At 72.8% G+C, this 111,867-nt stretch carries 104 protein-coding genes, 1 other RNA gene, 2 pseudogenes and 4 riboswitches (2 of these 111 only partly in view); of the genes and pseudogenes, 57 read left to right on the forward strand and 50 right to left on the reverse strand.

Features of this window, described 5'->3' with window-relative positions; genetic code table 11:
- Positions 1-1,276, forward strand: partial view of an RCC1 domain-containing protein gene (locus KVF89_RS12070; protein WP_257425808.1) — the 3' portion only. Its footprint begins 560 nt before the window's first position; 1,276 of the gene's 1,836 nt are visible here — the last part of the coding sequence; the start codon falls outside the window, past its left edge; its stop codon occupies positions 1,274-1,276.
- A gap of 22 nt (positions 1,277-1,298) precedes the next feature.
- On the opposite strand, the gene KVF89_RS12075 is transcribed toward KVF89_RS12070, so the two are convergent.
- On the reverse strand, positions 1,299-1,694 hold the full coding sequence (locus KVF89_RS12075) for a hypothetical protein (RefSeq protein WP_257425809.1): 396 nt from the start codon (positions 1,692-1,694) through the stop codon (positions 1,299-1,301).
- A 45-nt stretch (positions 1,695-1,739) separates the two neighbouring features.
- Positions 1,740-2,453 (reverse strand): lysophospholipid acyltransferase family protein, encoded by a 714-nt coding sequence (locus KVF89_RS12080; RefSeq protein ID WP_257425810.1) that lies wholly within the window; start codon positions 2,451-2,453, stop codon positions 1,740-1,742.
- Between the two features lie 96 nt (positions 2,454-2,549).
- Between KVF89_RS12080 and KVF89_RS12085 the strand changes: the two genes are divergently transcribed.
- Positions 2,550-3,554, forward strand: a complete 1,005-nt coding sequence (locus KVF89_RS12085) for a 5'-3' exonuclease (protein WP_257425811.1) — start codon at positions 2,550-2,552, stop codon at positions 3,552-3,554.
- Positions 3,555-3,562: 8 nt separating this feature from the next.
- Here KVF89_RS12085 and KVF89_RS12090 read toward each other — a convergent pair whose 3' ends face one another.
- The gene (locus KVF89_RS12090) at positions 3,563-4,786 is read right to left on the reverse strand and encodes an arginine deiminase (RefSeq protein WP_257425812.1); all 1,224 of its coding nucleotides are present in this window, start codon (positions 4,784-4,786) and stop codon (positions 3,563-3,565) included.
- Positions 4,787-4,820: 34 nt separating this feature from the next.
- Between KVF89_RS12090 and KVF89_RS12095 the strand changes: the two genes are divergently transcribed.
- The gene (locus KVF89_RS12095) at positions 4,821-6,344 is read left to right on the forward strand and encodes an acyl-CoA carboxylase subunit beta (protein ID WP_257425813.1); all 1,524 of its coding nucleotides are present in this window, start codon (positions 4,821-4,823) and stop codon (positions 6,342-6,344) included.
- On the opposite strand, the gene KVF89_RS12100 is transcribed toward KVF89_RS12095, so the two are convergent.
- A complete protein-coding gene (locus KVF89_RS12100) occupies positions 6,341-7,930 on the reverse strand; it encodes a GAF domain-containing sensor histidine kinase (RefSeq protein ID WP_257425814.1) in 1,590 nt (529 codons plus the stop codon). The two genes, KVF89_RS12095 and KVF89_RS12100, sit on opposite strands and share 4 nt — an antisense overlap.
- 129 nt (positions 7,931-8,059) lie before the next feature.
- Between KVF89_RS12100 and KVF89_RS12105 the strand changes: the two genes are divergently transcribed.
- On the forward strand, positions 8,060-8,473 hold the full coding sequence (locus KVF89_RS12105) for a pyridoxamine 5'-phosphate oxidase family protein (protein ID WP_257425815.1): 414 nt from the start codon (positions 8,060-8,062) through the stop codon (positions 8,471-8,473).
- Here KVF89_RS12105 and KVF89_RS12110 read toward each other — a convergent pair.
- Positions 8,448-9,119, reverse strand: coding sequence for a response regulator (locus tag KVF89_RS12110; protein ID WP_257425816.1), 672 nt, complete (start codon positions 9,117-9,119; stop codon positions 8,448-8,450). The two genes, KVF89_RS12105 and KVF89_RS12110, sit on opposite strands and share 26 nt — an antisense overlap.
- Before the next feature lie 129 nt (positions 9,120-9,248).
- Between KVF89_RS12110 and KVF89_RS12115 the strand changes: the two genes are divergently transcribed.
- The 6 genes from KVF89_RS12115 to KVF89_RS12140 all read left to right on the forward strand — a co-directional run bounded on the left by KVF89_RS12115 (position 9,249) and on the right by KVF89_RS12140 (position 17,972).
- Complete coding sequence (locus KVF89_RS12115) at positions 9,249-10,235, forward strand: Acg family FMN-binding oxidoreductase (protein WP_257425817.1); 987 nt, start codon at positions 9,249-9,251, stop codon at positions 10,233-10,235.
- Between the two features lie 115 nt (positions 10,236-10,350).
- A complete protein-coding gene (locus KVF89_RS12120; protein ID WP_257425818.1) occupies positions 10,351-11,784 on the forward strand; it encodes a cytochrome ubiquinol oxidase subunit I in 1,434 nt (477 codons plus the stop codon).
- Positions 11,785-11,804: 20 nt separating this feature from the next.
- On the forward strand, positions 11,805-12,833 hold the full coding sequence (gene cydB / locus KVF89_RS12125) for a cytochrome d ubiquinol oxidase subunit II (RefSeq protein WP_257425819.1): 1,029 nt from the start codon (positions 11,805-11,807) through the stop codon (positions 12,831-12,833).
- Positions 12,830-16,198: a thiol reductant ABC exporter subunit CydD gene (gene cydD / locus KVF89_RS12130; RefSeq protein ID WP_257425820.1), complete on the forward strand. Its 3,369-nt coding sequence runs from the start codon at positions 12,830-12,832 to the stop codon at positions 16,196-16,198. The genes cydB and cydD overlap by 4 nt, the downstream gene beginning before the upstream one ends.
- Complete coding sequence (locus KVF89_RS12135) at positions 16,185-17,117, forward strand: universal stress protein (protein ID WP_257425821.1); 933 nt, start codon at positions 16,185-16,187, stop codon at positions 17,115-17,117. The genes cydD and KVF89_RS12135 overlap by 14 nt, the downstream gene beginning before the upstream one ends.
- Before the next feature lie 9 nt (positions 17,118-17,126).
- Positions 17,127-17,972, forward strand: coding sequence for a universal stress protein (locus KVF89_RS12140; RefSeq protein WP_257425822.1), 846 nt, complete (start codon positions 17,127-17,129; stop codon positions 17,970-17,972).
- A gap of 31 nt (positions 17,973-18,003) precedes the next feature.
- Here KVF89_RS12140 and KVF89_RS12145 read toward each other — a convergent pair whose 3' ends face one another.
- The 4 genes from KVF89_RS12145 to KVF89_RS12160 form a co-directional block, all read right to left on the reverse strand.
- Positions 18,004-18,750 carry an endo alpha-1,4 polygalactosaminidase gene (locus tag KVF89_RS12145; RefSeq protein ID WP_257425823.1) on the reverse strand — a complete coding sequence of 249 codons (747 nt, stop codon included), beginning with the start codon at positions 18,748-18,750 and terminating at the stop codon, positions 18,004-18,006.
- Positions 18,750-19,100, reverse strand: a complete 351-nt coding sequence (locus KVF89_RS12150; RefSeq protein ID WP_257425824.1) for a UBP-type zinc finger domain-containing protein — start codon at positions 19,098-19,100, stop codon at positions 18,750-18,752. The genes KVF89_RS12145 and KVF89_RS12150 overlap by 1 nt, the downstream gene beginning before the upstream one ends.
- A gap of 38 nt (positions 19,101-19,138) precedes the next feature.
- Positions 19,139-20,356 carry an endonuclease/exonuclease/phosphatase family protein gene (locus KVF89_RS12155; RefSeq protein WP_257425825.1) on the reverse strand — a complete coding sequence of 406 codons (1,218 nt, stop codon included), beginning with the start codon at positions 20,354-20,356 and terminating at the stop codon, positions 19,139-19,141.
- A gap of 123 nt (positions 20,357-20,479) precedes the next feature.
- On the reverse strand, positions 20,480-22,015 hold the full coding sequence (locus KVF89_RS12160; RefSeq protein ID WP_257425826.1) for an SDR family NAD(P)-dependent oxidoreductase: 1,536 nt from the start codon (positions 22,013-22,015) through the stop codon (positions 20,480-20,482).
- A gap of 72 nt (positions 22,016-22,087) precedes the next feature.
- Positions 22,088-22,184, forward strand: a riboswitch (glycine riboswitch).
- A riboswitch (glycine riboswitch) is annotated at positions 22,185-22,286 on the forward strand. It begins immediately after the preceding riboswitch.
- Positions 22,287-22,337: 51 nt separating this feature from the next.
- Between KVF89_RS12160 and gcvT the strand changes: the two genes are divergently transcribed.
- From gcvT to KVF89_RS12175, 3 genes are read left to right on the forward strand one after another with little or no spacing between them, the layout of a single operon-like run.
- Positions 22,338-23,459: a glycine cleavage system aminomethyltransferase GcvT gene (gcvT, locus tag KVF89_RS12165; RefSeq protein WP_257425827.1), complete on the forward strand. Its 1,122-nt coding sequence runs from the start codon at positions 22,338-22,340 to the stop codon at positions 23,457-23,459.
- Between the two features lie 25 nt (positions 23,460-23,484).
- The gene (gene gcvH / locus KVF89_RS12170) at positions 23,485-23,856 is read left to right on the forward strand and encodes a glycine cleavage system protein GcvH (protein WP_257425828.1); all 372 of its coding nucleotides are present in this window, start codon (positions 23,485-23,487) and stop codon (positions 23,854-23,856) included.
- 49 nt (positions 23,857-23,905) lie between these two features.
- Positions 23,906-25,288, forward strand: a complete 1,383-nt coding sequence (locus tag KVF89_RS12175; RefSeq protein ID WP_257425829.1) for an L-serine ammonia-lyase — start codon at positions 23,906-23,908, stop codon at positions 25,286-25,288.
- Positions 25,289-25,309: 21 nt separating this feature from the next.
- On the opposite strand, the gene KVF89_RS12180 is transcribed toward KVF89_RS12175, so the two are convergent.
- Entirely contained in the window at positions 25,310-26,536 is a 1,227-nt protein-coding gene (locus KVF89_RS12180; protein ID WP_257425830.1) for a sensor domain-containing protein, read from the reverse strand.
- 145 nt (positions 26,537-26,681) lie between these two features.
- Between KVF89_RS12180 and KVF89_RS12185 the strand changes: the two genes are divergently transcribed.
- Positions 26,682-28,118 carry a glycosyltransferase family 2 protein gene (locus KVF89_RS12185; RefSeq protein ID WP_257425831.1) on the forward strand — a complete coding sequence of 479 codons (1,437 nt, stop codon included), beginning with the start codon at positions 26,682-26,684 and terminating at the stop codon, positions 28,116-28,118.
- Positions 28,115-28,333 carry a hypothetical protein gene (locus tag KVF89_RS12190; RefSeq protein WP_257425832.1) on the forward strand — a complete coding sequence of 73 codons (219 nt, stop codon included), beginning with the start codon at positions 28,115-28,117 and terminating at the stop codon, positions 28,331-28,333. Before KVF89_RS12185 ends, KVF89_RS12190 begins: the two co-directional genes overlap by 4 nt.
- A 147-nt stretch (positions 28,334-28,480) precedes the next feature.
- Here the strand turns inward: KVF89_RS12190 and KVF89_RS12195 are convergent, their stop codons facing one another.
- The 3 genes from KVF89_RS12195 to KVF89_RS12205 are packed head-to-tail and all read right to left on the reverse strand — an operon-like array spanning position 28,481 to position 33,466.
- Positions 28,481-31,417 carry a bifunctional [glutamine synthetase] adenylyltransferase/[glutamine synthetase]-adenylyl-L-tyrosine phosphorylase gene (locus KVF89_RS12195; RefSeq protein WP_257425833.1) on the reverse strand — a complete coding sequence of 979 codons (2,937 nt, stop codon included), beginning with the start codon at positions 31,415-31,417 and terminating at the stop codon, positions 28,481-28,483.
- Position 31,418: 1 nt separating this feature from the next.
- On the reverse strand, positions 31,419-32,759 hold the full coding sequence (locus KVF89_RS12200; RefSeq protein WP_257425834.1) for a glutamine synthetase family protein: 1,341 nt from the start codon (positions 32,757-32,759) through the stop codon (positions 31,419-31,421).
- 23 nt (positions 32,760-32,782) lie between these two features.
- Positions 32,783-33,466: a helix-turn-helix transcriptional regulator gene (locus KVF89_RS12205; RefSeq protein ID WP_257425835.1), complete on the reverse strand. Its 684-nt coding sequence runs from the start codon at positions 33,464-33,466 to the stop codon at positions 32,783-32,785.
- 124 nt (positions 33,467-33,590) lie between these two features.
- Here KVF89_RS12205 and KVF89_RS12210 point away from each other — a divergent pair, with 124 nt between their 5' ends.
- Positions 33,591-34,055 carry a hypothetical protein gene (locus KVF89_RS12210; RefSeq protein ID WP_257425836.1) on the forward strand — a complete coding sequence of 155 codons (465 nt, stop codon included), beginning with the start codon at positions 33,591-33,593 and terminating at the stop codon, positions 34,053-34,055.
- A gap of 9 nt (positions 34,056-34,064) precedes the next feature.
- Here the strand turns inward: KVF89_RS12210 and KVF89_RS12215 are convergent, their stop codons facing one another.
- A complete protein-coding gene (locus KVF89_RS12215) occupies positions 34,065-36,077 on the reverse strand; it encodes an NAD(+) synthase (RefSeq protein WP_257425837.1) in 2,013 nt (670 codons plus the stop codon).
- A 72-nt stretch (positions 36,078-36,149) separates the two neighbouring features.
- On the opposite strand from KVF89_RS12215, the gene KVF89_RS12220 reads away from it, so the two are divergent.
- Together KVF89_RS12220 and panB are read left to right on the forward strand one after the other, a co-directional pair.
- Entirely contained in the window at positions 36,150-36,608 is a 459-nt protein-coding gene (locus KVF89_RS12220) for a VOC family protein (RefSeq protein WP_257425838.1), read from the forward strand.
- Positions 36,609-36,752: 144 nt separating this feature from the next.
- Positions 36,753-37,625, forward strand: coding sequence for a 3-methyl-2-oxobutanoate hydroxymethyltransferase (gene panB, locus KVF89_RS12225; RefSeq protein ID WP_257425839.1), 873 nt, complete (start codon positions 36,753-36,755; stop codon positions 37,623-37,625).
- Positions 37,626-37,859: 234 nt separating this feature from the next.
- Here panB and KVF89_RS12230 read toward each other — a convergent pair whose 3' ends face one another.
- Both KVF89_RS12230 and KVF89_RS12235 read right to left on the reverse strand, forming a co-directional pair.
- The gene (locus KVF89_RS12230; protein ID WP_257425840.1) at positions 37,860-39,887 is read right to left on the reverse strand and encodes a M3 family metallopeptidase; all 2,028 of its coding nucleotides are present in this window, start codon (positions 39,885-39,887) and stop codon (positions 37,860-37,862) included.
- Between the two features lie 9 nt (positions 39,888-39,896).
- The gene (locus KVF89_RS12235) at positions 39,897-41,144 is read right to left on the reverse strand and encodes a hypothetical protein (RefSeq protein ID WP_257425841.1); all 1,248 of its coding nucleotides are present in this window, start codon (positions 41,142-41,144) and stop codon (positions 39,897-39,899) included.
- A gap of 133 nt (positions 41,145-41,277) precedes the next feature.
- Between KVF89_RS12235 and KVF89_RS12240 the strand changes: the two genes are divergently transcribed.
- A complete protein-coding gene (locus KVF89_RS12240) occupies positions 41,278-41,958 on the forward strand; it encodes a thymidine kinase (protein ID WP_257425842.1) in 681 nt (226 codons plus the stop codon).
- A gap of 40 nt (positions 41,959-41,998) precedes the next feature.
- Here the strand turns inward: KVF89_RS12240 and KVF89_RS12245 are convergent, their stop codons facing one another.
- From KVF89_RS12245 to KVF89_RS12255, 3 genes are all read right to left on the reverse strand, one after another.
- Positions 41,999-43,132: an alkaline phosphatase family protein gene (locus KVF89_RS12245; protein WP_257425843.1), complete on the reverse strand. Its 1,134-nt coding sequence runs from the start codon at positions 43,130-43,132 to the stop codon at positions 41,999-42,001.
- A gap of 4 nt (positions 43,133-43,136) precedes the next feature.
- Positions 43,137-43,706, reverse strand: a complete 570-nt coding sequence (locus KVF89_RS12250) for a DUF5998 family protein (RefSeq protein WP_257425844.1) — start codon at positions 43,704-43,706, stop codon at positions 43,137-43,139.
- A gap of 62 nt (positions 43,707-43,768) precedes the next feature.
- Entirely contained in the window at positions 43,769-46,492 is a 2,724-nt protein-coding gene (locus tag KVF89_RS12255) for a bifunctional acetate--CoA ligase family protein/GNAT family N-acetyltransferase (protein WP_257425845.1), read from the reverse strand.
- Between the two features lie 71 nt (positions 46,493-46,563).
- On the opposite strand from KVF89_RS12255, the gene KVF89_RS12260 reads away from it, so the two are divergent.
- The 5 genes from KVF89_RS12260 to KVF89_RS12280 all read left to right on the forward strand — a co-directional run bounded on the left by KVF89_RS12260 (position 46,564) and on the right by KVF89_RS12280 (position 53,187).
- Entirely contained in the window at positions 46,564-49,041 is a 2,478-nt protein-coding gene (locus tag KVF89_RS12260) for a DNA gyrase/topoisomerase IV subunit A (RefSeq protein ID WP_257425846.1), read from the forward strand.
- Positions 49,042-49,045: 4 nt separating this feature from the next.
- A complete protein-coding gene (locus tag KVF89_RS12265) occupies positions 49,046-49,768 on the forward strand; it encodes an LppX_LprAFG lipoprotein (RefSeq protein ID WP_257425847.1) in 723 nt (240 codons plus the stop codon).
- Between the two features lie 10 nt (positions 49,769-49,778).
- On the forward strand, positions 49,779-51,506 hold the full coding sequence (locus KVF89_RS12270) for an MFS transporter (protein WP_257425848.1): 1,728 nt from the start codon (positions 49,779-49,781) through the stop codon (positions 51,504-51,506).
- A 10-nt stretch (positions 51,507-51,516) separates the two neighbouring features.
- Complete coding sequence (locus KVF89_RS12275; RefSeq protein WP_257425849.1) at positions 51,517-52,011, forward strand: beta-class carbonic anhydrase; 495 nt, start codon at positions 51,517-51,519, stop codon at positions 52,009-52,011.
- 135 nt (positions 52,012-52,146) lie between these two features.
- Entirely contained in the window at positions 52,147-53,187 is a 1,041-nt protein-coding gene (locus tag KVF89_RS12280; RefSeq protein ID WP_257425850.1) for a hypothetical protein, read from the forward strand.
- Between the two features lie 60 nt (positions 53,188-53,247).
- Here the strand turns inward: KVF89_RS12280 and KVF89_RS12285 are convergent, their stop codons facing one another.
- Both KVF89_RS12285 and KVF89_RS12290 read right to left on the reverse strand, forming a co-directional pair.
- Entirely contained in the window at positions 53,248-53,616 is a 369-nt protein-coding gene (locus KVF89_RS12285) for a hypothetical protein (RefSeq protein WP_257425851.1), read from the reverse strand.
- The gene (locus KVF89_RS12290) at positions 53,613-55,610 is read right to left on the reverse strand and encodes a DNA gyrase/topoisomerase IV subunit B (protein WP_257425852.1); all 1,998 of its coding nucleotides are present in this window, start codon (positions 55,608-55,610) and stop codon (positions 53,613-53,615) included. The genes KVF89_RS12285 and KVF89_RS12290 overlap by 4 nt, the downstream gene beginning before the upstream one ends.
- Before the next feature lie 415 nt (positions 55,611-56,025).
- On the opposite strand from KVF89_RS12290, the gene KVF89_RS12295 reads away from it, so the two are divergent.
- The 6 genes from KVF89_RS12295 (at position 56,026) to KVF89_RS12320 (ending at position 61,719) form a co-directional block, all read left to right on the forward strand.
- Positions 56,026-56,247, forward strand: coding sequence for a DUF7455 domain-containing protein (locus KVF89_RS12295; protein ID WP_257425853.1), 222 nt, complete (start codon positions 56,026-56,028; stop codon positions 56,245-56,247).
- A 129-nt stretch (positions 56,248-56,376) separates the two neighbouring features.
- Positions 56,377-57,399 (forward strand): ABC transporter substrate-binding protein, encoded by a 1,023-nt coding sequence (locus tag KVF89_RS12300; RefSeq protein ID WP_257425854.1) that lies wholly within the window; start codon positions 56,377-56,379, stop codon positions 57,397-57,399.
- A 7-nt stretch (positions 57,400-57,406) separates the two neighbouring features.
- Positions 57,407-58,453, forward strand: coding sequence for a FecCD family ABC transporter permease (locus KVF89_RS12305; protein WP_257425855.1), 1,047 nt, complete (start codon positions 57,407-57,409; stop codon positions 58,451-58,453).
- On the forward strand, positions 58,450-59,541 hold the full coding sequence (locus KVF89_RS12310; RefSeq protein ID WP_257425856.1) for a FecCD family ABC transporter permease: 1,092 nt from the start codon (positions 58,450-58,452) through the stop codon (positions 59,539-59,541). Before KVF89_RS12305 ends, KVF89_RS12310 begins: the two co-directional genes overlap by 4 nt.
- A complete protein-coding gene (locus tag KVF89_RS12315; RefSeq protein ID WP_257425857.1) occupies positions 59,538-60,341 on the forward strand; it encodes an ABC transporter ATP-binding protein in 804 nt (267 codons plus the stop codon). Before KVF89_RS12310 ends, KVF89_RS12315 begins: the two co-directional genes overlap by 4 nt.
- A 16-nt stretch (positions 60,342-60,357) precedes the next feature.
- Entirely contained in the window at positions 60,358-61,719 is a 1,362-nt protein-coding gene (locus KVF89_RS12320; RefSeq protein ID WP_257425858.1) for a CapA family protein, read from the forward strand.
- On the opposite strand, the gene KVF89_RS12325 is transcribed toward KVF89_RS12320, so the two are convergent.
- From KVF89_RS12325 to KVF89_RS12340, 4 genes are all read right to left on the reverse strand, one after another.
- Positions 61,709-62,476 carry a M28 family metallopeptidase gene (locus KVF89_RS12325; RefSeq protein ID WP_257425859.1) on the reverse strand — a complete coding sequence of 256 codons (768 nt, stop codon included), beginning with the start codon at positions 62,474-62,476 and terminating at the stop codon, positions 61,709-61,711. The genes KVF89_RS12320 and KVF89_RS12325 overlap by 11 nt on opposite strands.
- Positions 62,477-62,744: 268 nt before the next feature.
- Positions 62,745-64,232 carry an RNA polymerase sigma factor gene (locus KVF89_RS12330; protein ID WP_257425860.1) on the reverse strand — a complete coding sequence of 496 codons (1,488 nt, stop codon included), beginning with the start codon at positions 64,230-64,232 and terminating at the stop codon, positions 62,745-62,747.
- A 147-nt stretch (positions 64,233-64,379) separates the two neighbouring features.
- Positions 64,380-64,943 (reverse strand): HhH-GPD-type base excision DNA repair protein, encoded by a 564-nt coding sequence (locus KVF89_RS12335; protein ID WP_257425861.1) that lies wholly within the window; start codon positions 64,941-64,943, stop codon positions 64,380-64,382.
- A gap of 43 nt (positions 64,944-64,986) precedes the next feature.
- Entirely contained in the window at positions 64,987-65,619 is a 633-nt protein-coding gene (locus KVF89_RS12340; RefSeq protein WP_257425862.1) for a TetR/AcrR family transcriptional regulator, read from the reverse strand.
- 83 nt (positions 65,620-65,702) lie between these two features.
- Between KVF89_RS12340 and KVF89_RS12345 the strand changes: the two genes are divergently transcribed.
- Together KVF89_RS12345 and KVF89_RS12350 are read left to right on the forward strand one after the other, a co-directional pair.
- Positions 65,703-66,578, forward strand: coding sequence for an SDR family NAD(P)-dependent oxidoreductase (locus tag KVF89_RS12345; protein ID WP_257425863.1), 876 nt, complete (start codon positions 65,703-65,705; stop codon positions 66,576-66,578).
- A complete protein-coding gene (locus tag KVF89_RS12350; RefSeq protein ID WP_257425864.1) occupies positions 66,575-67,819 on the forward strand; it encodes an NADH:flavin oxidoreductase/NADH oxidase family protein in 1,245 nt (414 codons plus the stop codon). Before KVF89_RS12345 ends, KVF89_RS12350 begins: the two co-directional genes overlap by 4 nt.
- 10 nt (positions 67,820-67,829) lie before the next feature.
- On the opposite strand, the gene KVF89_RS12355 is transcribed toward KVF89_RS12350, so the two are convergent.
- Genes KVF89_RS12355 through KVF89_RS12365 form a run of 3 tightly spaced genes read right to left on the reverse strand, consistent with a single transcriptional unit; the run spans position 67,830 to position 68,772 of the window.
- Positions 67,830-68,108 (reverse strand): hypothetical protein, encoded by a 279-nt coding sequence (locus tag KVF89_RS12355; RefSeq protein WP_257425865.1) that lies wholly within the window; start codon positions 68,106-68,108, stop codon positions 67,830-67,832.
- Positions 68,109-68,145: 37 nt separating this feature from the next.
- Positions 68,146-68,340, reverse strand: a complete 195-nt coding sequence (locus tag KVF89_RS12360; RefSeq protein WP_257425866.1) for a hypothetical protein — start codon at positions 68,338-68,340, stop codon at positions 68,146-68,148.
- Between the two features lie 9 nt (positions 68,341-68,349).
- A complete protein-coding gene (locus KVF89_RS12365; protein ID WP_257425867.1) occupies positions 68,350-68,772 on the reverse strand; it encodes a tetratricopeptide repeat protein in 423 nt (140 codons plus the stop codon).
- Positions 68,773-68,824: 52 nt separating this feature from the next.
- Between KVF89_RS12365 and rnpB the strand changes: the two genes are divergently transcribed.
- Positions 68,825-69,203: RNase P RNA component class A (rnpB, locus tag KVF89_RS12370), an RNA gene on the forward strand.
- A gap of 108 nt (positions 69,204-69,311) precedes the next feature.
- Positions 69,312-69,725, forward strand: a complete 414-nt coding sequence (locus tag KVF89_RS12375; protein WP_257425868.1) for a hypothetical protein — start codon at positions 69,312-69,314, stop codon at positions 69,723-69,725.
- A gap of 100 nt (positions 69,726-69,825) precedes the next feature.
- On the opposite strand, the gene KVF89_RS12380 is transcribed toward KVF89_RS12375, so the two are convergent.
- Positions 69,826-70,104 (reverse strand): excalibur calcium-binding domain-containing protein, encoded by a 279-nt coding sequence (locus KVF89_RS12380; RefSeq protein ID WP_257425869.1) that lies wholly within the window; start codon positions 70,102-70,104, stop codon positions 69,826-69,828.
- A 66-nt stretch (positions 70,105-70,170) separates the two neighbouring features.
- Here KVF89_RS12380 and KVF89_RS12385 point away from each other — a divergent pair.
- Positions 70,171-70,327, forward strand: a pseudogene (locus KVF89_RS12385) (transposase); the annotation flags it as partial.
- Positions 70,328-70,375: 48 nt separating this feature from the next.
- Here the strand turns inward: KVF89_RS12385 and KVF89_RS12390 are convergent.
- The 6 genes from KVF89_RS12390 to KVF89_RS12415 all read right to left on the reverse strand — a co-directional run bounded on the left by KVF89_RS12390 (position 70,376) and on the right by KVF89_RS12415 (position 74,792).
- Entirely contained in the window at positions 70,376-71,110 is a 735-nt protein-coding gene (locus tag KVF89_RS12390; RefSeq protein ID WP_257425870.1) for a nucleotidyl transferase AbiEii/AbiGii toxin family protein, read from the reverse strand.
- 19 nt (positions 71,111-71,129) lie between these two features.
- Entirely contained in the window at positions 71,130-71,591 is a 462-nt protein-coding gene (locus tag KVF89_RS12395; protein ID WP_257425871.1) for a helix-turn-helix domain-containing protein, read from the reverse strand.
- 176 nt (positions 71,592-71,767) lie between these two features.
- On the reverse strand, positions 71,768-72,310 hold the full coding sequence (locus KVF89_RS12400) for a glycine cleavage system transcriptional repressor (protein ID WP_257425872.1): 543 nt from the start codon (positions 72,308-72,310) through the stop codon (positions 71,768-71,770).
- Between the two features lie 67 nt (positions 72,311-72,377).
- The gene (locus KVF89_RS12405; protein WP_257425873.1) at positions 72,378-72,887 is read right to left on the reverse strand and encodes a MaoC family dehydratase; all 510 of its coding nucleotides are present in this window, start codon (positions 72,885-72,887) and stop codon (positions 72,378-72,380) included.
- Complete coding sequence (locus KVF89_RS12410; protein WP_257425874.1) at positions 72,884-73,621, reverse strand: SDR family NAD(P)-dependent oxidoreductase; 738 nt, start codon at positions 73,619-73,621, stop codon at positions 72,884-72,886. Before KVF89_RS12410 ends, KVF89_RS12405 begins: the two co-directional genes overlap by 4 nt.
- Positions 73,622-73,646: 25 nt before the next feature.
- A complete protein-coding gene (locus KVF89_RS12415; protein ID WP_257425952.1) occupies positions 73,647-74,792 on the reverse strand; it encodes an acyl-CoA dehydrogenase family protein in 1,146 nt (381 codons plus the stop codon).
- Positions 74,793-74,979: 187 nt separating this feature from the next.
- On the opposite strand from KVF89_RS12415, the gene KVF89_RS12420 reads away from it, so the two are divergent.
- The 3 genes from KVF89_RS12420 to KVF89_RS12430 all read left to right on the forward strand — a co-directional run bounded on the left by KVF89_RS12420 (position 74,980) and on the right by KVF89_RS12430 (position 78,294).
- On the forward strand, positions 74,980-75,597 hold the full coding sequence (locus KVF89_RS12420; protein ID WP_257425875.1) for a TetR/AcrR family transcriptional regulator: 618 nt from the start codon (positions 74,980-74,982) through the stop codon (positions 75,595-75,597).
- Between the two features lie 130 nt (positions 75,598-75,727).
- Positions 75,728-76,657 (forward strand): hypothetical protein, encoded by a 930-nt coding sequence (locus tag KVF89_RS12425; RefSeq protein WP_257425876.1) that lies wholly within the window; start codon positions 75,728-75,730, stop codon positions 76,655-76,657.
- A gap of 68 nt (positions 76,658-76,725) precedes the next feature.
- A complete protein-coding gene (locus tag KVF89_RS12430) occupies positions 76,726-78,294 on the forward strand; it encodes a multicopper oxidase family protein (protein ID WP_257425877.1) in 1,569 nt (522 codons plus the stop codon).
- 75 nt (positions 78,295-78,369) lie between these two features.
- Here the strand turns inward: KVF89_RS12430 and cspE are convergent, their stop codons facing one another.
- Positions 78,370-78,573 carry a transcription antiterminator/RNA stability regulator CspE gene (gene cspE, locus KVF89_RS12435; protein WP_257425878.1) on the reverse strand — a complete coding sequence of 68 codons (204 nt, stop codon included), beginning with the start codon at positions 78,571-78,573 and terminating at the stop codon, positions 78,370-78,372.
- Positions 78,574-78,773: 200 nt separating this feature from the next.
- A riboswitch (guanidine-III (ykkC-III) riboswitch) is annotated at positions 78,774-78,836 on the forward strand.
- Between the two features lie 17 nt (positions 78,837-78,853).
- On the opposite strand from cspE, the gene KVF89_RS12440 reads away from it, so the two are divergent.
- Positions 78,854-79,168, forward strand: a complete 315-nt coding sequence (locus KVF89_RS12440; protein WP_257425879.1) for a DMT family transporter — start codon at positions 78,854-78,856, stop codon at positions 79,166-79,168.
- Here KVF89_RS12440 and KVF89_RS12445 read toward each other — a convergent pair.
- Positions 79,152-79,706 carry a 2'-5' RNA ligase family protein gene (locus tag KVF89_RS12445; RefSeq protein WP_257425880.1) on the reverse strand — a complete coding sequence of 185 codons (555 nt, stop codon included), beginning with the start codon at positions 79,704-79,706 and terminating at the stop codon, positions 79,152-79,154. The two genes, KVF89_RS12440 and KVF89_RS12445, sit on opposite strands and share 17 nt — an antisense overlap.
- 40 nt (positions 79,707-79,746) lie before the next feature.
- On the opposite strand from KVF89_RS12445, the gene cobT reads away from it, so the two are divergent.
- The 3 genes from cobT to KVF89_RS30030 are packed head-to-tail and all read left to right on the forward strand — an operon-like array spanning position 79,747 to position 82,452.
- Entirely contained in the window at positions 79,747-80,808 is a 1,062-nt protein-coding gene (gene cobT / locus KVF89_RS12450) for a nicotinate-nucleotide--dimethylbenzimidazole phosphoribosyltransferase (RefSeq protein WP_257425881.1), read from the forward strand.
- 8 nt (positions 80,809-80,816) lie between these two features.
- Positions 80,817-81,584, forward strand: coding sequence for an adenosylcobinamide-GDP ribazoletransferase (locus tag KVF89_RS12455; RefSeq protein ID WP_257425882.1), 768 nt, complete (start codon positions 80,817-80,819; stop codon positions 81,582-81,584).
- Positions 81,577-82,452 carry a DUF1707 domain-containing protein gene (locus tag KVF89_RS30030; protein WP_273475470.1) on the forward strand — a complete coding sequence of 292 codons (876 nt, stop codon included), beginning with the start codon at positions 81,577-81,579 and terminating at the stop codon, positions 82,450-82,452. The genes KVF89_RS12455 and KVF89_RS30030 overlap by 8 nt, the downstream gene beginning before the upstream one ends.
- 2 nt (positions 82,453-82,454) lie before the next feature.
- On the opposite strand, the gene cobU is transcribed toward KVF89_RS30030, so the two are convergent.
- Together cobU and KVF89_RS12475 are read right to left on the reverse strand one after the other, a co-directional pair.
- Positions 82,455-82,976: a bifunctional adenosylcobinamide kinase/adenosylcobinamide-phosphate guanylyltransferase gene (gene cobU, locus KVF89_RS12470; protein WP_257425884.1), complete on the reverse strand. Its 522-nt coding sequence runs from the start codon at positions 82,974-82,976 to the stop codon at positions 82,455-82,457.
- A gap of 7 nt (positions 82,977-82,983) precedes the next feature.
- Entirely contained in the window at positions 82,984-84,438 is a 1,455-nt protein-coding gene (locus tag KVF89_RS12475) for an RNB domain-containing ribonuclease (RefSeq protein ID WP_257425885.1), read from the reverse strand.
- Between the two features lie 24 nt (positions 84,439-84,462).
- Between KVF89_RS12475 and yaaA the strand changes: the two genes are divergently transcribed.
- Entirely contained in the window at positions 84,463-85,242 is a 780-nt protein-coding gene (gene yaaA, locus KVF89_RS12480) for a peroxide stress protein YaaA (protein WP_257425886.1), read from the forward strand.
- Positions 85,243-85,320: 78 nt separating this feature from the next.
- Here the strand turns inward: yaaA and KVF89_RS12485 are convergent, their stop codons facing one another.
- Genes KVF89_RS12485 through KVF89_RS12495 form a run of 3 tightly spaced genes read right to left on the reverse strand, consistent with a single transcriptional unit; the run spans position 85,321 to position 88,371 of the window.
- Positions 85,321-86,499, reverse strand: a complete 1,179-nt coding sequence (locus KVF89_RS12485; RefSeq protein WP_257425887.1) for a bifunctional RNase H/acid phosphatase — start codon at positions 86,497-86,499, stop codon at positions 85,321-85,323.
- Positions 86,496-87,239 (reverse strand): zinc ribbon domain-containing protein, encoded by a 744-nt coding sequence (locus KVF89_RS12490; protein WP_257425888.1) that lies wholly within the window; start codon positions 87,237-87,239, stop codon positions 86,496-86,498. Before KVF89_RS12490 ends, KVF89_RS12485 begins: the two co-directional genes overlap by 4 nt.
- 10 nt (positions 87,240-87,249) lie before the next feature.
- Positions 87,250-88,371 carry a Nif3-like dinuclear metal center hexameric protein gene (locus tag KVF89_RS12495; protein ID WP_257425889.1) on the reverse strand — a complete coding sequence of 374 codons (1,122 nt, stop codon included), beginning with the start codon at positions 88,369-88,371 and terminating at the stop codon, positions 87,250-87,252.
- Positions 88,372-88,406: 35 nt separating this feature from the next.
- A riboswitch (cobalamin riboswitch) is annotated at positions 88,407-88,611 on the forward strand.
- 57 nt (positions 88,612-88,668) lie between these two features.
- On the opposite strand from KVF89_RS12495, the gene KVF89_RS12500 reads away from it, so the two are divergent.
- From KVF89_RS12500 to cobBC, 9 genes and pseudogenes are all read left to right on the forward strand, one after another.
- Positions 88,669-89,523 (forward strand): ferredoxin-like domain-containing protein, encoded by an 855-nt coding sequence (locus KVF89_RS12500; RefSeq protein ID WP_257425890.1) that lies wholly within the window; start codon positions 88,669-88,671, stop codon positions 89,521-89,523.
- A gap of 32 nt (positions 89,524-89,555) precedes the next feature.
- A complete protein-coding gene (locus KVF89_RS12505) occupies positions 89,556-90,230 on the forward strand; it encodes a precorrin-8X methylmutase (RefSeq protein WP_257425953.1) in 675 nt (224 codons plus the stop codon).
- Positions 90,227-91,798, forward strand: coding sequence for a precorrin-3B C(17)-methyltransferase (gene cobJ / locus KVF89_RS12510; RefSeq protein WP_257425891.1), 1,572 nt, complete (start codon positions 90,227-90,229; stop codon positions 91,796-91,798). Before KVF89_RS12505 ends, cobJ begins: the two co-directional genes overlap by 4 nt.
- Before the next feature lie 8 nt (positions 91,799-91,806).
- Positions 91,807-93,024: a precorrin-6y C5,15-methyltransferase (decarboxylating) subunit CbiE gene (cbiE, locus tag KVF89_RS12515; protein WP_257425892.1), complete on the forward strand. Its 1,218-nt coding sequence runs from the start codon at positions 91,807-91,809 to the stop codon at positions 93,022-93,024.
- Positions 93,021-93,788 carry a cobalt-precorrin-4/precorrin-4 C(11)-methyltransferase gene (locus KVF89_RS12520; protein WP_257425893.1) on the forward strand — a complete coding sequence of 256 codons (768 nt, stop codon included), beginning with the start codon at positions 93,021-93,023 and terminating at the stop codon, positions 93,786-93,788. Before cbiE ends, KVF89_RS12520 begins: the two co-directional genes overlap by 4 nt.
- Positions 93,785-95,767 (forward strand): VWA domain-containing protein, encoded by a 1,983-nt coding sequence (locus KVF89_RS12525; RefSeq protein WP_257425894.1) that lies wholly within the window; start codon positions 93,785-93,787, stop codon positions 95,765-95,767. Before KVF89_RS12520 ends, KVF89_RS12525 begins: the two co-directional genes overlap by 4 nt.
- Complete coding sequence (gene bluB, locus KVF89_RS12530) at positions 95,764-96,405, forward strand: 5,6-dimethylbenzimidazole synthase (RefSeq protein ID WP_257425895.1); 642 nt, start codon at positions 95,764-95,766, stop codon at positions 96,403-96,405. The genes KVF89_RS12525 and bluB overlap by 4 nt, the downstream gene beginning before the upstream one ends.
- Positions 96,398-96,994 (forward strand): cob(I)yrinic acid a,c-diamide adenosyltransferase, encoded by a 597-nt coding sequence (gene cobO, locus KVF89_RS12535; RefSeq protein ID WP_257425896.1) that lies wholly within the window; start codon positions 96,398-96,400, stop codon positions 96,992-96,994. Before bluB ends, cobO begins: the two co-directional genes overlap by 8 nt.
- Before the next feature lie 2 nt (positions 96,995-96,996).
- Positions 96,997-99,370 (forward strand): annotated as a pseudogene (gene cobBC / locus KVF89_RS30690) (bifunctional hydrogenobyrinic acid a,c-diamide synthase/histidinol phosphate aminotransferase CobBC).
- Here the strand turns inward: cobBC and KVF89_RS12550 are convergent.
- Positions 99,367-100,047: a GOLPH3/VPS74 family protein gene (locus KVF89_RS12550; protein WP_257425899.1), complete on the reverse strand. Its 681-nt coding sequence runs from the start codon at positions 100,045-100,047 to the stop codon at positions 99,367-99,369. The pseudogene cobBC and the gene KVF89_RS12550 sit on opposite strands and share 4 nt — an antisense overlap.
- Before the next feature lie 315 nt (positions 100,048-100,362).
- Here KVF89_RS12550 and KVF89_RS12555 point away from each other — a divergent pair, with 315 nt between their 5' ends.
- Genes KVF89_RS12555 through KVF89_RS12565 form a run of 3 tightly spaced genes read left to right on the forward strand, consistent with a single transcriptional unit; the run spans position 100,363 to position 102,406 of the window.
- Positions 100,363-100,581: a CbtB domain-containing protein gene (locus tag KVF89_RS12555; protein ID WP_257425900.1), complete on the forward strand. Its 219-nt coding sequence runs from the start codon at positions 100,363-100,365 to the stop codon at positions 100,579-100,581.
- 14 nt (positions 100,582-100,595) lie between these two features.
- Positions 100,596-101,456 carry a CbtA family protein gene (locus tag KVF89_RS12560; protein WP_257425901.1) on the forward strand — a complete coding sequence of 287 codons (861 nt, stop codon included), beginning with the start codon at positions 100,596-100,598 and terminating at the stop codon, positions 101,454-101,456.
- Complete coding sequence (locus KVF89_RS12565; protein ID WP_257425902.1) at positions 101,453-102,406, forward strand: cobalamin biosynthesis protein; 954 nt, start codon at positions 101,453-101,455, stop codon at positions 102,404-102,406. The genes KVF89_RS12560 and KVF89_RS12565 overlap by 4 nt, the downstream gene beginning before the upstream one ends.
- Here the strand turns inward: KVF89_RS12565 and KVF89_RS12570 are convergent.
- On the reverse strand, positions 102,384-102,758 hold the full coding sequence (locus KVF89_RS12570; RefSeq protein ID WP_257425903.1) for a winged helix-turn-helix transcriptional regulator: 375 nt from the start codon (positions 102,756-102,758) through the stop codon (positions 102,384-102,386). The two genes, KVF89_RS12565 and KVF89_RS12570, sit on opposite strands and share 23 nt — an antisense overlap.
- Positions 102,759-102,871: 113 nt before the next feature.
- Between KVF89_RS12570 and KVF89_RS12575 the strand changes: the two genes are divergently transcribed.
- Together KVF89_RS12575 and KVF89_RS12580 are read left to right on the forward strand one after the other, a co-directional pair.
- Complete coding sequence (locus KVF89_RS12575; RefSeq protein WP_257425904.1) at positions 102,872-103,720, forward strand: NAD(P)H-binding protein; 849 nt, start codon at positions 102,872-102,874, stop codon at positions 103,718-103,720.
- Between the two features lie 46 nt (positions 103,721-103,766).
- Positions 103,767-104,201 carry a hypothetical protein gene (locus KVF89_RS12580; RefSeq protein WP_257425905.1) on the forward strand — a complete coding sequence of 145 codons (435 nt, stop codon included), beginning with the start codon at positions 103,767-103,769 and terminating at the stop codon, positions 104,199-104,201.
- A 17-nt stretch (positions 104,202-104,218) separates the two neighbouring features.
- Here KVF89_RS12580 and KVF89_RS12585 read toward each other — a convergent pair whose 3' ends face one another.
- From KVF89_RS12585 to cobN, 6 genes are all read right to left on the reverse strand, one after another.
- Positions 104,219-107,638 (reverse strand): pyruvate carboxylase, encoded by a 3,420-nt coding sequence (locus KVF89_RS12585; RefSeq protein ID WP_257425906.1) that lies wholly within the window; start codon positions 107,636-107,638, stop codon positions 104,219-104,221.
- Between the two features lie 102 nt (positions 107,639-107,740).
- Complete coding sequence (locus tag KVF89_RS12590; RefSeq protein WP_257425907.1) at positions 107,741-108,478, reverse strand: cobalt-precorrin-6A reductase; 738 nt, start codon at positions 108,476-108,478, stop codon at positions 107,741-107,743.
- Positions 108,475-109,884: a cobyric acid synthase gene (locus KVF89_RS12595; protein ID WP_257425908.1), complete on the reverse strand. Its 1,410-nt coding sequence runs from the start codon at positions 109,882-109,884 to the stop codon at positions 108,475-108,477. Before KVF89_RS12595 ends, KVF89_RS12590 begins: the two co-directional genes overlap by 4 nt.
- Complete coding sequence (locus KVF89_RS12600) at positions 109,881-110,243, reverse strand: hypothetical protein (protein ID WP_257425909.1); 363 nt, start codon at positions 110,241-110,243, stop codon at positions 109,881-109,883. Before KVF89_RS12600 ends, KVF89_RS12595 begins: the two co-directional genes overlap by 4 nt.
- Before the next feature lies 1 nt (position 110,244).
- Entirely contained in the window at positions 110,245-110,970 is a 726-nt protein-coding gene (locus KVF89_RS12605; protein WP_257425910.1) for an SAM-dependent methyltransferase, read from the reverse strand.
- Positions 110,967-111,867, reverse strand: the 3' end of a protein-coding gene (gene cobN / locus KVF89_RS12610; RefSeq protein WP_257425911.1) for a cobaltochelatase subunit CobN. 2,744 nt of this gene lie beyond the right edge of the window; only the last 901 of its 3,645 coding nucleotides appear in the window; the start codon falls outside the window, past its right edge; its stop codon occupies positions 110,967-110,969. Before cobN ends, KVF89_RS12605 begins: the two co-directional genes overlap by 4 nt.

Consider the following 111,867-nt stretch of genomic DNA (forward strand, 5'->3'; position numbering starts at 1 on the left):
GAGCTACGCGGTCGCGACGGACGGAACCGTGTGGGCGTGGGGACTCAACGGCGACGGCCAGCTCGGCGACGGGACGACGACCAGCCGCTCCACGCCCGTGCGGATCGGGAGCCTCACCGACGTCACAGCCCTGGCCGGCGGGCGGGACCACGGCCTGGCGCTGCGCGCCGACGGGACCGTGTGGGCGTGGGGCTGGAACTCCTACGGTCAGGTCGGCGACGGGACGCTCGCCGATCGCACGACACCGGTCCAGGTCACCACCGGCGCGACCGCCGTGGCCGCCGGTGCACACCACTCCTACGCGTTGCGCTCCGACGGCCGGGTCCTGGCCTGGGGGCGCAACTACCGCAACGAGCTCGGCGACGGGACCACCACGCAGCGGACCCGCCCGGTCACCGTCCTCGGCGTGGCCGGGGCGGTCGCGGTCGGATCCGGCCGCGACCACGGCCTGGCGGCCCTGGCCGACGGGACCGTCCGCGCCTGGGGGCACAACTCGTCGGGACAGCTCGGCGACGGCAGCACCACGAGCCGGGCGTCCGCCGTCACCGTGACCGGCGTCGCCGACGCGCGCCGGGTCAGCGGGGGCGCCGAGTTCTCGGTCGCGATCTCCGTGCCGGACGGACCGCCGCCACCCCCACCGCCCCCTCCGCCGCCTCCTCCCGACGGCACGACGGAGTTCCGTGCCGCGACCGGGATCAGCCGCAACGCGGCCGGCGCGACGGTCGTCGTGCCGACCGCCGTCCGGGCGGGCGACGTGCTGGTCCTGCTCGTCGCGACCAACCGACTGGCGAGCACCAGCACGCCGGCGGGGTGGACCCTGCTCGGCACGGCGACCGACGACGACCTCCGCTCCTGGGCGTTCACCCGCGCGGCGACCGCCGACTCCGCCGGATCGGCCGTGCCGGTCACCCTCGACGCGACCAGCAAGCTCGACGTGGCCCTGATGGCCTACGACGGCGCGGGCGTCACCGCCACGACCTCCCGGTCCGAGCCTGGCACCGGCGCGGGGCACACCGCACCGGCGGCGGCCGTGACGGTCCCAGGCTCGCGGGTGCTCCACCACTGGGTGACGAAGGTCAATACGGCGACCGCCTGGACCGTGCCCTCCGATCTGACCGCACGCCGGACCGGCACGAGCAGCGGCAGCGGCCAGACGTGCAGCCTGACCGCGGACGGGGGTCCGGCCGGCGCCGGCACCTGGCCCGCCCACGTCGCGACCGCCGGCGTCTCCTCCGGGAAGGCGATCGGCTGGACCATCGTCATCGCACCGGACTGACGCACCGTGCCCGAGGTCCCGGTCAGGGCGCGGGCTGCACCGGCATCCCCGCGAGCGGAGCCCCGGCCACGGTCACCACGCCGACCATCCGGGCCGACGAGCTGAGCAGGGTCGCGCCCTGGTCGGTGCGCAGCGCCGAGCGACCGAACCGCACCTCGAGGACGCCGATCCTCAGCCGGCCGCCCTCACGCACCAGCGCCACCTCCCCGCGGCGCGGGCGACGGTCGGTCGACACCAGCAGCTCGGTCCCGGCCGGCCAGCCGTGGGAGGCGAGCGCGTCGTTGCGGAGCCGGATCCGCACGTCCTCGCCGTCCGCGACGACGGCTTCCGGCCGGTCGCGCGGGGCGGGCGTCACCGGCGGAGGCAGGTCGAGCGGCAGGCACTCCTGGGCCGCGGCACCACCTCGGACCGAACGCATGTTCGAATCATATCCGAGGATGTGGCGCGCCTTCCTGGACGCGCCCTACTTGTCGATCCTCTTCCGGACCAGCCAGGCGAGACCGAGCGCCGCGGCGCCGGCGGCCAGCCGGCCGGGACGGTTCTGCCACCGGCCGTACTCCTCGGTGACCTGGGGCCAGGCCTCGCCGATCACGGCCGCCGCATCTTCGGGCGTCGCCGCGAGCCCCTCGACCGAGACCGGGGTGCCGAAGACGATCCGCACCTTGCGCGGCAGCGGCCAGCGGCGCTTCTCGGTGCCGGTGATGGTGGCCGGGACGATGGGCGCTCCGGCCTCGATCGCGAGGCGCGCCGCGCCCCGCTTCGGCGTACCGAGACCCTCGTCGCGAACCCTCGTGCCCTCCGGGAAGAGGGCGAGAGCATCGCCGCGACGCAGGATCGCGCGAGCGGTCTCGAGGGCATCGGTGTCCGCCGACCCGCGACGCACCGGGAATGCTCCGAGCCGGAGGAAGACAGGTGCCATCGGGCCCTCGAAGTGCTCGGCCTTGCCCATGAAGTGCACCGGCCGGCGAAGCACGATCGCGACGAAGAACGGGTCCCAGAAGCTCTTGTGGTTGGGCACGATCACGACCGGACCCGTCCGCGGGACGTTCTCCTTCCCGGACGTGGCGAACCCGCACGCGAGACGGAAGATGACCGCAGCCGTGCACTTCACCGCCAGATACAGCGGCCCGCTGACGCCCTTCTCGCGCGCAACTCGGTGGGCCTGCTCGCTCGTCATCGGCACGAGTCCATCCTGTCAGCATCGGCCAGGCGACCGGGCGCGCCATCACCCGCTCCACACGGCTGCCGCGCCGGACGTAGGCTGACGGCGATCATGGCGCCCTCCTCCGACCGTCCCCGCAGACTGCTGCTCGCCGTCGACGCCCCCTCCCTGCTGCACCGCCACCACCACGCGCGCGCCCACACCCGGCACCGCGACCGCGGCGGACGACCCGCCTGGGCGCTGCACGGCATGCTGCGCCAGATCATCGAGTCGATCGACTCCTTCGCACCGGACGCGGTGATCTTCGGGCTCGACGACCGGACGTCGTCGGTACGACGCGACGCCTACCCCGACTACAAGGCCGGCCGGGCCGAGAAGGATCCCGAGCTGGTCGACCAGCTCGACCGCGCCGGAGCACTGCTTGACGCGCTCGGGCTGGCGACGCTGACCCCGCCCGGCCTGGAGGCCGACGACGTCAACGCCTCCGCCGCGACCTGGGCCGAGGCGAACGACTGGAACTGCGTCATCATCACCTCCGACCGCGACTCCTTCGCCCACATCAGCGAGCACACCCGGGTCCTGCGGCTGATCGACGGCGGCATCCACGGCTCTCCCCTGCTCAGCCCCGCCCACCTCCGCTCGATGTACGGCGTCCCGGCGGAGCGCTACCTGGAGTTCGCCGCCGTGCGGGGCGACGCCAGCGACAACCTGCCGGGCGTGTCCGGGATCGGCGAGAAGACGGCGGCCTACCTGCTCTCCCACATCGGCTCGATGCGCGAGATCTGGGCCGACATCGAGCACGACGAGGGCCGCTCGGTGGTCGCGGCCCTGGACGCGTGGGCCGAGGAGACCGGCGCTCGCCGGACCGGCGCCACCGTCCTCAAGCGACTCTCCGCGCCCGGCGCCCGCGCGACCTACGAGTTCAACCTGCGGCTGATGTCGGGGCGCACCGACCTCGACCTCGGGCTGACCCCCGACGTGCCCGGCACACCGGGCCTGCTGCCGCTCGACATCGAGCGGGTCGAGCGCGTCGTGGGACACCTCAACATGGAGGCGACGACCGCCCTGGCCCTGCGGGTGCTGACCGGCGACCCCGCCTCGGTCCCGCGCGGCTGAGCCGCGGCTCAGATCCCGTCCCGCTGCACCGGGCAGGTCATGCACCGTGGCCCGCCGCGGCCCCGGCCGAGCTCGCTGCCCGCGATGGTGATCACCTCGACCCCGTGCGCGCGCAGGTGGTCGTTGGTCGCGGCGTTGCGCTCGTAGGCGACCACGACACCCGGCCGCACCGCGAGCACGTTGCACCCGTCGTCCCACTGCTCACGCTCCGCGGCAGGGGCGTCCTGGCTCGGCGTCAGCACCCGGATCCGCTCCAGGCCCAGCGCCGCCGCGATCGCCGCACGCATGCCGCCGGGCGGATGGGCGGTGACCGAGAGCTCCTTGTCGGTGTCGCCGGGCTCGATCGTGTACGCCGGCAGGTCGGCCAGCCCGGCGTACTGGGTCAGCGTCTCCTCGTCGATCATCGTCAGCACCGTGTCGAGGTGCATGAACGCCCGCTTGCGCGGCAGTGCGAGCGCCACGATCCGCCGGGCGCTGCCCGCCGCGAACAGCCGGTGGGCGAGCCGCTCGATGCCCTGCGGCGTCGTCCGCTCGCTCATCCCCACCAGCACCGCACCGCGCCCCAGGACCAGGATGTCGCCGCCCTCGATGGTCGCCGGCGCGTCCGTCGTCCCGTCGGACCACCACCGGAACCCGGTCCCGGCGAACGCCGGGTGCCACCGGTAGATCGCCTCGTAGTGGATCGTCTCGCGCATCCGGGCGCGCTTGCTCATCGCGTTGACGCTGACGCCGTCGTAGATCCACGCGGAGGTATCACGGGTGAAGAGCTGGTTCGGCAGCGGCGGCACCAGCAGGTCGTCGCCCTCCAGGGTCCGGACGACGACCGAGCGGGGCTCCTCGATCCGCTCCAGCAGCTCGGCCCGGCTCATCCCCCCGACCAGCCGGTCGGCGAGCTCCGCGGCGTCCAGGCCGGCGAACAGGTTGTGCAGGGCGGCGGCCGCGACCGGCCCGTAGACCCGCTCGTCGAAGGTCGCGTCGAGGACGTGCGCCCGGGCCTGCGGGATCTCCAGCGTCTCGGCGAGCAGTCGGTCGAGCAGGTGCACGACCACGCCCTCGGCACGCAGGGCCGCGGCGAAGGCGTCGTGCTCGTCGCGCGCCCGGCTGACCCAGGGCAGGTCGTCGAACAGGTAGTCGTCCTTGTTGGTCGGGGTGAGCCGCTCGATCTCGAGCCCCGGGCGGTGCAGGATCGCCTGGCGCAGGATGCCGACCTCGGATCCGACGTGGAGGGTCATCACCGCAAGGTACCCGCTGCGCCATGATGACCAGGTGACCGACGACGCCCCCGAGCCCACGCTCGCCAGCGGCCTGACCGAGCTGCTCGCGCGGCGCTTCCTCACCACCGACGAGGCCCGCGGCGAGAAGGTCGCGCGCTGGCACGCCCGCGGGCGCCGTACCGCCCGCGAGAACATCGCCGACCTCGTCGACGCCGGGTCGTTCGTGGAGTACGGACGGTTCGTGACGGCCGCCCAGGAGCAGCGCCGGCCGCTGGCCGAGCTGGTCGTCGAGGCACCCGCCGACGGCATCATCGGCGGCACCGCGACGATCGACGGACGTCCGTGCGCCGTGCTGTCCTACGACTACCTGGTCATGGCCGGCACCCAGGGCATGCGCGGACACCGCAAGTCCGATCGGCTCATCGAGCTGGTCGGACGGCTGGGGCTGCCGACCGTGTTCTTCACCGAGGGCGGGGGCGGCCGGCCGGGCGACGTGGACCTGCCGCTCGTGTCCGCGCTCGACGTCGGCTCGTTCGCGCTGTGGGGTGCGCTCGAGGGCGTCGTGCCGCGGATCGCCGTCGTGTCGGGCCGCTGCTTCGCCGGCAACGCCGTGCTCGCCGGCAGTGCCGACCTGCGGATCGCGACCCCGGACGCCAACCTCGGCATGGCCGGGCCCGCGATGATCGCCGGCGGCGGGTTGGGACAGTTCGCGCCCGAGGAGATCGGACCGGTCGAGGAGCAGGCGGCCAACGGCGTCCTCGACGTCGTGGTCGACGACGAGGAGGAGGCCGTCGCCGTCGTCCGCCGGGTGCTGGGCTACCTGGCCGGGCCGACCACCACCGCCGGACCGCCGGGCGCCGACCCCGCTGAACTGCGCGCGATGCTGCCCACCAACGAGCGTGAGGCCTTCGACGTCCGGCCGGTCGTGGAGGCCCTCGCCGACGTGGACAGCGTGACCTGGCTGCGGGAGGCCTGGGCACCCGAGCTGGTCACCGCGTTCCTGCGGATCGACGGCATCCCGCTCGGCGTGGTCGCCAACCAGTCCACGCACCTCGCCGGGGCGCTGACCGCCGATGCGTCCGCCAAGGCCGCCGACTTCCTCGGGCTCTGCGAGCGCTGGCGGCTCCCGGTGGTCTCACTGGTCGACACCCCCGGCTTCATGGTCGGCCCCGACGCCGAGCGGGCCGGGCTGGTCCGGCACGCGTCGCGGCTGGTCAACGCGGGCGCCCGGCTCACGGTGCCGCTGGTCGGCGTGGTGCTGCGCCGCGGCTACGGCCTGGGCGCGCAGGCGATGCTCGGCGGCAGCACCCACCGCCCTCTGCTCACCGTGGCCTGGCCGGACGCGCACCTGGGCGCGATGGGCCTGGAGGGGGCGGTCCGGCTCGCCCTGGCCCACGAGCTCGCCGACCTGCCCGACGCCGAGCGCGAGGCGACGGTCGCCCGGCACACCGCCGAGCTGCGTGCCCACGCCGGCGCGCTCAATGTCGCGCGGGTGTTCGAGATCGACGACGTGATCGACCCGGCCGAGACCCGGACGGTGATCGCCGCGACCCTGCGGGCCGCCGCCCCGCGCTAGGACCCGGACCGCGAGCGCGGCACCGTCCAGACCAGCGTGGTCCCTCCGTCGGGAGCGGACTCGACCACCAGCGCGCCGCCGCGCTGCTCGGCGCGCGCCCGCATGTTGGCGATCCCGCTCTCGGTCACCGCCCCCGCGATCCCGCGGCCGTTGTCGCTCACCGTCAGCACGATCCGGTCACCGGCCTCGACCATGACGTCGACCGCGCTGGCGCCCGCGTGGCGACTCGCGTTCGACAGGCCCTCCGCCAGCACCGCGAGCAGGTCGGGGACGACCTCGTCGGGGATGAGGGTGCGCACCGGCCCCTCGAAGCGCAGCGCCGGACGGAACTTCAGCGTCGCCGCCGCGCGGTCGACCAGCCGGGTCACCTCGGCCTGGACGTCTCCCGCGGTCTCGAGCGAGCTCAGCCCGAAGATCGCCCGGCGGATGTCCTTGATCGTGGCGTCGAGATCGTCCACCGCCTGCTCGATGCGCGCCGCGACCTCCGGCCGCTGCACCAGGCGGGTCGCCCCCTGCAGACCGAGCCCGACCGCGAAGAGCCGCTGGATGACCAGGTCGTGCAGGTCGCGTCCGATCCGGTCGCGGTCCTCGAGGACCGCGAGCCGGCGCTGATCCTCCCGCGCCTCGGCCAGCTGCAACGACAGGGCCGCCTGCTCGGCGTACGCCTCGACCAGCTTCGGGTCGAGGACGTGGTAGCGGTCCTCGTGCTCCGGCGACCAGGCCAGGGACAGGGTGCCGCTCGCGCCCGCGGACGGCGCGAAGGGGACCGCGAGGACCGGCCCGTCGCCGTGGTCCTCGACCCCGCTGTGGGCGATCACCGAGGCGACCTCGTCGTCGGGAGTGAGCGTGACCCAGGCGGCATCGGCGCCGGCGAGGTCCCGCACCTGTGTGGCCAGACCCGCGACCGGGTCGTCGGACGGGGCCGGGTCGGCCAGTGTCGGCGCAAGCGTCGCCGTGGCGCGGGCCCAGGCCTCGCGTGTCGTGGTCTCCTCGTAGAGCCGGGCGTTCTCGATCGCGACTCCCGCCGCGGCGGCCAGGGCCACGACGATCTCCTCGTCCTCGGCCGTGAAGTCCCCTCCCCCGGCCTTCTCGGTGAGGTAGAGGTTCCCGAAGACCCGGTCCCGGATCCGCACCGGTACGCCGAGGAACGAGCTCATCGGCGGGTGGTGCGCCGGGAAGCCGTACGACGCCGGGTGCTCGGCGATGTCGTGCAGGCGCAACGGCTCGGGACGGTCGATGATGAGGCCGAGCAGACCGTGCCCGGTCGGCAGGTCGCCGATCTCCGCCGCGAGGTCGGTGGGGATGCCGTGGTGGACGAAGGTCCGCAGCCGGCGCCGGCCACCGGCGCTCAGTACGCCGAGGGCGGCGTACCGGGCATCGACCAGCCGGCTGACGATCGCGACGATCCGCGACAGGACGCCGTCCAGGCTGAGGTCCGCGGAGATGGTGACGACCGCGTCGAGGAGGAGCTGAAGGCGTGCCTGCTGGTCGAGGGCGCCGTGCATCCGGTCGAGCACGGCCCGCACCAGGTCCTCGAACTCGACCTCGTCGAGATCCGCCGGCCGGTCGCCGTCCATGCCGTCCATGCTCCCGAACGCTACCGGCAGGAGGGCACAAGGACCCGACGTAGTCGGGACCCGCGCACCTGGGTCCGCACTCCTCAGCGCGCCAGCATGGAGGTGTCCCCAGAGGGAATCGACGAGGAGGTGGTCTCAGTGCAGGAGTCCGACATCCAGCCCGGCCGGCTGGTGGTGCTGTCCGAGGAGGAGTGCTGGGACCTCCTCCGCTCGCGACCGGTGGGCCGGCTCGCCTGGTCCGGTGCGGAGGGCGTGTCCGTCATCCCGGTCAACTTCGTCGTCGAGGACGACACCGTGCTGTTGCGCACCACCCCCTACTCCCTCCTGGCGCGCGACTGCGCCGACCGGGAGGTGGCCTTCGAGGTCGACGACATCGACGAGCAGCGGCACGGTGGGTGGAGCGTGCTCGTCCGCGGGCGCTGCGAGCGGGAGCGGGTGCGCTCGGACGGGCCGCGTCCCTGGGTCACCGGACCCCGCGTGCTCGGTCTCCGGGTCGCCGTGGTCTCCGTGACCGGGCGCCGGCTGCTCAGCTCGACGGCGGAGCGTGCTTGACCGCGTAGATCGCGGCCTGCGTCCGGCTCGACATGCCGAGCTTGGCGAGGAGCGAGGAGACGTAGTTCTTCACCGTCTTCTCGGCGAGATGGATCTCGCGCGCGATCTGCCGGTTGGTCAGGCCCTGGCCGATCAGGTCGAGGATCCGCAGCTCCTGCTCGGTCAGCGATGCGAGCTCCTGGTTGACCGGCGGGCCGGAGCGGATCCGATCGAGGACCTGCGCGGTCACGGACGGGTCGAGGGTCGACTGGCCGGCGGCCACCCGGCGCACGATGTCGAGCAGGTCGTTGCCGCGCACCTGCTTGAGGACGTAGCCGGCGGCACCGGCCATGATCGCGGAGAAGAGCGCGTCGTCGTCGTCGTACGACGTCAGGATGAGCGCCTTGATCGACGGGTCCTGGGAGCGCACGTCGCGGCACACGTCGATGCCCGAGCCGTCGGGCAGCCGTCCGTCGAGGATCGCGACGTCGGGGCGGAGGGCCGGGATCCGGCGCGTCGCCTCCTGTGCGGACTCCGACTCGCCGACGACGACGATGTCGCCCTCGCTCTCCAGCAGGTCGCGGATCCCGCGGCGGATCATCTCGTGGTCGTCGAGCAGGTAGACCCGGATCTGCGCGGCGACCGCCGGCGTCGCATCGTCACTCACGCCACCCACGGTAGCCGCCGACGGCCGCGACCGGCGAGGACCGCGCACCCGTCAGGTCGGGACCTTCGACCCTCCCGGCGGACGCCACCGGCCGAGCAGGCTGGTGCGGACACAGAGAGGAACCGACCGATGAGCAGTCCCGCCGTGCCGCGCACCGGGTCCGCGCCGACGAGCCACGTCGAGCAGCTGGTGTCGTTGGCCTGCCTGGCGCCGAGCGTGCACAACACCCAGCCCTGGCGCTGGAGGTACGACGACGGGCTGCTCACCCTGCGCGCGGACCTGGCCCGCCGGCTGCCCGTGGAGGACCCTCGCGGCCGCGACCTCACGCTGAGCTGCGGAGCGGCGCTGCACCAGCTGCAGTTCGCGGCGCGGGCGCTCGGCTGGACCACCGACGTCCAGCGGCTGCCGCCGGGACAGGACGAGACCGTGCTGGCGCGGGTCCGGGTGCGCCGGACCGGCCGGGCGGTCGTCGTACCCGAGGACCTGGAGCTGCTGCACGCCCGCCGCACCGACCGGCGACGCTTCACCGCGTGGCCGGTCCCCGCGCACCGGCTCGAGGACCTGTGCCGCCTCGCCGCTCCGTGGGGCGTGCGCGCCGCCGCGGTGAACGACGACGGCGCCCGCTTCCGACTCGAGCTGCTGGCCAATCAGGCGCTCACCGCGCTGGAGCTGGACGCACGTCGTCAGGCCGAGCAGGACCGCTGGGTCGGTCGCACCGGCGCCGACGGCATCCCCGCGGCCCTGCTGCCCGACGAGCCCGATCCGCTGCAGGCCAGATCACGGTTCCGTCCCGGGCTGCTGGAGGACACCCGGATGGTCCTCCACGGCGGGGACCGGGTGATCGCGCTCGGCGGCGACGAGGACGACGTGGCCGGCTGGCTGCGCTCGGGGGAGGCGATGAGCGCGCTGTGGCTGGAGGCCACCCGGGAGGGCCTGTCCGTGGTCCCGATGAGCCAGCCGACCGAGGTGGAGGCGACCCGCCGCGAGATCGGCTGCTCCGTGCTCGGCGGCACCTTCGAGCCGCACGTCCTGCTCCGTGTGGGGTGGCAGGCGATCGGCCGCGGCGGACTCCCCCGGACGCCTCGGCGCCCGCTCGCCGACGTCCTCGAGGCCTGACGTCCCGGCGCGGGGGCCGAAAGTCCCACCGCGCGGGGAACTCCGGCCATGGGGGCGGGCCGGTCGCGCTTCCTAGCGTGGACCTGTCAGCATCCGTCCTCTGCCAGGAGCATCTGTGGACCCGACCGACATCGCGCGATGGCAGTTCGCCATCACGACCGTCTACCACTTCCTGTTCGTTCCCATCACGATCGGCCTCTCGGCCGTCATCGCCGGCTACGAGCTCACCTGGCTCCGCACCCGGGACGAGCGCTGGCTGCGGCTGACGAAGTTCTTCGGGAAGCTCTTCCTCATCAACTTCGCCATCGGCGTCGTGACCGGGATCGTGCAGGAGTTCCAGTTCGGGATGAACTGGAGCGACTACTCCCGCTTCGTCGGCGACGTGTTCGGCGCGCCGCTGGCGATCGAGGGCCTGCTCGCCTTCTTCCTGGAGTCGACCTTCCTCGGCCTGTGGATCTTCGGCTGGGACAGGTTGCCCGCCCGGCTGCACGCGGCGTGCATGGTGCTGGTGCACATCGGCACGCTGTTCTCGGCGTACTTCATCCTCGCCGCGAACTCCTGGATGCAGCACCCCGTCGGCTTCGCGTTCAACCCCGAGACCGGACGCGCGGAGATGAACGACTTCGCCGCCGTCCTCTTCAACAAGGTCCAGCTCGTCACCTTCCCGCACGTGGTGCTGTCCGCCTACATGACCGGTGCGGCCTTCGTGGTCGGCGTCGCGCTGTGGCACCTGCGTCGGGCGCGCACCGCCGAGGACCGGGCGGTCTACCGTCCCGCGGTCCGCACCGGCGCCTGGATCGTGCTGGTCGCGGCGCTCGGCGTCGCCGTCAGCGGTGACGTCCAGGGCAAGATCATGACCGAGGTCCAGCCGATGAAGATGGCCGCCGCCGAGGGGCTCTATGAGACCGAGGCACCCGCCGACTTCTCGGTCTTCCAGCTCGGGACGCTCGACGGCGAGAAGGAGACCTTCTCGATCAAGGTGCCGGGCATGCTGTCCTTCCTCGCGACGGGGACGCCGAACGGCGAGGTCGAGGGGATCAACGACCTGCGCGAGAAGTACCGGGACACCTACGGCGCCGACCCGGGCGCGGCGTACTACTCCCCCGGCGACTACACGCCGGTGATCCCGCTGACCTACTGGTCCTTCCGGCTGATGATGGGCCTCGGCATGGCCGGCGCCGCGATCGCCGCCTGGATCCTCTGGGCCACCCGGCGCGGGCGCGCCCCCACCGGCCGGGCGGTGCTCGCCGCCGCGGTCGCGCTGCCCTTCCTGCCGCTGTTCGCAAACTCCTTCGGCTGGATCTTCACCGAGCTGGGCCGCCAGCCCTGGGCCGTCTTCGGCCTGATGACGACCGAGCACTCGGTCTCCCCCGGGCTCTCGACCGGTGAGGCGTGGACCTCGCTGACCGCGCTGACCGCGGTCTACGGCGTGCTCGCGGTCGTCGAGGTGCGGCTGCTGCTCACCTGGATCCGCAAGGGCGCCGAGGAGCTGCCGCCCGACGTACCGACCGATGCCGGCGAGGATCGTCCGCTCGCCTTCGCCTACTGAGACCGGAGACAGACACAGCCATGGAGCTCACCACCGTCTGGTTCATCCTGATCGCCGTCCTGTGGATCGGCTACTTCACCCTCGAGGGCTTCGACTTCGGCGTCGGCATGCTGCTTCCGGTCCTCGGCCGCGACGACACCGAGCGTCGGGTCATGATCAACACCATCGGGCCGGTGTGGGACGGCAACGAGGTGTGGCTGCTGGTCGCCGGCGGGGCGACGTTCGCGGCGTTCCCCGAGTGGTACGCCACCTTGTTCAGCGGGTTCTACCTGCCGCTGCTGCTGATCCTGCTGGCGCTGATCGTGCGCGGGCTCGCGTTCGAGTACCGCGCCAAGCGCCCGGACCTGCGCTGGAAGCGGCGCTGGGACCTGGCCATCATCGTGGGCTCGTTCGTGCCGTCGCTGCTGTGGGGAGTGGCGTTCGCGAACATCCTGCGGGGCGTGCCCATCGATGCCGACCTGGAGTACGCCGGCGGCTTCTTCAACCTGCTCAACCCCTATGCGCTGCTCGGCGGCCTGACCACGCTGGCGCTCTTCGTCACCCACGGCGCACTCTTCATCGCGCTCAAGACCGACGGTGAGATCCGGCACCGGGCGCGACGGCTGGCGGTCCCGGCGGTCGGGGTCACCGCGGTGCTCGCGGTGGCCTTCCTGGCCTGGACGCAGCAGCAGACGGGGTCGGTGGGCTCCGGGTTCGCCTTCGTGGTCGCGGCGGTCACCCTGGTCGGCGCGGGACTGGGGGCCCGCGCCGGCCGGGAGGGCTGGGCCTTCCTCGGCACGTTCGTCACGATCGGGCTCGCCGTCGCGGGACTCTTCCTGGCGCTCTTCCCCGACGTCATGCCGACGACCCTCGCCGACGGCACCAGTCTGACGACGACCAACGCCGCCGCCACGGCGTACACGCTGAAGATCATGACGGTCACCGCGGTCCTCTTCACGCCGCTGGTGCTCGCCTACCAGGGCTGGACCTACTGGGTGTTCCGCAAGCGGATCGCCACCCACCACATCCCACCGGCTTCCGCCGCCGCGGAGACCACGAGCGCCCGATGAGGCCCTCGGACCCGCGACTGCGCGCGATGCTCGCCCCCGCCCGCACCCGTCTCGCCGGTGTCGTGGCGGCGGGCGTGCTCGGCGGCCTCGTGGTCATCGCCCAGGCCTGGGTGGTGACCGGTCTCCTCGTCGCGGTGCTCCGCGGCGGCGAGCTGACCGGATGGGCGCTCGGCGTCGTCGGGATCCTGGCACTGCGCGCGCTCACCGGCGCGGCCGCCGACCTGTGCGCGGCACGGGCGGCCGCCGAGGTCAGCACGGCGCTGCGCCGACGGCTGGTCCGCGCGTACGTCGAGCGCTCGGGCTCCGCGACCGCCTCCGGCGAGGCGGCCGTGCTGGCCACCCGCGGTGTGGCGGCCGCGGAGCCGTACGTCACGCGCTATGTCCCCGCCCTGGTGGTGGCGGCGGTGCTGCCACCGCTGACGGTGGTCGCGATCGCCACCCAGGACCTGCTGAGCGCGGTCATCGTGCTCGCCACCCTGCCGCTCGTCCCCGTCTTCGGCGCCCTGGTCGGCCTGGCCACCCGGGACCGTGCCGAGGAGCAGTGGCGGGCGATGGCATCGCTCTCCGGTCACTTCCTCGACGTCGTTCGAGGCCTGCCGACCCTGGTCGCGCACCGCCGCGCCCACGCCCAGTCGGCCCGGATCGCGGAGGTCACCGACCGCTACCGCCGCGCCTCGCTGCGCACGCTGCGGATCGCGTTCGCCTCCTCCGCCGTGCTCGAGCTGGTCGCGACGCTGTCGGTGGCGCTGGTCGCGGTCACCGTCGGCGTGCGGCTGGCGTCGGGGTCGCTCGGGCTGCAGACCGCGCTCGTCGTCCTCCTGCTGGCGCCGGAGGCCTACTGGCCGCTGCGGCGGGTCGGGGCGGAGTTCCACGCGGCGGCCGAGGGCGCGGCGACCTTCACCGAGGCGCACGACCTGCTCGCCGCAAACGCCGTTGACACCGTCGACGCTTCCGCCTCGCCGGGCGCACCGCTCGTGCTCGACCACGTCGGCGTGACCTATCCGGGCCGCAGCGGTCCCGCGGTCGACAAGGTCTCCGCGCTCGTCCCCGCACGCGGGATCACCGCCCTGGTGGGCCCATCGGGCTGCGGCAAGTCCACGCTGCTCGCGGCCGTCGCCGGCCTGCTCCCTGTCTCGGCCGGCAGCATCGCCGCCGGCGGCCGGCCGGTCGGCGGGCCGTCCTGGCAGGCCCAGGTCGCCTGGCTCCCGCAGCAGCCGCGGTTCGTGGCCGGGAGCGTCGCCGACAACCTGCGGCTGGCGCGGCCGGAGGCGGACGACGCCAGGCTGTGGGCGGTGCTGCGTGAGGTCGCGCTCGAGGAGCGGGTCCGGGCGCTCCCCCACGGCCTGGACACGACGCTCGGCGAGGACGGCACGACGCTGTCGGCCGGCGAGCGCGCCCGGCTCGCCCTGGCCCGGGTCGTCCTGGCGGAGCGCCCGTGGGTACTGCTCGACGAGCCGACCGCCCACCTCGACGACCTGACCGAGCAGGTCATCGCCGACACGATCGTCGCCCTGGGCCGGCGCAGCGGCGTGCTGGTCGTCGCGCACCGGCCGCGGCTGGTCGGCCTCGCCGACCACCGGATCGCACTGCCGGCCCCCTCGCGCCTCCCCGCCTCGTCCGCAGCGCCGCCACGGGAACATCGGACCCCGGTCCCCGCGACGCCGCCGCCGCTGGCCGGCGTACCCCTCGGCGGTGAGCGCCGGGTGCTCGCGGGCGCCACGGTCATCGGCGCACTGGCCTCGGCCTCCGGCGTCGCGCTCACCGCCACGGCCGGTTGGCTCATCGTCCAGGCGTCGACGCGCCCGGCCGTGCTCACCCTGCTCGTCGCGATCGTCGGCGTCCGGGCGTTCGGCCTGGCCCGTCCGGTGCTGCGCTACGTCGAGCGGCTGCGCTCCCACGACGCCGCGTTGCGCCTGCTGGCCCGCCGCCGCGTCGAGGTCTACGACGCGCTGGTCCCCCTCGTCCCCGCGCGGGTCGGTCGTCGGCGCGGCGACGTACTCAGCTCCGTCGTCGACGACGTCGACAGCGTGGTCGACCGTCAGCTGCGGGTCCGGATGCCGCTGGTGCAGCTCGGTCTGGTCGGTCTGCTGGCCACCGTCGTGGCGACGCTGCTGCACCCGGCGGCCGGGCCCGCCGTCGCTGGCTCGGTGCTGGCCGGCGCGCTCGCGTTCCTCGTCGCCCGGCACGGTGCCCGCACTGCCGAGCGCCGCCTGGTCGGGCTGCGCGCCGCGTTGTCGGCGTCCGTCGTCGAGGCGGTGCAGGTGGCCGACGAGCTGCGGATGTGGCAGCGCGCGGTGCCGAGCGCCGAGCGGGTCGCGGCCACGAGCGCCCGGATGGGTGAGGTCGCTGCCACCGCCGCTCGCTGGCTGACCATCGCTCGCGCTCTCGTCCTGGTCGGCAGCGGCGTCGGCGTGGCCGCGACCGCCGCCGTCACGGCGGCACCGGTCGCCGACGGCACCCTCTCCGGGCCGCTGATGGCACTGCTGGTCCTGCTCCCCCTGGCACTCGCCGACGTCGCGCTCCCCTGCGCCGACGCCGGTCTGCTCGCCGCGCGCACCGCGGCGGCCGACGACCGACTCCGCGCGCTGGAGCGCACTGCTCCGGCGGTGCCCGACATCCCGGGCCGGACGACAGCGCACGGCCACGACATCGCGCTCGACGGGATGACCGCTCGCTGGGACACCCGGGCGCCGCTGACCTCCCCCGTCTCGCTCGACCTCCGCCCGGGCGAGCGGGTCGCGGTGGTCGGACCGTCCGGCTCCGGCAAGAGCACGCTCGCCGCCGTCCTGCTGCGCTTCCTCGACCCGATGGGCGGCAGCGCGGAGCTCGGTGGCGCGCCGCTGGAGCACCTCGCCCTGGACGACGTACGACGTCAGGTGGGCCTCGTCGACGACCACCCGCACGTCTTCGCCACCACGGTGGCCGAGAACGTCCGCCTGGCCAGGCCGGGCTCGAGCGACGCCGAGGTCGAGACGGCGCTGCGCCAGGCGCACCTCGGCACCTGGCTCGACGCCCTGCCCGACGGCCTCGGCACCTGGGTCGGCGCCGGCCACGCGGACGTCTCCGGCGGTGAGCGGGCCCGGATCGGCGTGGCCCGTGCCCTGCTCGCCGATCAGCCCGTGCTGGTGCTGGACGAGCCGACCGCGCATCTCGACCATCCGACGGCCGAGGCCCTCGCTCGTGAGGTGCTGGCCGCAGAGGGCGGTCGCTCGGTCCTGTGGATCACCCACGGCGCGGCGGGGCTGGACCTGGTCGACCGGACCGTCCGCCTGGAGCCGCGGGTCGAAGGTCCCGCGCGCTCCGGGGCATCGGCCCGTGTCGCACACGGCGACATCCGCCGAGGCTGGATCCATGACCACGACTGAGTCCGCGGGCGTGCCCCGCATCGCCCCCGACAGCATCGTCGTCGCGACCGACGGCTCCGACGACGCCGACCGTGCCGTCCGCTGGGCCGCCGAGCAGGCCTTCCTCGAACGGCGACCTCTGGCCCTGATGACCGCCATCGGCACTCCTGGCCTCCCGGCCAGCACCTGGGGCGGGATGGGCGCCCTGTCCGCCTATGACCCCGAGCAGCTGCAGAAGAGCGGCCAGGCCATCGTCCAGGAGGCGATGGCGGTCGCGCAGCACCTGCACCCGGGGCTGGAGGTCTCGACCGTCGTGCGGCTCGGCGACCCGCGCCAGCTGCTCGTCGCCATCTCGCGGGACGTCCACCTCATCGTGATGGGCTCGCGGGGACGCGGTGCCTTCCGGAGCAAGCTCCTCGGATCCGTGAGCGCCGCCGTGAGCCGTGACGCGGGCTGCACCGTCGTGGTCTGCCGACCCCAGGGACATGCGGAGCGAGCGACCCAGGGCGTCCTCGTGGGCGCCGACGGCACGCCCGAGTCGCTTCCCGTCATCGAGTTCGCCTTCCAGCAAGCCTCCCTGATGGGCCTGCCCCTCACCGTCGTCCACGCGGTGTGGGACGAGATCGGTGCCGCGCACGGCCCGGTGATGGTCTCGCCGAGGGAGACCGGCCTGGACGAGTACCGAGTGCTCCTCGGCGAGAGTGTCGCCGGGATCTCCACCAAGTTCCCCGAGGTCCCGGTGGACCTCCGCCTCGCGCGCGGCATGGCCGAGGACTGCCTGACCGACACCAGTGCGATGTGGAACCTGATCGTCGTCGGCCGACACCCGGTCGACTCGTTGCTGCGGCTGGTCACCGGCGCGGTCGCGACGTCCGTCGTCGAACGGTCACGGACCACCGTGGCCGTCGTACCGCAGGCCGACGCGCCGACCGAGAGCTGAGGAGAGATCATGAACAAGACCATCCAGCCGGGCAGCATCGTCGTCGCCGCCGACGGCTCCAAGCACGCCGACCGCGCTGTCACCTGGGCCGCCGAGCAGGCCGCCCTCGAGCACCGCCCGCTCGTGGTCCTCACCGCCGACGAAGGACGCGGCGACCACACGAACGCCGAGGCCGTCCGGCGCGCTCGTGACGCCGTCCCGGACCTGGAGGTGGTCGGCCTGACCACGACCGGTGACCCTCGTGGGACTCTGGTCGACCTCTCCCAGGACGCGCGCCTCGTCATCCTCGGCTCCCGTGGCCGCGGCACGGTCCGCAGCATGCTGCTCGGGTCCGTGAGCGCCGCGGTCAGCAGGCTGTCCTACTGCCCGGTCGTGGTGTGCCGTCCGGGGGCCGACAAGAAGCATGACAAGGGGGTGATCGTCGGTGCCGACGGCACCGAGTCGTCGCTTCTCGTCCTCGACTTCGCCTTCGCCCAGGCCTCGTTGCGCGGACAGGCCCTCACGGTGGTCCACTGCGTGTGGGACGTCGTCGCCGCCGTGGCCGGGCTCCGGAACGTCCGGGTCGAGGACGTCGACCTCGGTCCGGAGGACGAGGCGCACCTCCTCCTCGCCGAGTCCGTCGCCGGCTTCGCCGAGAAGTACCCCGATGTGCCCGTGACGCTCCGGGTCACCCACGGGCTGGTCGACGACGTCCTCGGCAGCCGGACCGCGGACTGGGACCTGGTCGTCGTCGGACGGCACCCGCTGGACACCGTCGGCCGCCTCGTCACCGGATCGATCGCGACCGCTGTCGTCGAGCGCGCCCGCACGACCGTCGCCGTCGTACCGGAGCCGGCCGAGGGCCTGCCGTCATGAGCCGCGAGGCCTCTAACGCGCTGGCAGGGTCTCAGCACCATGCCCGCCGGCCGTCGGGAGCGAGGTCCCGGTCGCGGAGCACCACACCGAGCCGCGCGCCGTACGCGGCGCACGTGCGGCGGAAGTCGCGGGGGCGGTACTCCACCACGAGCACCCGGTCGCCGTACGACGCCACGTAGCGACCGCACTCGTCGTACCGGCCGCACTCCTCGGCCACGGCGAAGTCGAAGCCGAGGGTGCGTCCGTCCAGCCCGGGCCAGTTCTTCTGGCCGATCGCCAGGCCGGCGGCGTGCGCGCGGGCGGTCAGCAGCCGCACGTACCGCTTCGCGTGGCGCGGGCGGAGCAGGCCGTGGCTGCGGGAGAACGAGTCCAGGTTGTCGATCTCGACGGCGTCGTATCCGTCGTCGGCGCAGCGGTCGATCCAGCGGCCGACGATGAGAGCCAGGCGCTCCCGCTTCGCGGCCGTGCGGATGTCGAGCAGCCGCTCGCCCCAGGCCTGGTCGATGACGGGACGGCCGTCGTCGCGGAGGACGAGCGCGCGGTGGCGCCGCCAGAGCCGCTGTGCGCCGGGCTGGGTCTGGAAGCCGTTGACGTAGCAGATGTTGTAACGGCCCGGCTCCGGTGCCGCCCGCCGGTCCCGGACGACGATGCCGACGTTCGGGGCGGACGGGACGGCGCCACCGAGCTGGTAGTCGACGTCGACGCCGCCCGGTGGCGGCGTGACGGCCGGGGTCCCGGCCAGCGCGAGCACGAGGCCGAGCAGCAGCGCGGGCAGCATCAGTGGATCAGCTCGCGCCAGTTCAGCGGCACCCGGCCCCGCGGGCCGGGTGCCGGCTGGTCCTCGGGCCGGCTGGTGGGGGCAGCCAGCTCCGGACCGGCGTAGTAGTCCTCGGCGGCATAGTCCCAGAACCAGTCCTCACCCGGCTCGAAGGACTGCACGATCGGGTGCCCGGTCGCCCGGAAGTGCGCGCTCGCGTGCTGGGCAGGAGAGCTGTCGCAACAGCCCACGTGCCCGCACGCCGCGCACCGGCGCAGGTGCACCCACCAGCCCTCGACCGCGGCGCAGTCGGCACAGCCCGGCCCGCTGGGCGGGATGTCGGTCGCGATCGCGGGGATGTCCTCAGCCATGTCCCGAGCCTAGTGGCGACGGGCTGCTAGGAACCGGCTCAGGGGATGTACAGCGTCGCCTTGACCGGGTTGTGGTCGGAGGCCATCGGGGCGGCGTACCGGCCCCCCGCGAGGACCGCGACGTTCTCCCAGCGCGGCACCGTGATGCCCGGCGAGACGAAGATCCGGTCGACGTGCGTCGGCCAGGTCGACGAGCGCGGCGGGTTGGTGTCGAAGCCGTGCGCGGAGTTGAGGTAGGGATAGATCAGCTGCGCGGCGATGTCGACGGCGTCGGCATACCCGGCCGACTCCATCACCAGCCGCGGCGTGTCGGTCTGACCCCGTCGGTCCAGGCCGCGGTGGGCGTTGTAGTCGCCCAGCAGGACGGTCGGCACGCCGGGGAACGCCGCGCTCACCCGGTCGACGACGTACCTGGTCTCCTGCTGCCGGAGGGCGTCGGCACCGCCCTTGCCGTCGCGCAGGTGGACGGCGCCGACCGCGACCTGCTTGCCCGTCGCGCGGTGCTGGACCAGGGCCTGGCAGAAGCCGTGGTCGCGGTCGCCGAACATCGTGAACCGGGTGCCCTTGCTGTTCTGCTTCCTGCCCACGACGGCGTACTCGCTGGTGCGCACGTAGGCGGTCTGGCTGAACAGCTTGCGCTTCTTGCTCTTCTGCGTCTGGCACGCGAGCGTGTAGCCGCGCTTCTTCATGACCTTGCCGATCCAGCGCTTCTTCTTGCCGTACTTGTGGGCGACGTGGCCCTCGACGAAGACCATGACGTCCGCGTCGACCCGGCCGATGTCGGCGACGACCTTCTTCTGGCGCTTCTTCCACTTCCAGCCGCTGTTGCACTTCGACTTCGAGCCACAGGCCAGGTTGAAGGTCGCGGCGGTGGTCTGCAGTGCGGTCGGGACGACGGCCCGTGAGGCCGGGGGCGTCACCTTGCAGGAGCGCGGGCCACCGTTGCCGTTGACGACGACGGCGAAGCAGTAGGTGGTGTTCGGGGTCAGCTGCCGGATGTCGGCGTGGTTGGCGGGGAGCCCGGCCAGCGTCACCCGATGCGGGTCGACACCCGGATACACGTCAGGGCCCGCCGTGGAGATCCAGACGTCGTACGACGAGGCGCCGGCGACCGGGTCCCAGTCGAGGGCGACGGTGACGCTGCCACCGGCCACCTGCTGGCCGGAGACCCAGGGGGCGTCGGGGGTGGCGGCGGCGCGGGCCGGGGAGGTGGCGGTGAGCGTCGCCAGTGCGACGGCGAGGGCCGCGAGGAGCACGAGGGCATGACGAAGTGGGGGGATTGTCGAGCTGGGAGCCATAGATCTACCTTCTCGTGAAGTGGCACCAAAAGCAGGTTGAACGGAGGAATCCGGCCGTGACGGAACTCATCGGCACGCCGATCACCAAGGTGAGGGCTGGTAGTCCTTGACGAAGCATCCATAGAGATCCTCGCCGGCCTCGCCGCGCACGATCGGGTCGTAGACCCGGGCCGCGCCGTCGACCAGGTCGAGCGGCGCGTGCCAGCCCTCGGCCGCGATCCGCAGCTTCTCGTGGTGCGGCCGCTCGTCGGTGATCCAGCCGGTGTCGACGGCCGTCATCAGGATCTTGTCGGTCTCGAACATCTCGCCCGACGAGGTGCGCGTCATCATGTTGAGCGCGGCCTTGGCCATGTTGGTGTGCGGGTGCCCGGCACCCTTGTAGCGGCGGGAGAACTGGCCCTCCATCGCCGAGACGTTGACGATATAGGCCCGCCGGGCGCCGTTCTGGACCGCGGCCCGCAACGCCGGGCGCAGCCGGGAGTTGATGAGGAACGGCGCGATCGAGTTGCAGAACTGGACCTCGAGGAGCTCCAGGGGGTCGACCTCGTCGAGGACCTGGGTCCAGGAGTTGTTGTCCTGGACGTCCGGGATCAGGCCGCCGGCGTCGATCGCGGTGCCGGCCAGGTGCTGCTCGAGCGAGGCGTTGCCCGCCTTGAGCGCCAGCGCGGTGAGCGACGCGGCATTGTGAGAGGCCAGGGCCGACTCGGCCGACTCCCCGTCGTGGTAGGCGACGGCGTGGTCGGCCAGGGCACCCGCGATCGCCGCCGGGTGCGCCTCGGAGATCCGGTCGAACGCCACCATCTCGGGCAGCTCCCTGAGTCCGAGCGACGAGGCGGTCGGCAACGGGGCGAGCTCGCCCTCGGTGAGGTGCGCGTAGGCACCCGGGAGGCGTCGTACGGTCTGACAGGCGTTGTTGATGATGATGTCGAGCGGGCCGTCGGCCGCGACGTCGTCGGTCAGCGAGATCACCTGGGTGGGGTCGCGCAGGTCGATGCCGACGACCTTGAGCCGGTGCAGCCAGTCGGCGGAGTCCTCGACACCTGCGAAGCGGCGTACGGCGTCCTTGGGGAAGCGCGTGGTGATCGTCGTGTGCGCGCCGTCGCGGAGCAGGCGCAGTGCGATGTACATCCCGATCTTGGCCCGGCCGCCGGTGAGCAGCGCGCGCCTGCCGGTGAGGTCGGTGCGCTGGTCGCGCTTGGCGTGGCTCATCGCGGCGCAGCGCGGGCACAGCCAGTGGTAGAACGCGTCGACGAGGGTGAAGTCCTCCTTGCAGATGTAGCAGCCGCGCGCCGTGAGCAGCTCACCGGCGAAGGCACCCTGCGCGGTGGAGACCAGCGGGATGCCGGCGGTCTCGTCGTCGATCCGCAGCGCGGAGCCGGTGGCGGTCCGCTCGATGATCTCCTGGTCGTGTTGCAACCGCTCCATCCGGATCTCGGCCCGCCGCGCCCGCTTGATCATCTTGTACATGGACGACGCCGCCCGCTTCACCGTGCGGATGTCGTCGTGGTCCGGGGGCAGCTGGGGCAGCTGCCCGAGGACCTTGAGGGTGATCGCGAGCTCGTCGGGATCGATCCCGGCGAGCCGCTCGGCAGGGTCGACGAAGTACGGGCTGGGCACCGGCGAATCGTACGGGCGCACGCCGCCGGATGCCGTATGCTCGGCGCCGTCACAACTGAACATCGCGCCGTTCGAACCCCAGCGGGAGAGTCTCCGTCCCACGAGGACGGGGCGCCGAAGGAGCAAATCTCCCCAAGAATCTCTCAGGCACCCTGACCGCTGGGACGAGGCGAACTCTGGAAAGTCGGGACGGATCCACCGGCCCGCACCCACGGTGCAAGCCTCCGACCGGACGGTGAAGCTCTCAGGTAGCGATGACAGAGCGGGGAGGCAACCCAGCCACGAGCGCGGCGCGAGCCGTGCCCCACGAGGAAGCCTCCCAATGACCACGACCCCCGCAGGGACCCCGCGGCTCACGCCGCTGCACGACGTGCACCGCGCGCTCGGCGCGTCGTTCACCGACTTCGCGGGCTGGCAGATGCCGGTCCGGTACGCCTCGGAGACCGCGGAGCATCGCGCGGTCCGCACCCGGGCCGGGCTGTTCGACCTGACCCACATGGGCGAGATCGAGCTGACCGGACCCGGTGCCGGAGCGGCGCTCGACCACGCGCTGGTGAGCCGACCGTCCGCGATCGGCGTGGGCCGCGCCCGCTACTCGATGATCTGCGCCGAGGACGGCGGGATCATCGACGACCTCGTCGTCTACCGGCTCGCCGAGGAGCACTACCTGGTCGTCGCCAACGCGAGCAATGTCGCCGTGGTCGCGCCCGAGCTCGCCGCCCGCGCGCACGGGTACGACGTCGAGGTCCGCGACACCTCCGCCGACTGGGCGCTGCTGGCGGTCCAGGGCCCGGCGTCCGCGGAGATCCTGGCCGGGCTCACCGACCTCCACGTCCCGGACCTCCGGTACTACGCCATCGACGCCGGCACCGTCGCCGGCGTCGACGTGCTGCTGGCGCGCACCGGCTACACCGGCGAGGACGGCTTCGAGGTCTACTGCCGGCCGTCCGAAGCGGCGGCGGTCTGGGCCGCGCTCAGCGACGCCGGCGAACCACGCGGCCTCGTCCCCGCCGGGCTCGCCTGCCGCGACACGCTGCGCCTGGAGGCGGGCATGCCGCTCTACGGCCACGAGCTCGACAGGGAGACCACCCCCTTCGAGGCGAACCTGGGGCGCGTCGTCGTCCTGGACAAGCCCGAGGGCTTCGTCGGCGACGCCGCTCTCGCCCGGCGCAAGGAGGAGGGTCCGCAGCGGGTGCTCGTCGGCCTGGTCGCGAGCGGGCGTCGCTCACCGCGCGCCGGCTACCCGGTGCACGACCCGGCGACCGGCGCCGAGGTCGGCGTCGTCACCAGCGGCTCGCCCTCCCCCACGCTGGAGAAGCCGATCGCGATGGCCTACGTGCCGCCGGCGCTGGCCGAACCCGGCACCCGCCTGGCCGTGTCGTTGCGCGGCACCCTCGAGGACGCCGAGGTCGTCGCGCTCCCGTTCTACTCCCGCCCCCGCTGACCCCACGACCTCCAGGAGAACCACCATGACCAATCCCACCAACCTCCAGTACACCGCCGAGCACGAGTGGGTCGCCCTCGACGGCGACCTCGCCAAGGTCGGCGTCACCGCCTACGCCGCCGACGCCCTCGGCGACGTCGTGTACGTCGACCTCCCGCAGCTCGGCGCGACCGTCACCGCGGGCGAGTCCTGCGGCGAGCTCGAGTCCACCAAGTCCGTCAGCGACCTCTACGCCCCGGTCACCGGCGAGATCGTCGAGGTCAACGACGCCGTCGATGCCGACCCGAGCCTGGTCAACAGCGACCCGTTCGGCGCCGGCTGGCTGTTCGTCGTCAAGGTCAGCGCGCCCGGTGACCTGATCGACGCCGCGGCCTACGAAGCACTCACCTCGCAGTGAGGACTCCGGCGGTACCGTCGAGTCATGGATCGCAGGAGCCCGTGATCGCATGGCGCTGAGCGTCTTCGACCTCTACTCGATCGGCATCGGCCCGTCGTCCTCGCACACGGTCGGTCCGATGCGCGCCGCGCGCATCTTCGCGGAGGGCCTCGTCGCCGACGGCGAGCTCCCCCGGGTGACGCGCGTCAAGGCGGAGCTGTTCGGCTCGCTGGGCGCGACCGGCCACGGCCACGGGTCGGTCAAGGCGGTGATTCTCGGGCTCGAGGGCGACGACCCGGCGACGACCGACACGTCGACGTACGACGACCGGGTGGCGGCGATCCTCGACCGGCAGGAGCTGGACCTGGCCGGCCGCCGCCGGATCCGGTTCGTGGACGACGACGTCGTCATGCACCGTCGGCAGTCGCTGCCCGCGCATCCCAACGGGATGATCTTCACGGCGTACGACGACACGGGGTCCGAGCTGCGCGCACGGACGTACTACTCGGTCGGCGGCGGCTTCGTCGTCGACGAGGCCCAGGCCGGGGCGGACCGCGTGGTCGCCGACGAGACCGCGCTGCCGTACCCGTTCGGCACCGGCGGCGAGCTGCTCGCCATCTGCGAGCGCGAGGACATGTCCGTCTCCGACGTGATGCTCGCCAACGAGCTGACCTGGCGCGGCGAGGCCGAGATCCGAGCCAGGCTGCTCGAGATCTGGCAGGTGATGGTGACCTGCGTCGACGAGGGCTGTCGGCAGGAGGGGGTGCTTCCCGGCGGGCTGAAGGTGCCGCGACGCGCGCCCGAGCTCTACGCGAAGCTGTGCCGGACCGGCAGCGACGACCCGCTCGACGTCATCGACTGGGTCAACCTCTTCGCGCTGGCCGTCAACGAGCAGAACGCGTCGGGCGGCCGGATCGTCACCGCCCCCACCAACGGCGCCGCCGGCATCGTGCCGGCCGTCCTGCACTACTGGGTCCGGTTCGCCGCGAAGGGACGCACCCCCGAGCAGATCGACGACGGCATCGTCCGCTTCCTGCTGACCGGCTCCGCGATCGGCATCCTGGCCAAGATGAACGCGTCCATCTCCGGCGCCGAGGTGGGCTGCCAGGGCGAGGTCGGCTCGGCGTGCGCGATGGCCGCCGGCGCACTCGCCGAGGTGCTCGGGGGGACACCGCAGCAGGTCGAGAACGCCGCCGAGATCGGCATCGAGCACAACCTCGGCCTGACCTGCGACCCGGTCGGCGGCCTGGTCCAGATCCCCTGCATCGAGCGCAACGCCATCGCATCCGTGAAGGCGATCAACGCCGCCCGGCTGGCGATCCACGGCACGGGGTCGCACAAGGTCAGCCTGGACAAGGCGCTCAAGACGATGCGCGAGACCGGCCGGGACATGAAGACGAAGTACAAGGAGACCTCGCGCGGCGGCCTCGCCGTCAACGTGATCGAGTGTTGAGCCGCGATCACTGCCCGAGAGCTACTGACGCGACAGCGCCCGGGCCACCATCTCCAACGACGCGGCAGGGACGCCGGGACTGTAGAGATAGCCCTGGACCTCGTCACACCCGCGCCGGCGCAGGTACCGCTCCTGCTCGGCCGTCTCCACCCCCTCCGCGACGACCCTCATGCCGAGGGCGTGACCCATCACGATGATCGCGTCGACGATCGCCGCCTTCTCCGCACAGTCGATCTCCCGCACGAAGGAGCGGTCGATCTTGATCTTGTCGATGGGGAACCGGGTCAGGTACGCGAGGCTGCTGTAGCCGCGGCCGAAGTCGTCGACGGCGATGGAGACGCCGAGGGAGCGCAGCGACTGGAGCATCGCGACCACGTCGCCGTGGTCCTCGATGAGCAGGCCCTCGGTGATCTCCACCTCCAGCTGCGACGGCTCGATGCCGGCCTCCTCGATGGCGGCGGCGATCTCCTCCAGCCACGCCTGTCCACGCAGCTGGCGCGGCGAGACGTTGACGGCCAACCGGAGCGGGCGGCCGAGCTGCTCCTGGACCCCGGCCAGCGCGGCGCAGGCGGTCGTGAGCACCCAGGCGCCGAGCTCCGCGATCATCCCGCCGTCCTCCGCGACCGGGATGAACCGGTCGGGCGGTACGGCGCCGAGGCTCGGGCTGGCCCAGCGGGCCAGCGCCTCGACGCCGACCACCTCGCCGGTGCCGAGGTCGACCTGCGGCTGGTACACGACGGAGAGCTCGTCCTGGTCGAGCGCCTGCCGCAGCGCGGACGACAGTGCGAGCCGGTCGTTGGTCCCCACCAGCATCGACCGGTTGGGCAGGTTCGTGAGGCTGTCATGGCTCGCCACGTGCTCGATCCGCCGGCGGTCCTCGATCCGGTGCGTGATGTCGAACGCCACGACCAGGAAGCCGCCCGGCGCCCCGTCCTCCGGCTCCAGCGGGACGATGGTCTCGTGGACCGGCACCGTGGTGCCGTCCTTGCGGCGGTAGGCCCACTCCGCCTCGCCCCGGGCCGCGTGCGCCAGGACCGGCGCCCCGTCGAGGTGGCGTTGCCGCTCGGCGCCGTCGATGTCGGCGAGGGAGCGGCCGATCAGCTCGCCCTGCTCGCGACCGACGAGTGCCGCCGCCGCGGGATTGGCGATCCGGATCCGGCCGGCCGCGTCGGTCGCGAGGATGCTGAACGGGATCGAGTCGACGACCGTGCGCTCGAGTGCGCTCCTGTCGGCCCCGGGATCCGTCACCTCTCCCCCATCGGCCCGGGACCGGGGGATCAGAGCGGAGCGGGACCTTGGTCCCGGAAGCGCCCGCCGAACGGTCGGCATCGACCGCTTTCTCGGCGTACGCCGCCGTCGCTGCTTATCGTCGAGGGCGAGGGAAGGGGTTCTCGTGCGCTGGTTGCAACGAGCAGTCGGTCTGCTCATCCTCGGGACGGCGCTGGGCGGCGCGGGCCTGCTCTGGTGGTCGGTCTCGGACACCGCCCAGGGGCGGGACGAGCCGTCCGACGGCCTGGTCCTCGGCGCGTGGCACATCCTCTACGACACGGAGGCACCCACCGTGCCGACCCTGGCGGCGGCCGCGGGCCTGGCCCTGCTGTTCGCGGCGGGCGTCGCGGCGCTGGAGCGGCGGATCGCCAGCCGGGCGCGGCGCAGCGAGGACGGCGCCCGGCTCCCCCTGTCCCCCCGCCAGGTGATGGCCGAGACCCGCGGGGTCTTCCACGGCCCGGTGACGCTCACGGTGCTGGTGCCGGCCCACAACGAGGCGCAGGGCATCGCCGCCACGCTCGCCTCCCTGACCGGCCAGTCCCGCGCCCCCGATCGGGTCGTCGTCGTGGCCGACAACTGCACCGACGACACCGCGGAGATCGCGCGCCGCGCGGGCGCCGAGGTGATCGAGAGCCTCGACAACCCGCACAAGAAGGCGGGCGCTCTCAACCAGGCACTCGAGCGGATCCTGCCCGCCCAGGGCGAGAACGACCTGGTCATGGTGATGGACGCCGACACCGTCCTCGACGACGGCTTCCTCGACTCGGTGGTGCGGCGGATGAGCGAGGACCGGGCACTGATGGCCGTCGGCGGGCTGTTCTACGGCGAGGAGGGCAAGGGCCTGATCGGCCAGTTCCAGCGCAACGAGTACACGCGCTACGCCCGCGACCTGCGGCGGCGCCGCGGCCGGGTCTTCGTGCTGACCGGCACCGCCACCGTGTTCCGGCCCCGGGCCCTGCGCGCGGTCGCCGCCGAGCGCGGCAGGCTGCTGCCCGGCGTACCCGGCGACGTCTACGACACTCTCGTGCTCACCGAGGACAACGAGATCACCCTCGCCCTCAAGTCCCTCGGCGCCCTCATCGTCTCGCCGTCGGACTGCACCGTCGTCACCGAGGTGATGCCGAGCTGGCGGGCGCTGTGGGCCCAGCGCCTGCGCTGGCAGCGCGGCGCCCTGGAGAACCTCGGCGCCTACGGCCTGCGCCCGGCGACCTTCCGCTACTGGGCCCAGCAGCTCGGCATCGGGTACGGCGTCGTCGCCCTCTTCGCGTACCTGCTGCTGATGGTCCTGATGGCGCTGTCCTTCGACAGCTGGGTCTGGTTCCCGTTCTGGCTCGGGACCGGCCTGGTCTTCACGGTCGAGCGGATCGTGACCGTGTGGCGCGGCGGCTGGCGGGCCCGCCTGCTCGCCGCGACCCTGTTCCCCGAGCTGGTGTACGCGCTCTTCCTCGACCTCGTCTACCTGAAGGGCGTCGTCGACATGTCGCTGGGCCGCAACGCCGACTGGAAGCACGTCGTGAGCACGCCCCGCGGCGTCCGGGTCGACGGACGGGCGACCCGATGAGCCCGCTGCTGGCCACGCTCGGGATCGTGTTCCCGGAGTCGTTGGTGCGCTCGCACGCGTTCGCGGTGCTGGCGGCCTTCGTCGCGATCAACACGATGGTCTACGTGACCCTCGCGGTGGCCAAGGCGCTGCCGAAGGTGTTCCTGGGCGACCATCTGCCCCGCGCCTACGAGCGCGCCGAGACCCGCAGCATCCATCCCGACGGGCCGCGCTGAAGGGCGCGGAAGAGGGTCGGGCCGCGACCTCTGGGGGGGTCGGTCGCGGCCCGACACCGGACATCATGACATACCAACGGTTCATTTGGGCCCGTTGGGTGAGCATTGCCTGACACGTGTCTACCTGCCTGACCAATGCCGGTCAGACTACGCCCAGAACACCCGATCGACCACGGCGTGAGCGTGCCGGGTGACCCGCAGATAGTCGTCGAGGAGACGGTCCGTCTCGGTGAGCTGGTAGCCGAGGATGCCCGCGACCGCGCGGCGTTCGAGGAGGGCACGAGGGAACTCGTCGCCGGCTCGACCGCGAGCGAGGAGGACCGCGTTGCGGACCCGCGTCGCGAGCCGCCAGGCGGTCGCGAGGGTCTGCTCGTCGTCGTGGGTGATCAGCTCCGCGTCGGCGGCGGCGCTGAGGGCCGCCAGGGTCTGGGTGGTGCGCAGCCCGGCGACCTCGGCACCGTGGCGCAGCTGGAGCAGCTGGACGGTCCACTCGATGTCGGCGAGTCCCCCGCGACCGAGCTTCAGGTGGAGGGCGGGGTCGGCTCCCCTCGGGAGCCGCTCCTTGTCGACGCGGCCCTTGATCCGGCGCACCTCGACCACGTCGTCCTCCGTGAGCCCGCCGGCCGGGTAGCGCAGCGGGTCGATGAGGGCGGTGAACCGGTCGCGGAGGTCGTGGTCGCCGACGACGGCGTCCGCGCGCAGCAGGGCCTGGGCCTCCCAGACGTGGGACCACTTCGCGTAGTAGGCGGCGTACGCGTCGAGGGTCCGCACGAGCGGGCCCTGCCGCCCCTCGGGACGCAGGTCGGCATCGACGACGAGTGCAGGATCGGACCCGGGCACGGAGAGCACCCGGCGCACCTCCTCGGCGACGATCCGCGCGAAGGTCGTGGCCTCGTGGGCGTCGGCGCCGTCGACGGGATCGTGCACGAAGAGCACGTCGGCGTCGCTGCCGTAGGACAGCTCGAAGCCGCCGTACCGGCCCATCGCGACGATCGCCATCCGGGTGGGCGCGGCGGCAAGACCGCGCGCGCGGGCAGTGGACTCGATCGCGCCCTGCAAGGTGGCCTCGAGCGTCGCGTCGGTGAGCCGGGTCAGCGCGTTGCCGACCTCGATGACGTCGACCAGGCCGAGGACGTCGCCGGCGGCGATGCGCAGCAGCTCGCGGCGGCGGACGGCGCGCAGGGCGCGCACGCCCTTCTCGAAGCCCTCCTGGCGGCGGCCGGTGGCGAGCATCTCGTCGGTCATCGCGGCCGAGCCGAGGGGGCGCAGGTCACCGCCGAGGAGCCGGACGCCGGCCGGCTCGCGTTCGAGCAGGTCGGTGCAGTAGCGCGAGGTGGCGAGCAGGTGGGCCAGCCGCTCGGCAGCCTCGCCCTCGTCACGGAGCGTGGAGAGGTACCACGGCGTGCGCCCCAGCGCCTCGCTGATCCGGCGGAAGCCGAACAGGCCTCCGTCGGGGTCGGAGCACTCGGCAAACCACTGCAGCATCGCGGGCAGCAGCGTGCGCTGGATGGCGGCGGTGCGGCTGACGCCGGCGGTCAGCGCCTCCAGGTTGCGCAGCGCGGCCTGCGGGTCGGCGTACCCCAGGGCGGCCAGGCGCTCCTCGGCCGCCGCCGAGGACAAGCGCACCTCGTCGGAGCCGATCCGGGCCACGGCGGTGAGCAGCGGCCGGTAGAAGATCTTCTGGTGCAGCCGGCTGACCTCGCGGCGGTGGTCCTGCCAGGTCTCCTCGAGTCTCTTCCGCGCCTCCTTGAAGAAGCCGAGGCTGCGGCCGAGGCGCCGCAGCGCGGCGTCGTCGGCGGGCACGACGTGGGTGCGCTGCAGCCGGTGGAGCTGGATCCGGTGCTCGAGCTGACGCAGGAAGGCATAGGCACGGTGCAGCGCCTCACCGTCCTCGCGGCCGACATAGCCACCCTCGGTCAGGCGGGCCAGCGCGCTCAACGTCGTCGGCGGGCGGATCGACTCGTCGGCGCGACCGTGCACCAGCTGGAGGAGCTGCACGGCGAACTCGACGTCGCGCAGTCCGCCGGCGCCGAGCTTGAGCTGGCGGTCCGCCTCCTTGGCCGGGATGTGGTCGAGCACCCGCCGCCGCATGGCGCGGGCGGCGTCGACGAAGCCGTCGCGATCGGCGACCGACCAGACCAGCGGGGCGGTCATCGCGACGAACTCCGCGCCGAGTGCGAGGTCGCCGGCGACCGGTCGTGCCTTGAGCAGGGCCTGGAACTCCCACGGCTCGGCCCAGCGCTCGTAGTAGCTCTGGTGGCTGGCCAGGGTCCGGCTCAGCGGCCCCGCCTTGCCCTCGGGTCGCAGCGCCGCGTCGACCGGCCAGATCGTGCCCTCGGCGGTGTGATCGGCGCAGACCTGCATCAGCTGCGCGGCCAGGCGGGCCGCCATCCGCTCGTCGCCATCGTGGACGAAGAGCACGTCGACGTCGGAGACGTAGTTGAGCTCGTGGCCCCCGCACTTGCCCATCGCGATGACGGCCAACCGGGTGTCCGCGGCCGCCGGGCCGACCCGCTCGCGGGCGACCGCGAGCGCCGCGTCGAGCGTCCCGGCCGCGAGGTCGGACAGCTCCGCCGCCGCGTCGTCGACGCCGAGGTGGTGGGTGAGGTCGCGGGCCGCGAGGCGCATCAGGTGACGGCGGTACTCCACGCGCAGTGCGTCGACGGCCTCCCGGTCGGGCTTCCCGGCCACCGCGTCGAGGAGCGCGGCGCGCACCGCCCACGCCGCCGGACGGGTGGACCCCAGAACCGGGTCGGCGAGCTCGCGCCACTGCCCGGGATGGGTCGCGAGATGGTCGGCCAGCGCCGCGCTGGCGCCCAGGACGCCGAGCAGCCGCATCGCGGTCCCCTCGTCGTCACGGACCGCGGCGATCAGCTCGGCGCGACCGTCCGCCCCGTCCGCCCCGTCCATGGCGTCGGCGAGCCGGCACAGGCCGCGCAGGGCGGCGTCCGGGTCGGCCGTGCGGCCCAGCAGGGCGAGCAGATCGCTGCCCCCCGGACCCAGCCGGTCGAGGTCGACGAGCGCGTGGTCGAGGTCGACGAAGCCGAGCCGGAGGAGCTCGGTGCGCTGCGACGCCCGATTCATCTCACAACACAGGCAGCATGCGGTCGCGTTCGAAGGCCGAGACCTGGCCGCGGTACTCGTCCCACTCGGCCCGCTTGTTGCGCAGGAAGAAGTCGAAGACCTGCTCCCCCAGCGTCTCGGCGAGCAGCTCGGAGTGCTCGGCGATCGCGATCGCGTCGTGGAGGCTCTTCGGGAGCGGCTCGATGCCGAGGCTGCGGCGCTCCCGCTCGGTGAGGGCCCAGACGTCGTCCTCGGCCTCACGCGGCAGCTCGTAGTCGTTCTCGATGCCCTTCATGCCGGCGGCCAGCACGGCGGCGTACGCGAGGTAGGGGTTGCAGGCCGAGTCGATGGTGCGCAGCTCGACCCGGGTCGACTGGCCCTTCATCGGCTTGTACATCGGCACCCGCACCATCGCGGAGCGGTTGTTGTGGCCCCAGCAGATGTAGGACGGTGCCTCGCCGCCGAACATCATCCGCTTGTAGGAGTTGACCCACTGGTTGGTCACGACGCTGATCTCGCTGGCGTGGCGCAGGATCCCGGCGATGAACTGTCGGCCGGTCTTCGAGAGCTGGTACTCGGCGCCGGCCTCGTAGAAGGCGTTCTGGTCGCCCTCGAAGAGGGAGAGGTGCGTGTGCATGCCGGAGCCGGGATGCGTGGTGAACGGCTTGGGCATGAACGTCGCCCAGATCCCCTGGCTGAGCGCGACCTCCCGGATGACCGTGCGGAAGGTCATGATGTTGTCGGCGGTGGTCAGCGCGTCGGCGTACCGCAGGTCGATCTCCTGCTGGCCGGGGCCGCCCTCGTGATGGCTGAACTCCACCGAGATGCCCATCGCCTCGAGCATGGTGATCGCCTCGCGACGGAAGTCGGAGCCGTGCGAGTGGGCGGCGTGGTCGAAGTAGCCGCTGCGGTCGATCGGCACCGGCTCGTCGCCCGCGCGCGGCTCGTCCTTGAAGAGGTAGAACTCGATCTCGGGATGGGTGTAGAAGGTGAAGCCCTGCTCGGCGGCCTTGCCGAGGGTCCGCTTGAGCGCGTTGCGCGGGTCGGCGTACGACGGGGACCCGTCGGGCATCACGATGTCGCAGAACATCCGGGCCGTGGCCGGACCCTCGCTGCTGCGCCAGGGCAGGATCTGGAAGGTCGTCGGGTCGGGCAGGGCGAGCATGTCGGCCTCGTAGACGCGCGCGAAGCCCTCGATGGCGGACCCGTCGAACCCGATGCCCTCCGAGAAGGCCCCCTCGAGCTCCGCCGGCGCCACGGCGACCGACTTCAAGAACCCCAGGACGTCGGTGAACCACAGGCGCACGAACCGGACGTCACGCTCCTCGAGAGCGCGCAGGACGAAGTCCTCTTGCTTACCCATGTCCGCAGCCTAGTGTCGTTGTGTCACGTTCGTATTTCGGTACCGCCGACCCGGACACAGCACCCGGGCCCCGGCGCGACCACCTCCGCCGTCGCCTCCGGGCCGGCGAGCCGGCTCGCGAGGCCGGCGACGAACGCGTGGTTGAGTCCGCAGACCAGGCCCCGGTGGTCGGCGGCCAGCCGGTCGAAGGGACAGTTCGCCAGTACCAGAGCGTCGTCCTGGTCGCGCGGCTCGTACCCCAGGGCGGTCAACGCCTCCGCCAGCGGTCGCTCACCCGTCCGGCCGCTCACCTGGTCCGCCACCTGCTCGGCCGCGTCCGCGGCGGCGGCGGCCAGCGCGTCGGTCATCGACGTCCCCGCCAGGGTGCGCTCGACGGCATCGGCCAGGACCTGGCCGGCCAGGTCGTAGCGCCGGCTCGGCACACTCACCGTCAGCTCCCGCCGCGAGCGGCGGTAGAGCTTCGCGGGCCGGCCCGCGCCCGGCCCGGTCCGCCCGGTCAGCCGGCGGAACTCGGTCACCAGCAGTCCCTCGGCAACCAGGCGCTCGAGGTGGAACTTCGCCGTGTGCCGGGGTACGTCGACGCCGCTGGCCGCCTGGTCGCGGCTCACCGCGCCCGGCTGCTCGGCGACGAATCGGTAGAGCGCCCGCCGTACCGGGTCGGCCAGGGAGCCCACCCGTGCGACCCGCTGCCCGAACGCCTCGTCCATGCCGGCCCCTCTCCCCGGACCTGTCCGGAATCTCTAGCAGACACGAGTCTTGCCGAAAGATCCGCGCAGGTCTACCGTCAATTGTGGTGTCCCTTACAAGGGGACCTCGAGAAAGGGGCCAGACATGGCCAGCACCCACGCGTGGGACAACCTCACCCACGAGATGCGTGAGGAGATGCACGACCTCACCCACTTCGCCACGGTCGATGCCGCACACCAGGGCCGCGTGGCCCTGTGGGCGACCTTCACCGTGCTCCCCATCCTGTGGGGACTCGACATGATCACCGGCCTCGTGACCGAGAGCGCCACCTGGGAGGCCACGATCGCGACCTGGACCAACGACCTCCTGCCCGGCGACGCCGCGGACGCGGTCATGTGGGTCGGCGCGATCACACTCGTGATCGGCCTGCTCGTCGCCGCCCTGCCTCAGCTCGGCGGAGACATCCTCGGCATCTGGTTCGCGCTCCTCGCCGTCAACCTGTTCAGCATCGACCAGATGGAGTTCCTCGGCCTCGGGATGCTCGCCCTCGCGGCGTGCTGCTTCGCGATGGCCCGGATGATGCGAGGTGACCACCGCCGGGAGGTCTGAGCGCGCGACCTACTCCAGGGGGACGTTGGCCGCCAGCTCGGCCAGCCAGGCGGCCGGGCTGGCGTCCGACGGCATCCGCCAGTCGCCACGGGGCGACATGGTGCCGCCGGGACTGACCTTCGGGCCGTTCGGCAGCGCCGAGCGCTTGAACTGGCTGCTGAAGAACCGGCGCACGAAGACCTCGAGCCACTTCCGGATGACGACGAGGTCGTACGCCGCCTCGCCGCTCCCCCACGCGTGGTGGGCCAGGAACGCGATCTTGCTGGGCCGGTAGCCGCGGCGCAGTACGTGGTAGAGCGTGAAGTCCTGCAGCGCGTACGGACCGACCGAGTCCTCGGTCCGCTGCTCGCCGCCGGGGATCAGCTCCGGCGTGATCTCCTGCTCGAGGATGGCCTGGAGGACCTGATCGGCCTCGTCGTCGTAGTGGCCGTCGTGGAGCTGGTCGGTGTCGACGACCCAGCGGATCAGGTGCTGGATCAGGGTCTTCGGGACGCCGGCGTTGACGTTGTAGTGCGACATCTGGTCGCCCACGCCGTACGTGCACCAGCCCAGCGCCAGCTCGGACAGGTCACCGGTGCCGAGCACGATCCCGCCGCGGTGGTTGGCGAGCCGGAACAGGTAGTCGGTCCGCAGTCCGGCCTGGACGTTCTCGAAGGTGATGTCGTAGACCGGCTCGCCGTCGCTGAACGGGTGGTCGAGGTCCTGCAGCATCTGGGTGGCGGCCGGCCTGATGTCGAGCTCGGCGAAGGTGCAGCCCAGCGCCTGCGAGAGGCGGGTGGCGTACGACTTGGTCGTCTCCCCCGTCGCGAAGCCCGGCATCGTGAACGCGTGGATGTCGCTGCGCGGGCGGCCCAGCCGGTCCATCGCCTTCGCCGCGACGATCAGCGCGTGCGTCGAGTCGAGGCCACCACTGACGCCGATCACGATCTTCGGCTGACCGATGGCCGAGAGCCGCTGCTCGAGGCCGGAGACCTGGATGTTGTAGGCCTCGTAGCAGTCCTGGGCGAGCCGCGCCGGGTCGTCCGGGACGAACGGGTACCGGTCGACCTTGCGGCGCAGCCCGATGTCGCCGGCCGGCGGCTCGAGCTCGAACGCGACGCGCTTGAAGTGCCGGGCGTCGACACCCTCCGCGAGCCGGTTGTCGTCGAACGTGCCCTGACGCATCCGCTCCTGGCGCAGCCGGTCGAGATCGACGTCGACCACCGTGGCACGCGGCCCGTCGGGGAACCGCTCGCTCTCCCCCAGCAGGTCGCCCATCTCGTAGACCATCGTCTGGCCGTCCCAGGACAGGTCGGTGCTCGACTCGCCCATGCCCGCCGCCGCGTAGACATAGGCCGCGTTGCACCGCGCGCTCGCGCTGCGCACCAGCAGCCGGCGGTCCTCGGACCGGGCGACCGTGATCGGGCTGCCGGAGATGTTGGCGAGCACGGTCGCGCCCGCGAGCGCGGCGTTCGCGCTCGGCGGGACGGGCACCCACATGTCCTCGCAGACCTCGACGTGGAGGTGGAGGCCGCGCACGTCGGTCGCGGAGAAGATCAGGTCGTTGCCGAACGGGACGTCCTCGCCGTTGAGCTCGATCACGCCGTCCGCGGCACACTCGGTCGCGCCCGACGCGAACCAGCGGGCCTCGTAGAACTCGCGGTAGGTCGGCAGGTACGACTTCGGCGCGACCCCGAGGACCCGGCCGCCGTGGATCACGACCGCGCAGTTGTAGACCCGGTTGCCGCTCGCGAGCGGCGCGCCGACCACGAGCACCGGCCGCAGGTCGGCCGAGGCGACGGTCAGGTCGAGGATCGCCTCACGCACCGCGTCGAGCAGCGTGTCCTGGAGGTGGAGGTCGTCGATGGCGTACCCGGACAGGCCCAGCTCGGGGAACACGGCGAGCGCCACCCCGTCGTCGTGCAGCGCGCGCGCCTGCTCCAGCGTGCGAGCGGCGTTGGTCGCCGGGTCGGCGATGGCGACCGGCAGCGTCACCGCGGCGACCCGGGCGAACCCGTGGGCGTAGGCCGAGTAGAAGTCCACGGGGCGAGTCTAGGAGTGCGGCAGCCGGGACGACGACGATGAGTCGGCGGCGCGGCGCCGGTCTGCACCCGCATGAGCATCGCGAGCAGCCACATCCAGCCGTGCCTGTGGTTCGACGACGACCTGGAGGAGGCCGTCCGCTTCTACACCGCGATCTTCCCCAACTCCTCCATCGACCGCCTCGGGGCGGGCGCCGGGGAGTTCACCCTCGACGGGCTGACCTTCCGGGCGATCAACGGCGGGCCGGCGTTCCCGTTCAGCGAGGCGGTGTCCTTCGCCATCGCGTGCGAGGACCAGGGCGAGGTCGACTACTACTGGGACTCACTCGCCGACGGCGGTGAGGAGTCGGTGTGCGGGTGGCTCAAGGACCGGTTCGGCCTGTCCTGGCAGATCGTCCCGATGCGCCTCTACGAGCTCGTCGCCGACCCCGATCCGCAGCGGGCGCTGGCCGTCAGCCGGGCGATGCTGGGGATGCGGCGGATCGTCGTCGCGGAGCTCGAGGCGGCCGCCGACGCGGTCGGTCCGCGGTGACGCCGCGGTGAGGCCGGGGTGAGGCCGGGGTGATCGAGCACACAGCGCGCCGGGGCCTTCCGCGCGACTAGCCTCGTCAGTGCCCGTCAAACGAACGTGGACCCGCAGTCGCGGGCCGCGAGTCACCCAGAACGGAGCTCGACGATGAGCAGCAGCACCCCCGAAGAGACGGCGCCGTACGGCGCCCCGGCCGGGACCCCGGCCCCCGCCGGGTCGGCAACGATCAAGCGGATCCGGACCCATCACCTGCGTGAGATGAAGCAGCGCGGCGAGCGCTTCTCGATGCTCACCAGCTATGACCAGCTGACCGCGCAGATCTTCGACGAGGCCGGGATCGAGATCCTGCTCGTCGGCGACAGCGCGTCCAACAACGTGCTCGGCAACACCACCTCCCTGCCCGTCACCGTCGACGAGCTGATCCCCCTCACCCGGGCCGTCAGCCGCTCGGTGACCCGTGCCCTCGTGGTCGGCGACCTGCCGTTCGGCAGCTACCAGGCCTCCCCCGAGCAGGGCTACCTGACCGCCGCCCGGTTCATGAAGGAGGGCGGCGCCCACTGCGTCAAGCTCGAGGGCGGCGTCGAGATGGCCCCGCAGATCGAGCGGATGACCCGCGGCGGCATCCCGGTGATGGCGCACATCGGCTTCACGCCCCAGTCGGAGCACACGCTCGGCGGCTACCGGGTCCAGGGTCGCGGCGACACCGCCGACCGGGTCCTCCGCGACGCCCTCGCCGTCCAGGACGCCGGCGCGTTCTCCGTCGTCATGGAGATGGTCCCCGGCGACGTCGCTGCCGAGGTCACCGCGAAGCTCGAGATCCCGACGATCGGCATCGGCGCCGGCAACCGCTGCGACGGCCAGGTCCTCGTCTGGCAGGACGCCTTCGGGCTGCGTACGGGCAAGATGCCCCGCTTCGTCAAGCAGTACGCCGACCTGCGCACGGTCCTGCTCGACGCCGCCCGGTCCTACGACGCCGAGGTGAAGGACGGCAGCTTCCCGGCGCCGGAGCACACCTTCTGAGGCTCCCGACCGGCCCGGGTTGGGTGGGTGAGGGTGGTCCCTGGGTCACTCTCACCCACCCGACTCAGGCCGCAGGAACGCCGAGTAGGCGGACATCCCGGGCAAGGCGTTCCGGCTCGTCCCGAAGCTCCCGCGCCGTGCAGCGCGCGACCATCCGCCACTCGTCCGATGCCATGTCCAGGAGCATCCGTCATCGCGCGGCATCGCGTGCGCGTCCTCCACAGGCACCGGAACTCAGGCCAGGCCGCGGCGCACCAGCAGCGGCTCGACCGGCGCCGGCCGGCCGCGCCACTCCTCGTAGGACTCGAGCGGGTCGCGGGTGCCGCCGATGCCGATCACGTGGCGCAGGTACTGCTCGCCGTTCTCCCGCGTCAGTCCCCCGTTGTCACGGAACCACGCGACCGTGTCGGCGTCGAGGACCTCGCTCCAGATGTAGGAGTAGTAGGCAGACGCATAGCCGGAGCTGAGGCTGTGGGCGAAGTACGGCGTGGAGTACCGCGGCGGCACGGCCGGGTTGTCGAGCCCGGCGGCGGCCAGGGCACGCTGCTCGAAGACGGCCACCTCGGCCGGCTCGGTGGGCACGTCGTCGGGACCGAGCTCGTGCCAGGCGAGATCGAGCAGCGCGGCGGCGAGGTACTCGCTCGTCGCGAAGCCCTCGTTGAAGGTCTCCGCCGCACGCAGCCGCTCGACGACATCGGCCGGGATCGGCTCGCCGGTCTCGTGGTGGACGGCATAGCTGGCGAGCACCTCGGGCCACAGCACCCACATCTCGTTGACCTGCGACGGGTACTCCACGAAGTCGCGGAAGACGGCGGTGCCGCCGAACTTGGGGTACGTCGCCCGCGCGAGCAGCCCGTGCAGCGCGTGGCCGAACTCGTGGAAGAGGGTGCGGGTCTCGTCCCAGGTCAGCAGGGTCGCCTCTCCCGCGGCGGGCTTGGGGACGTTGAGGTTGTTGACCACGACCGAGGTCTCCGTGCCGAGCAGGCTCGCCCGGGTGACGAAGCTGCTCATCCACGCGCCGCCGCGCTTGGTGTCGCGCGTGTAGAGGTCGAGCAGGTAGAGGCCGATCGGCGTCCCGTCGCGGCTCACCTCGAAGACCCGGACGTCGGCGTGGTAGCCCGGCAGGTCGGGCCGTTCCGTGAAGGCCAGGCCGTAGAGCCGCCCGGCGGCGAAGAAGACGCCGTCGCGCAGCACCCGCTCCGCCTCGAACCAGGGTCGCAGCGCGGCCAGGTCGACGTCGTACCTGGCGGTGCGGACGCGCTCGGCGTAGAACGGCCAGTCCCAGGGCTCGATCGGGAAGCCGGCGAGCTCGGACATCGCGTCCTGCTCGGCGCGGGCGTTGTGCGCCGCGGGGACGGCGAGCCGCTCGAGCAGCGAGCGCACCGCCTTCGGCGTGCCCGCCGTGTTGTCCGCGGTCACCGCGGCGGCGTGGTTGTCGAAGCCGAGCAGCCGGGCACGCTCGGCGCGCAGGCGCAGGATGTCGAGCGCGACGGCACGGGTGTCGTGATCGCCGCCGCGACTGCCGCGACTGCGCTGCGCCGTGGAGAGGCGGTGGCGCAGGTCGCGGTCGGTGAGCGCCGCGAGGTGGGGGTGCGCGGTCGGCAGCACCAGCGTGAGCAGATGGCCGCCCACCAGCCCGCGCGCCTCGGCGGCCGCGGCCGCTGCGGAGATCTCTCCTTGGGTCAGACCGTCGAGCTCGGCCGGGTCGTCGACGACGACCGCGAGGTCGTTGCTGTCGGCCTGCAGGGCCAGCTCGAAGGCGGTCTCCTGGCTGGAGATCCGCTCGTTCAGCTCGCGCAGACGCGCCTTGTCGGCGTCGCCGAGCGCCGCACCGGCGAGCCGGAACTCGGTGACATAGCGCTCGACGAGGTACGCCGCCTCCGGCTCCAGTCCCGCGCGGTCCGCATGCACCGCCTGGAGCCGGACCCACAGGGCCGGGTCGAGCAGGATCGCGTCGCCGTGGGCGGCGAGTCGGGGCGCGAACTCCGCCCGGACGGCATCGATGGCGGGGTTGGCGTCGGCGCTCGCCTTGTTCCAGAACACCCGCAACACGCGCGCGAGGGTGACTCCGCTGAGCTCGAGTGGGATCAACGTGTTGGCGAAGGTCGGTGGCGCCGGGTCCGCGCTGATCGCCGCGACCGCGACGAGCTGCTCGGCCATGGCCGTCTCGATCGCCGGGGCGTAGTCATGGTCGTCGATGTCGGCGAATCGCGGCAGCTGGTGCGGAAGGCTGCTGATCCCGAGAAGTGCGTCCGTCGTCACGGACTCACCTTAGGAGATGGGTCCGGTCTCCGGCTCGGTCTCGTCCTCCGGGCCGGTGCAGGCCTCGGTCGTGGGCTCGGTCTCGTCCTCCGGCGCCGTGCAGGCCTCGGCCGTGGGCTCGGTCGCGGGCGGCAGCTCCGCCGGCGTCTCGGAGCCGGCCTCCGGCTCCGAGGTCGGCACCGGCGTCGGCTCCGGATCGGGCTTCGGCTCCGGGTCCGGCTTCGGCTCCGGGTCCGGCTTCGGCTCCGGGTCCGGCTTCGGCTCCGGGTCCGGCTTCGGCTGGGGCGTCGGTCCGGTCGTGGGCGGCGGTCCCGATGCCGCCGGCTGCCCGGCCGGCGCTGGCGGGACCTCGGGCAGGCCGACCGGGGCGTTGAGCTCCGCGATGAGGTGGGCGAGGGCCGAGACGACCTCATCGCAGTCGCAGAGCGGAGTCGCGTCGAGCGGCACCGTGACCGGGACGGTCGTCGTCCGCGCCAGCGCCAGGGCCGCCGCCGACATCTCCGCCGCCTCGGCCTGATAGCCGGCGACCAGCCGGCGCACGGTGCGCGGGAAGCGCGGGGAGGCGTCGTAGGTGTGCAGCGCCTCGCGCAGCGCCTGGGGGTCGGACAGGTCCTTGCCGCCCGCGCAGAGCAGGACCGCGACGCCCAGCGTGGCGTCGTCGATGCCCTGCACGTCGCGCACCGAGTCGCCGTCGGCGTCGACCGCGACCCGCGCCCAGGTCTCGGGCAGCAGCCCCATCGGCCCGACCGGCGCGTCCCAGCGCGGGTTCCCGTCGAGCGCCCCCGCATCGGTGTCGGAGACCTCGCTGCGGCCCGCCTTGCCGTTGAGGGGCCGGCCGACGGCGGGACCCCGGCCGTGGTCCGACGCGAGCTTGCCGAGCGCGGCCAGGACCATCCAGTCGAGGTTGCACGGGGCAGCGGCGTTGATGACCGTCGCGGCGCGCTGGTAGGCGATCGCCACGTCGTTGGGCGCCTCGGCCAGCCGGTCGTCGTACGGGCTGCGGGTCGCGGCGCTGCGGACGACCACGACCGGCGCGCTCTCGGCGGCCGGTGCCAGAGCGGCGGGGGGCACGGGTGCCGGCACCGCCGGATCGGCGGGCTCCTGGGTGGTCGCGGCGGCCGGTCGGTCGGCGTCGGGGGACGTACGCCCGCCGACGACTCCGGTCGTGGTCAGCACGACGGCGACGGCGGCCAGCACCGACACGATCGTGACGACTCTCCGGACGACACGTCCGGAGGGCCGGACGACGACCACCATGGGTCCACCTGCTTCCTGCATCAGAGAGTCACTAGTCTCGCTCGAAATCCTGCCTTGCTCACGCAAACCCACAGAACTTGTCCCGCTGGTCACGAAGTTGTCACCCAGGTGAGGGTCGGAGGAGGATGCGCGGGTGGCCGAGCTGATCTTCCGAACCGGGACGATGGACACGGGGAAGTCGACGCTGGCCCTGCAGACCAACCACAACCACGCCGCCCGCGGCCGGAGGGGCCGGCTGTTCACCTCCCACGACCGGGCCGGCGCGGCGATGGTGTCCTCTCGACTCGGGCTGGTCGCCGACGCGCACGAGGTCGCACCCGACTTCGACTTCTGGCGCTACACCGTCGACGCCCTCACCCAGGGCGCCCGGATCGACTACCTCATCTGCGACGAGGCGCAGTTCTACACCGCCGAGCAGGTCGACCAGCTGGCCAAGGTCGTCGACGAGCTGCAGATCGACGTCTTCTGCTTCGGCATCCTCACCGACTTCCGCACCCGGCTCTTCCCCGGCGCCGCCCGCCTGGTCGAGCTGGCCGACCGCACCGAGGTGCTCCAGGTCGAGGCGCTGTGCTGGTGCGGCAAGCGCGCCACCCACAACGCCCGCACCGAGAACGGCGTCATGGTCACCGAGGGCGAGGTGATCGTGGTCGGCGACGTCGACGACCTCGCCGAGCAGCCGCCCGCGCCACTCGATGAGGTCGACGACGCCGACGTCGCCTACGAGGTGCTGTGCCGCCAGCACCACCGGCGGGCGATGACAGCGGCACGGGCGAGGGCCGTGAGTCTCTCCCCCGAGCCGCTGCCGTTCACCTGATCAGCAGGCGCTGTAGGGCCGCGCCAGCGTCAGCTCGCCATCAGTCCACGAGGACCGGGATCAGCATCTCCTCGGGCGTGAGCGAGCCGTGCATGCCGATCAGCCTGGTCTCATAGGGGAAGCCCTCGGTCGAGAGCACCGCGAAGTCGTCGCGGCAGGCCACGATCACGTCGCCGATCCGGGGCAGCACCGACGGGTCGACCGGGCCGAACCAGCCGCGGCCGATCGCCTCGGCCCGGGTCAGCACCTCGGCTCGCTCCCCCAGCCGTTCGTGCCAGGTGGCGACGACGTCGGGAACCGCACCGCCCTTGCAGTAGAGGTGGCGGAACCGCGCCTCGCCGCCGACCAGGGCCAACCCGGAGCGCAGGTCGTCGTCGGTCGACACGTCGATCCGCGCATCGGCCGGGACGTCGACCATGCCGTGGTCGGCGATGACGACCAGCCGCCGGTCGGACGGCAGCGCCTCGCGCAGCTGCTCCGCCTCGTGGTCGATCATGGCCAGCTGCTGCAGCCACTGGCTGGAGGACACGCCCCAACGGTGTCCGGTCCAGTCGAGATCGCCGTCGTACACATAGGTCAGGGCGGGCTGCCGCGGCGCGGGGGCCGACGCGGCCACCACCGCGGCGATCCGCTCGCCGACCCGGTCGACGCCGACGTACTCCGCGCCCCGGTGCGCGGCGACGGTGAGCCCACTGCCGTTGAACTCCCGCTTGTTGACGACGGTGACCCGCACCCCGGCGGCCTGCAGCGACGCGAACGCCGTCTGGTGCGGCTGCCACTGGACCGGGTCGACGTCGCCGTCCCACAGGAGGGCGTTGAGCAGGTCGCCCGTGCCCGGGATCCGGGTGGTGAACCCGACCAGGCCGTGTGCGCCCGGCGGCAGCCCGGTGCCGAGGCTGGTCAGCGAGGTCGACGTGGTCGACGGCACGCTGGCGGTGGCCGGGGTCGACGTCGCCAGCAGCGAGGAGAGGTACGGCGCCGCGTGGGCGTACCTCTCGAGCAGCCGTGCGCCGAGCCCGTCGATGAGGAAGACGACATACGAGGACGCACCCGGCAGCACCAGCCCGGACGGCGCCGGGCCGAGGGGACTGCCCAGCGCATGGGCCGCGGCGGGGACGATGTCCCCGAGCGAGCGGACGCCGTACGCCGGCTCGCAGAACTCAGCGCCCGCCACGCGGTCAGCCCCTCGTCAGCGCCGACAGCGACGCGGCGAAGGAGAGGAGGCCGCCGACGGCGTCCTTGCCGTCGGCCGCGGCGGAGACCCGGAGCGAGAAGTCGTCGGAGGACAACGTTCCGGTGTAGCCGTGGTCGGCCTCGCACTGCGGGTCGTTGCAGCCGGCCGGCTCCAGGTCCATCCGGTTGACCGCGCCCCACCCGATGGTGAGGACCGCCTCGGCCGGGGGGCGTGGGCCGGCGGTGGGGTCGGTCGTCATCCGGGTGACCACCACGGAGGCGACCGACCGCAGGCTGACCGCCTCCGTCGAGGTCGAGGTGTACGGCTCGGGCAGCAGATCGTCGCCGGTGTGCTCGTCGGTGTGGGCCAGGATCAGCCGGGACGGCGTCAGCACGATGACCGTCTGGTGGCGACGCACCTCGTCACGCTCGAAGGTCGGCTCATGGTGGACGTAGAACGACACCACTGCCTCACCGGCGACCGCGTCGACCACCGCGTCGGTGACGACCTCCGGGTAGTAGCCGGTGCGGTCGATCGCGGCACTGAGGTCGGCGGTCCGATCCCGGTCAGTCATGCGCGCATCCTCGCACGACGAGCACACGGCGACGCGCGCGGCCGCCGCCTCCGGCCGCCGGCTCAATCCGGGATCGTCGTCGCCAGGTCCGGCATCCGGCGCACGAGCGAGTCGGGCCGCGGGTCCTTGACGGCCGCGACCCGCGCCGAGGCGGTGAGCACGGACGCGGAGTCGACGCCGGCGAGCACCAGCGACAGCTCCAGCGAGCTCACCTGGGGCAGGTCGTTCTGCAGGACGGCGACCCGGGTGATCAGGTCCTCGATCGCCGCCACGTCCACCGGGTCGGCGCCGCGATAGCCGAACAGCAGCGGCGAGGCCTTCACCTCGCGCACCATGGCGGCCACCTCGTGCGCGCCCAAGGGCGGGACCCGGTAGGACCAGTCCCCGACCAGGTCGATGACCGGTCCGGAGACGCCGAAGGACACGACCGGCCCGAACAGCGGGTCCTCGGAGGTCCGGACGGCGATGGGTACGCCGGTCGGCGCGTTGCGCTGCACGACGAACCGGCCGACGGCCGGGTCGATCAGCCCGGCCAGATAGTCCCACGCATCCGTCATGTCGTGCGCGTCGGCGATGTTGCGCCAGACGTGGGTCTGGTCCGGCCGCTGTCGCACCGACGCGAGCGTCGACTTGAGCACGACGTCCCAACCGAGCCGCTCGCCCGCGGCGACGGCCGCGGACAGGTCGGCGACCTCCTCGGCAGGCCACAGCTCGATGCCGTAGGCACGCAGGAGCGCGGTGACCTGGTCCTGGTCGAGCTCGACCTCGCGGCCGGTGGCGGCCACCTCGGGGTCGGCGAGGACCCGCTCGACGAGGCGCTTGGCGCTGCGGGCGTCGACCTCGCCCGCGTCCGCAGCCGGACCGTCGGGGGCGTGCAGCCACACGGCGTACTCCACGACCCGCGCCAGGGCCCGCACCGCCGCCTCCACCGCGGGGTACGACGGCACCGAGCCGCGTCCCGCCGAGGAGCCGGCCACATCGGGGACCCGGAGGAGCTCGGGGATGCCCTCGGCGCCGAGGAACGAGGAGACGAGCGGCTTGTCCGACTGCTCCCCCACGGCGGCGAGGACGTTGGCGACCTCCTCGCCGGACACGTCGAGCGGCGGGATGTAGACGGCGATGACCGAGTCGACGTCGGGGTCGTCGATGGCGTCGTCGAGGGCGTCCTCGAAGTCCTCGGCGGTGGCGTCGGCACCGAGGGCGACCGAGCGGTTGACGACCAGGCCGACCGCGGACGCGGCGTCGGCGGCGAGCAGGCCGAGCGCGTCGGAGTTGCCGACGATCGCGACCCGGCGCCCGCGCGGCAGCTGCTGGTGGGCGAGCAGCTGCGCGACGTCGAACATGTCGTCGAGGGTGTCGACCTGGATCACGCCGGCCTGGCGGAACATGGCGTCGACGGCGGCCTGGGGAGCGCCGATGCGGCGGACGGTGTGGCCCATCGGCACGCCCTGGGTCGTCCGCCCGGAGCGGACCGCGACGATCGGCTTGCGGGCCGAGACCCGGCGCGCGATCCGGGAGAACTTGCGGGGGTTTCCGATCGACTCGAGGTACATCATGACGACCTCGGTGGCGTCGTCCTCCTCCCAGTACTGGAGGAGGTCGTTGCCGGAGACGTCGGCGCGGTTGCCCGCGCTGACGAAGGTCGAGATGCCGAGGCCGCGGTTCTTGACCTTCTCGAGGATGGCCGAGCCGAGGGCACCGGACTGGCAGAAGAAGCCCGCACGGCCGCGGGCCGGCATCACCGACGACAGCGACGCGTTGACCTGTACCACCGGGTCTGTGTTGAGCACGCCCAGGCAGTTGGGGCCGATCAGCCGCAGGCCGTAGGAGCGGCACAGCCCGGCCAGGTGACGCTGCCGCTTGCGGCCCTCCTCACCGGTCTCGGCGAAGCCGGAGGAGATGACGATCAGGCCGTGCACGCCCTTGTTGGCGCAATCGAGGACCACGTCGGTGACCGCCTCCGCCGGGACCGCCACGATCGCGACGTCGACGTCGTCGGGGATCTCGTTGACGTTCTTGTACGCCGGGATGCCCGACACGGCGGGTGCACTGGGGTTGACGACGTAGACCCGGCCGGTGAAGTCGCCGTTGACGAGGTTGCGCACCAGCACCTGGCCGATGGTGTCCTGGCGGCGGCTCGCGCCGATGATGGCGATCGAGCGGGGGTGGAAGAAGCGGTGGATGGAGGCGGCCTCGGCGGCGTGCTCGCGGTCGTGCATGACCCCGATCGCCGTGTCGGTCGGGTCGATCGGGAACTCCAGGGTGATGACCCCGTCGTGGTAGCCGCTGACGACCCGGTAGCCCGCGTCGCGGAAGGTCTGGATCATCCGGGAGTTGTCGGGCAGCACCTCGGCGGTGAACCGCTCCACCCCGCGCTCGCGACCGGCCTGGGCGAGGTGCTCGAGCAGGAGCTGGGCGATGCCGCGCCCCTGGTGCTCGTCCTCCACGAGGAAGGCGACCTCGGCCTCGTTGTCCCCCACGACGTCGTACCGGCCGACGGCGATCATCCGCTCCTGCAGGATGAGGACCAGGGCCACCCGGTCGCGGTGGTCGACGTGGGTGAACCGGCGCACGTCGCGCTCCGACAGGACGGGCATCGGGGAGAAGAACCGGTAGTACTTCGACTCGTCGGAGACCCGGGCGTAGAACTCGACGAGGAGCTCGTCGTCCTCGCCCCGGATCGGCCGGATGTGTGCCGTCCGGCCGTCGCGGAGCAGGACGTCGCCCTCCCAATGCGCCGGAGGCGCCTCGATCTCGTCGGTGGGGGTCGGGTCGCCGGGGCTCACAGGGAGAAATCTATCGGGTCACCCGCGAGCCCCCGGTCGGGTCGCCGGTGGCAACCGGGAGAATGAGGCTCATGGCACGGCGTACGAAGCAGGAGTCCCTTCCGGAGGACTTCGAGGAGCACATCCTCGACACCGACATCCGCGACGAGATGCAGTCGTCGTTCCTGGAGTACGCCTACTCCGTCATCTACTCCCGGGCGCTCCCCGACGCGCGCGACGGGCTCAAGCCCGTGCAGCGCCGCATCCTCTACACGATGAACGACATGGGCCTGCGGCCCGATCGCGGTCACTCCAAGTGCGCCCGCATCGTCGGTGAGGTCATGGGTCGGCTGCACCCGCACGGCGACGGCGCGATCTACGACGCCCTCGTGCGCACCGCGCAGCCCTGGGCGTTGCGGCTGCCGATGGTCGACGGACACGGCAACTTCGGCTCCCCCGGTGGCGAGGACCCGCCGGCCGCGATGCGTTACACCGAGGCGCGGATGGCGCCGCCGGCGGTCGCGATGACCGACTCGATCGACGAGGACACCGTCGACTTCAAGCCCAACTACGACAGCCGCGAGTACGAGCCGACCGTGCTCCCCTCGGCGATCCCCAACCTGATCGTCAACGGTACGACGGGCATCGCGGTCGGCATGGCGACCAACATGGCGCCGCACAACCTGATCGAGGTGGTCCAGGCGCTGCGCCACCTGATCCAGCACCCCAAGACCGACATCGACGGGCTGATGAGGTTCATCCCCGGTCCCGACCTGCCGACCGGCGGCAAGATCGTGGGCCTCGACGGCATCCGCGACGCCTACGAGACCGGCCGCGGCATCTTCAAGATGCGCGCGACGGCCCGGATCGAGACGATCGGGCGACGCAAGGGCATCGTCGTCACCGAGCTGCCCTACAACATCGGCACCGAGAAGATCGTCGAGCGGATCAAGGTCCTCGTCCAGTCCAAGAAGCTGCAGGGCATCGCGGACGTCAAGGACCTCACCGACCGCGAGAACGGCCTGCGCCTGGTCATCGAGGTCAAGAACGGCTTCGTCCCCGAGGCCCTGCTGGAGCAGCTCTACAAGCTGACGCCGCTCGAGGACTCCTTCGGCATCAACAACGTCGCCCTGGTCGACGGCCAGCCGCGGACGATGGGCCTCAAGGAGATGCTCGAGGTCTTCCTCCAGCACCGCTACGAGGTCGTCCATCGCCGCTCGAAGTTCCGGCGTGGCAAGAAGGCCGACCGGCTCCACCTCGTCGACGGACTGCTCATCGCGCTGCTCGACATCGACGAGGTCATCCAGGTGATCCGCACCAGCGACGACTCCGCCGCCGCCAAGGAACGCCTGATCACGGTCTTCGAGCTCTCGCAGATCCAGGCCGAGTACATCCTCGAGATGCAGCTGCGCCGGCTGACCCGGTTCAGCCGGCTGGAGCTCGAGAAGGAGCAGGAGCAGCTGCGCCGCGAGATCGAGGAGCTCGACGCCATCATCAACGACGAGGCACTGCTCAAGAAGGTCGTCTCCTCCGAGCTGGCCGAGGTCGCCAAGACGTTCGGCACCCCACGCCGGACGGTCCTGCTCGAGTCGGCCGGCACCGCCGTCGCCGCCGCGGCCACGCCGCTCGAGGTCGCCGACGACCCCTGCTTCGCGCTGCTCTCCTCGACCGGGCTGCTGGCACGCACCAGCAACGCCGACGAGATCGGCACCGGCGGCGGCCGCGCCAACCACGACGTGGTGGTCTCGGCGATCCGGACCTCCGCCCGCTCCGACATCGGCGTGATCACCTCGGCCGGACGGCTGCTGCGGCTCGGCGTGCTCGACCTGCCCGCCATCCCGCCGTCGGCCAACGAGCCCAACCTCCAGGGCGGTCTCCCGCTCACCGAGGTGCTCGAGCTCGCGGCCGGGGAGCGCGCCCTGGCCCTGACGACGTTGAGTGCCGAGGGCCCCGGCCTGGCGCTGGGGACCCGGCAGGGTGTCGTGAAGCGGGTCAACCCCGAGGTCCTCAGCAAGGACGAGTGGGAGGTCATCGGCCTCAAGGACGGCGACGAGGTCGTCGGCGCCGTCGAGCTGCGCACCGGCCAGGAGGAGCTCTGCTTCGTCACCTCCGACGCCCAGCTGCTCCATTTCCCCGCCGACGCGGTGCGCCCGCAGGGCCGCTCCGGCGGCGGCATGGCAGGCGTCCGGGTGGCTGACCGCGAGCGGGTGGTCTGGTTCGGCGTCCTCGACCTCAACTCCCCCGGCGGCGTCGTGCTGGTGACCGCCTCCGGCTCCTCGACCGCCCTGCCCGGCACCGAGCCCGGCTCGGTCAAGGTGACCGACTTCTGGGAGTACCCCGCCAAGGGACGTGCCACCGGCGGCGTCCGCTGCCACCGCTTCCTCAAGGGCGAGGACGCGCTCGTGTTCGCCTGGGCCGGCCCCGCGCCGGCCAGGGCGGCGGCGACCAGCGGAGCGCCCGTCGACCTGCCGGAGGCCAACGGCCGCCGTGACGGCTCCGGCGTCCCGGGCAGCCAGGCGCTCGCCGCGGCGGCCGGACCGCTCCTGGTGACCCTGGGTGTGTCAGGGTGAGCGCATGACGACCCCGACCCGCGTGGCCGCCGGCCTGCTCTCCGCACTCGTCGCCGTCGGCGGCCTGACCGCCTGCTCGGGAGGTGGCGACGGCGGTGGCTCGAAGAAGGCGGAGTCCTGGTCCGACACGGGCGCGAATGCCAAGGAGCTGCTCGACGGCACCAGCGGCATCGAGGTCTCCCTCTCGACCGGCGACGACCCGGGCACCGACTACCTCTCGTCGGCGAGCGGCACCATCGTCGCCGACCCGCCGGCCTTCGAGGGCACCGTCGCGGGCCGGGTCAGCGGCTTCGAGGCGAGCTCGATCGACGTCGTCTCGGTCGACGGCACGCTGTGGATCAAGGCGCCGATCCTGGGCTGGACCGACCAGTACCAGCCGGCGGACCTGTGCGCCCCCGACCCGGCCACGCTGCTCGACCCGACGACCGGCGTCTCGACCGTGCTCACCAGCAGCACCGACGTCAAGGCCGGCGAGTCCGAGCGCGGTGGCACGGACAACAAGGAGGTCTTCCACACCTACACCGGCACCGCCACGGGCGACTCGATCCGCGCGATCCTGCCCTGCGCAGAAGGTGACGACTTCGAGGCGACCTACCGCCTCGACGACGAGGGCTACCTGCGCACCGCTCGACTCACCGGCGTCTTCTTCAAGGACTCCGAGCCGCTGACGTACACCATCGACGTCACGAAGTACGACGTCACGAAGGACGTCTCGGCGCCGAAGTGAGTCGCCACCGATGAGCGCGGCGAACCGGCTGCTCCTGACCTTCTGCGCTGTCGCCGTCGCCTTCGCGGCGGTCGACACGTACGTCGTCGTCCTGGCGCTGCCGGACATGATGGCGGGCGCCGGCATCCCGGTCGAGGAGCTGCAGCGGGCGGCGCCGATCGTCTCCGGCTTCCTGCTGGGCTACGTCGCGATGCTGCCGCTGATCGGGCGGATCGCCGACCTGCGCGGGCAGGTGCCCGTCCTCGCGATGTCGCTGGTCGTGTTCGCGGCGGGCTCGCTGGTCACCGCGATCTCCTACGACCTGCCCAGCATGGTGGCGGGCCGGTTCCTCCAGGGCGTGGGCGGTGGCGGACTGGTCCCGGCGACGATGTCGCTGGTCGCCGCGCTCTACCCGGTCGACCGGCGCGGGCTCCCCCTCGGGATCGTGTCGGCGGTGCAGGAGTTCGGCAGCGTGCTGGGCCCCCTGTTCGGCGCGTTCGTGCTCTCCTTCACCTCCTGGCGCGGGATCTTCGCGATCAACCTCGCGGTCGGCGCCCTGCTCGTGGTCGCGGTCGGTGTGGCGGTCCGGTTCACGGCGGTCGGGGAGGTCGCGCAGCGGCCGCCACGGGACCTGCGCGGCGTCCTCGACCGGCTGGTCGCCCTGCTCCTCCTCGCGGCCACCCTCGGCGCGGGGTTCCTCACCTTCGTCCAGCCGGGACCCCTCCAGCGCGACCTGAGCTGGGGCCGCCTGTTCATCCCGTACGTCGACGGTGGCAGCCGGTGGGTCACCCCCGTCGGCGTCACCACGGTCGTCGCGTCCGTCCTGCTGGTGGCGTGGTGCTGGCTCCGGCCGCACGCCCTCGTCGACCTCCGCGGCTGGCTCGGCCACCTGCTGGCGGCCGACCTGCTGGGCGCGAGCCTGCTCGCCGTCGTCCTGGGCGGCATCGTGCTCGCCTTCGCGACCGCCGACCCCGAGGTCGCCGTGTTCTCCCCCCAGGGGCCATGGTTCCTCACCGGCTCGGCCGTGGCCGCGGTCCTCCTCGTCCTGCATCTGCGCCGGGCCGCGGCGCCGATCGTGCCGCGGGGCACGCTGCGACCGCTCCCCGCCTGGGGTGCCCTCGCGGTCAGCTTCCTGGTGGGCTGGGCGCTGATCGCCGCCCTCGTCGACATCCCGCTCTTCGCGCGCACCACCACGGAGCAGGACTCCCAGCTCGGTGCGGCACTCGTCCTGCTCCGCTTCCTGGCCGCGCTCCCGATCGGCGCGGTCATCGGCGGCTGGCTGCTGCGGCGCGTCGACGCCGGCGTACTCACCGCCGCCGGCATGGCCGCCGCCGGCGGCGCCTTCCTCGCGATGGGCCAGTGGGACGCCGACAGCCTGAACGGGTTCGCCGCCAACGTCCCGCTGGTCCTCGGCGGCCTCGGCTTCGGGCTCGCCCTGGCACCCGTCAACGCCGCCATCCTCGCGGTGACCGACGACGACACGCACGGCCTGGCCAGCGCGCTGGTCGTGGTCGCCCGCATGGTCGGCATGCTCGTCGGCATCTCCGCGCTGACCACGATCGGCCTGCGCCGGCTCTACGCCGCCCAGGAGTCCGACCCCGGCCTCGGCATCACCGAGCTCGGCATCGTGCAGGAGCAGGCCGTGTTCCGGGGCGCGGCGGTCGCGGCCTTCGCCGCGGCCGTGCTGGCGGTGCTCGTGCTCTCGCGTGTGCGCACCCAGAACGTGGACACGGCGGAGGCCCTGCGCGCGGGCGGATAATCTGGCGGTCATGGGTGACTTCGACGATCTGCTGAAGGCCAACCGCGACTTCGCCGAGACGTTCGACCATGCCGGCTTCGACGGCAAGGCCCACGCGGGCGTCGCGATCGTGACCTGCATGGACTCCCGGATCGACCCGCTGCGGATGCTCGGCCTCGACTACGGCGACGCCAAGATCTTCCGCAATCCCGGCGGGCGGATCACCGAGGCCGCCCTCGAGGCGCTCGTCCTCGGCGCCCACCTGCTCAACGTCGACCGGGTGCTCGTGATCCCGCACACCCGCTGCGCGATGGCGTCGAGCACCGAGGCCGAGATCCACGACAAGATCGGTGCCGCCGTCGGCCACGACGTGACCTGGCACCCCTTCCACGTCATCGCCGACCAGCGCACGGCGCTGGCCGAGGACGTCCGCAAGGTCACCTCGCACCCGCTCGTTCCCGACGCGGTCAAGGTCGGCGGGTTCATCTACGACGTCGACACGGGGCTGCTCGAGCAGGTCGTCTGACACTCACGGCAGGGTTCCGGAGGGCCGAGACCTGCCGTGAGTGTCTCGCCGATGCGCTGGCGATCCACTGCCGGTCGTCCACAGGCCACCTTCCCCGCGTTTGCCGGTCCGCCCACAGCGGGCAGGGCAAAGTGCATGACCGACGAGTGGCACCCGAGACTCCACCAGGCACCGCTGGTGACCTGGCCGGTCCCGATGGATCCCTCCGGACGAAACGGACCGACGCGCGGCCAGGCCGCCGGCCCCCGGTGGCGGCGGACCGGACGGAACCTCTACGCTCCCGCCGCCGTCGACGGTTCCACGCCCGAGCAGCGCATCGTCGAGGCGTTCGCGCGCTCGCGCGGCCGGGGTGTCATCACCGGGTGGGCATCGCTCCGTCTGCACCGAGCGGCGTACTTCGACGGTCTCGGCATCGACGCGAGGACGGCGGTGCCGGTCCCTCTGGTCGAGGGCGATGCCCGGCTCCGGTCCACGCCGGAGGTGCTGGTCCTTCGTGACCGCCTGCCGGCCGCAGACATCGTGCTCCTGAACGGCGTGCGCTGCACGATTCCTGAACGGGCACTTCTCGATCATCTCGCGAGACTCGACGACCTGCGCGAGGCAGTGGTGGCACTCGACATGACCGTGGCCGCCCAGCTGACGTCGATCCGCCGGTTCGCCGCCGACCTCGACCGACGCCCGGGTGCCCGCGGCAGCCGCCTCGCCCGAGCCGTGCTGCCCCTGGCCGACGAAGGCAGTGCCTCTCCCCCGGAGTCACGTTTCCGCCTGATCTGGCAACTCGACGCCGGATGGCCGCAGCCCCTCGTCAATCGCGATGTCTTCGACCTGGAGAACAGGTTCCTCGGTCGCCCCGACCTGCTCGACCCGGAGCGCGGGATCGTCGGCGAGTTCGCCGGAGCCGTCCACCGTCACCGCTCCCGGCATCGCCGCGACGTCCGCCGCGAGGACCTGTTCCGCCGCGCGGGCCTGGAGTACGTGGAGGTCGTCGGGGCCGACCTCCACGACCGGACGCTGGTGGTCGACAGGATGGAGGCCGCGGCGTCCCGTGCGGGCAGCCGGCCGCGTCTGTGGCGGCTGGGGCGCGCGGCCCCACCGCTCGACGACCTCCTCGACCAGCGCGACGCCATGATCGCGCTCGCCGAGCAGGGCACCGACGGTGTCACCGGACCCGGATGACACCTACGGCATGCCCGCAGAGCCCTCGAACCTGCCGTGGGTGTCACGGCCGGGGCCGCGTCAGAGCAGATCTCGGAGGCGCCGGTCCACCAGCGCCCCCGGCAGGTCGGCCAGGCTGCCGCGGAGCGTGGCCAGGTCGCCGATCGCCGTGACCTGGTCGAGCAGCGCCGTCGTGGCGCCGACCGGGTCGCCCCCGAGTCGCACGTCCGTCAACAGCGGACAGTCGACGGCGCCACCGTCCGGCTCGGGTGGCAGCGCGGCCGTCCAGCAGCCGACCTCGAGCCGCAGCGGCGGCGTCGGCCCGGCTCCGTCGGCCAGCACGTCGACGTACCAGAACAGGTCGCCGGCCGGGATCCGCAGATGGCCGCGCCGCGCCTTGGCGCCCCGCGCCTTCAGCAGCTTGACGACGGCGGTGCGGTCGACGCTCATGCGTCGAGGGTCTCCATGTCGACCTCGTAGGCGCCCTGGATGATGAACTCCTTGCGGGGTGCGACGTCGCTGCCCATGAGCAGCTCGAAGACCTCGGAGGCCACCTCGAGCTCGTCGACGGTCAGCCGGCGCAGGGTACGCCGGCGCGGGTCCATCGTGGTCTCGGCCAGCTGGTCGGCGTCCATCTCGCCGAGGCCCTTGTAGCGCTGGACCGGGTCCTTCCAGCGCACGTTCTTCTTCTTGAGCTCGGCGAGCTTGCGCTGCAGCTCGTCGTCGGAGTACGTGTAGACGTACTTGTCCTGGCCCTTCCGCGGGTTCGAGATCTCGATCCGGTGCAGGGGCGGGACGGCGGAGTAGACCCGGCCGGCCTTGACCAGGTCGGGCATGTACTTGAAGAAGAGGGTCGCGAGCAGGGTCCGGATGTGGGCGCCGTCGGAGTCGGCGTCGGCCATGAAGATGATCCGGCCGTAGCGGCGCGCGTCGAGCTCGAAGGTGCGTCCGGAGCCGGCGCCGACGACCTGGATGATCGAGGCGCACTCGGTGTTCTTGAGCATGTCGCCGACGGACGCCTTCTGGACGTTGAGGATCTTGCCGCGGATCGGCAGCAGCGCCTGGAACTCGGCGTTGCGCGCCAGCTTGGCGGTGCCGAGCGCCGAGTCGCCCTCGACGATGAACAGCTCGGTGCGCTCGTTGTCGCCGGAGCGGCAGTCGGCGAGCTTGGCCGGCAGGGTCGAGGACTCCAGCGCGCTCTTGCGACGCTGGGTCTCCTTGTGCTGGCGCGCGGCGATCCGGGTCTTGGAGGCGGCGACGACCTTCTCCATGAGGAGCTTGGCCTGCGCCTTCTCGGCCCGCTTGGTCGAGGTCAGGAACTCCTTGAGCTCCTTGGCGACGACCTTGCGGACGACGGTCCGCGCGGCCGGCGTGCCGAGGATCTCCTTGGTCTGGCCCTCGAACTGGGGCTCCGCGAGCCGGACCGTGACGACGGCGGTCATGCCCTCGAGGACGTCGTCCTTGATCACGTCGTCGTCATTGACCTTGAGCGCCTTCGAGGCACGCATCGCGTCGTTGAACGTCTTGGTGAGAGCGCTCTCGAAGCCGGAGACGTGGGTGCCGCCCTTGGGCGTGGCGATCACGTTGACGAACGAGCGCAGCTCGGTGTCGTAGCCGGTGCCCCAACGGACGGCGACGTCGACGCTCAGCTCGCGCTCGACGTCCTGCGGGGTCATGTGGCCCTGGTCGTCGAGCAGCGGGACGGTCTCGGTGAAGACGTCGCTGCCCTGCAGCCGCAGCACCTCGGTGACCGGCTCACCGGTGGCGAGGTAGTCGCAGAACTCGCCGATGCCGCCGTCGTGGCGGAACTTCTCCTCGGTCCACTCGGCCTTGTCGGCGGAGCGCTGGTCACTGATGACCAGCTCGAGCCCCGGGACGATGAACGAGGTCTGTCGGGCCCGCCCGATCAGGCCGTCGAGGACGAACCCGGCGTCCTTGGTGAAGATCTGGCGGTCCGGCCAGAACCGGATCCGGGTGCCGGTCCTGCCCTTGGCGACCCGGCCGCCCTTGCGGGTCAGGCCGGACTGCGGGCTGAAGCGGGCCGCCGGGCCCTCGCCGTCGAAGACACCGGGCACGCCACGCTGGAAGCTGATCCCCTGGCTGGCCGGCGAGCGGTCGACGTCGATGTCCATGCGGCTCGAGAGCGCGTTGACGACCGACAGGCCGACACCGTGCAGACCACCCGTGGCGACGTACGAGCCGCCACCGAACTTGCCGCCGGCGTGCAGCTTGGTCGCCACGACCTCGACGCCCGGCAGCCCCGTCTTGGGCTCCTTGTCGGTCGGGATGCCCCGGCCGTCGTCGTAGACCTCGACGGAGTCGTCGGCGTGCAGGACCACCTCGACCCGGCCGGCGTTGCCGCCGAGGGCCTCGTCGACGCCGTTGTCGATGATCTCCCACAGGCAGTGCATCAGCCCCCGGGTGTCGGTGGAGCCGATGTACATCCCGGGACGCTTCCGCACCGCTTCGAGGCCCTCGAGGACCAGGAGGTGGGCTGCGTTGTAGGTGTTGTCGGCGATGACCGGCTCCTCACGGGTGGATCAGGGTGGTTCCGAGGACCTGAATCTACCCGCGACACGCCGGGCGGTGATGCAGGCACACGGGTGCCGGGCGATGTCGAATGACCGGAGGACCAGCACCGGCCCCCGGACGGATCACCGGATCCGCCCGACCGGATGATCACAAGCTGGTTTCGAGCAGTGGAAAATGGCGGAACGACCCTCCGGCGGGTGCTTGGATGGTCGGGAAGCACAAGTGGAATGGAACACACGCGGGCGGGAATCTTTTGCCCCGGCCGCTACGTTGATCCGGACGACACCCGATGAGGGTGCCATCGCATCGATTGAGGAGAGGCCCGAGATGACAACTGCTGTTGCTCCCAGCGCCGCGTTGACCGCGGAGGACCGCTGCGATCGTTGTGGCGCCCAGGCTTACCTCCGCGTAGAGCTCGCCTCGGGCGGAGAGCTCCTCTTCTGCGCCCACCACGCGCGTGAGCACGGAGACGCTCTCAAGGACATCGCCGTCCGGTTCCACGACGAGTCCCACCGGCTCACCGAGAGGCCGGCCCCCGTCGCCGACTGACACCCGCTCGACCACACCGGTCGACAGCACCAGGCCCCGAGTCCGCTCGGGGCCTGTGCGTTTTTCGGGTCTGTGCGTTTTTCGAGACTCCCCGCAGCCCACCGGCACGGGCCAGGCTAGCCTTACCTCATGAGACTCCGCCTCGCCGTCGCCACGGCTGCCAGCCTGGCCCTGGCCCTGTCCGCCTGCTCCTCCGACGTCGCGGACGACGATGACGACGCCAAGCCCGCCTCCGGCGCGTCGGCGACGCCCGAGGGCCCGTGGACCTTCACCGACGGATCCGGCGAGGTCGTCGAGCTCGACCAGGTGCCGACCCGGATCATCGCGCACGCGCCGGCGGCCGCCGCCCTCATCTCCTACGGCATCCGACCGGTGGGCATCTACGGCGACGAGCCCGTCGACACCGACCCGAACCTGGACGGGGTCGACCTGACCGGCATCGAGATCCTCGGCGAGGAGTGGGGCTCCATCGACGTCGCCAAGGCCTCGACCCTCGCCCCCGACCTGATCGTGGCCGACTGGTGGCCCGCCGAGAAGGCGCACTCCGGCCTCGAGAACAGCGTGAAGGCCAAGAGCAAGAAGCTCGCCGAGCTGGCGCCCGTCGTGGGGCCGTCGCAGGGTGGCTCGATCCTCAACCTGGCCGAGGGCTACGAGGACCTCGCCGAGACCCTCGGCGCGGACGTCGAGGACTCCCAGGGCGCCGAGGACAAGGCCGCCTTCGAGGAGGCCCGGGACGCGTTCGTCGCCGCCATGGAGGACAAGGACCTGACCGCCCTGGCCGTCTCGCCGACCGCCGACCTGCTCTATGCGGCCAACCCGGAGTACGCCCCGGAGCTGCTGGACTTCACCGAGTGGGGGCTGCAGGTCGTCACGCCCGACACTCCGGACCCGGACTTCCCGTACTGGGAGAACCTGAGCTGGGAGAACGCCGACAAGTACCAGCCCGACGTGCTCCTCATCGACAGCCGCAGCTTCGAGGAGGCCAAGAAGACCGTCGCCGCCCAGCCGACCTGGACCTCGATCCGCGCGGCCGAGGCGGGCCAGCTGATCGAGTGGCCGGCGTTCTGGCTGCACACGTACGCCGACTACGCCGACGCCCTCACCAAGCTGACCGCCGACCTGGCCGACGTCGACGACACCATCGGCGACTGATCGCCGGGTGTCCGCAGCAACCGTCACCGCGACAGCGGCGCCGCGCCGGCGGCGGGCCTCCGGGCTCGCCGCCGGCCTCGTGCTGCTCGCGGCGCTGGTCCCGGTGCTGGCGTTCCTCAGCATCACCCAGGGGTCCCGGGACATCGCACTGCGCGACGTCCTGGACGCGTTCGGCCACTTCACGCAGTCCTCGTCGGTCGATGACACCGTGACCGTGCGGCTGCGGGTGCCGCGCACCATCCTCGGCCTGCTCGTCGGCGCCGCGCTCGGCCTGGCGGGCACCCTGCTCCAGGGCCTCACCCGCAATGCACTCGCCGATCCCGGGATCATGGGCGTCAATGCCGGCGCGGCATTCGCCGTGGTCGGCTCGATCACCCTGCTGGGGGTCAGCGGCCTCGGGTTCCACGTCGCCGCGGCCTTCGTCGGCGCCCTCGCCGCCACCGCGCTCGTGTACGCCGTCGGCTCGCTCGGTCGGGACGGCGCGACGCCCGTCAAGATGGCTCTCGCCGGCGCCGCGATCACGGCCGGGCTGACGGCCGTGACGACCGGCCTGCTGCTGACGGACCTCGCCGCCCAACAGCAGTACCGGTTCTGGCAGGTCGGCTCCCTGGCCGGCCGGTACGCCCCCATCGTCACCGGGGTGGCCCCCTTCCTGGCCGCCGGTGTCGTCGGCGCGCTGCTGTGCGGTCGCTGGCTCAACGCGCTCGCGCTGGGCGACGACGCCGCCCGCGGCCTCGGGGTCTCCCTGGGCCGCACCCGGGTGGTCCTCTTCCTCGTCGTCGGCCTGCTCTGCGGCGCGGCGACCGCCGCGTGCGGCCCGATCGTCTTCGTCGGACTGGTGGTGCCGCACGTCGCCCGCTTCCTGTGCGGGCCCGACTACCGGTGGGTCCTCCCCTACGCCATGGTCCTCGGCGCGCTGCTGCTGCTGGGTGCCGACGTCCTCGGCCGAGTGCTGGGCGGCACCGGTGAGCTCCAGGTCGGCGTGGTGCTCGGCATCCTCGGCGCCCCGTTCTTCGTCCTCCTCGTCCGCTACGCCCGGCTGGCGGAGCTATGAGCACCCCGACCGCGGCCGCGCCGGCCGCGCCCACCCGTCCGGGCGAGGAGAACCGCACCGACGCGCGCGGCGCGCTGCGTCGTACCCGCCAGCGCCGCCGGATCCGCGCGCTCGCCGTGCCGGTGGTCCTCCTGTCCGTCGCGGCCCTGCTGGCCCTGCTCACGCTCTGCTTCGGCTCGGTCCGACTCAGCCTCGACCAGGTGCTCGGCTCCCTCCTCGGCATCCGGGACAACGGGGCCGTCGACTTCATCGTGCGGGACCTGGCCGGGCCGCAGGTCAGGGCCGCGCTGTGCGTGGGCCTGGCCCTCGGCGCCGCGGGCACCATCTTCCAGCAGCTGCTGCGCAACCCCCTGGCCTCACCGGACTTCGTCGGCATCTCCGCCGGCGCGAGCGCCGCGGCTGTCGCGGGCATCGCCGTCCCGGCCTTCGCCGGCGCCAGCCTGCCGGCGCTCGCGTTCGTGGGCGGGCTGGTGACCGCGGCCGTCATGTACCTCCTCGCCTGGCGCGACGGCATCACCGGCTACCGATTCGTGCTGATCGGCATCGGCACGGCGGCGTTCTCCACCGGGATCGTGGGCTACCTGCTCACCCGGACGTCGCTGACCGAGGCCCGGGCCGCGCTGCACTGGTTGACCGGGTCGATCGGCCAGGCCGGAGACGCGGAGAACGACGTGCTGCTGGTCGCGCTGATCGTCTTCGTGCCGTTCATCCCCGTGCTCCAGCGGATGCTGCGCACCGTCGAGATGGGCGACGACACGGCGCGAGGGCTGGGCGTGCGCATGGAGCCCACCCGGCTCGCTCTGATCGCGGTCGGCGTCCTGCTCACCTCGCTGGCCACGGCCGTCGCGGGCCCGATCGCCTTCGTGGCCCTGGTGGCCGGCCCGGTCGCCGACCGGCTACTCGGCAGCGCCCGTGGCGGCATCGTCGCCGCCGGCGCCGTCGGCGCCCTCCTGTGCCTCGTCGCGGACTATGTCGCCCAGTACCTCCTGCCCGTCGAGGTCCCGACCGGCGTGGTCACCGGCGCCGTCGGGGCGCCCTACCTGCTGTGGCTGATCGCCACCACCAACCGGAGAGGAATGGGCGGATGACCCTGACCGAGTCCCCCGCGACGCCACGCCTGGCGGCCCGCGACCTGTCCCTGGGATACGACGACCGGGTGGTCGTCGACAGCCTGGACCTGGACGTGCTGGACGGCCGGGTCACGGCCATCGTCGGCGCCAACGCGTGCGGCAAGTCGACGCTGCTGCGCGGCCTGGCGCGCCTGCTGCGCCCATCGGCGGGCGAGGTGCTGCTCGACGGGACCCCGATCCTGGACCGCGGCTCGCGCGAGGTCGCCCGGATCCTGGGCCTGCTCCCGCAGACGCCCGTGGCGCCGGACGGCATCACCGTCGCGGATCTGGTCTCCCGGGGCCGGCACCCGCACCAGGGCTGGTTCCGCCAGTGGAGCACGCGCGACGAGACCGCCGTCGCGGACGCCCTCGCCGCCACCGACACCGTCGAGCTCGTGGACCGCCCGCTGCACGCCCTGTCCGGCGGTCAGCGGCAGCGGGTCTGGATCGCGATGGCCCTCGCGCAGGAGACCGACCTGCTACTGCTCGACGAGCCGACGACGTACCTCGACATCAGTCACCAGGTCGACCTGCTCCGCCTGCTGCGCGCACTCAACCGGGCCACCGGGCGCACCATCGTCACCGTGCTGCACGACCTCAACCTCGCCTGCCGCTACAGCGACCACCTCATCGTGATGTCGGCCGGCCGGATCCTCGCCGAGGGACCGCCGGCCGACGTCGTCACCGCGGACGTGGTCGAGGCGGCGTTCGGGCTGCCGTGCGTCGTCGTCCCGGACCCCGTGGCGGGCACCCCGATGGTGGTGCCGGCCGGCGACTGAGTGCGACCATGCCGGGATGACCCGGCGCGGCGCCACCCTCGGCCTCGGCATACTCGTGGCCGCGCTCGCCGCCGGGTGCACTGCGGCCCCGGCCCCGCCGGCGCCCCAAGGCTCATCGACGCCACCCGCCGCACGGCAGCCGCTGGTCGTCGCGGTCCACGCGACCCGGCCGGCACCGCGCCTCACCCTCGCCGAGGCGGAGGCCATCGCCGCGGGCGAGGTCGGCTCCTGGCGGACGCTGGACGGGACCGACCGGCCGCTCCGCCTCGTCGCGAGCGCGCGGGAGGTACGCCGGGACCGGTATGCCGTGGCCGTGGTCCCCGCCGCCGAGGTCGACGCCACCGTTCGGGCGGCGCGCGTCGGCGGCGTCGACCCGCTCCGGCGACCGGCGGACTACCCGCTCCTCGTCGCCGGTCCGGCGCCACCGGCGGTGACCACGCTGAGCGTGGTCGGCGACGTCATGCTCGGCCGCCGGGTCGGTGCCCGTGCCGCGGCGGCCGGCGACGCCGGCCTGCCCCTGCGCCCGCTCCAGCACCGGCTGCGCTCCGTCGACCTGACCATCGGCAACCTCGAGAACACCCTGTCCGAGGACGGTCCGCCGCAGCAGGGCGGAGACTCCTTCGCCGCGCCGCCCGAGATCCTCGACGGGCTCGCCGACGCCGGCTTCGACGCGGTGTCCCTGGCCAACAACCACACCGGCGACTTCGGCGAGCAGGCGTTCCTGGCGACGCTGGACCAACTCGCCGACGGCCCGGTCCGGTCCTTCGGAGCGGGACGCGACCGGGCCGAGGCGGGCGCGGCGTACGTCGCCGAGCGCAACGGCGTGCGCTTCGCCTTCCTCGGCTTCAACGCCATCGGGGAGACGCCGCGGGCGACGGCCCGTCGCCCCGGCGCGCTGTCGGTGCGGATGCCGCCGCGGACCGGTCCGCTCGTGGAGCGCGACCTCGCCCATGTCGAGGGTCTGGTCCGGCGAGTCGACGGCGAGGTCGACGTGGTGGTGGTCCTCCCGCACTGGGGCACGCAGTACACCCATGTCGCCGAGCCCGTGCAGACGCAGGTCGCCCGCCGGCTGGTCGACGCCGGTGCCGACCTCGTGGTCGGCGGACACCCGCACTGGGTGCAGGGCCTGGAGTGGTACGACGGCGCGCTGGTCGCGCACTCGCTGGGCAACTTCGTGTTCGACATGGACTTCATGCCCCAGACCCAGCAGGGCGTCGTACTCGAGGCGGTGTTCTGGGGCAACGAGCTCAAGGGGTTCCGGCTGGTCCCGTACGTGATGGACGGGGACTTCGCGCCGCGACCGGTGCGGGGTGCGGTGGCCGCCGACATCCTGGGGGACGTCTGGCGCCATGGTGGGGGCCCGTTCCTCAGCCCCTGAGCCAGGCCAGGACCAGCCGGCCGACCCGGTCGAGCTGGCCGACGTCCACGAGACCGGGCAGGTCGCGGGCGTTGTGGTAGCCGGCGTACGGCGTGCTGCCGATCCGCAGCCCGGGCAGCCCGGCGCGGACGAACGACCAGTGATCGCTGGAGCGCTGCCCGCTCTCCGCGATGTGGCGCACCCCGGCCCGGCGCGCCGCCCGCACCAGCGCGCCCGGCGGCTCGTCGGTCGCGCTGCCGACCGGCACGGCGGCTCCCACGCCGACCCGGTCCAGCGCCAGCATGCCGCGGACGGCCGCACGCTCGGGCTGGGTGAGTCCGGCGACGTAGTGGCGCGAGCCGTAGTGGTGGTCGTCGTCGGACGTGCCGCGCGGCTCCTCGGCACCGAAGAGCACGAGCACGACCGGCAGCCGCGCTCGCAGCTCGGTGCGCGCGAGCGCGAGCAGGACGCCGACGCCCGACGCGTTGTCCTCGGCGCCGGGCGAGACGGCCACGGTGTCGAGGTGGGCGCCCAGCACGAGGTGCGGCCGCGCGGGGTCGAAGCCGGGCGGCGCGGCGATCACGTTCTGGCTGCGGCCGGCGGCGACCGGAACGCCCCACGAGTCTCCCGCCGGCACGGTGAAGCGCTGGCGGCGGACGTCGTACCCGGCGGCGGTCAGCTCACCAGCCGCCCAGTCGGCGGCCGCCCGGAAGCCGGGACCGGTGGCCAGCCGTGGCCCGATCGTGCCGGCGAGGTGCTCCACCGCCGCGGAGGCCACCGCGGCATCGAAGGTGACGGGACGCGGCGCTGTCAGCTCCGCAGTACGAGTCGCCGTAGGTGCGTTCGGTGGGGAGCCGGCCGGCCGGCGCGGATCGGCGGACGGGGTGCTGCAGCCCGCGGCGAGCGCGGCGAGAACGACCAGCGTCCCCGCCGCGCGCGGCAGCGTGGCGCACGGCGGCGCAGCCGCACGGCGCGAAGCCCGTGGGGCCGAGCTTGCGAGGCCCCGGGCGGCGAGCGTCGTATGCGACACGCTCGCGCCCAACCAATCAGTCCAGGTAGTCGCGCAGGACCTGCGAACGCGACGGGTGCCGCAGCTTCGACATCGTCTTCGACTCGATCTGGCGGATCCGCTCGCGGGTCACGCCGTAGACCTTGCCGATCTCGTCGAGCGTCTTCGGCTGGCCGTCGGTCAGGCCGAAGCGCATGCTGACGACGCCCGCCTCGCGCTCGGAGAGCGTGTCGAGGACGGCGTGCAGCTGCTCCTGCAGCAGCGTGAAGCTGACCGCGTCGGCCGGGACGATCGCCTCGGAGTCCTCGATCAGGTCGCCGAACTCGGAGTCGCCGTCCTCACCCAGGGGGGTGTGCAGCGAGATCGGCTCGCGGCCGTACTTCTGGACCTCGACGACCTTCTCCGGGGTCATGTCGAGCTCCTTGGCGAGCTCCTCCGGGGTCGGCTCGCGGCCGAGGTCCTGCAGCATCTGGCGCTGGACGCGGGCGAGCTTGTTGATGACCTCGACCATGTGCACCGGGATCCGGATGGTGCGGGCCTGGTCGGCCATCGCGCGGGTGATCGCCTGACGGATCCACCAGGTGGCGTACGTCGAGAACTTGTAGCCCTTGGTGTAGTCGAACTTCTCGACCGCGCGGATCAGGCCGAGGTTGCCCTCCTGGATCAGGTCCAGGAAGAGCATGCCGCGACCGGTGTAGCGCTTGGCGAGCGAGACGACGAGGCGCAGGTTGGCCTCGAGCAGGTGGTTCTTGGCGCGGCGACCGTCCTCCGCGATCCACTCGAGCTCCTCGCTGACCTTCGGCGAGAGCTTGCCGCCCTTGGCGAGCTTCTCGTCCGAGAACAGCCCGGCCTCGATCCGCTTGGCGAGCTCGACCTCCATCTCGGCGTTGAGGAGCGGCACCTTGCCGATCTGCTTGAGGTAGTCCTTGACCGGGTCGGCGGTGGCGCCGGCGACCATGACCTGCTGGGCAGGCTCGTCGGTCTCGTCGGCGGCCGACACGACGAACGAGGACGTGGCGCTGGCCTCCTCCTCGTCCTCCTTGATGCTGGGGTCGGCGACGACGTCCTTCTCGAACTGCTCGTCGGGGATGTCCGGCAGGATCTTCTTGCCGTCGGGGCCCACGGCGGGGGCCTTCGCCTCGCCGGAGCCGGCCGGAGCCGCCTTCGCGGCAGGGGCCTTCGGCGCCGGGGTGGGCGCGGGCGCTGCCTTCTTCGCGGGGGCGGCCGGCTTCGGGGCCGGCGCCTTCTTGGTGGTCGTCGCGGTGGCCGACGCCGTCTTGCGCGCGGCCGCGGCCACGGCGCGCTGCTCGACGGGCGAGTCGAGCTCGACGGAGATGCCGAGGCCCGACAGGTGGGCCATCAGGGACTTCAGCTGCGCGGGGGCGACCTCAGCGGCGGCGAATGCCTGGCGGAGGTCCTCCGCCCCGACGCGGCCCATCGGCGCGGCGCGCTCGATCAGGGCCGCGATCGACGGGTGGCTGAGCAGTGCGGGTGGGACCGAACGATGGCTCGAAGACACGAACACCTCTCGATGCTGACGGTTCTAGGGCGCGGCAAAGACCGGAGGTGTCAAGACCGCTTCCGACATTCTGCCACGACGTCCCCAGCCCCTCGCCCATCGGGGCTCAGCGCCGGTTCAGCACAGGCTCAGGTCCCGCTCAGGAACCGGGGCTCAGCCCGCCTTGGCGGCGGCCTTCGCCGCCTTCTTGTAGTCACGCACCTTCTGCAGCGACACGGGGTCCACCACGTCGGCGACCGAGCGGAAGCCCGCCAGCGCGTAGTCCCCCGCCGCCTTCTCCCAGCCCGCCGGCCGGACGTCGAGCTGCTTGGCCACCAGGGCGGTGAAGATCTTGGCCTTCTGGGCCCCGAACCCCGGCAGCGCCTGGATCCGCTTGAGCAGGTCCTTCCCGTCGACGGCCTCCGTCCACAGCCGTGAGGCGTCGCCGCCGTACTGCTCCACCACGATGCGGGCCAGCTCCTGCAGCCGGGCCGCCATCGAGCCCGGGAACCGGTGGATCGCCGGCGTGGTCGAGCACAGCGCCGCGAACTCCTCCGGGTCCGCCGCCGCGATCGCCGCCGGGTCGAAGCTGCCGAACCGGCCGACCACCTTCTGCGGACCCATGAAGGCGTGCTCCATCGGGTACTGCTGGTCGAGCATCATCCCGACCAGCAGGGCGAAGGGATTGGAGCTCAGCAGCTCGTCGGCCGCCGGGTCGTCGGTGATGTGGATGGCCATGGGGACATCCTGCCCCACAGCTGCCCGCCCGCGCCGGGTGCCGTCACAGCCGCTCCAGGCTCTCGAGCAGGTGCGCCCGCAGCACGGGCCAGGTGGGGTGCGCGCCGGCGGCGCCGGGGATGGCGGCGACCAGGACCGTGCCGCGGACCGTGGCCATGGCGATCTGGACGAAGTCGGCGAACCCGTCTCGCCCGGCGTACGACGGCAGGGCGCCGGCGGCGATGCCCTGGACCTCACCCATGCCGCCGCACACGATCTCGGCGACCCGCTGGGCGAGGGCCGGCTCGGTGCGGGCGACGTTGAAGAGCTCGAGGACGGCGGGGGTGATCGGGAGATGGTGGATCTCCCAGATCAGGTCGAGCAGCGCGCCGGCGCGCTCACGCTCGGTGCCGACGTCGAGGCCACGGGTGCCGGCGTCGACGAGGAGCTGCTCGACGAGGCGGACCATGGCGGCGTCGACGAGGGCGGCCTTGGTCGGGAAGTAGTGCTGTTGGGCCCCCTGACTGACGCCGGCGCGCTCGGCGACGCGGCGGGTGGTCGTGGCGACGTACCCGTCCTCGGCGAGGCACTCGATGGTCGCGTCCAGGAGCCGCTCGGTGGTCGCGGCGCGGCGGTCGACCTGGCGGCGGCCGCCGTTCGTCCCCCTGGCCGTCCCTCCGGTCGTCCCCGCTGCCATGGCGCGATCGTGGCGCACGTCTCGCCGCATTTGCAAGTCGAATGACTTGTCAAGTCGCCTGACTGGCAACTAGGTTGCCGGCCATGAAGGACTTCCGGGACAAGGTCGCCGCCGTCACCGGCGCGGGGTCGGGCATCGGCCGGGCGCTCGCCCTCCAGCTCGCGGGCGAGGGGGCGCGGGTCGCGATCAGCGACTGGGACGCCGCCGGCCTCGCCGAGACCGTGACCCTCCTCGAGGAGCGAGGCGCAACGCCGCACAGCACGGTGCTCGACGTACGGGACCGGGCGGCCGTGCACGCGTGGGCCGACGCGATCGCCGCCCACTTCGGCAGCGTCAACCTGATCGTCAACAACGCCGGCATCACCATCTTCGGGACCGTCGAGGAGAGCCCCTACGAGGACATCGAGAAGGTCCTCGACGTCGACTTCTGGGGCGTCGTCCACGGCACCAAGGCGTTCCTCCCCCACCTGACCGCCTCGGGCGATGGTCACGTCGTCAACATCTCCAGCATCTTCGGCCTGTTCGGCGTGCCGACGCAGAGCTCCTACAACGCCGCGAAGTTCGCGGTGCGGGGGTTCACCGAGGCACTGCGCCAGGAGATGCTCGTCGACGGCCGTCCCGTCGGCGTCACGTGCGTCCACCCCGGCGGGATCCGGACCAATATCGTCAACAACGCGACAGCCAGCAACGCCGCCGACATCTCCGGCATCGCCCGGGTCTTCGAGGAGAGGCTCACCCGCACCTCCCCCGAGTCCGCGGCACGCACCATCCTGCGCGGGGTGCGCCACCGACGGCCCAAGGTGCTCATCGGAGCCGACGCCGTCGCGGTCGACCTCGTCGTGCGCGCCCTCGGGGCGGCGTACCAGCGTCCGTTCGCGGCCGTGTCGCGCCGGCTCACCGCCTCGCTCAAGGCCCCCGCCTCGCTACCGCCCACCTCCCGGAAGCAGGTCTCCGCATGACCACGCACCTCGGCTCGCCGATCGCGCTGCCCAGCGGACAGAAGCTCGCCAACCGGTTCATGAAGTCGGCGCTGAGCGAGTCGCTGGGCGACCGCGACGGCGGGCCGTCGGAACGGCTGGAGCGGCTCTACGGGCGCTGGGCGGGCGGTGGCTACGGCCTGGTCGTCACCGGGAACGTGATGGTCGACCGCCGTCATCTCGGAGAGCCCGGCAACGTGGTGATCGAGGACGACCGCCACCTCGACCGGCTGCGGGCGTGGGCGTCCGGCTTCCAGGACGGCGGCACTCCCCTGTGGATGCAGGTCAACCACCCGGGCCGCCAGGCCAACGCCCTCGTCGGCCGCAACCGCCCGGTCGCGCCGAGCGCGATCCAGGCCAAGGTGCCGGGTTCGGTGAGGCCGCGGGCGCTGGAGGACGCCGAGATCCGCGAGATCGTCGACCGGTACGCCGCCGCCGCGGCCGTCGCGGAGCAGGCCGGCTTCGCGGGCGTGCAGATCCACGGCGCGCACGGCTACCTGGTCACCCAGTTCCTCTCCCCGCGCACCAACCAGCGCGACGACGCCTGGGGCGGCGACCCCGAGCGGCGCCGCCGGTTCGTGCTCGAGGTGCTGCGCGCGATCCGGGCGACGACGTCGCGCGGGTTCGGGATCGGGATCAAGCTCAACTCCGCGGACTTCCAGCGCGGTGGGTTCACCGAGGAGGAGTCCCGCGAGGTCGTCCGGGCGCTCGTCGCCGACGGCATCGACCTGATCGAGATCAGCGGCGGCTCCTACGAGGCCCCCGCGATGATGGGCACGATGCGCGCCTCGACCGCCGCGCGGGAGGCCTACTTCCTGGAGTACGCCGCGTCGGTGCGCGATCTGGCCGGCGACGTACCGATCGCCGTGACGGGCGGCTTCCGCTCCACCGCCGCCATGGAGGCCGCTGTCGCGTCCGACGACTGCGACATCGTGGGCCTGGGCCGCCCGACCTGCCTGCTCCCCGACGCCCCACGTGCGATCCTGCAGCACGGCCTCACCACGCTGCCGAGCGCGCGGGTGAAGGCCGGCCTGCGGCCGGTGCTCGGCAAGGTCGCCAATCTCAAGCAGCTCGACGGCGCGCTCGACCTGTCCTGGCACACCGACCAGCTGCACCGGCTGGGCGCCGGCAAGGAGCCCGACCCCGACCGCTCCTGGGCCGAGGCCGCGCTGTGGCTGGGCCTGCGCAACGGGCCGGGGGCGTTCCGCGCCAAGCGCGGCTGACCCCGACGGGTCAGGCCCTCCAGTCCAGGAGGATCCCGCCGGCGGTGATGGCGGCCCACCACCACAGGAACGAGACGATCCCGAGCACGACCGTCCGCTTCGGGTGCGAGCTCCACCAGACGAAGCAGAGCACGAACATGGCCAGCCAGGTCAGCAGCAGGACGACGACCGCCCACGCCGGCGCGAGCAGTCCGGCGGCGGCGTACAGGAAGAACGACGAGACCAGCAGCACCAGCCCGACGAACGGCCACGGAGAGATCCGCCGCCCGGTCGCAGGGTCGATCGCCACCGGGCGGATCCGGCGGCGGCGGGAGAAGGCCAACGGACTACTTGTCCTCGACCTCGTCGTTCCAGGCCGGGTCCTCGTCCCAGGCCTCGGTGCGCTCGGCGGCCTTCTCCAGCGCGCGGGACGCCTCGGCCTCCGTGGGATAGGGACCGAGGCGGTCCTTGTTGGGACAGCCCTCGACGCCCTCGACGCGGTGGTGGGTCAGGCAGAACCAGTACTCGTTGTCCGCGGACATGATCCGAACCTACTGCAGGCGACCGGCCAGCCGCTCCACCCGCAGTACGTCGTACTCGTGCTCGGCGTCGCCCGTCATCGCCGCCGCCAGTCGCAGGTGCGGCAGCGCGTCGTCGTACCTCGACTGCCGCTCCAGGGCCCGCCCCAGCGCGTGCCGGCTCCACGCGTCGACCGGGTCCTCGGCGACCAGCCCGGCCAGCTCGTCGGCGGCCTTCTGCAGCTGGGCACGCATGAGGTACGCCCATGCCCGCAGCGACCGCAGCCCGCGGTTGTCGGGCTCCTCCTCCAGCGCGGGCTCGAGGACCTCGAGAGCCTCGCGCGGTGCCCGCCGAGAGAGGAGGTCATGGGCGGTCCGGTACGCCGCCTCGTGCCGCTCGGTCGCACCCGGGAACAGGATCGGTGGGAGCACCTTGATCTCGGGCATGTCGTTCATGTGGTCCTCAACTGTCCTCGAGGGTGTCTTGTTCCCTACAGTGGTCCGCGGACGGGCTGGCCGGGCGACCGCGTGATCCATCGCCGTGAGGCGTCGGATCCCGAGGAAAGTCCGGGCTCCACAGAGCAGGGTGGTGGGTAACACCCACCCGGGGTGACCCGCGGGAAAGTGCCACAGAGAACAGACCGCCTCACCCCTCCCGAGGGGCGGGGTAAGGGTGAAACGGTGGGGCAAGAGCCCACCAGTGCGCCGGGCGACCGGCACAGCTAGGCAAACCCCACCCGGAGCAAGACCAGACAGCACACGTTCGAGGGCGGCTCGTCCGAGTGTGCGGGTAGGTCGCTCGAGGCTGTCGGCAACGGCAGCCCTAGATGGATGGTCGCCCCCTTGGTAACAGGGGACAGAACCCGGCTTACAGGCCAGCCCGTCCCCTATCACCACTCTGACGTCCAACAGACTCCCGATCTCCGGGAGACACGGAGTCAGGCATCTGACAGAAGAAGCCAGCATGGAGGCCGAAGGCCCCTAGGCTCAGTCGGGTGGGTTGGTTTCGGCCGCGCGGCGCGTTCTTCCTTGCTGGCACGGTGGCCGGGGCCGGACTGGCCTTGATCCCCATGGCCGTCGACCGCTACATCGACGGCGCCCTCTACGGCCGCACCGATCCCGGGGGCCGGGTTTGGACCTGCGCTGGTGCGACGGGCAGCTCCTCGATCCTCTACTACAGGGGCAGTGTGGTGGTCATCGTGACCATTGCGGACGAGGCAGCTCGAGCCTGGCAGGTCGGATTCCCGGACTACGAAGGCAGTACGTGGGATCTCGAACCGTCGAGAGAAGGTACCTATCCCGCTGTCCTCGAACACCTCACCGACCTCGATGACGGCCCCCGACGGACCGTGACTATCAGGCCCAGCAACGCGGAGAGCTGGTGCGAGATGACAATCAGCCTTCGTTAGCATCCCGTTTCGCCGCTGTGCATAGTGAACCCGCCACGGACCCTGGCTCGTCTACGCTGCCTCCGCTTTGCGGCTGACAGGACGAGCGAAGGCGGCCCACTCACCGCTCGCACGGAACGCCGTCGCGGTCCGGATCCAGGTCGTGAGGATCGCCCGGGTCATCGTCATAGACCTTCTGCGCCTCGGTCTGTGAGTCGAAGTCGCCGCAGTCGAGATCTCGGAAGACCTCGTCGTTGAACCCGGAGACCTCGCCGACGCCCCAGAGGCTCACGGCGACGAGGAGCGCGCTGACGACCGTCGTGCCCACCGTCCAGGACGCATCGACGAGGCGCTGACCCACGGTGGGGCGATCGGCCTGGGAGGAGGGGCTGCGAGACATGGCGAGATCCTGGCCCACGGCAGGCGCGCTCCGTCGGGAAACAGCGGGATCCCGGGTGTCGTCCGGGTCGACTCCGGGATCAGCAGGTCCGAGGTCTCCCGGATCTGCGCCGGCCTGGACGAGCAGGTCGGCACGTTCCGCGCCCGAGCCCTGGACCACATGGGAGTTCCCCTACGTCTACCTCGACGCGACCTACCTCAACGTCCGCAACACCACCTCCCAAGGTCATGTCGACGACGGTTGTGGTCATCCGACTTTGGCGATTTCCTACTCAGCCATCATCATCGTCGCCATCGTGCGCACGTGCTGTACCGATGATTGACGGGCCGAGACCTTCGATCTTGGCGGATCGTGCGGACAGGTCGCGGATGCTCTGCCAGACAGCTGCTCGTGGCGCGTCGATCTTCAGTGCGCGGGCGTATTCGTCGAGACGGTGCGGGCGCTCGCGGAGGTAGGAGATTGCGCTATTGAGGCTCTCGCCGACCGTCTTGCCGTACGCCTCGACCGCCTTGTGCGCGCCGGCCTGCAGGGCGGCTGCACTTGGCTTCATCATGGCCAGGTCGATGAGGTCGCGGCTGAACGTCGACGTGTCTGCCCAGCGGTCGTCGTTGGCGAGCAGCTTGCTTGCGACCTGGTCGGTTCGCGTCAGGATCCGCACACCGCAGATCTCATCCGTCGGCGAGGGGGTGTCGAGGTCGATGCGGCGTTCGTGGATGATCTCGAACTTGATCGCCACCCCCGCTACCAGCACCGAAGCCCGGATCCCGTAGCCGTCAACCGAAGGGGTTCGAACTACCTCCAGTTCGCGCGTAGTCAGAGCGTCGAGCCCACGCTCCCTGACGATCTGGCGCAGCTGTCGGTAGGACTGCTGGTCGGAGACCAGGAAGTCGATGTCGACAGATTCGCGGAACTCATCGTTGGCGAGGACGATCGCGGTACCGCCTCCGAACCAGCAGTTGTGCTCGGCCAGGAGCGGTGCGTCGAGCATCGACAGCAGCTCGGCCACCCGTTGGTGGTGGAGCCGCCTAAACAAGGAGCCTCCCGTTGCTGTAGGTGTCCGCGAGGTGCTGGATGAACGCCTTCTCGTGGTCGGTGAGGGCTTCCTGGTTGAGGTGTCGCCAGCCGCGTTCGTAGAGGTTGAGTGCCTCTGTCTCGGTGATGGTGGTGCCGGCGTCGGTCTGCCAGGCCAGCGTGCGTAGGCCGGGGTATTCGCCGACCGCGATCGTCGCCGGCTTGGATCCCGGAGCGTCGAGGATCGGGACGACGAGGTGGAGCCCGAGTGCGGCTGCGACGTTGCCGTAGGCGCCGATCGTGACCGAGGGGTTGCCGGCCTCGATCCTGTGCACGGTCACGCGCGACACGCCAGCAGCTTCGGCGCAGGCGACCACGGTGACGCCGAGGGCCTTCCGACGTTCGCGCAGGCGGGCGCCCAGGCGTCCGAGGTCCGCCTGTTGCTCCGGACTCGTGTACGGGCTGGGTGCTGGCATGTTTCTCATTTTAGTCATCTGGCTGTCAAAGTCCATGATGAGAAACAGATGACACCCCTCAGCGCGTCAGAGCGGACAACTGCCCTGGCCGGAGCCTCCAAGGATCGACGGACGGACGTAGTCGACGAGGTCCACCCTCGACATGGCCCCAGGCCGAACCCGGCTCACACGGAGGGCTACCGCCCGGTCGCCGAGGCGGGGTCTTCGGCGTTCGAGAGATTGATCTCGACCATCAGCTCGTCCGCGATCGCTTCGAGCATCGAGCGCAGGTCGTGCGTGCTGGTCGTGGATGGTGCCCCGAGGACGGCCTTCGCCTCGAACAGATGTCCGCCCGCCATCGGCGCGGCGCGGACGTCGGTGACCAGCTCCTCGATACTCACTCCCCTGCCGGCGAGAGCGCCGGAGATCTCGGCGACGATGCCCGGGCGGTCCGCGCCCAGCAGCTCCAGGTTGATCCGCAGCGCCGGCTCGTCGGCGGGCACGTCGGTCCGCTCGAGCGTCACGAGCAGACCGACCTCCTTCAGCGCGGTCAGCGCCGCGACGAGCGCGTCGGCCTTCGCATCGGGGACGTCCAGCAGCAGGATCCCGGCGAACTTGCCGCCGAGGCGCGCCATCTGGCTGCGGTTCCAGCTCGCACCGTGAGCGCGGATCGGCGCGGACAGGTCCGACACGAGCCCGGGCCGGTCGTCGCCGATGCAGGTGAGCGTGAAGGTCGCCATGAGCGCAGACTACGAGACTCGGCGCCCCAGGGCGGCTCGCCCCAGCGGGAAGCCTCCGCGACCGCCGTCAGCGCGGGACGAACCGCGTCAGCACGTCCGCGACGGCCACCGGTCCTTCCGACCGATCGCACTCCACGACGACGTGGCTCTTCACCTGGTAGCCACCTCCGCGGGCGTCTACCTGGGCCACGGTCACCTCACCCCGGATGCGGGATCCGGAGGGCACCGGCGCGATGAAGCGAACCCGGTCCAGACCGTAGTTGACGGCGGACTGGACGTCGTCGACCGCGAAGGCCTCGAAGATGAACCTCGACACGAGGGAGAGGGTCAGGTAGCCATGGGCGATCGTCGTGCCGAAGGGGCCGTTCGCGGCCTGCTCGACGTCGACGTGGATCCACTGGTCGTCCAGCGTCGCGTGGGCGAACTGGTCGATGCGGGCCTGGTCGACCTCGATCCAGCCCGAGTGCCCCAGCGGTACGCCGACCAGGTCGGCCAGTCCGGAGCAGCGGGTCACGATCGGCTGCCTCTCCCCCTCGTCCGTCGCCTCGACGAGACCGTCGTCCGTCCGCGCGCTCACATCGACATCCCACCGTCGACGGGCAGGACCGCGCCGGTGATGTAGCCGGCCTCCTCGGAGGCCAGGAAGCCCACCGCGGCGCACATCTCCTGGGGCGCGGCGAACCGGCCCAGCGGGATTCCCGTGGCCAGCTCGGCGAGCTTGTCGGCCGGGATGGAGGCGATCATCCGGGTCTCGGCGTTCGGCGAGATCGCGTTGACGGTGACCCCGAAGCGGGCCAGCTCCTTGGCGGCGGTCTTCGTGAACCCGATGATCCCGGCCTTGGCCGCGGAGTAGTTCGCCTGGCCCACGTTGCCGTGGAGACCGCTGTAGGACGTGACGTTGATGACGCGCCCGCCGCTCTGCGCACGGAAGTGGGGTACGGCGGCTCGGGTGAGCCGGAACGCGCCGCCGAGGTGCACCTGTTGGACCAGGTCCCAGTCGGCGTCGGAGGTCTTCCACAGGACGCCGTCGCGGAGCAGGCCGGCGTTGTTGACGACGATGTCGAGTCGGCCGGTCTCCTCGACCGCGGTAGCGACGACGCGCTCCACGTCCTCGCTGTCGCTCACGTCCATGCGCGCGCCCGTGGCACCGATCTCGGCTGCCGCCTCGCCGACGGCGGCCTCGTCGATGTCGGCCAGGTAGACAGCGGCGCCGCTGGCCCGCAGGTGCCGTCCGATCTCGAGGCCGATCCCCCGCGCGCCTCCCGTGACGATCGCGGTGCGGCCGGTGAAGTCGAAGCTGATGTTGCCCATGTCCGTCCTGTCCTCTCCCCGTCGGTCAGAGCCCGAGCTCGCGACCGATGAGCTCCTTCATGATCTCGTTCGAGCCGGCCCAGATCTTCGTGACGCGAGCGTCCCGCCAGGCCCGCGCGACCCGCTGCTCGTTCATGTAGCCGTAGCCGCCGTACAGCTGGACGCAGTGGTCGAGAACCCGGTTCTGGACCTCGGCCGACCACCACTTCGCCTTGGCCGCCTCGACGCTGCTGAGCTCGCCGCGCGTGTGGGCGAGGACGCACTGGTCGACGAACGCCTGGGTCACGTCGATCCGGGTGACCAGGTCGGCCAGCAGGAACTTGTTGTGCTGGAAGCTGCCGATCGAGGCACCGAAGGCCTGGCGCTCCTTGGCGTACTCGATGGTCTCCATCAGGATCTGCCGGGCGTGCGCGACATTGGTGACCGCGGACCCGATCCGCTCCTGCGGCAGCCACGTCATCATGTGCCCGAAGCCGCCGTCGACCGTACCGATGACGTTCTCGTCGGGGACGAACACGTTCTCGAAGAACAGCTCGGCGGTGTCGGCCTCGGGCTGGCCCACCTTGTCGAGCTTGCGGCCGCGGCTGAAGCCGTCCATGCCCTGCTCGACGACCAGCAGGCTGATGCCCCTGCTGCGGCTTCCGGGAGTGGTGCGCGCCGCGACGATCACGAGATCGGCGTTGTAGCCGTTGGTGATGAACGTCTTGGCCCCGTTGAGGACCCAGCCACCGGCGGTCCGCTCGGCGCTGGTGCGCAGCGCGGCCAGGTCCGAGCCACCCGACGGCTCGGTCATGCCGATGGCGGTGACGATCTCCCCGGTCACGCACCCGGGCAGCCAGCGGCGGCGCTGCTCCTCGGTGGTGAGCTGGACCAGGTAGGGCATGACGACGTCGAAGTGGATCCCGGTCGAGGACGCCAACGCCATGTTGACGTGGGCGAACTCCTCGTTGAGGACCGCGTTGAACCGGTAGTCCTCGGCGAGCGAGCCGCCGTACTCCTCGGGGATCTCGAGGCCCAGGAGTCCCTGCCGTCCCGCGGCGAGCCAGTACTCCCGCGGCAGCTGGCGCTGGTCGATGAACCGGTCGACGTGCGGCCAGGCCTCACGGGCCAGGAACTCGCGGACCGCCGAGCGGAAGTCCTCGTGCTCGGTCTCGTAGAGGGTGCGCTTCAGCATCAGGTCCTCCTGAGGGGGCGCGGCGTGGCCGCGGACTTTTCTAAGCGACTGCTTAGATTATGGGGATGATTGGACCGCCTCCCGGCGCATGACGTCAAGGACGACCGCCTGTGCCGCCCGTCACAGCCCTGCCGGCCCACTACAGTCGGCCCGGTCGGCACGCCACGAGGAACCGGGAGGGCAGATGTCGCAGAGCCCGGCGCCCCAGCGCCGCCGGGGCAACGTGCGCGGCGAGCACACCCGGTCGGTCCTCCTCGACGCCGCCGTCCGCTCGTTCGCCGACCGGGGCTTCCACGGCACGAGCACGCGCGACATCGCGTTGGCCGCCGACATGAGCCCGGCCGTGGTGTACGCGCACTATGCGACCAAGGAGGACCTGCTCTTCGAGCTCTCCCTCGACGGCCACCGCTCGGTCCACGCCCTGCTCGAGGCGGAGGTCGGTCGACATCGGTCCAGCATCGACCGGCTGCGCGCAGCGGCCACGGGCTTCGGTCGGTGGCATGCGGAGTTCCACACCCTGGCGCGCGTCGTCCAGTACGAGCTCAACGCCCTCAGCGAGCCACACCTCGCCGAGGTGGCGGCGCTGCGCCGCGTCACCCAGGGACTCTTCGCCGAACTGGTCCGCGACGGCGTCGACCAGGGCGTGTTCCACGTCGCCGACATCGACATGACCGCGACGAGCCTGACCTCCCTCGGCATCGACGTGGCCCGGTGGTACCGCCCCACCGGGGCCTGGACGCCGGAGCAGATCGGGCGCCACCACGGCCTGCTCGCGCTCCGGACCGTCGGCGCCTCGGAGTGAGCCGGTCCGACCGCTCCCGGGACGCCGCCCCGGCCAAGCCCGGCCAAGCCCGGCCAAGCCCGGCCATGTCCCGGAAAGTCGTGACCAGCGGACCTGACAACCGGGCCATCGGGCCATCGAGGCTCACGCCATGACTGACCTCAAGAGTGCGCCGCATCGTCCTCGAGCAGGACGATCGACACCCCGTCGTTCCTCGCTGTCCCGTGCCCTGCTCGCGCTGACGACCGCGACCGTCCTGTCGGCCGGGCTCGCCGCGTGCAACTCCTCGGACGATGAGCCGGCGGCCACGGACTCGGCGACGCCGACCGCCACCGCCGAGACCACCGCCGAGCCGACCCTGACGGCGACGCAGCAGGCCGCCTGCGACGGCCTCCTGGAGGCGGCCACGGCGCTGCTCGACCTCGGCGGGTCGGGCGAGGACGGCCCCAGCAACGAGGAGCTGACGCAGATCGCCGAGCTCTACCGAGGCATCGCCTCCGGGCTCGTCGGCGAGGAGCAGGCGGCCGCGACCGCGGTCGCCGAGACCCTCGACGAGGTGATCCAGACAGGCAACAAGTTGCTGCTCGAGGACGAGAGCCTCCTCGGCAGCATGCTCGCCCCGGCCGCGGCAGGTCGCACCGTGTGCGACTACGCACCGGTCGACTTCATGGCCCACGAGACACCGGCGGCGAGCGCGGACGGCAGCACCGAGATGGCCTACATGGGCCTGCCGGACACCTTGCCCGCCGGGAGGACCAGCTTCCAGCTGACCAACGACGGCGAGGACTTCCACGAGGCGCTCGTGATGAAGGTGAAGGACTCCTACACCGGGACGATGGATGACCTGCTCCAGCTCGACGACGAGGCGATGGCCCAGGCCGCCGACATCGTCGCCGCCACCGTGACCGCGCCGGGCGCGACGGCCGCCACCAACGTCGACCTGACCACGGGTCGCTACGTCGTGCTGTGCCACATCCCGGTCATGGACGGCGCCGGCCCCGACGCTCAGCCGAAGATGGGCGCCAACGGGCCGATCTGGCACTACTCCGTCGGCATGGCGCACGAGGTGACGGTCAGCTGACGGGCGACCCCACGGCTGAGCCACGGCTCGGGTGGACACGCCGCCGGCTGCTCCGGGCAGTCGGCGGCGTGACCGCGGCGTCCCCGCTCCTCGCGCTGACCGGCTGCGACGACCGGCCGGCCCCCGCCGAGCGCCCCACCCGGCGCCCCACCACGTCACCGCAGCTCGCCTACGAGGCCGGGAGCGAGCCCGGTCAGCTCGGGCCGATCCTGCTCAGCCAGCGGACCCGACCCACGCCGTACACGCGTCCTCTGCCCGTCCCCACGCCGCTGCGACCGGTCGCGACCACCGCGACCGAGGACGTCTACGAGCTGACCGCGCGCCCGGGCACGGTGCGGATCCTCGACGACGTCGACACCCCCGTGTGGGGGTACGACGGCAGCTTCCCCGGTCCGCTCTTCGAGAGTCGTCGCGGGCGGTCGGTGCGGGTGCGGCTGCGCAACGAGCTGCCGGTGCCGACCGTGCGGCACCTGCACGGCGGGCACACGCCGCAGGAGTCGGACGGCTACCCCCTCGACTACGTCCTCCCGCACGGCGCCCCGCACACCGGCGGGAAGCACCACCTCCACCCCGGCGGCCGGGTGCACCACGGCGAGTTCGAGTACGTGTACCCGCTCGACCAGCGGGCCGGGCTGCTCTGGTACCACGACCACCGGATGGACTTCAGCGGCCCGCAGGTGTGGCAGGGCCTGGTCGGGCTGCACGTCCACCGTGACGACGAGGAGTCCGCACTCGGCCTGCCCGACGGCGACCACGAGATCCCCCTGCTCCTCTGCGACCGGTCCTTCGGCCCGGACGGGCAGCTGCTCTACCCGTCCCTGGATCCCGACCTGGCGACGACGCCCGGCGTCCTCCCCGACTTCGCCAACGGCGTGCTCGGCGACACCGTGCTCGTCAACGGGGTGCACGCGCCCTTCCACGAGGTCCGTCAGGGCACCTACCGGCTGCGGATCGCGGTCGCCAGCAACGCCCGCCACTATCGGGTCGGCGTCGACCGGCTGCCCGCGAGCGGCGAGCCCTTCACGATGATCGGCACCGACGGCGGCCTGATGAGCCGCCCGATGCCGGTCCGCAGCTTCGTGCTGGCGCCCGCCGAGCGCGTCGATGTCGTCCTCGACCTCTCCCGATACCCGGTCGGCGCGAAGGTGCGCCTGCAGAACCTCTCCGGCGGCACCGGCACCACCGATCTCGTCGAGCTCCGGATCACCGGCCCCGACGACCGGCCGGCCTGGCGCCCGCCGCCACGGCTCAGCACGATCGAGGACCTCGACCCGGCGGCCGCCGTACGCACGCGGTCGTTCTTCTTCAGCAAGGTCCCGACCGCCAACGGCCCGACCTTCCAGATCAGCCACCACCTGTTCGACCCGAACCGCGTCGCGGCGGATCCGCAACAGGGCGACATCGAGATCTGGGAGTTCACGACGGACCAGCAGCACCCGGTCCACGTGCACAACTGTCACTTCCAGGTCCTCGACGACGACGGACCCCTCGCCTGGAAGGACGTCGTCAGCCTCGGCATCAACGACCGGCGCCGGATCATCACCCGGTTCGACTCCTACCGTGGCCGGTACCTGCTGCACTGCCACAACCTCGAGCACGAGGACATGGGGATGATGGCCAACTACGAGATCCGCTGAGAGCGAGGTCCGGACATGCGAAAGCCCCCGACACCAACGGTGCCGGGGGCCTTCTGAAGCGTCAGACGGGATACGTCAGATCGCGTGGACGTTCTCCGCCTGCGGGCCCTTCGGGCCCTGGGTGACGTCGAACTCGACCTGCTGGTTCTCGTCCAGGGACTTGTAGCCGTTGCCCTGGATGGCCGAGAAGTGGACGAAGACGTCCGGGGTGCCGTCGGCCGGGGCGATGAAGCCGAAGCCCTTCTCGCTGTTGAACCACTTGACGGTGCCCTGAGCCATGATTTTCTCCTTGGTGTTCGTCACCCGACGACGTGCCGGGCTTGGTGCTGAAGACATCTGTCTTGCCTGATGCCCAGCCGAACCGAAGACCAAGAGCACAAGATGAACTGCATCCACTGTGGCTGCAGAAGACTCCCGAGGTGGGAACCACTTCAACATCGACAACTCTAGCACTGCACAGCCCCACGTCTAGGATCAACGCACAGCTGTTTCTCGGCTGCCGGACGATGGAGCCGTACCCGGAGTGCGACAAGACGGCCACGAGAGAGGTGTGGCTGTCATGGCGTGGTTGGTGTTGGCGGTGTCCGGAGTGCTCGAGGCGGTGTGGGCGACGGCCCTGTCGCGGTCCGAGGGATTCAGCAAGGTGGCCCCGTCTGTGGTGTTCCTGGTCGCGTTGGTGGCGAGCATGGTCGGCCTGGGGTACGCGATGCGCACCCTGCCGGTCGGGACGGCATATGCCGTCTGGGTGGGGATCGGCGCCGCGCTCACCGTGGTGTTCGCCATGGTGAGCGGTCAGGAGCCGGTGAGCGTGCTGCGGATCCTGCTGCTGCTCGGCCTGCTCGGCTGCGTGATCGGGCTCAAGCTGGCGCACTGACGTCCGCGACGGCGTCGAGCCGGGCACCCAGCGCCCAGCTCGCGAGCACCCGGCAGTCGCCCTCGGCGTAGCGGTGCAGCTCCAGCCGTTCGGCGCGGGCGCGCACCGGCAGCAGTCCCGCGAGGTCGGCCGTCACCGAGGCGGTCGACACCGCGGGGCCGAGCAGGTCCAGCGTCAGGTGGGGTACGACGTCCGCGTACTCCCCCGCGTACGGCGGGCACTCGGGGAACTCCCGCCACAGCCGCGCGGTGAGCTCGGCGAAGGGCCCGGCGGGCACGGGCACGGCGTGCACGATGCCGTCCGGGAAGGCGGTGACGTCGTCGAGCACGAAGTCGAAGGCCGGCCAGGCGCGGGCGATCGCCGCGAGCCGGGCCAGGTCGCCCTCCGCCGGCGACGGCAGGAAGGGCGCCAGAGCGGTGATGTGGGCGTGGGTGAAGGCCGGATCACGAGAGACCCAGGCCGGGTCGTAGTGCTCCCAGCGTCCGCGGACGTAGCCCTCCAGCGCCGGCACGGGCACGACGAGGACGGTGTGGACCATGGCCTTCGAGCATAGGGGTGGGAACGATAGGTTGCGGGGCATGCGCACCGCCGTACGACCACCCGATGCCGACGTCCGTTCCGCTGCCGCCGAGCGCCTCGCCGGGCTGGCGACACCGGCCGGGGCGCTGGGCCGGCTCGGTGACCTCGGCGTCTGGATCGCGGCGACACAGGGCGCCGTGCCGCCGCGGCCGCTGGACGACGTGCGGCTGGTGATCTTCGCCGGCGACCACGGCGTCGCGCAGCACGGCGTCTCCGCCTATCCCCCGGCGATCACGCCGGCGATGGTGCGCACCTTCGTGCTCGGCAAGGCGGGCGTCTCGGCACTCGCCGCCGCCCACGGCGTCCACGTCCGTGTGCTCGACATCGGGGTCGACGACGACCTCGAGGGCGTGCCGGTGGACGTCCGGACGCACAAGGTGCGGCGCGGCAGCGGTGCCATCCACCTCGAGGACGCCCTCTCGGCCGACGAGGCCGCGCGGGCCTACGAGGTGGGCCGGACGGTCGCGCGCGAGGAGATCGCGGCGGGAGCGCAGCTGCTGCTCTCCGGCGACATGGGCATCGGCAACACCACGCCGGCGGCCGCGATGGTCGCCGCGGCGCTCGGGCTGCCGGCGGCGGAGGTCACCGGCCGCGGCACCGGCGTCGACGACGCCGCGTTGACACGCAAGCAGGCCCTCGTCCAGCAGGCGCTGGACCGGGCGGGAGACCGGGCCGACAGCGAGGCCGGGGATCCGCTCGACGCGCTGACGGCGCTGAGCAGCGCCGACCTGGTGGCCACCGTCGGGTACCTGGTGCAGGCCGCCGAGAGCGGCGTACCCGTCCTGCTCGACGGCCTGATGTCCGTCGCCTGTGCCCTGTACGCCGACCGGATCGCGCCCGGCGCCTCCGCCTGGTTCGCGGCCGGCCATCGCTCGACCGAGCCGGCCCAGGCGCTGGCGCTGGAGAAGCTCGGCCTGGAGCCGGTCCTCGACCTCGGGCTGCGCCTGGGCGAGGGCTCCGGCGCGGTGGCGGCGGTCCCGGTGCTCCGCTCGGCCGTGGCGCTGCTGCGCGACGTCGCGCTGCTCGCCGACCTCCTGCCGCCGGCGCCCGACGAGGCATGACCCGAGGGATGAGGGTCGCCGTCGTCGGGCGCAGCCTGCGGCTGTCGATCGGGATGCTGACGGCGCTGCGCGTCCCCGCGGTGCTCCGGGTCACGCCCGGCGTCGCCACCGGCGCGCTCCTGCTCGCGCCCCTCGCCGTCCTCCCCCTCGGCGCCGTCGTCGGCGGCCTCGTGTGGGCCGGCGGCCGGCTCGACCTGCCCGCCCTCGCGGTCGCGTTCACCGCGCTCGCCGCCCTCGCCGTCGGCAGTCGCGCGCTGCACCTCGACGGCCTCTCCGACGTGGCCGACGGCCTCACCTCGTCCTACGACCGGGAGCGGTCGCTGGCCGTCATGAAGAGCGGTACGGCGGGCCCGGCCGGGGTCGCCGCCGTGGTCCTCGTGCTCGGGGCGCAGGCCGCCGGGCTGACCTGGTTCGTCGGCTTCGGCGGCGAGGTGCGGTCCGCGGTCGTGGCCGGTGCCGCGGTGTGCGCCTCACGCGCCGCGCTCTGGGTCACCGCCTGCACGCTCGCTCCCCCGGCCCGCGAGGACGGACTGGGCGTGACCTTCACCCGGCGGGTGCCGGTCGCCGTCGCGGTGGCCGGCTGGGCCGGGCTGGCCGCGCTCGCGATGCTGGTCGACCCGGTCCGCGGACCGGTGACCGTGGCCGCGGCCGCGGTGGTCGTCGCCGTCCTCACCGTGCACACGGTCCGTCGCCTCGGCGGCGTCACCGGCGACGTGTTCGGCGCGGGCATCGAGCTGGCGCTCGCCGTCCTCCTGATAGGACTGGCGGGTGCCTGAGGACACTCCCCACCTTCGCCGCCTTCCCGACCGGGAGCCGCGCGACACCGAGCGGCTCGCCGCCGTCAGCGCCCTCTCCGATGCCCGGGCCCGCGGCGAGATCAGCCAGGACGACCAGCTCGAGCGCACCGACATGGCGGTCCGCGTGGCGACCCTGGCCGAGCTGGTCGAGCTGGTCGAGGACCTCCGCGAGCCGCCGCGGCTCCCCGGGCCCCTGCCCGGCCGCCGGGCCGTGCTCCTCGGTGCGGTCGGCCTGGTGGCCGCGGGCGCCGGGTTCGCCGTGCTCAACCGCGGGGACGACCCGCCGAGGGCGACGCCGCGTCCCGCGCCCGCGAGCAGCGCGCCCACACCGCGCCCGATCCCGACTCCCATCCCGGCACCGACGCCCACGCCCGAGCCGCCGCCGGACATCGACCTCTACTCGGTCGCGGGGCTGGAGGTGCTGTTCGCGGAGTACCACGCGGCGCTCGGCACCTGGAAGGCCTATGACGTGTCGGTCTCCGATCACACCCAGGCCAGCGCCGACGCCGCGGTCCTCCCGATCCGCAAGCGGCGCCTGCAGTGGTGGAGCTGGAGCAGCGACGAGCGCTGGACCACGAACTTCGACCCGCAGGTGGTCACCACCGTCCGGAAGCAGGTCATCGACCTGCGCAAGGTCGACCTGCCGGCCGTGATCGCGAACATCCCGCGGGCCCGGCGCTCCGCGAACGTCGAGGAGCCCGACGCCCCGGGCATCTCCTTCACCTACGACCCGGAGTACGGAGGCATCGTGGAGTTCCACATCAGCAACCAGTACAGCGAGGTCGGGACGATGACGACGGACCTGGCCGGCCGGATCCTGGAGCGGCGTCCCTTCGTCCGCTCCTGAGCTCAGAGGCGCAGGACCCGGCCCGCGACCACCAGGTGCACCTCGTCGCAGGCGGCCGCCACGCGCTGGTTGATCGTGCCGAGCAGGTCGCGGAACAGCCGCGCCGACCGGTGCTCGGGTACGACGCCGAGGCCGACCTCGTTGGTCACCAGCACCACCTGCTCCCCCGTCGCCGTCAGTGCGGCGAGCACCGCGTCGAGGTGCCCGAGCACGTGGCTCTCGATCGCCTCGACCGGCACATCCCACAGCCCGGCATCGTCGATCACACCGGTGAGCCAGGTGCCGAGGCAGTCCACGAGCACGGGCGCATCGGCCACGGCGAGGACCCCCGCGATGTCGCGCGTCTCGGCGGTGGACCAGGTGGCGGGCCGGCGCGCACGGTGGGCCGCGATCCGCGCGGCCCAGTCGGCGTCGTCGTACACCGGTCCGGCGGCGACATAGGTGACCGCCGGCGCCTCGGCCAGCAGGGACTCGGCGTGGCGCGACTTCCCGGACCGGACGCCGCCCGTGACGAGGACCTTCACGGCCGGCTCACGGGAGGGTGAAGGCGACCTTGCGGGTCGCGATGTCGGCGGTGGCGAGGGTGACGGTGACGTCCTCACCGAGCGGGAGGGGCTGCGCGGAGGTGACCGGGGCCTCGACGCCGACCTCGGCGAGCACGACCACACCGGCGGTCTCGTCGTCGCGCACGCTCGTGACGACGCCGTCGAACTCCTTCCCGACCCGGTCGGCGAGCACCGCGGCCTCGATCAGGTCGAGGACCGCCCGCTCGTAGGAGCCGGCGCGGCGCGCGGAGTCCTGCAGGATCTTGGGCAGCCCGGGCAGCGCCGCCACCACCCAGTCGGGCACGGGGGTGCCGGCGCAGATCGCGACACAGACCTCGCCGGCGTACCGGTCGCCGAGGCGGCGCAGCGGCGCGGTGACGTGGGCGTACTCGGCGGCGATCGCGGAGTGCCGGGTCTGCTCGGGCAGCTCGCCGTCGAAGGCGGCGTAGCCGCTGCCGCGCAGCAGGCGGGTGCACGCGACGACCATCGCCTGGTGCTGGGAGAGGGTCGGGTCGAGCGAGCGGACGAAGTCCGGGTAGTCCATGTCCTGGGGCCAGGAGATGCGCAGACCCTTGGCGACCCGGCGCAGCCGGGCGACGTCGCGCGGGTCGGCCGGCGGCAGGGTCCGGAGCATCCCGACCTTCGCGCCCACCATCAGCGAGGCGGCGCCCATCCCGGTCAACAGGGAGATCTGCGCGTTCCAGAGCTCGACGGGCAGCTGCTCGCGGAACACCAGATGGAAGCCGTCGTCGGCCTCGTCGACCTCCTGCTCGGGCAGCGGCAGCGAGATGCCGCCCCGGGCGACCTCCTGCCGCTCGCGCAGTCTCCCGACCTCGCGGAGCAGCTGGAGCACCTCGACACCGGGGCCGGCGGTGCCGTCGTCGAGCGCGGCCTGCGCGTCGACGTACGACCAGCGCGAGGTCGAGCGCACGCGGGCCCGCTCGACCCGGACATCGGTCGTCGTGCCCTCGGCGTCGAGCCGGATCGTCCACAGCAGCGCCGGGCGGACCACGTCGGGCAGCAGCGACGCGGCGGCCTCGGACAGGGCCGGCGGGTGCAGCGGGATCCGGGTGCCGGCGCCGTACAGGGTCTCGCCGCGCCGGTTGGCCTCGACGTCGACCGGGTCGCCCGGGCGGACGAAGGCGGCGACGTCGGCGATGGCGTAGTGGATGACATACCCGACGTCCTCGCCTCCTCGGCGATCCCGCTCGATGTGCAGCGCCTGGTCGAGGTCCATCGAGCCGGCGGGGTCGATGGTCAGGAACGGCAGGTCGGTGCGGTCGAGATCGGGGAGGACGACCTCCGCGGCCGCCCGCTCGGCGGCGGCGGTGACCTCGGCCGGGAACTCCTCGGGCAGGTCGAGCTCGGCGGCGATGGCCGCGAGACCCTCCTGGATCTCCGGAGAGCTCGCCTTGACCCGGACCACGAGATTGCTCGGCATGCCGGTGACCTTATCGTTGGCCCCGTGCTGATCCTGTTGCCGCCGAGCGAGGGCAAGGCCGCTCCGCGCCGGGGCCAGGCGCTCGATCTCGGTGCCCTGTCGTCCCCCGCGCTCACCGGCGCGCGTCGTGAGGTCCTCGACGCCCTCGTCGCGCTCTGCCGCGAGGACCCGGCCAAGGCGGCCGAGGTCCTCGGCCTGTCGGCCGGGCAGGCCGACCTGGTCGAGCGCAACGCGGACCTGCCGGACGCGCCGACCGCCCGGGCGGACCGGATCTACACAGGCGTCCTGTACGACGCACTCGATGTCGCCACGCTCTCGGCCGCCGCGAAGCGCCGCGCCACCGCCCGGGTCGCGGTCGCCTCCAGCCTGTTCGGCATGGTGCGCCTCGGCGACCGGATCCCGTCGTACCGGCTCTCCGGCGACGCCTCCCTCCCGCGACTCGGCCCGGTCGCGGCCGTCTGGCGCGAGGCACTGCCGGCCGCGATGGCGCAGGCGCTCGGCCGCGGGCTGCTCGTCGACCTGCGCTCGGGGATGTACGCCAGCTTCTGGAAGCCCGGACCGGATCTTGCGAAGCGCGTCGCCACCGTGCGCGTGCTCCACGAGCACGACGGCACCCGCAAGGTGGTCAGCCACTTCAACAAGGCCACCAAGGGCCGGATCGTGCGGGCGCTGCTGGAGGACGGGGCCGACCCGCGCACGCCCGCCGCGCTGGCCGATGCGCTCCGCCGGCTGGGCTGGACGGTCGAGGCCGGCGCGCCGGGCAGGGCCGGCACCCAGCTCGACGTGATCGTCGGCGAACTCTGATCCGTCGTACCGGACATTCCTGTCGTGATTCGGGCGAATCCACGACAGGAATGTCCGGTACGACAGCAGACCGAGCCGCTACCAGCGGCCGGTGTCGCGCAGGGTGCGCCGACCGGGGGCGAGCGCGTTGAAGAACCGCATCGAGCCCTTCTGCTCGCCGGTGCTCGGGTCGGGGTAGAACGCCAGCACCGAGACCGCGGCGGGGGCGAGCTCCATCCGGAACAGCGTCTCCAGTGGGGCGTCGAGAGCATGCGCGACCAGGGTCTTGATGGGCGTGACGTGGCTGACGAGCACGACGGTGCGGCCGGCGTGGGTCTCCAGCAGCCGGGCCAGGCCGGCCAGCACCCGCTGCTGAACGGTCACGAACGACTCTCCGCCCGGGGGCGCGGCCGTCATGTCGGCGAACCACGCCTCCATCCGCGCCTGGTCGCGCTCGGCGACCTCGGCGAAGCTCAGCCCGTCCCACTCGCCGAACTCCATCTCGGCGAAGGCCGGCTCCTCCTCCACCGTGAGGCCCAGCGCGGCGGCGACGATGTCGGCGGTCTCCCGCGTGCGCCGCACCGGCGAGGCCACGACGACGTCGATGCTCTCCTTCAGCTCGGTGAGCCATGCCGCCACCTCGGCCGCCTGGGCACGGCCCTCCTCGGACAGCGCCGGGTTGTCGCCGCCGAGCCCGCCCGAGAACCGGCGGCCGGTCGTGTGCGGGGTGACGCCGTGCCGGACGAGCACGATGGTGGTCGGCTGGCCGGGACCGGTCGCCGGCGAGGACGCCTCCTCCGCCGCGGACTCCGGCTCGTCGGGGACGCCGTCCCCCGGCACGCTGACGCCCGACCTCGTGCCGTCGAGGGCCTCGTTGGCCAGCCGGTCGGCGTGGGCGTTCTGGGCGCGCGGCACCCAGGTGTACGTCGTGCTGGCGGGCGCGAGAGTGCGCGCCTCCGCAGCAAGCACCTGCATGTCGGGGTGCTTGATCCTCCAGCGCCCGGACATCTGCTCGACGACGAGCTTGGAGTCCATCCGCACCTCGACCTGGGCGCCGGGCGCGTGGTCGAGGGCCAGCTTGAGTCCGGCGAGAAGGCCGGAGTACTCCGCGACGTTGTTGGTCGCGACGCCGAGCGTGCGGGCGTCCTCGGCCAGCACGGCTCCGCTCGCCGCGTCGCGCAGCACGGCACCGTACGCCGCCGGTCCGGGGTTGCCGCGCGAGCCGCCGTCGGCCTCGACGACGACCCGCTCGACGGCCGGTCCGGACCGAGCCGTCACAGGCCGCTCTCGGGGGTGCGGACCAGGATCCGCTGGCACTCCTCGTGCCGGAGCACGGTCTCGGGCGGCGTGGCCCGGATGGCGGCGAGCTCGCCGGCGTCGAGGCTCAACTGGCAGCCGCTGCACTGGCGGGCCCGCAGGGTGCCCACGCCGATGCCGCCCTTGCTGGCGCGGAGCTTCTCGTAGAGGGCGACCAGGTCCGCGGGGATCTCCGCGACGATCGCGGCCCGGCCGCCGGAGACCGCGCCGATCTCGGCGTCGAGGGCGGCGAGCTTCTCGTCGCGGGCGGTGGTGAGGAGACCGAGGCGACCGTCGAGGTCCTCGACGGCGGAGGTCAGCTCGACCAACGCCGACTGCGCCTCCTCGAGCTGCTCCATCACCTCGAGCTCCTCGTCCTCCAGGGTCGAGATCCTGCGCTCCAGGGACTCCAGCTCGTGCTGCATCCGCTCGAGGTCCTTCGGGTTGCCGACGGCTCCGGAGTCCATCCGCTCCCGGTCGCGGGTACGACGGGCCTTGACCTGCTCCACGTCGGCATCGGCCTTGGCCTGGGCGACCGCCAGGTCGTCGACCACGATCCGCTGGTCGCGCAGCCGGCCGTCGACGTCGGCCCGCCTGCCGAGGAGGTCCTTGATCTCCGCGGCCTCCGCCGGGTTGTTGCGCTGGTGACGCAGCTGGTCGATCTGCGCGTCGAGGGCCTGCAGGTCGAGCAGGCGGAGCTGGGCAGCGGGGTCGGCGTTCACAGGTGTGTCCTCACAGGCGCATTGTCCAAGGATCGGTGGAGATCGCACTCACCCGGGTCTCGACCGCGTCACCGAGGGCACCACGCAGCAGCTGGTCGAGGACCGGCAGCCAGGTCCACTCGGCCGCCCAGTGGGCGACGTCGACGAGCGCCGGACCCCCCTTCTCGAGGAACTCGGCGGCCGGGTGGTGGCGCAGGTCGCTGGTGACGTAGACGTCGGCGTCGGAGCCGGCGAGCCGGTCGAGCAGGAAGTCGCCGGCGCCCCCGCACACCGCCACCCGGCGTACCGGACGGTCCGGGTCTCCGGCCACCCGCACGCCGTGCTGGGTGGCCGGCAGCGCCGCGGCCACCGACTCGGCGAAGCCGCCCAACGTGGTCGGCTCGACCGTGCCGACCCGCCCGGTGCCGACGCCGGCGAGCTGCGGGTCGGCGAGCTCGACGACGTCGTAGGCGGGCTCCTCGTAGGGGTGGGCCGCCAGCATCGCGCGGACCACCGCGCTCCGGCGGCCGCGCGGGAGGACTACCTCGATCCGCACCTCGTCGACCGTCTCCAGCTCGCCCACCGTGCCGATCATCGGGCTGGCGCCGTCGAGCGGACGGAACCGTCCCTCGCCCGGGGCGCTGGTGAAGGAGGCGTAGTCGTAGTCGCCGATCCGGCCCGCGCCGGCCTCGGCGACGGCCGCGCGCACGGGGGCGGCGGCGTCGGCGGGCACGAACACGGTGAGCTTGTCCAGCTGCTCGCTCGGCGCCGGGACGATGGGGACGAGGTCCTTGAGGCCCAGCGCGACCGCGAACGCCTCGGACACGCCGCCGACCGCCTGGTCGGCGTTGGTGTGGGCCGTGAGCAGCGCGCAGTCGGCCTTCGCGAGGGTGTGCAGGGTCCGGCCCTTGGGCGTCGTGGCCGCGACACCGTGGACGCCCTTGAGGAAGAGCGGGTGGTGGACGAGCAGCAGGTCGGCCTTCCAGTCCGCTGCCTCCGCCGCGACCTCCGGCGTGGGGTCGACGGCGAGGAGCACCTTCTTCACGGGCTGCTCCGGGTCGCCGTAGACGAGCCCGACGGCGTCCCAGCTGTCGGCGGTCGCGGGCGGGTACCAGCCGTGGACCAGGTCGACGACGTCCTTGAGCGAGGGCATGGCGGCCAGGCTACCGATGGGCCGCGACCCGAGGTTGCTATGGTGCCCGTGCCAGTCGACCTCCCCTGGGCATGTCCCAGGGCGGTCAGGGAACCCGGTGAGAGTCCGGGACTGACGCGCAGCGGTGTGGGTGACGGGCGGAGCACTGAGAGATCAGAGTCACTGGGCCTCCGGGCCTGGGAAGACGCTCCGTTCCGGTCGATCCCGAGTCCGAAGACCTGCTGGCCCTTGCGACATCCGTCGCGAGGTCGATGTGGGGCGATCGCGAGGAGCCCCGGCCTCGAAGGATCCAGGTCCATGGCGCAGATCGCGCGCAGTCGTCCCGATCGATGCCCCGGGGTCGTGCACCCGTGGCCCGCCGACGACGGTGGCCTGGTCCGGATCCGGGTGCCGGGCGGACAGGTGCCGCTCGGCGCGCTGCGGGCGCTGGCCGCCGCCGCCGAGGAGTACGGCGACGGCCGGATCCGGGTCACGGGCCGTGCCAACCTGCAGGTCCGCGCCATGCCGCTGGCGCCGGACGGGTCGCTCGCGGCGCCCGCGCTTGCCGCACTGGAAGGCACCGGACTGCTGCCGTCCCGCACCCACGACCGGGTCCGCAATGCGCTGGTCTCGCCGCAGACCGGTCTCGTCGGTGGTCGCGCCGACCTGCGACCCGTGGTCGCCGCGCTCGACAGGATCCTGCTCGCCGACGACGCCCTGGCCGACCTGCCGGGCCGGTTCCTGTTCACCCTCGACGACGGCCGCGGCGACCTCGCCGATCGCCACAAGGACCTCGGCGGGGTCGCACTCGACGCGGGCACCGTCCAGCTGCGGGTCGGCGAGCAGTGGGGTGAGGTGGTCGCACTCGATGACGCGCCCGCCGCGCTGACCGCACTCGCCCACGCCTTCCTGGCCGCCCGCGGCACGGGTCCCGACGCCGCGTGGCACGTCCCCGAGCTCACCGCCCCGCTCACCTCCCCGCATGCTCCCGCCCCCGGTGCCACGGTCACGACCGGGCCGCTTCCGTTCGGCCCGGTCGCGGGCGGCCACCACCTCGCCGTACCCGAGGACGGGCTGGACCCGGCCACCATCGCGGCCTGGACCGCGCCGACCGTCGTCGTCACGCCCTGGCACGGCGTGCTCATCCCGTCGACCCCCGAGGAGACCCCGTGACCGAGCTGACCGAGCTGACCGAGCCGACCGAGCTGACCGAGCCGACCGGGCTGACCGCTCCCCCGCGGCGGTACGACTACGTCGCCGACGGACCGGCGATCTACGTCGACTCCTTCGCCACGATCCGCCGCGAGTCGGACCTGTCCCGGGTGCCGGCCGAGGCCGAGAAGGTCGCGGTCCGGATGATCCACGGCAGCGGGCAGACCGACCTGGTACGGGACCTCGTGATCCACCCGCGGCTGGTGTTCGCCGCCCGGGCGGCACTCGACGCCGGCGCGCCGATCCTGTGCGACGCGCGCATGGTCGCGATGGGGATCACCGCCGGTCGGCTGCCCGCGGACAACCCGGTGCACTGCTTCCTCACCGACGAGCGCGTCCCCGACCTGGCCCGCCGCTGGTCGACGACGCGCACCGCCGCCGCGGTCTCGCTGTGGGAGCCGCTGCTCGACGGCGCCGTCGTCGCGATCGGAAACGCCCCCACCGCGCTCTTCCACCTGCTCGAGACGATCCTCGCCGGCGGCCCCCAGCCAGCGGCGATCGTCGGGTGCCCGGTCGGGTTCATCGGCGCCGCCGAGTCCAAGGACGCGCTCGCCTCGTTCGCGGACGAGCACGGCATCGACATCCCGTTCGTCACCGTGCGCGGCCGCCGAGGCGGGTCCGCGATGGCGTCGTCCGCGGTCAACGCGCTCGCCCAGGAGCAGGAGTGACGTCGGCGGCCGGTCGGTTCCTCGTCGTCGGCATCGGCCCCGGCGATCCCGAGCTGATCACCCGCAAGGCGGAGCGGCTGATCGGCGCGGCTCCCGTCGTCGCCTTCCACGCCGGGGTGCGCAAGGAGTCGCACGCCCGCCGGATCGCCGCCGGCCTCATCCCGGCCGACGCGGTCGAGGAGGAGCTGCGCTACCCCGTCACCACGGGGACCACCGAGCACCCCGGTGGGTACGTCGGCGCGCTGGCCGCCTTCTACGACGAGTGCGAGGCGCGGCTGGCCGCGCACCTCGACGCGGGGCGCGACGTGGTCCTCCTCGCCGAGGGCGACCCGCTGTTCTACGGCTCGTCGATGTACCTCGTCGACCGGTTCCGCGACAGGTTCGAGGTCGAGGTGGTGCCCGGCGTACCCGCCTTCGCCGCGGCCACCGCGACCGTTCCGGCGCCGCTGGTGCGCCAGACCGACGTCCTCACCGTGCTCCCCGGCACCCTGCCGGAGCCCGAGCTCGCCCGGCGGCTCGCCGACACCGACGGCGCGGTCATCATGAAGCTCGGCCGGACCTTCCCCGCCGTCCGCTCCGCGTTGGAGCAGGCGGGCCGGCTCGAGGGGGCACTGTACGTCGAGCGCGCCTCACAGCCCGAGGAGCGCTGGCTGCCCGTCGCCGAGGTGGACGCCGACTCGGTGCCGTACTTCTCGCTGATCGTCGTCCCCGGGGACTCGGCACGCCCGGCGTCCGCGGGCCGGATGCGGGCAGGCCGGACGCGCACCGATTGGGCAGAGACCGCAGGTTCGGAGCCGGAATCGTTGCGGTTTGGGACCAAACCGCAACCCTCGGAGCTGCTGGTGATCGGCCTCGGCCCCGGCCCGGACGGCTGGCTGACCCCGGAGGCGAGCGCCGCACTGACCGAGGTCGAGCACGTGGTCGGCTACGCGCCGTACGTCAACCGGGTGCCGCAGCGGCCCGGCCTGCAGCGACACGCGTCGGGCAACACCGTCGAGGTCGACCGGGCCCGGCTCGCGCTCGACCTGGCGCTGCGCGGCGAGCGGGTGGCGGTCGTGTCGGGTGGCGACGCCGGCGTGTTCGGCATGGCGGCGGCGGTGTTCGAGGCCGCGGCCGACCCGGAGTACCCCCAGCATGCGAGCGTCCCGGTCCGCGTGCTTCCCGGGGTCAGCGCGATCCAGGCCGTCGCCGCGCGGGCCGGTGCGCCGATCGGCGCCGACTTCGCGGTGCTGAGCCTGTCGGACCGCCTGAAGCCGTGGCCGGTCGTCGAGCGCCGGCTGCGCGCGATCGCCGAGGCGGACCTCGTGCTCGGCGTCTACAACCCGGCCTCGCGCTCACGCCGCGACCAGGTCGTGGAGATGCAGAAGATCCTGCTGGAGCACCGCTCCCCCGACACCGTCGTGGTCGTCGGCCGCGACGTCGGCCGGGCCGAGGAGTCGCTGGCGGTCACCACGCTCGGCGGCCTCGACACCGACGGCGTCGATATGAAGTGCCTGCTGATCATCGGCGCGTCCAGCACCCGGGTGGAGCCCGACGGAACGGTCTGGACGCCGCGGTGGGTCGACTGATGGGTGGGGTGCCGGGTCGACCCATCACCGTCGTCGGCATCGGCGCCGACGGACACCTGCCGCCCGTCGCCCGTGCCGTGGTCGGCAGCGCCGAGGTGCTGCTCGGCGGCGAACGCCACCTGTCCCTGGTGCCCGCCGTCCCCGGTCAGCTGCGGCTGCCGTGGCCCCGCCCGGTCTCCGGACTGCCCGCCGTGCTGGCGGAGCACGAGGGCCGCAGCATCGTCGCGCTGGCGTCGGGCGACCCGCTCGTGTCCGGGATCGGCACGACGCTGGTCCGGCTGCTCGGCGCCGACGCGGTCGACATCGTCCCGGCGGTCTCGTCGGTCTCGCTCGCTCGCGCCCGGATGGGCTGGTCGGCCGAGGAGTCCGCCGCCGTGACACTCGTCGGCCGCGACGTCGACGCGCTGCGCCGCGAGCTCGCGCCGGGCCGCCGGCTGCTCGTCCTCTCCTCGGACGAGACAACGCCGGAGACCGTCGCCGCCGTGCTCGGCGACGCGGGCTTCGGCGCGACCCGGATGACGGTGCTCGGCGACCTGGGTGCCGAGGCCGAGTCGCGTGCCTCCTTCGTCGCGGACGGCGGTGCCCCCGACGGCCTCCCCCGCCTGCACGTCCTCGCGCTCGACGTCGCCGGGCCGGGTGCCGCGTCGTGGACGACCGGCCTGCCCGACGACGCCTTCGAGCACGACGGCCAACTCACCAGACGGGACGTGCGGGCCAGCGCCCTCGCCCGGCTCGCCCCGCGTCCCGGCGACCGGCTGTGGGACGTCGGCGCCGGCGCCGGCTCCGTCGCGATCGAGTGGCTGCGCGCCCACCCCCTCACCACCGCGGTCGCCGTGGAGGGGAACGAGGAGCGCGCGGCCCGGATCGGCCGCAACGCCCGCCGGCTCGGCGTACCCCGACTCGTGGTCGTCACCGGTCGCGCTCCCGACGCCCTGGCCGGACTGCCCGCCCCCGACGCCGTCTTCGTCGGCGGCGGCGCCACCGCGGACGGCCTGCTCGACCGATGCCGCGACGCCCTCACCCCCGGCGGCCGACTGGTCGCCCACGGCGTGACCCTGGAGACCGAGCGGCTGCTCGTCGACGCCTTCCACACGTACGGCGGCGAGCTGACCCGGCTGGCGGTCGAGCAGGTGACGCCGCTGGGCGGGCGGTTCACCGGCTGGACACCGGCTCGCGCCGTCGTGCAGTGGGCCTGGACCGACCATCAGGAGGAGAACGCCCGATGACCGTGCACTTCGTCGGCGCCGGCCCCGGCGCGGCCGACCTGATCACCCTGCGCGCCGCGGCGCTGCTGAGCACCGCCGACGTGGTCCTCTACCCCGGCACCTATATCGACGCCGAGGTGCTCTCCCACTGCCGCCCCGACGCGCGGCGGGTCGACACCCAGGACCTCGACCTGGACCGGATCACCGCGGTGCTGGTCGAGGCCCACGTCGCCGGGCGGGACGTCGTCCGACTGACGTCGGGCGATCCCTCGCTCTACTCGGCGCTGCACGAGCAGACCCGGCGCCTGGACGCGGCGGGCGTGCCGTGGGACGTCACGCCCGGCGTGCCGGCGTACGCCGCGGCGGCCGCGATCGTCGGCCGCGAGCTGACCGTCCCGCTGGTCGCCCAGTCGGTCGTGCTGACCCGGACCCAGGCGCGCTCGACCGCGATGCCGGAGCGGGAGTCGCTGGCGGCGTACGCGGCGACCGGCGCGACCCTCGTCCTGCACCTCGCGGTCACCCGGACCCGCGCGCTGATGGCCGAGCTCGCGCCGTTCTACGGCGACGACTGCCCGGTCGCCGTGGTCTCCCGTGCCAGCCAGCCCGAGGAGCTGGTGCTGCGCGGCAGCGTCGGCACCATCGCCGACCTGGTCGAGGAGGCCGGCCTGCGGCAGGCCGCCGTGATCCTGGTCGGCCCGGCGCTGGCCACCGACCACGGGCGCTCCGACGCCGAGTCCTATCTCTACTCCACCGAACGTGTGACCCGGAAGGAGCGCCTCCGATGACGCCCCCCAACAACGACACCCCAGAGATCCGACACTTCCCGTTCAGCGCGGTGGTCGGAGCCGACGGACCCGACGGCCCGGACCCGATGGCCCTGGCCCTGATCCTGACGACGATCGCCCCCGAGGTCGGCGGTGTGCTCGTCCGCGGCGAGAAGGGCACCGCGAAGTCCACGATCGTGCGCGCGCTCGCCGCCGTCCTCCCACCGGCCGACGACCGTCCCGTGCCGCTGGTCGAGCTGCCCATCGGCGCCACCGAGGACCGGGTCACCGGCTCCATCAACCTCGAGAGCGCGCTGGCGGAGGGCAAGGCCGAGTACGAGCCCGGACTGCTGGCGAAGGCGCACCGCGGCATCCTGTACGTCGACGAGGTCAACCTGCTCCACGACCACCTGGTCGACCTGCTGCTCGACGCCGCCGCGATGGGCCGCGCCACCGTGGAGCGCGACGGTGTCTCGATGACGCATGACGCGCGGTTCGTGCTGGTCGGCACCATGAACCCCGAGGAGGGCGAGCTGCGCCCGCAGCTGCTCGACCGGTTCGGCCTGACCGTGGAGGTCGCCGCACCGCGCGACCCCGCACTGCGGGCCGAGGTGGTCCGCCGCCGGATGGCCTACGACGCCGACCCGGGCACGTTCGCCTCCGCCTACGCCGCCGCCGAGGCGGCGTTGCGGGAGCGGATCGCCGCTGCGCGGGCGCTGCTCGGCACGGTCCGGCTGACCGATGCCGGGCTGCTCAAGATCGCCGAGGTCTGCGCCGCCTTCGACGTGGACGGGCTGCGCGCCGACATCGTCACCGCCCGCACCGCCGTCGCCCACGCCGCCTGGTCCGGCCGCTCGCAGGTCGCCCTCGAGGACATCCGGGTCGCGGCCCGCCTGGCCCTGCCGCACCGGCGCCGGCGCAAGCCCTTCGACGCGCCCGGACTGGACGAGGACCTGCTCGACCAGGTGCTCGGCGACGACGACCTGCCGCCCGAGCCCGACCCGCATGAGCCCGACCCGGACGAGCCCGACCCGGACGAGCCCGATGGTCCCGCTCCGGAGGGCCCCGGGGACGGGGACGGAAGTGACGACTCAACGGTCACAAGTGACGACTCAACCGCCACAAGTGACGACTCAACGGTCGAGTCGTCGCAAGATCCCGTCGAGTCGTCGCCGAGTGGCGGAGCGCCGGTGGCACCGACCGGGTCGGCGTACCGCACCCGACTGCTGACCGTGCGCGGCGTGGGCACGGGCACCGCCGGGCGCCGCAGCCGGGCCCGGACCAGCAACGGCCGGCGGATCGGCTCGACCGCACCGACCGGAGCGGGTGGCGCGATCCACCTGACCGAGACCATCCGCGCGGCGGCCCGGCACCAGGTCGCCCGCGGTCGCACCGAGGGCAGGCTGCTCCTGCACCCGGCCGACCTACGGGTCGCCGTACGGGAGGGACGGGAGTCCAACCTCGTCCTCTTCTGCGTCGACGCGTCCGGCTCGATGGCCGCGCGGCGCCGGATGGAGCAGGTGAAGACGGCGGTGCTGAGCCTGCTGCTCGACGCCTACCAGCGCCGCGACAAGGTCGGTCTGGTGACCTTCCGCGGCAGCGCCGCCGAGGTGGCACTGCCGCCGACGCACTCCGTCGACGCCGCCGCCCAGCGGCTGGAGGAGCTGCCGTCCGGCGGGCGGACCCCGCTCGCCGAGGGCCTGCTCGAGGCGGCGCACCTGCTCACCGTCGAACGCACCCGCGACCCCCAGCGTCGCGCGCTGCTCGTCGTCGTCACCGACGGCCGGGCGACCTCCGGCGCCGACGCCGTGGCCCGGTCCCGGATGGCCGCCGGCCTGCTGGCCGAGGCCGGGGTCACCAGCGTCGTCGTCGACTGCGAGTCCGGCCCGATGCGGATGGGCCTGGCGAGCATCCTCGCCGAGCACCTCGGCGCGGAGCACCTGCCGATCGGCGACGTCAGCGCCGAGGCGCTGATGGACGTGACCCGGAGGGCGGCGTGAGCCTCCCGGCGAGCAGCCTGTACGACGTCATCGAGCGTCGCCGCGACGTCCGGGCCGAGTTCACCGGCTCGCCGGTGCCGGACGAGGTGCTGCACCGCATCCTCGGCGCGGCCCACCGCGCCCCGAGCGTCGGGATGAGCCAGCCGTGGGACTTCGTGGTGGTACGGGACCCGGCCCTCCGGTCCGCCTTCCGCGATCACGTCGCCGCCGAGCGCGACACCTTCGCCGCCTCGCTGCCGCCCGAGCGCCGGGCGACCTTCGACAGGATCAAGGTCGAGGGGATCTGCGAGTCGTCACTGGGAGTGGTGGTCACCCACAGCCAGGCCCGCGGCGGGACGCACGTGCTCGGCCGTCATGCGATCGCCGACGCCGGCCTCTACTCGACGGTGCTGGCGATCCAGAACCTCTGGCTGGCCGCGACCGCCGAGGGACTCGGCCTGGGCTGGGTCTCCTTCTACCGCGAGGACTTCCTGCGCGACCTGCTCGCCGTCCCCGCCGACGTGCGGCCCGTCGCGTGGCTGTGCCTCGGCACGGTCAGCCACCTGGAGACCGTGCCCGACCTGGAGCGGCACGGTTGGCGAACGCGCCGACCACTCGCCGACGCCATCCATCACGACACCTGGAGGAACGATGCCTGAGGGCCAGCCGCTCGTCGTACCCGAGGACGGGCTCACCACCCGCCAGCGCCGCAACCGGCCGCTCGTGATGGTGCACACCGGGGACGGCAAGGGGAAGTCGACCGCGGCCTTCGGGCTCGCCCTGCGCGGCTGGAACCAGGGCTGGGACATCGGGGTCTTCCAGTTCGTGAAGTCCGCGAAGTGGCGCCTGGGCGAGCAGACCGCGTTCGAGCGGCTCCCCCCGGGGAACGGCACCGTCGAGTGGCACAAGATGGGCTCCGGCTGGTCCTGGTCCCGCAAGGCCGGGTCCGAGGAGGACCACGCCGCCGACGCCGCCGAGGGCTGGACCGAGATCAAGCGGCGGATCGCCACCGAGCAGCACGACCTGTACCTGCTCGACGAGTTCACCTATCCGATCAACTGGGGCTGGGTGGACATCGACGACGTCGTCGAGACGCTGACCAACCGGCCCGGCCACCAGCACGTCGTGATCACCGGCCGCCGCGCCGACCCGAAGCTGGTCGAGGTCGCCGACCTGGTCACCGAGATGACCAAGGTCAAGCACCCGATGGACGCAGGTCAGAAGGGCCAGAAGGGCATCGAGTGGTGACGGTGCCCAGGACCGAGCTGCCCCGCGTGGTCGTCGCCGCACCCGCCACCGGGCAGGGCAAGACGACCGTCGCCACCGGCCTGATGGCAGCAGCGGTGGCCGCGGGGCAGGCCGTGAGCGGACACAAGGTGGGTCCGGACTACATCGACCCGGGCTACCACGCGCTGGCCTGCGGGCGTCCGGGCCGCAACCTCGACCCGCACCTCGTCGGCGAGGAGCTCGTCGCCCCGCTGCTGCTGCACGGCGCCCGCGGTGCCGACGTCGCGGTCGTCGAGGGCGTGATGGGCCTGTACGACGGCCGGGTCGGCGGCGACGGGTTCTCCTCCACCGCGCACGTGGCCGCGCTGACCCGCACCCCTGTCGTGCTCGTCGTCGACATCTCCCGCTCCTCCCGGTCCATCGGCGCGGTCGTGCACGGCATGGCCACCTGGGACCCGTCGGTCGAGGTCGCCGGCGTGATCCTCAACCAGGCGGGCTCCGCCCGGCACGCCGAGGAGGTCCGCTCCTCGATCTCCCTGCCGGTCCTGGGCGTGATCCCCCGCGACGCCTCGATCGCCACCCCGTCGCGCCACCTCGGTCTGGTCACCGCGGCCGAGCGCGGCGAGTCCGCTGCCGTCGTCGCGCGGCTCGCCGAGGTGATCGCCGAGCACGTCGACCTCGACGCCGTGCTGACCATCGCCCGGTCCGCACCACCCCTCGCGGCTGATCCGTGGCTCCCCGACCCGGCGCAGATTGAACGCGAGGACACATCGACCCGGCGCAGATTGAACCGCCGACCGGTCGCCGTGGCCGCCGGCCGCGCCTTCACCTTCCGGTACGCCGAGACGGCGGAGCTGCTCGCCGCGCACGGCTGCGAGGTGGTCCCCTTCGACCCGGCGCTCGATCCCGCCCTGCCGGCCGGGACCGCGGGCCTGTACCTCGGCGGCGGCTTCCCCGAGGTCCACGCCGCCGACCTGGCGGCCAACACCGCGCTGCGCACGGAGATCAGGACCGCCGTCCTCGACGGACTCCCCACCGTCGCCGAGTGCGCCGGCCTGCTCTATCTCTGCCGCACCCTCGACGAGGCGCCCATGGCCGGCGTCCTCGATGCCGACGCCACGATGACCGAGAGGCTGACGCTCCGCTACCCCGTCGCCACCGCCACGGCCGACACCCTGCTCACCCGCGCCGGCGAGCAGGTGACCGGGCACGAGTTCCACCGCACGACGGTCGCTCCGGTGGCAGGGCCGACGCCCGCCTGGCAGGTGGACGGCGATGCGGTCGGCTTCGCGTCCGACACCCTGCACGCGTCGTACCTCCACACGCACTGGGCGGGTCACCCGCACCTGGCCTCGCGCTTCGCGGAGGCGGTGCACGCGCATGGCTGAGCGGGATCCGCTGCGCCACCACGGCGACGTCGAGGCCCGCGGGATGCTCGACCTCGCCGTCAACGTGTACGACGGCCCGCGACCGCGCTGGCTCGACGACGCCCTGCGCAGCTCACTGGACGCGGTCGGCGCCTACCCCGACCCGAGCGCCGCCCGGACGGCTGTGGCCGCCCACCACGGGCGGCGGGAGGACGAGGTGCTGGTGACCGCCGGGGCCGCGGAGGCCTTCACCCTGGTGGCCCGCCTGCGACCGTGGCGGCGCCCGGTGGTGGTGCACCCGCAGTTCACCGAGCCGCACGCCGCGCTGGAGCAGGCCGGCCATGCGGTGACGCCGGTCGTGCTGCGCGAGCCGTTCGAGCTCGACCCGGCGCTCGTGCCGGAGGACGCCGACCTCGTGGTGGTCGGCAACCCGACCAACCCGACCGGTGTCCTGCACCCCGCCGACCTGCTGGCGGGACTGCGCCGGCCCGGGCGGCTGGTCGTGGTCGACGAGGCGTTCATGGACTGCGTCCCGGGCGAGCCGGAGTCGCTGGCCGGCGTACCGCTCGACGGGCTGCTGGTGCTGCGCTCGCTGACGAAGCACTGGGGCATCCCCGGCATCCGCGCCGGCTACGTCGTCGGCGACCCCGCCGTCGTCATGGGCCTGGCGCGGGCGCAGACGCCGTGGTCGGTCGGCACGACGGCCGCCGCCGCGGTCGTCGCCTGCGCGACGCCCGAGGCGGCACGGGAGGCGCGGCGGCGGGCCGAGCAGGTCCGGGACCGGCGCGAGCACCTCGAGAAGGGCCTCGCCGACCTCGGCATCCACCACCTGCCGTCCACGACGTCCTTCGTGCTCGCGCAGGTCGGTGACGGCGTGCACGCGCGGCTGCGCGACGCCGGCATCGCCGTACGCCGGGCCGACACCTTCCCCGGCCTCGACGGCAGCTGGATCCGGATCGCCGTACGGCCGCCGGGCACGACCGATCTCCTGCTGACGGGTCTGGCGGACCTGGCGAACCTGGCCAGCTAGGAGCCCCCGGCCGCCCCGCCGGCGGCGGCCGCCACCACGGCCGCGGTGACCGCCGCGGTGACGGCGGCGTTGGCAGCGGTGACGGCGGCGTTCGTGACCGCGCCGGCCCACTCCCCGCGCGCCACGTCCTTCGCCCGACGGACCGCGGCCCTCCGGTCCGGACCGGCCACCAGCTTCGACACGGCGCCGCCCGACGACAGCAGCCCGACGAGCGGACCGGTCGCCTCGTCGGGCTCCGCCCGACCCAGCAGGACCGCCAGCACCGGCGCGAGGACCGCGTCGCGCCGGGCGATGTCGACAACGTCGTACCGGGTCCGGGAGAAGACCCCCAGCACCTTCTCCCGGCGCGGCGCGACCGCCTCCTCGGCGGCGAGCTGGTCGAGCACCCGCCTGCGGGCACCCTTGCCGAGCCGTGGGACGACGGTGGCAGCCCTGGCGTCGTGCCCCGGCCTCAGGCCGGCCAGCGCCCGGTCGTGCACCGCGGATCCGAGCGGCGTCGTCGTCAGCACCCGGACCCGCGCGCGCTTCGGCGGCCCCACCACCTCACACCGCTCGGCCAGGACCAGGTCGACGAGCAGCGCGCCGCCCACCACCGGATCGGTCTCGGTGCTGCCCAGCAGGCTGCGCCCGGACAGGGGGTCGGTCGTGATCAGGACCAGGTCGCCGGCGACGGTCATGCCGCGAGCATAGGCGGATCGCGCGCCTCCCGGACCCCATCGATTGGGCAGAAACCGCACGCCAACCGCCCGAATTGTTGCGGTTTGGGACCAAACCGCAACACCCAGGCACCCGCAGCGCGGACAGCTCCCCACTACCCCCCGCCGTGCCCTAGGCTCGCTCCCGCAGGCACGAGGAAGCCGGTGAGAGTCCGGCACAGTCGCGCTACTGTGACACCGCCTCCGCCCTCAGGGTCGGGTGCGGTGAAGTCAGGAACGAGTGCCTGCACACCTCACATCCATTGACCAGGGACGCTGAATCCCTGAGGAGGCACCATGTCGCAGTCCCCTGCCACCCCGCTCGCGCCGGTCGTCCAGGTGCCGGTCGTCCCGCTGCTGCAGCTCGGCACGTGGGTCGTCTTCTTCGGCCTGCTCGCGATGCTGGCGATCTTCTTCGTGAGCGCCGACCAGGGCGCGATCTCGCTCCCCGCCGGCAACGCCGTGCACGAGTGGGTCCACGACGCCCGGCACCTCCTCGGCTACCCCTGCCACTGAGCGGGGCGACGATCATGAGCACCGCTCGAGGGGACAGGTCTGTCCCCGGTCAGCTCAGCCCGGCCGCCTTCCTCGTCCGCGGACTCGCGGTGGGCCTGGCCGCCGGCCTGATCGCCTTCGTCGTGGCATTCGCCTTCGGTGAGCCGTACGTCGACGACGCCATCGCGCTCGAGGAGGCCGCTGCCGCGCAGGCGCCGGCCGACCACGCCGCGCCGGCCGACCACGGCGAGCCGGCCGACCACGGCGAACCCGCCGACGAGGAGCCGGCCGACGAGTCCGGCATGGTCGAGATCTCGCGGGAGAACCAGAAGAGCTGGGGCCTGCTGACCGGCACCCTCGCCGTCGGCGCGGCGCTCGGCGGGCTGGCCGCGCTGGCCGCGGCCGCCGTGATCGGCCGGCTCGGCAGCCTGTCGGCACGCGGCTCCACCGCGCTCGTGGCGCTGATCGGTTTCGTGGCGGTCGCCCTCGTGCCGTTCACGAAGTACCCGGCCACGCCGCCCGCGGTCGGCAGCGGCGACACGATCGGGGGCCGCACGGCGTCGTACTTCGCGCTGCTGCTGGTCTCCGTCCTCGCCGCCATCGCGGTCGTGGTGCTGGCCGACCGGCTGCGCACCCGCGTCGACGGCTGGACCGCCGCCTTCCTCGGCGCCGGCGCCTATCTGGCGATCGTCACCGTCACCGCGATGCTGCTGCCGACCGTCAACGAGGTCGGCGACTTCCCGGCGGACACGCTCTGGTACTTCCGCCGCTCGTCCCTCCTCACCCTCACTGCGCTGTGGGCGACCATCGGCGTCGGCCTGACCGTGCTGATCGGCCGCCTGCACGACCGCGCGGCGGCGGACCTCGTCCGTCGCGAGCTCGCCGCCAGTCTGTGAGAGCGGCCGGACTGCTGCTCGGGTACGCCGTGGACCGGCTCCTTGCCGATCCGCGGCGCGGCCATCCCGTCGCGGGCTTCGGTCAGGTCGCGTCGGCACTGGAGAAGCGCGCCTGGCGCGACGACCGCCCCGCCGGGACGGTGTACGTCGGCGCGCTGGTCGGTGGCGCCGTCGTGCTCGGCGTCGTGGCGGAGCGGGCGCTCCCCCGCACGCTCGCGACGGCTGTCGCCACGTGGGCGGTGCTCGGGGGCACCTCCCTGGACCGGGAGGCGGCCGAGGTCGGCCGCCTCCTGGCGGCCGGGCGGCTTCCCGACGCGCGGGCGCGGCTCACCCATCTGGTGGGACGCGACACGACGCGGCTGGACGAGGGCGAGGTGGTCCGCGCGACTCTCGAGTCCCTCGCCGAGAACACCAGCGACGCGGTCGTCGCGCCGCTCGTGTGGGGCGCCGTCGCGGGCGTCCCCGGGCTGCTCGGCTACCGCGCCGCCAACACGCTGGACGCGATGGTCGGGCACCGCAGCGCGCGCTACGAGCGGTTCGGCTGGGCGGCCGCCCGGCTCGACGACCTGCTCAACCTGCCCGGCTCCCGGCTGACCGCCCTCCTCGCCACCGCGCTCGGCCCCGACCCGCACGGCGCCCTGCGGGCGTGGCACCGTGACGCGGCCGGCCACCCCAGCCCCAACGCCGGCCCGGTGGAGGCGGCCTTCGCCGGTGCCCTCGGGATCCGGCTGGGCGGCACCAACGACTACGGCGGGAGGATCGAGCACCGGGCGGTGCTGGGCGACGGTCCGCTGCCCGATCGGGCCGACCTCGACCGCGCGCGCACCCTGGCCCGCCGCATCGGCATCGGCGCCGCGCTCACGACGGCCGCGCTCGCCGTACGACCACGGCGCGGGAGCCGGCGCAGGAGCCGGCGCGGGGACGGGCCTAGGACGCAGGCGCGCCGATGATCCCGTCCGCGTTGCGGCCGACCCAGCGCAACAGTGGGACCATCACCTCGGCCAGCTCCTCGCCGAGCGTGGTCAGGCTGTAGTCGACCCGCGGCGGCATCACCAGCTGCTGCTCGCGGTGGACCAGGCCGTCGGCCTCGAGCGTCTTCAGGGTCTGGGCGAGCATCTTCTCACTGATCCCCTGCGCCCGCCGGCGCAGGTCGCTCCACCGCTGCGGACCGTCGGTGAGCGACACCAGGACCAGCACGCCCCACTTGCTCATCACGTGGTCGAGCAGCACCCGGCTCGAGCACGCGGCAGGGAACACGCCGCCGGGGAACTGCTCGAAGATCGTCTCGGTACTCTCCACCACGGAAGTACCTTACTTCAAAGTGCGTACTAACCAATGGGAAGCAACTTCCCGGACAGTCCGTTGAGGACGTCGACAAGCACGACCCTCACCCGTCCCGGAAGGACCCACCACCCATGTCCCTCGTCATCACCGGAGCCACCGGCCAGCTCGGCCGCCTCGTCGTCGCGTCCCTCCTCGCGAAGGGCGTCCCGGCCGACCAGGTCGTCGCGCTCGGCCGCGACGAGGAGCGCCTCGCCGCTCTCGCCGACCTCGGCGTCACCACGCGGCAGGTGGACTACGCCGACACCGCCGCTCTCGCCGACGCGCTCGCCGACGCCGACCGGGTGCTGCTCATCTCGGGCAGCGAGGTCGGCCAGCGCCTCCCCCAGCACCAGAACGTCATCGCCGCCGCGAAGGCCGCGAACGTGGGCCTGCTCGCCTACACCAGCATCGCCAACGCCGGCACCAGCGGGATGGTCCTCGCCGCCGAGCACCAGGCCACCGAAGAGGCGATCGTCGCGTCCGGGCTGTCGCACACCTTCCTGCGCAACAGCTGGTACACCGAGAACTACACCGGCCAGCTCGCGACGTACGCCGAGCACGGCACCGTGCTCGGCGCCGCCGGTGACGGTCGGGTCGCCGCCGCCACCCGCGCGGACTACGCCGAGGCGGCGGCCACCGTGCTGCTCCTCGAGCAGCCGAAGGCGGTCTACGAGCTCGGCGGCACCGCGTTCAGCCTCCAGGAGCTCGCCACCACCGTCGCCGACGTCCTCGGCAAGGACGTCACCTACACCGACATCCCGGCCGACGAGCTGACCACCGTGCTCGTCGGTGCCGGCCTGCCCGAGCCGTACGCCGCCGTCCTCGCCGACGCCGACCTCGGGCTGGCGCGCGGCGACCTGGCCGTCACGCCGAGCGACCTCGAGAGCCTGCTCGGCCGCCCCGCAACCCGGCTCGCCGACGCACTGCGCGCCGCTCTCTGAGAACGGAGCCCGTGTGCTCCTCGCCGGTCGCGGGCATCGTCGATGCATGGCGACCGACGAGGAGCACACCCGGCCCGAGAGCGTCGACGACCTGACGGTCGAAGCGCTCGGCAACATCTCCGAGGCGCTGGAGGCGGTCGAGATCGCCCGCGGCCACCTCTACGCCTTCCATCGCCTCAGCGGCACCGCCGACCTGACCCTGGGCGAGGGCGTCGCCCGGCTGCGCTGCGCCGGGCACGACGAGCTCGCCGACCGGATCGAGACCGAGCTGGTCGGGCGCAACGTGCTGCAGGGGCGGTGGACCTTCCAGGTCGTCGAGGAGTACGACGACGGCTACTACGCCGACTTCAAGCGACTCGAGCGCGCCGCCCGGGGCGAGCTGGTCGCCGGGCGGCGGCACCTCTACGAGGCCGAGATGAAGGAGGACCGGCGCACCCACGGGCGTCCCGGCCACGAGCGCGAGCCCGCGGCCGGGACCTGACCCGGTCCCGGAGCGCTTCAGCCGACGACGAGCACCAGGTCGCCGCCCTCGGCCGCCTTCGGCCCGGCCAGCGCGACCCGCTGGACGGTGCCGTCGACGGGGGCGGTGATCGCGGCCTCCATCTTCATCGCCTCGATGGTCGCGACCGTGTCTCCGGCACTGACCTGGTCACCCTCCGCGACGACGACCGACACCACACCCTGGAAGGGCGCGGCGACGTGGCCGGGCTGCGTCGGGTCGGCCTTCTCCGCGGCCGCCACCTCCGCCGACACCGAGCGGTCCCGCACGCTGACCGGGCGGATCTGGCCGTTGAGCGTGCACAGCACGGTCCGGTAGCCGCGCTCGTCGGGCTTGCCGACCGCCTGCAGCCCCAGCAGCAGCTGCTTGCCCTCGGCCAGCTGGACGGCGTGCTCCTCGCCGGTCTGGAGACCGTAGAGGAACTCCCGGGTCGGGACGACGGACAGGTCACCCCACCGCGACCGCGCCTCGTCGTACTCCCGGGTCGGCCCGGGGAAGAGCAGCCGGTTCAGCGTCGCCCTCCGCACGGTCGACCCTCCCGCGAGACCCGCCTCGTCCTCGGCCGACAGCACCTCGGCCGGCGGCGTCCAGGACCGGCCGGCGATGGCCTTGCTGCGGAACGGCTCGGGCCAGCCGCCCGGCGGGTCGCCGAGCTCGCCGTGCAGGAAGCCGATCACCGACGCCGGGATGTCGTACGACGCGGGGTCGGCCGCGAAGGCCGCAATGGTCTGTGCAGTGTCCGCGCCGGTGTTGATGGTGGTGGCCACCAGGGCGAGTGCGAGGTCGCCGATCACCTTGGAGGACGGTGTGACCTTGGGGACCCGGCCGAGGATGTCGTTGGCCGCGGCGTACATGTCCTCGACCTGCTCGAACTTCTCGCCGAGCCCCAGCGCGATGGCCTGCTGACGCAGGTTGGAGAGCTGGCCGCCGGGGATCTCGTGGCGGTAGACCCGGCCGGTCGGCGCCGGCAGCCCGGACTCGAACGGCGCGTAGAGCCGCCGTACCGCCTCCCAGTAGGGCTCCAGCGCGTTGACGGCCGCCAGGTCGAGGCCGGTGGACCGTCCCGGCTGCGCCGGGTGGTCGGTGGCCGCGACCAGCGACGACAGCGGCGGCTGGGAGGTGGTCCCCGCCATCGATGCGGTCGCCGCGTCCACCGCGTCCACGCCGGCCGCGACGGCGGCGGTCAGCGTCGCGAGCTGGCCGCCGGCGGTGTCGTGGGTGTGCAGGTGCACGGGCAGGTCGAACCGCTCGCGCAACGCCGTGACCAGGGTGGTCGCGGCGGGGGCGCGCAGCAGTCCGGCCATGTCCTTGATCGCGAGCACGTGCGCGCCCGCCTCGACGATCCGCTCGGCCAGGCGCAGGTAGTAGTCGAGCGTGTAGAGCTGCTCGCCCGGATCGGACAGGTCACCGGTGTAGCACAGCGCGACCTCGGCGACGCTGGTCCCGGTGGCGCGGACGGCCTCGATCGCCGGGCGCATCTGCGCCACGTCGTTGAGGGCGTCGAAGATCCGGAACACGTCGATCCCGGTCGCGGCGGCCTCCTCGACGAAGGCGTCGGTGACGCTGGCCGGATAGGGCGTGTAGCCGACCGTGTTGCGCCCGCGCAACAGCATCTGCAGGCAGATGTTCGGCACCGCGGCGCGCAGCTTGGCCAGCCGGTCCCACGGGTCCTCGGAGAGGAAGCGCAGGGCGACGTCGTAGGTCGCGCCGCCCCAGCACTCCAGCGACCACAGCTGGGGCGTGGTCCGCGCGACGTGCGCGGCGACGCCGAGCAGGTCGTGGGTGCGGACCCGGGTGGCCAGCAGCGACTGGTGGGCGTCGCGGAAGGTGGTGTCCGTGACGGCCACGCCGGTCTGTGCCCGCAGCTCGGCGGCGAATGCCTCCGGTCCCACGGCGAGCAGGCGCTGACGCGTGCCGTCCGGGGGCGTGAGCGACAGGTCGAGGGCGGGGAGCTTGGCGCGCGGGGCCACCGAGACCGGTACGGCGCCGTGGGGCTGGTTGACGGTCACGTCGGCCAGATAGGTCAGCAGCCGGGTCCCGCGGTCGCCGGAGGCCCGGGCAGTGAGCAGCTGCGGGTGGGTCTCGATGAAGCTGGTCGTCACCCGGCCCCCCGCGAAGTCCGGGTCGTCGAGGAGCGCCTGCAGGAACGGGATGTTCGTGGCCACGCCACGGATCCGGAACTCGGCCACCGCGCGCCGGGCCCGCGCGACCGCGTCGCCGAAGGTGCGACCCCGACAGGTCAGCTTGGCCAGCATCGAGTCGAAGTGCGGGCTCACCTCGGCGCCGGTGAACGTCGTACCGCCGTCGATCCGGACCCCCGCACCGCCCGGCGAGCGGTACGCCGTGATCGTGCCCGTGTCCGGGCGGAAGCCGTTGGCGGGGTCCTCGGTCGTGATCCGGCACTGCAGCGCGGCACCGCGGAGCCGGACGGAGTCCTGGGACAGCCCGAGGTCGGCCAGCGTCTCCCCCGCCGCGATCCGCAGCTGCGACTGGACCAGGTCGACGTCGGTGACCTCCTCGGTGACCGTGTGCTCGACCTGGATCCGCGGGTTCATCTCGATGAACACATAGTTGCCGTCCGGGTCGAGCAGGAACTCCACCGTGCCCGCGCACGCGTAGCCGATCTCGCGGGCGAAGCGCACCGCGTCGGCGCACATCCGGTCACGCAGCTCCGGGTCGAGGTTGGGCGCCGGCGCGATCTCGACCACCTTCTGGTGGCGTCGCTGCACCGAGCAGTCCCGCTCGAAGAGGTGGATCACGTTGCCCTGACCGTCGGCCAGGATCTGCACCTCGATGTGCCGTGGGTCGACCACCGCCTGCTCGATGAACACCGTCGGGTCCCCGAAGGCGCCCTCCGCCTCACGCATGCAGGTCTCGATCGCCTCCCGCAGCTGCGACCGGTCGTCCACACGGCGCATGCCGCGCCCGCCGCCACCGGCGACGGCCTTGACGAACAGGGGTGCCGGGATCGCCTCCGCGGCGACCAGCAGTGCCTCGACATCGGTCGAGGGATCGACGCTCCGCAGCGTCGGCACACCGGCGGCCTTGGCGGCCGCGATGGCGCGCGCCTTGTTGCCGGTGAGCTCGAGCACCCCGGCGGAGGGCCCGACGAACGTGATGCCGGCGGCGGCGCACGCCTCCGCGAGCGCCGGGTTCTCCGACAGGAACCCGTAGCCCGGATAGATCGCGTCGGCGCCGCACTGCACGGCGGCCGCGACGATCGCGTCCGGGTCGAGGTAGCTGCGAACCGGGTGTCCCCGCTCACCGATCTCGTAGGCCTCGTCGGCCTTGAGACGGTGCTCGGAACCCCGGTCTTCGTACGGGAAGACGGCCACGGTGGTGGCGCCCAGCTCGTACGCCGCGCGGAACGCTCGGATGGCGATCTCTCCGCGATTGGCGACCAGAACCTTCGAGAACAAGGGATGACTCCTCGCTGTGCATGTGGGATGGGGCTCCATCCCACCAGCAGTGAGCCAGGTCACGGGCCCGTGCCCACCTGATGGAGCCTCACGAACCCGGCGCTACCGGGGATCCGACAGCCAGGCGAGGACGGCGTCGACGTCGGCCACCGTGGCAACGCCCTCGGGAGCCGGCGCCCGGCGTACGACGACCACGGGGATGCCGAGCGCGCCGGCGGCCGCCATCTTGGGCCAGGTGTGCTCGCCGCCGGAGTCCTTGGTGACGAGGACGTCGCGGTCGGCCATCAGGTCCCGCTCCCGGTCGAGCGTGTAGGGCCCGCGCGAGGTGAGCAGCTCCCAGCCGGCCGGCACCTCGATGTCCGGCGGGTCGACGACGCGGGCCAGCACGTGGCGCTCGGCCAGCGCGGGGACGAAGCGGGCGAGCTCCTGGCGCCCGACGGTCAGGAAGGGCCGGCTGCCGAGCTCGCCGGCCACGGTCGCGGCCTTCTCGTGGGTGTCGACCCAGATCCAGGACGAGGTCGCCCGGTCGGCCCAGCCGGGTCGCTCCAGCCGCAGCAGCGGGACGTCCTCGGCCGCGCAGGCCTCCGCGGCGTTGCGACTGATCCCCTGCGCGAACGGATGGGTCGCGTCGACGACCACGTCGAACCCGGCCAACGCGTCCCGCAGGCCGGCGACGCCACCGAAGCCGCCGATCCGGACCTCGCCGACGGGCAGTCGTGGGCGGGCCACGCGGCCGGCGAGCGACGACACGACCTCGATGCCCTCCTCGACCAGGCGGGCCGCGAGGTCGCGGGCCTCGCCGGTGCCACCGAGCAGCAGCACCCTCACCGGGTGGTTCATCGGGTCAGCTCCAGGATCGCGTCGAGGTCGAGGTGCTCCTCGACCAGGTCACCGAGCAGGTCGAGTCGCGCCGCTCGGGCGGCCGGGAAGGACGCTTGCGAGGCGACTCCCAGGGCCGACGCCAAGTAGGCGCCGCGCGTTGCGTCGTCCTCCAGGCTGCCGTGCACCATGGTGCCGGTGACGCTGCCGTCGGTCGTCGTTCCGCTGACCCGGCCGTGGTGGATCTCGTACCCCGCGGGCTCGTGCAGAGCGAGTCGCTTCTCGACCGCGAACCGGGTGGTCAGGTCGAGCAGACCGAGTCCGTCGACGGCCGCGCCCGCGTCGCCCTCGGTGCCGGCGGGGTCCTCGATCCGGCGGCCGAGCATCTGGCAGCCGCCGCAGATCCCCAGCACCGGTCGGCCCGCCGCCGCGTGCCGCCGGATCGCGGTGTCCAGGCCGCGGGACCGCAGCCAGGCCAGGTCGGCCAGCGTGGCCCGGGTGCCGGGCAGTACGACCAGGTCGGCGTCGGCCAGCCGCGCCGGGTCGGAGACGAACTCGACGTCGAGCGCGGGCTCCAGCCCGAGCGCGTCGACGTCGGTGAAGTTGCTGATCCGCGGCAGCCGGACGACGGCCACCTTCCGCACGTCCGCGCCGACCTCGGTCCGGCGCCCGGCCAGATCGAGGGCGTCCTCGGAGTCCAGCCAGAGATCGGGATGCCACGGCAGCACGCCGTACGTCGGGCGGCCGGTGCGTCGCTCCAGGTCGGCGAGTCCGGGGCGCAGCAGGTCGACGTCGCCGCGGAAGCGGTTGACGACGTACCCCTTGACCAGGCGCTGGTCGGCCTCGTCCAGCAGCATCAGCGTGCCGTAGGCCGACGCGAACCACCCGCCGCGGTCGATGTCGCCGACCACGATCGTCGGCACGTCGCCGTGCTGCGCGAGGCCCATGTTGACGTAGTCGCTGGAGCGCAGGTTGATCTCGGCCGGGCTGCCCGCACCCTCGGCGACGACCAGGTCGAAGCGCGAGCGCAGGTCGTCGAAGGCGGCGAAGGCGGTCTCCGCGAGGTGGGCGCGGCCCTCCTGCCAGTTGCGCGAGGACACCTCGCCGGCGGGCTGCCCCATCCGCACGACGTGGCTGCGCCGGTCGCTGCCGGGCTTGAGCAGCACCGGGTTCATCGCGACTTCGGGCGTCACGCCCGCGGCGATCGCCTGCACCCACTGGGCGCGGCCGATCTCGCCGGGCTCGCCGTCGGGACCGGTCACGACCATCGAGTTGTTGGACATGTTCTGCGCCTTGTACGGCGCCACCCGGATCCCCCGCCGCGCGAAGGCCCGGCACAGCCCGGTCGTCACCACGCTCTTGCCCGCGTCGGAGGTCATCCCCGCGACGAGCAGGGCCGCGCCGCGCAGTCCGTGGGGTGGGTTCATCCGCGCTTCCCGCGGAAGAGGTGGCGCTGCAGCGAGTCCGGCATCGGACCACCCTCGCGCACCCAGTCGACGACCGCATCCGTCGCCGCGCCGGACAGCACCCCGCCGAGCCAGAAGTCCTTCGGTCGCCGGCCACCGGGGAACCAGGTGAAGTCCCGGACCAGCACGACGTTCGACCGGTCGCACTCGTCGAGGCAGTCGACGACGCGGACCCGCACCCGCGGCCCGCGCCGGCCGGCCGGGTCGTCGAGCGCCTCGATCTCGTCGCGCTGGCCGGCGTGGTCGGCGTCGGGGTGCTTCTTGGCGGTGCCACAGCAGCAGTCGCGGCAGAGCAGGACGTCGCGCTCGGGCAGGCCCATCTCAGACCTCCGGCCCGCGGAGCAGGAAGAGATCCATCACCCAGCCGGCCTCGGCCTTCGCGGCCAGGCGGGCGGCCTCGATGTCGGCGACCACGTCACCGACCCGGCCGGCGACGAGCCGCTCCCCCGCCCCGCCGAGGTTGGCACCCCACCAGACGTCCCAGTCGGCGAAGCCGTCGAGGTCGACGCCCGCGGTGAGCATCACGACGAGGTTGCGCTGCCCGGCCGCGACGTCGGCGCGCAGCCGGCGCGCGGTCGTCACGTGGACCGGCTGCCCGACCTGGTGCAGCACGATCCCGTGCCGCGCGGCGAGCACCTGTGGCGCGCTGACGCCGGGCAGCACGTCGAACTCGACGCCCAGCTCCCGCACGATGCGGATGGTGCCGTCGTACAGCGACGGGTCACCCCAGACCAGGAACGCACAGATCCCACCCCGTGAGGACAACACGGATCGGTAGGCGGCCAGCCGGGCGGCGTACCAGTCGGTCACGGCACCCTCGTAGCCCGTCCGGTCCAGGCCCGGCGAGCGGTCCCGCTCCGGATCCCGTACGACGACCAGCTCGATGCCGTGCGCATCCGCGACCGCCTGCCGGACGGCGAGCAGCGGGTCGTCGTCGCCCTTCCGCACCGCCAGTGCGTAGTCGCAGGCCGCGAGCGCCGTGGCGACCTCCGGCGTGACGTGCTGCGGCCCCATCCCGAAGCCGAGCACCCGAACGGACGCGCTCATCGGTCTTCCAGATCGCCCTCGACATCGAGGTACGCCGCCTGCAGCGCAGCCAGCACCTCGGGATCCGGCGACTCCCACAGGCCGCGGTCCTTCGCCTCGTGCAGCCGCTCGACGATGCTGCGCAGCGCCCACGGGTTCGACCTCCGCAGGAACTCCTGGTTGGTCTCGTCGAGCACGTAGGACTTCGCCAGCGACTCGTACATCCAGTCGTGCACGACGCCGGCGGTCGCGTCGAACCCGAACAGGTAGTCGACGGTCGCGGCCAGCTCGAAGGCGCCCTTGTAGCCGTGGCGCTGCATGGCGCCGATCCAGCGTGGGTTGACCACGCGCGCCCGGAAGACCCGGTTGGTCTCCTCCTGCAGGGTGCGGGTGCGGACCGCGTCGGGCGAGGTCGAGTCGCCGACGTAGGCCTTGGGCGAGTCGCCGGTCAGCGCGCGGATCGTGGCGACCATGCCGCCGTGGTACTGGAAGTAGTCGTCACTGTCGGCGATGTCGTGCTCGCGGGTGTCGATGTTCTTGGCGGCGACCTTGATCCGCCGGTAGTTGGCGCGCATGTCGTCGGAGGCGGGTACGCCGTCCAGGTCGCGCCCGTAGGCGAAGCCGCCCCACGCGGTGTAGACCTCGGCGAGGTCGGCGTCGTCGCGCCAGGACCCGGACTCGACCGCCTGCAGGATGCCGGCGCCGTAGGAGCCCGGCTTGGAGCCGAAGATCCGGGTGGTCGCGCGCCGCTCGTCACCGTGCTCGGCCACGTCGGCCTGCGCGTGCGCCCGTACGAAGTTCTGGTCGAGCGGCTCGTCGAGGGCGGCCACCAGCCGGACCGCGTCATCGAGCATCGTGACCACGTGCGGGAAGGCGTCCCGGAAGAAACCGGAGATCCGCACGGTGACGTCGATGCGC

Source organism: Nocardioides carbamazepini, assembly GCF_024614185.1.
Lineage (GTDB): Bacteria > Actinomycetota > Actinomycetes > Propionibacteriales > Nocardioidaceae > Nocardioides > Nocardioides carbamazepini.

Coding starts and splice junctions, on each gene's coding strand:
- KVF89_RS12075 (WP_257425809.1), bottom strand. CDS start 1,694: ATGCGTTCGGTCCGAGGTGGTGCCGCGGCCCAGGAGTGCCTGCCGCTC.
- KVF89_RS12080 (WP_257425810.1), bottom strand. CDS start 2,453: ATGACGAGCGAGCAGGCCCACCGAGTTGCGCGCGAGAAGGGCGTCAGC.
- KVF89_RS12085 (WP_257425811.1), top strand. CDS start 2,550: ATGGCGCCCTCCTCCGACCGTCCCCGCAGACTGCTGCTCGCCGTCGAC.
- KVF89_RS12090 (WP_257425812.1), bottom strand. CDS start 4,786: ATGACCCTCCACGTCGGATCCGAGGTCGGCATCCTGCGCCAGGCGATC.
- KVF89_RS12100 (WP_257425814.1), bottom strand. CDS start 7,930: ATGGACGGCATGGACGGCGACCGGCCGGCGGATCTCGACGAGGTCGAG.
- KVF89_RS12115 (WP_257425817.1), top strand. CDS start 9,249: ATGAGCAGTCCCGCCGTGCCGCGCACCGGGTCCGCGCCGACGAGCCAC.
- cydB (WP_257425819.1), top strand. CDS start 11,805: ATGGAGCTCACCACCGTCTGGTTCATCCTGATCGCCGTCCTGTGGATC.
- cydD (WP_257425820.1), top strand. CDS start 12,830: ATGAGGCCCTCGGACCCGCGACTGCGCGCGATGCTCGCCCCCGCCCGC.
- KVF89_RS12135 (WP_257425821.1), top strand. CDS start 16,185: ATGACCACGACTGAGTCCGCGGGCGTGCCCCGCATCGCCCCCGACAGC.
- KVF89_RS12140 (WP_257425822.1), top strand. CDS start 17,127: ATGAACAAGACCATCCAGCCGGGCAGCATCGTCGTCGCCGCCGACGGC.
- KVF89_RS12145 (WP_257425823.1), bottom strand. CDS start 18,750: ATGCTGCCCGCGCTGCTGCTCGGCCTCGTGCTCGCGCTGGCCGGGACC.
- KVF89_RS12150 (WP_257425824.1), bottom strand. CDS start 19,100: ATGGCTGAGGACATCCCCGCGATCGCGACCGACATCCCGCCCAGCGGG.
- gcvT (WP_257425827.1), top strand. CDS start 22,338: ATGACCACGACCCCCGCAGGGACCCCGCGGCTCACGCCGCTGCACGAC.
- gcvH (WP_257425828.1), top strand. CDS start 23,485: ATGACCAATCCCACCAACCTCCAGTACACCGCCGAGCACGAGTGGGTC.
- KVF89_RS12175 (WP_257425829.1), top strand. CDS start 23,906: ATGGCGCTGAGCGTCTTCGACCTCTACTCGATCGGCATCGGCCCGTCG.
- KVF89_RS12190 (WP_257425832.1), top strand. CDS start 28,115: ATGAGCCCGCTGCTGGCCACGCTCGGGATCGTGTTCCCGGAGTCGTTG.
- KVF89_RS12195 (WP_257425833.1), bottom strand. CDS start 31,417: ATGAATCGGGCGTCGCAGCGCACCGAGCTCCTCCGGCTCGGCTTCGTC.
- KVF89_RS12200 (WP_257425834.1), bottom strand. CDS start 32,759: ATGGGTAAGCAAGAGGACTTCGTCCTGCGCGCTCTCGAGGAGCGTGAC.
- KVF89_RS12205 (WP_257425835.1), bottom strand. CDS start 33,466: ATGGACGAGGCGTTCGGGCAGCGGGTCGCACGGGTGGGCTCCCTGGCC.
- KVF89_RS12210 (WP_257425836.1), top strand. CDS start 33,591: ATGGCCAGCACCCACGCGTGGGACAACCTCACCCACGAGATGCGTGAG.
- KVF89_RS12220 (WP_257425838.1), top strand. CDS start 36,150: ATGAGCATCGCGAGCAGCCACATCCAGCCGTGCCTGTGGTTCGACGAC.
- panB (WP_257425839.1), top strand. CDS start 36,753: ATGAGCAGCAGCACCCCCGAAGAGACGGCGCCGTACGGCGCCCCGGCC.
- KVF89_RS12235 (WP_257425841.1), bottom strand. CDS start 41,144: ATGGTGGTCGTCGTCCGGCCCTCCGGACGTGTCGTCCGGAGAGTCGTC.
- KVF89_RS12250 (WP_257425844.1), bottom strand. CDS start 43,706: ATGACTGACCGGGATCGGACCGCCGACCTCAGTGCCGCGATCGACCGC.
- KVF89_RS12260 (WP_257425846.1), top strand. CDS start 46,564: ATGGCACGGCGTACGAAGCAGGAGTCCCTTCCGGAGGACTTCGAGGAG.
- KVF89_RS12265 (WP_257425847.1), top strand. CDS start 49,046: ATGACGACCCCGACCCGCGTGGCCGCCGGCCTGCTCTCCGCACTCGTC.
- KVF89_RS12270 (WP_257425848.1), top strand. CDS start 49,779: ATGAGCGCGGCGAACCGGCTGCTCCTGACCTTCTGCGCTGTCGCCGTC.
- KVF89_RS12275 (WP_257425849.1), top strand. CDS start 51,517: ATGGGTGACTTCGACGATCTGCTGAAGGCCAACCGCGACTTCGCCGAG.
- KVF89_RS12280 (WP_257425850.1), top strand. CDS start 52,147: ATGACCGACGAGTGGCACCCGAGACTCCACCAGGCACCGCTGGTGACC.
- KVF89_RS12285 (WP_257425851.1), bottom strand. CDS start 53,616: ATGAGCGTCGACCGCACCGCCGTCGTCAAGCTGCTGAAGGCGCGGGGC.
- KVF89_RS12290 (WP_257425852.1), bottom strand. CDS start 55,610: ATGTACATCGGCTCCACCGACACCCGGGGGCTGATGCACTGCCTGTGG.
- KVF89_RS12295 (WP_257425853.1), top strand. CDS start 56,026: ATGACAACTGCTGTTGCTCCCAGCGCCGCGTTGACCGCGGAGGACCGC.
- KVF89_RS12300 (WP_257425854.1), top strand. CDS start 56,377: ATGAGACTCCGCCTCGCCGTCGCCACGGCTGCCAGCCTGGCCCTGGCC.
- KVF89_RS12310 (WP_257425856.1), top strand. CDS start 58,450: ATGAGCACCCCGACCGCGGCCGCGCCGGCCGCGCCCACCCGTCCGGGC.
- KVF89_RS12315 (WP_257425857.1), top strand. CDS start 59,538: ATGACCCTGACCGAGTCCCCCGCGACGCCACGCCTGGCGGCCCGCGAC.
- KVF89_RS12320 (WP_257425858.1), top strand. CDS start 60,358: ATGACCCGGCGCGGCGCCACCCTCGGCCTCGGCATACTCGTGGCCGCG.
- KVF89_RS12335 (WP_257425861.1), bottom strand. CDS start 64,943: ATGGCCATCCACATCACCGACGACCCGGCGGCCGACGAGCTGCTGAGC.
- KVF89_RS12340 (WP_257425862.1), bottom strand. CDS start 65,619: ATGGCAGCGGGGACGACCGGAGGGACGGCCAGGGGGACGAACGGCGGC.
- KVF89_RS12345 (WP_257425863.1), top strand. CDS start 65,703: ATGAAGGACTTCCGGGACAAGGTCGCCGCCGTCACCGGCGCGGGGTCG.
- KVF89_RS12350 (WP_257425864.1), top strand. CDS start 66,575: ATGACCACGCACCTCGGCTCGCCGATCGCGCTGCCCAGCGGACAGAAG.
- KVF89_RS12360 (WP_257425866.1), bottom strand. CDS start 68,340: ATGTCCGCGGACAACGAGTACTGGTTCTGCCTGACCCACCACCGCGTC.
- KVF89_RS12365 (WP_257425867.1), bottom strand. CDS start 68,772: ATGAACGACATGCCCGAGATCAAGGTGCTCCCACCGATCCTGTTCCCG.
- KVF89_RS12380 (WP_257425869.1), bottom strand. CDS start 70,104: ATGTCTCGCAGCCCCTCCTCCCAGGCCGATCGCCCCACCGTGGGTCAG.
- KVF89_RS12395 (WP_257425871.1), bottom strand. CDS start 71,591: ATGCCAGCACCCAGCCCGTACACGAGTCCGGAGCAACAGGCGGACCTC.
- KVF89_RS12400 (WP_257425872.1), bottom strand. CDS start 72,310: ATGGCGACCTTCACGCTCACCTGCATCGGCGACGACCGGCCCGGGCTC.
- KVF89_RS12410 (WP_257425874.1), bottom strand. CDS start 73,621: ATGGGCAACATCAGCTTCGACTTCACCGGCCGCACCGCGATCGTCACG.
- KVF89_RS12420 (WP_257425875.1), top strand. CDS start 74,980: ATGTCGCAGAGCCCGGCGCCCCAGCGCCGCCGGGGCAACGTGCGCGGC.
- KVF89_RS12425 (WP_257425876.1), top strand. CDS start 75,728: ATGACTGACCTCAAGAGTGCGCCGCATCGTCCTCGAGCAGGACGATCG.
- cspE (WP_257425878.1), bottom strand. CDS start 78,573: ATGGCTCAGGGCACCGTCAAGTGGTTCAACAGCGAGAAGGGCTTCGGC.
- KVF89_RS12440 (WP_257425879.1), top strand. CDS start 78,854: ATGGCGTGGTTGGTGTTGGCGGTGTCCGGAGTGCTCGAGGCGGTGTGG.
- KVF89_RS12445 (WP_257425880.1), bottom strand. CDS start 79,706: ATGGTCCACACCGTCCTCGTCGTGCCCGTGCCGGCGCTGGAGGGCTAC.
- cobT (WP_257425881.1), top strand. CDS start 79,747: ATGCGCACCGCCGTACGACCACCCGATGCCGACGTCCGTTCCGCTGCC.
- KVF89_RS12455 (WP_257425882.1), top strand. CDS start 80,817: ATGAGGGTCGCCGTCGTCGGGCGCAGCCTGCGGCTGTCGATCGGGATG.
- KVF89_RS12475 (WP_257425885.1), bottom strand. CDS start 84,438: ATGCCGAGCAATCTCGTGGTCCGGGTCAAGGCGAGCTCTCCGGAGATC.
- KVF89_RS12495 (WP_257425889.1), bottom strand. CDS start 88,371: ATGCCCTCGCTCAAGGACGTCGTCGACCTGGTCCACGGCTGGTACCCG.
- KVF89_RS12500 (WP_257425890.1), top strand. CDS start 88,669: ATGGCGCAGATCGCGCGCAGTCGTCCCGATCGATGCCCCGGGGTCGTG.
- KVF89_RS12520 (WP_257425893.1), top strand. CDS start 93,021: ATGACCGTGCACTTCGTCGGCGCCGGCCCCGGCGCGGCCGACCTGATC.
- KVF89_RS12525 (WP_257425894.1), top strand. CDS start 93,785: ATGACGCCCCCCAACAACGACACCCCAGAGATCCGACACTTCCCGTTC.
- cobO (WP_257425896.1), top strand. CDS start 96,398: ATGCCTGAGGGCCAGCCGCTCGTCGTACCCGAGGACGGGCTCACCACC.
- KVF89_RS12550 (WP_257425899.1), bottom strand. CDS start 100,047: ATGACCGTCGCCGGCGACCTGGTCCTGATCACGACCGACCCCCTGTCC.
- KVF89_RS12555 (WP_257425900.1), top strand. CDS start 100,363: ATGTCGCAGTCCCCTGCCACCCCGCTCGCGCCGGTCGTCCAGGTGCCG.
- KVF89_RS12560 (WP_257425901.1), top strand. CDS start 100,596: ATGAGCACCGCTCGAGGGGACAGGTCTGTCCCCGGTCAGCTCAGCCCG.
- KVF89_RS12575 (WP_257425904.1), top strand. CDS start 102,872: ATGTCCCTCGTCATCACCGGAGCCACCGGCCAGCTCGGCCGCCTCGTC.
- KVF89_RS12580 (WP_257425905.1), top strand. CDS start 103,767: ATGGCGACCGACGAGGAGCACACCCGGCCCGAGAGCGTCGACGACCTG.
- KVF89_RS12590 (WP_257425907.1), bottom strand. CDS start 108,478: ATGAACCACCCGGTGAGGGTGCTGCTGCTCGGTGGCACCGGCGAGGCC.
- KVF89_RS12595 (WP_257425908.1), bottom strand. CDS start 109,884: ATGAACCCACCCCACGGACTGCGCGGCGCGGCCCTGCTCGTCGCGGGG.
- KVF89_RS12600 (WP_257425909.1), bottom strand. CDS start 110,243: ATGGGCCTGCCCGAGCGCGACGTCCTGCTCTGCCGCGACTGCTGCTGT.
- KVF89_RS12605 (WP_257425910.1), bottom strand. CDS start 110,970: ATGAGCGCGTCCGTTCGGGTGCTCGGCTTCGGGATGGGGCCGCAGCAC.